A 112,914-nucleotide genomic window follows, 5' to 3' on the forward strand; every position below is an offset into this window, starting at 1 on the left:
TCTGCCAAAGTAGTGCTAGGCTCAGGACTCATTGCTCAGAGCCAGAAGATGACGGTTGCGGCGATACATATTGCCGAGAAGAAGGTGTGGGCGCATCGATCGTAGCGAGTTGCGATGCGGCGCCAGTCCTTGAGTTTTGCGAAGAGGTTCTCGACCTTGTGGCGCTTGCGATAAAGCGTCTTGTCATAGGGGTATGGCACTTTCCGGCTGCGGCTCGATGGAATGCAGGGTTCGATACCTTTTGCCTGCAATGCCTCACGGAATGGCGTGCTGTCGTAGCCGCGATCGGCAATGAGGACTTTGGCGGGCGGCAAAGCGTCGAGAACGAGCCGTGCGCCTTTGTGATCGCTCATCTGGCCTTCACTGAGCAGCATGACGATTGGGCGGCCTTCGTCATCGCAGACCGTGTGCAGCTTGGAGTTCAGTCCACCTTTGGTTCGCCCGATACGACGGGGAACATCCCCTTTTTTAGCAGGCTTGCGGCCGTGCGATGTGCCTTGAGATGCGTGGCATCGATCATGATCCGCTCGGACTTCGCGCCATCGACCGCCAGGGCCGCGAAGATGCGGTCAAAGACACCAAGGCGGCTCCAGCGAATGAAGCGATTGTAGAGCGTCTTGTGCGGACCGTAGTCCTTCGGCGCATCCTTCCACTGCATGCCATGCTTGATGACGTAGACGATGCCACTGATCACCCGGCGGTCGTCCACCCGCGGAATGCCATGCGCCAAAGGGAAGTACGGTTCGATCAGCGCCATTTGGCGCTCGCTCAACAAAAACAAATCACTCATCGCGGCCTCCTATCGGAAACCGTGAATCACATCTCAAGCAAAATTAATAGGTCCTGAGCCTAGAGCATCATCTAGTATCTTGCGAACATCGTTTGATATGATGTTGGCGGCGCGACATAACTCAATAAATTTGCTTTCCTTGAGTTCAGAAAGGTCTTCCTTCGTGACGACCCTCTTAATCCTTTTGTCCGGATTCGCTGCGAGGGCCACGTTAAATTCCGTTAGCTTGCTATTTAGAACATGGTCGAAGAGATGATCTAAAGCCAAGATCCAGATCATCACAATCGCTGCGCGGTTAGCGTTGGCCTCGAAACAATCTATGACTTCCGCTAGGAACCGTTTTTTGGGGCCTTCCGCGAAATTCTTCTCCAAAGAGCGAAGCTCCGCACTGGTTTGGAGAACAATTCGATTTGACCCGAATCTTTCAGAAAGGGTGTCGCAGAAAGTCCGTTGAAGTCGGTAGCCAGCGGGAGTCTTAATATACCGCTTGGCAGATCCCTTCAGCCCTTCAGAAAGATATGCTGAGAGGCGAGACGGAACATGGAGGTCACAAATTGTAAAGCACTGCGTGAGGCTTTTGGCAGTTGCTGTGTCTGCTCCTTGCTCCACAGTAAGAAAATATACAAAGAACGATGTCAGGTCGCGGTCATTTGCGGAGGCCCGATCAGCAATGCCTTCATAGAACCGAATAACGGCAGGCTTCATCAGTTAGTTTTCCTATGTCGCCAACGGTTCAACGGATTCTCACTTCGCTGGCGCGGCTATTTCTTGGTCTTTGTCGGCGCCGGTAGATCATGCTCCACAAAATTCCGACCATGTGGTGTCGTGCGGATGGCCAGCGGATTGGATGTGTCGATAGTACCCTTTCTCGCTGAAGCGACACGCAAGGCTGCCTTTACATCGCTGGGCTCTCGCCATCCTTCGGTAAGCCGAAAGATCGTCCCTACGTGATCAGCATTTATCTCTGATATCTCAAGTATGTGCTGAAGATAGTAGACCGCGACAGCATATTTATCTTCGTTTGAGATTGGATTCTTCTCGGCAGCAAAATCACTAAAAGATTTCTTGCCCTGGGGACGTAAATCCAAGTCACGTAAGAACTTGAAACTATCTTTGGAACCACCCGATGAACGCTTTGCTCTCTTATTCTGCGATGGCCTGCTATTCAGCCCTTCGTCGACAAGTGCAGATGCTCCGTTGGGAGTGTCAGGTTCTTTAGTTTCCTCTTTTTTCCCTTCCGAAGAGCTAGAAAATCCTGTTAACGTCACGCCGTAAGCCGAAATGAGTGCAGCGAAAGCCGCCTCTTGAATTACCTCGGACGTGAAACTATTCACCGCAGCCGCTATTTCTGGCATTCGCTTTAGAAGATTATCTAGTCTATCCTCAGACATATTTTGCTTCTCCTTCCACTACCTTAGGATGCCGAAGCTGTGGGTGATTCGGAAGGGGGATTTACGAGTATTTACTCGAATATCGCCATAAATCTCATGCGCGAGACATAAATTCTACAAGCTAGGAAATAACTTCCACTTGCAGCTCACGTTCGGGTCCACGATGTTATGATGGCTTCGTACTTGATCTCTGCTTGAGAGAAATATTCTCGAAACCAACCGCATTCGGCTGTGTCGCTGCAACACTAGTGCAAAGCAAAATATGCTGGGTTTTCGAAAGAACTGGTGCTGCTAGAGAGATTTGAACTCTCGGCCTCTCCCTTACCAAGGGAGTGCTCTACCCCTGAGCTATAGCAGCAATCCGTGGCGCGGTGTGGTGCGCCGTATTGGGCGAGGCGGCTATTGCCATAGGTCGGGGCGGAGTGCAAGCCGCAAATTGCAAGTTCTTTGAAAGATCGTTGGAAAAAATGTGTCGGTCTTTTGACGCCTAAGGTTTTCCGCTATGAGGAAGCCATGGCTGCGGACAAGACGAAAATCGATGGTGGGCAGGCTTTGCAGGGCGGTTCGGCGCCTGGTGGGGCCGGTGACGGGGTCGGCGGCGAGGCGGGTGTGCCCGTGGGCGGCAAGCAGGTCACGGAAGCGGATCGGCGGCGCGAGCGTGCCGCGCAGAAGCTGCGGGAGAATCTGTCCCGCCGCAAGCAGCAGGTGCGGGCGCGGCGCGCCGGCCAGGCCGACGAGACGGATGGTTTGCCGGCGGCAAAGCCTGTGGATAGCGCTGAAGCCGCCGCAAAAAGGGACGAATCGCAATGATTGATGTTGCCCATCATCAAACGAATTGATGCGTTAATCTATTTCGTCTAAAGAGCGCCTTTTACCAAGGTGCACGAAACTTGGCGCCGGCACTCAAGGCGCCCGGGACTCTCAGGAAAGGCGGGCCTCGCCCGTATTGCTTATATGGATCGTATCAGGATTGTCGGCGGCAATGAGCTCAACGGTATCATTCCGATCTCCGGCGCCAAGAATGCCGCCCTGCCGCTGATGATCGCCTCGCTTCTGACAAGCGATACCCTGACCCTCGAAAACGTGCCGCATTTGGCCGATGTCGAGCTCCTGATGCGAATCCTCGGCAATCACGGCGTCGATGTCGCCGTCAACGGCCGGCGCGAGCGCCAGGAAGACGGCTATTCCCGCACGATCCATTTCACCTGCCGCACCATCGTCGACACGACCGCGCCCTACGAGCTCGTCGCCAAGATGCGCGCGAGCTTCTGGGTCATCGGGCCGCTGCTCGCCCGCGAGGGTCAGGCGCGCGTGTCGCTGCCCGGCGGCTGCGCCATCGGCACGCGCCCGGTCGATCTCTTCATCGAGGGTCTCGAGGCGCTTGGCGCCACGATGGAAATCGACGCCGGCTATATCAATGCCACCGCGCCGAAGGGCGGCCTGATCGGCGCGCGCTATGTCTTCCCCAAGGTTTCCGTCGGCGCGACGCATGTGATGATGATGGCTGCCACGCTTGCCCGCGGCACGACCGTCATCGGCAATGCGGCCCGCGAGCCTGAGATCGTCGATCTCGCCAACTGCCTGATCGCCATGGGCGCCAAGATTTCCGGCGCCGGCACCAGCACGATCACCATCGAGGGCGTCACCTCGCTCTCCGGCGCGCGCCACCGCGTCCTGCCCGATCGTATCGAGACCGGCACCTATGCCATGGCCGTTGCCATGGCCGGCGGTGACGTCACGCTCGAAAATACCGATGTGGCGCTGCTCGACACGGCGCTCGAAAGCCTGCGCCGCGCCGGTGCTACGATTTCGCCGACCAACAACGGCATCCGCGTCATGCGCAATGGCGACGGCATCAAGCCGGTCGACGTCGTCACCGATCCGTTCCCGGGCTTCCCGACCGACCTGCAGGCGCAGTTCATGGCGCTGATGACCCGCTCCGGCGGCATCTCGCACATTACCGAGACCATCTTCGAAAACCGCTTCATGCATGTGCAGGAGCTTGCCCGCCTCGGCGCGAAGATCTCTCTGTCAGGCCAGACGGCCCGCATCGAGGGCGTCGAGAAGCTGAAGGGCGCGCCCGTGATGGCGACCGACCTTCGCGCCTCCGTCTCGCTCGTCATTGCCGGCCTTGCCGCCGAAGGCGAGACGGTCGTGTCGCGTATCTATCACCTCGATCGCGGCTTCGAGCGGCTGGAAGACAAGCTGACGCGCTGCGGCGCCATCGTCGAACGCATCAGCGACTAAGTCCCGTCGCGGTCTTTGGGGAATAGTTTTCGGCTTTCGTGCCCGCCGCCGTCGCAAAACCGCGACACGGATTTGCACGGCATGTCTTAATTCCATCCGATGGCGCCAAGAGAGCGGGCAAGCCCGTTTTCTTCGGTTGCGTCTTTTGCGCTCGCATCTTATGTCCACAGAAGGGAAACGCTGGAAGCGGCGTTTCGCCGGGCGTTTTTTTGTTGGCGCGATCGGGGATAAAGGACGAATGAGCGATCTCAAGCTAATGGCACTCGACACCGAGGACCTGGATGTCATCTCTGCCTATATGCAGGATAGCGTCTTCAAGGTCGGCGATATGTCCTATGCGCCGAAGCAGGAGCAGTTTTCGCTCGCGGCCAACCGCTTCGGCTGGGAGCAATCGGATCAGCGCAGCAAGCCTTACGAACGCCATCGTTCCGCGCTGGTGTTCAAGCGCGTGCAGGCGGTGCGCTCCAGCGGCATCGATCGGCGCAACCGTGACGAGGTGCTGTCACTGCTTGCGATCCGCTTCGAACAGAAAGGCGAGGGGCCTGACGGCACGATCGAGCTCACCCTTGCCGGCAAGGCCACGATCGCGCTCGATGTCGAATGCATCGAGGCCCAGCTCGCAGATATCGGCGGCGCGTGGGAAACGGCGCATAAGCCCCGGCATCCCGACGCGGGCGTATAGGCTTGTAACGGTTGGATACGGCCGCTGAAGGCGGCCTCGATGGAAGGGAATATCAGCATTGGCTATCTGGCTGGATCAGGCGTCGGAAGGGTTCGAGCAGCAGTTTGCCGCGTTCCTGACGACGAAGCGGGAAGTCTCCGAGGATGTGAATGCCGTCGTGCGCGGCATCATCGATGATGTGCGGGCGCGTGGCGATGCAGCCCTTGCTCATTATTCCAGGAAATTCGAAGGCATCGATTTCGCCACGACACCGATGCGCGTCAGCGAAGCGGAGATCGATGCCGCCATTGCCGCCGTTCCGGCCGAGGTTCTCGGCGCATTGAAGGTCGCCGCCACCCGCATCGAATCGCATCACCGCCGGCAGCTGCCGAAGGACGACATTTACGAGGACGATCTCGGCGTCGGCCTGGGATCGCGCTGGACGGCGATCGAAGCCGTCGGCCTCTATGTGCCCGGCGGCACGGCCAGCTATCCAAGCTCGGTGCTGATGAATGCCGTGCCGGCCAAGGTCGCCGGCGTCGACCGCGTCGTCATCGCCGTGCCGACCAAGGACGGTGCCGTCAATCCGGCCGTGCTTGCCGCCGCCCGCATGGCAGGCGTCGAGGAGATCTATCGCATCGGCGGCGCGCAGGCGATCGCGGCCCTTGCCTATGGCACGGAGACGATCAAGCCGGTCTACAAGATCACCGGCCCCGGCAACGCCTATGTGGCGGCCGCCAAGCGCCAGGTCTTCGGCACCGTCGGCATCGACATGATCGCCGGCCCGTCGGAAGTGCTCGTCATCGCCGACAAGAACAACGATCCGGATTGGATCGCCGCCGACCTGCTGGCACAGGCAGAGCATGACGAAAGCGCGCAATCGATCCTGATCACCGACGATGCCGAATTCGGCAAGGCGGTAGAAGCGGCGGTCGAGCGGCAGTTGAAGCGGCTCAGCCGCTCGCAGACGGCGGCAGCCAGCTGGCGGGATTTCGGGGCCGTTATCCTGGTCTCCGATCTGAAGCAGGCCATTCCGCTTGCCAACAGAATCGCGGCCGAGCATCTGGAACTCGCTGTCGACGATCCCGAGCCATTGCTTGCCGGTGTGCGCAATGCCGGCGCGATCTTCGTCGGCCGCCATACGCCCGAGGTGATCGGCGATTATGTCGGCGGCTCGAACCATGTGCTGCCGACGGCCCGCTCAGCGCGCTTCTCCTCTGGGCTCTCGGTGCTGGATTTCGTCAAGCGCACCTCGATCCTCAGGCTTGGGCCGGAGCAGCTTCGCGCACTCGGGCCGGCGGCGATCGCGCTTGCCAATTCCGAGGGGCTGGATGCACATGCGCGATCGGTCGCGATCCGCCTCAATCTCGAGGGGTAAGGCATGGCCAAGGGCGTCTTCCGGCTGAGCGATGTGGTCCTGGACGACACGATCGGCCGCTCGACACCCGATGTCGAGCACGAGCGCGCCGTCGCCATTTTCGACCTGATCGAGGAAAACAGCTTCGAGCCGATCGGGCATCAGGGCGGGCCTTATCTGCTGAACCTGTCGCTGGTTGACCAGAAGCTGGTTTTCGACATCCGCATGGAAGACGGCGCCGTTGTCGCCACCCATATCCTGTCGCTGACGCCGTTTCGCCGGATCGTGAAGGATTATTTCATGATCTGCGAGAGCTATTACGAGGCGATCCGCTCGGCCACGCCAAGCCGCATCGAAGCGATCGACATGGGCCGGCGCGGCATCCACAACGAAGGCTCGCAGACGCTGATGGACCGGCTGAACGGCAAGATCACCGTGGATTTCGACACGGCGCGGCGGCTGTTCACGCTCGTCTGCGTGCTTTACTGGCGCGGGTGACCGATATGGAAGAGCCGCAGGCGATCGAGCATATCGGCAAATCCCCCGGCGCCATCCTCTTCATGTGCGGCCTGAATACCATTCGTTCGCCCATGGCCGAAGCGATCGCCCGGCAGATGCTGCCGCAAGGCACCTATATCGCGTCTGCCGGCGTGCGTGCCGGCGAGCGCAATCCCTTCGTCGATGTCGTGCTTTCCGAGATGGGGCTCTCGCTCGGCCGGCGGCAGCCGCAGACCATGGAGGAGCTGGAGGATGATTTCTTCGATGTCATCATCACGCTCTCTCCCGAGGCGCATCACGCCGCGCTGGAACTGACGCGGGCCAATGCGATCGACGTCATCTATTGGCCGACGATGGACCCCTCCGCGACGGACGGAACGCGCGAGCAGGTTCTGGATGCCTATCGCGGGGTGAGGGACTATCTTGTCGGTCTCATAGAGAGCAGGCTTGTGGAACATCGCGGCTCGCTTTAGAGCCGCAGATGAAACAAATGCAGAAACCCTTATCAACGTGGTTCACAAAACCGCGGCGATTGTGTAGTTTCCGCGCAAATTTCCGGCGACCCCGCCTTTTTAACAGGGGTGCCGGCCTCAACCGACAGGAAAAGAAGCTTTAATGCCGAAAGAAGAAGTCCTCGAATTTCCCGGTGTCGTCACCGAACTCCTGCCGAACGCGACCTTTCGCGTGAAGCTGGAAAACGAGCACGAGATCATCGCCCACACCGCGGGCCGCATGCGCAAGAACCGCATCCGCGTTCTGGCCGGCGACAAGGTGCTGGTGGAAATGACCCCTTACGACCTGACCAAGGGCCGCATCACCTACCGTTTCAAGTAGTCCGCCGCTCGCTGGAGCCGGATGCCGCCGACATTTTCGGCATCATGCTCCGGAGCCGGCTCTCATTCCCGCATGACAGGTCGAGATCTGATGGCGTTGAAACACAAGCTGATACTGGCCTCCGGATCGCCGCGTCGCGTCGAGCTCCTGCATCAGTCAGGCATCGAGCCCGCGCGTCTCATGCCCATGGACATCGACGAGACGCCGAAGAAGTCGGAACATCCGCGCTCGCTGGCGCGCCGGCTTTCGGCGGAGAAGGGCGATGCGGCGTATGCCGCAATCAAAAGCGACGCCGCCTGGCAGGGCAGCTATATTCTCTCGGCCGATACGGTTGTCGCTGTCGGACGGCGCATCCTGCCCAAGGCGGAATTCGTCGATGAAGCGTCCGCGGCGCTGCATCTGCTCTCCGGGCGCGGCCATGTCGTCTATACCGGCATCTGCCTGATCACGCCGGACCGCAAGCTGCGCCAGAAGGTTATCGAGACCAAGGTGCGCTTCAAGCGGCTCTCGGGCCGCGACATCGAAATGTATCTTGCCTCCGGGCAATGGCGGGGGAAGGCCGGAGCCTACGGCATACAGGGGCTTGCCGGCTCCTTCGTGCAGAAGCTTGTCGGTTCCTATACCAATGTCGTCGGATTGCCGCTTTATGAGACCATGCTGCTGCTTGCAGGCGAGGGATTCGATGTCCACGCCGGATGGCAGGAAGGATAGAGCTGATGACGAAGGCTGAAGAGATCAAGGTCGGTTCCAAGGTCGAGCCGCTGCGCAAGACGCGACCCTGCCCGGAATGCGGCCGTCCATCGATGCGCGAACACTATCCTTTCTGCTCGGATCGATGCCGTTCCGTCGATCTCTCGCGATGGCTCAACGGCGCCTATGCCATCCCCGTGACCGAAGACGAGACGAAGGCCGAGGGCTCCGACCAGGAATGAATGCGGCTTTCCAACGCCGCTTTCATTCACGAACCCTTTCATTTTGTTCGCGAATTGCCAAAATTCGATTTCCTGTCAAAAAAGAGTCATTTGCTGCTGGACATGGCCGAACAAGATGCTATAACCCCGCTCGCTTCTGGGGCGAACCAACCGCCCGGCGCCCCTCAAGGCTCCTTCTCAGACGTGAAGCAAGGCTGCCCAGATAGCTCAGTTGGTAGAGCAGCGGATTGAAAATCCGCGTGTCGCTGGTTCGATTCCGGCTCTGGGCACCATCTTTTCTCCCCAATCATGCGGACAATGAAGCGCGACGCTGGCTTCGAGCAACTTCTCGTTCATATCGGGTTTTCGAATGGATGCCCGAGGGGCGTGCCTGGTTGTGAGAAGAGAAACTTCTTGCGTGTAGTGTTTTGGTCGCAACAATCCTGCGGTTGTGTTTCATTAATTCGGTGCATGATCCCTTCAAGATATTGATGACATTCGGAATCAAGCGTACGAATTATTGACAGATCACCTATTGATTCGAAGCGAGTCATACCGCACCTTAGATACAGCGGGATAAAGTGATCTCGTAAAGGCCGGCGTTTATTGCAATAGCAAGCTATCGAGGCGCCATGTTAAACAATGATGTGCTATTTAACACGTTCGCCCGTTCTTTCGAAGCACGGCGCGAAGTCGAGATGTCATTCTCAGAATACCTGGAAGCGTGCCGGGATGATCCGCTCATGTACGCAAATGCGGCAGAGCGGCTGCTGGCAGCCATGGGCGAACCACTGCTGATCGATACGGCCAAGGATACAAGGCTTGGGCGTATCTTCATGAACCGGACCATCCGGACCTATCCGGCTTTCTCCGGGTTTTTCGGCATGGAAGAGACGATCGAACGCATCGTCGCCTTCTTCCGCCATGCGGCTCAAGGCCTGGAGGAGCGCAAGCAGATCCTCTATCTGCTCGGGCCGGTCGGCGGCGGCAAGTCCTCGCTCGCCGAGCGGCTGAAGTCGCTGATGGAGGTGCATCCCATCTATGTGCTGAAGGCCGGCAACGAGCTCAGTCCGGTCTTTGAAAGCCCGCTCAGCCTGTTCGATCCCGTCACCATGGGGCCGATGATCGAGGAACGCTACGGCATTCCGCGGCGGCGCCTGACCGGGCTCATGAGTCCCTGGTGCCTCAAGCGGCTCGAGGAATTCGAGGGTGACATTTCCCGCTTCAAAGTCGTTCGGATCCAGCCTTCGCGGCTGCGGCAGATTGCCGTCGCCAAGACGGAGCCGGGCGACGAGAACAACCAGGATATCTCCTCGCTGGTCGGCAAGGTGGATATCCGCAAGCTCGAAAGCCTCGCGCAGAACGATCCGGATGCCTACAGCTACTCCGGTGCATTGAACCGTGCCAACCAGGGCATTCTCGAATTCGTCGAAATGTTCAAGGCACCCATCAAGATGCTGCACCCGCTGCTGACGGCGACGCAGGAAGGCAACTACATCGGTACGGAAAATATCGGTGCGATACCCTTCTCCGGCATCATCCTGGCGCACTCAAACGAATCGGAATGGCAGACCTTCAAGTCCAACAAGAACAACGAGGCCTTCATCGACCGCATCTGCGTCGTGAAAGTACCTTATTGCCTCAGGGTCACCGAAGAGCAGAAGATCTACGAAAAGCTGATCGAGGAATCCGAACTCAGCGAGGCGCCGTGTGCGCCGTCGACGTTGGAGACGCTCGCCCGCTTCACGGTTCTGACGCGGCTTTCCAAGCATGAAAACTCGACGGCCTTCTCCAAGCTTCGGGTCTATGACGGCGAGAGCCTGAAGGAAACCGATCCGAGGGCGCGCAGCGTGCAGGAATATCGTGACTCGGCCGGTGTCGACGAAGGCATGGATGGAGCCTCCACCCGCTTCGCCTTCAAGGTGCTGGCGGCGACCTTCAACTACGATACGACGGAGGTCGGCGCCGATCCGGTGCATCTGATGTACATGCTCGAGCAGGCAATCCGCCGGGAACAGCTGCCGCTTGAAACCGAGAAGCTCTATATCGAGTTTATCAAGAGCGAACTGGCGCCGCGTTATGCGGAGTTCATCGGCAACGAGATCCAGAAGGCCTATCTGGAATCCTATGCGGATTACGGCCAGAACCTCTTCGATCGCTATGTCGACTATGCCGACGCCTGGATCGAGGATGTCGACTTCAAGGATCCCGATACGGGCCAGCTTCTCGACCGCGAACTCCTGAACCAGGAGCTCACCAAGATCGAAAAGCCGGCAGGCATCGCCAACCCGAAGGACTTCCGCAACGAGGTCGTCAAGTTCTGCCTGCGGGCACGAGCGAGCCACGGCGGCAAGAACCCGTCCTGGACCAGCTACGAGAAAATCCGCGAGGTCATCGAAAAGCGGATGTTCTCGCAGGTCGAGGACCTTTTGCCGGTCATTTCGTTCGGGTCGAAGAAGGACGGCGAGACGGAGAAGAAACATGGCGAATTCGTCGAGCGGATGGTGGCGCGGGGATACACCGAGCGTCAGGTCCGGCGGCTTGTGGAATGGTACATGCGTGTGAAACAGGCGGGATGAGCCACCAAGGAAGAAGGAATGCACATTGTTGACAGACGCCTGAACCCAGGCGGTAAAAGTCTGGAGAATCGTCAACGATTTTTGCGTAGAGCAAAAGCGCTGGTGCAGAGAGCGGTCTATGAATCCTCTCAAAATCGCGACATTCAGGACATTCTGAAGGGTGGCGAGATCAGCATTCCCCTGGATGGAACCGAGGAGCCTCGGTTCCATCGCGGCCCGGAGGGCCTCAAGGAGCATATTCTTCCCGGTAACAAGGACTTCATCGAAGGCGATATCCTGCCGCGGCCGGAAGGTGGCGACGGCAGGCCGCGCGCCGGCGGTGACGGCAGCGGCGAGGATGCCTTCCGCTTCATCCTGACGCGGGATGAATTTCTCGATCTCTTTCTTGACGATCTTGAACTGCCCGACCTCGCCAAGCGGCGGCTGATGTCGGCCGACCAGATCAACCCGGTGCGGGCAGGTTACTCGGTGACGGGATCGCCCGCCAATCTTGCGATCAACCGCACAATGCGGCTGGCGATGATGCGTCGTGTGGCGCTGCATCGTCCGAAGCCGGAAACAGTCGAAAAGCTCATCGAGGAGGCGGAGGAGTGCACGGACGAGAAGCGCCGCGCACAGCTCGAAGCCGAAATCAAGAGGCTGGAATCAAAGGTCCGGCGCATTCCCTATATCGATCCGATCGACATTCGCTATCGCCGTTTCGAGAACGAGCCGAAGCCGGTGGCGCAGGCCGTCATGTTCTGCCTGATGGACGTATCCGGCTCGATGACCGAGCACATGAAGGACCTTGCCAAGCGTTTCTACATGCTGCTCTACATCTTCCTGACGCGACAGTATCGCCGTGTCGAGATCGTCTTCATCCGCCATACCGACGTCGCCGAGGAGGTGGACGAGGAGACCTTCTTCCGCAGCCCGGCGACGGGCGGCACGCAGGTTTCGAGCGCTCTCGAAGCCATGCGGCGGATCGTGCGGGACCGCTTCCCGGCGTCCGACTGGAATATCTATGCGGCACAAGCGTCGGACGGCGACAATGCCTATTCCGACAATGCGACGACGGCGGCGCTGATGACGAGCGAGATCCTGCCCGTCTGCCAGTATTTTGCCTATCTCGAAGTGGGTGAATCGCGCAGTGTCGCGATCTCCTCAGGCTCGGCGATCTGGTCGCTCTACGAGCGGATGCAGGCGGGGTGGCCGGTGCTTTCCATGCGGCGTGTCAGCGATCGCAGCCAGATCTACCCGGTCTTCCACGATCTCTTCCAGCGCCGGACGGCGGAAACAAGGAGCGGATGATGGCCAAGGCATCGATGGAACGGCTTTTCGAGGGTGCGGACTGGGATTTCGCCACCATTCAACGGATCCACAATGCCTGCGAAAAGATCGCCGTCAACGAGCTTGGTCTCGATGTCTATCCCAATCAGATCGAGATCATCACCGCCGAGCAGATGCTCGACGTCTATTCTTCGATCGGCATGCCGCTGTTCTACAAGCACTGGTCCTTCGGCAAGCACTTCGCCCATCACGAGGCCTTCTACCGCAAGGGGCTGCGCGGGCTCGCCTATGAGATCGTCATCAACAGTTCGCCCTGCATCTCCTATCTGATGGAAGAGAACACTGCGACGATGCAGGCGCTTGTCATCGCGCATGCCGCCTTCGGCCATAACCACTTCTTCAAGAACAACTATCTCTTCAAGCTCTGGACCGATGCCGAAGGCATTCTCGATTACCTTAATTTTGCCAAGAGCTATGTCGCCCGCTGCGAGGAGCGCTACGGCCACGCCGCCGTCGAGCGGACGCTGGATGCCGCCCATGCGCTGATGTCGCACGGCGTGCACCGCTATGCCGGCAAGAAGACGCCGGATCTGCGCGACGAGGAGAAGCGCGAGCGCGAGCGGCGCGAATATGACGAGAAGATCTTCAACGATCTCTGGCGCACCGTTCCGGCCGGATCTGGCAAGAAGACCCATGATCTCGATCTGGAGCGGCGGCGTTCGCTGGCGGGCCTGCCGCAGGAGAATATCCTCTATTTCCTGGAAAAGATGGCGCCGCGCCTGAAGCCCTGGCAGCGCGAGATCATCCGCATCGTGCGGCATGTGGCGCAGTATTTCTATCCGCAGAGCCAGACCAAGGTCATGAATGAGGGCACGGCGACCTATGTGCACTATCGCATCATGACGCGGCTGCACGAGCTTGGCGGCATCAGCGACGGCGATTTTCTGGAGTTCTTGAAATCGCATACCAATGTGGTCTTCCAGCCGACCTTCAACGATCCCCGCTATTCCGGTCTCAACCCCTACGCGATCGGTTTTGCCATGATGCAGGATATCGAGCGCATCGTGACGAAGCCGGAAGCGGAGGATCGCCAGTGGTTCCCGGAAATCGCCGGCACCGGCGATGCCATGGCGGTGCTGCGCGATCTCTGGGCGAATTATCGCGACGAGAGTTTCGTGGCGCAGTTTCTAAGCCCGCACCTGATGCGTCAGATGCGCATGTTCCAGCTGACCGACGATCCGGAAGAGGAAGATGGCTTGAGGGTTGCCGCCATTCATGACGAGCGGGGCTATCGCCGCATCCGGCGGGAACTGTCACGGCAATATGATGTCGGCTGGATCGATCCGCATATCGAGATCGTCGATGTCGATCTTGCCGGCGACAGACGGCTTCTGGTCAGGCATACGGTGCTGAACGGTGCGCTGCTTGACGATATGGATGCCAAGCGCGTGCTGCAGCACCTGGCCGATCTGTGGAGTTACGACGTACTGATGCAGGAAGTCGATCGCTCAGGCGCGGTGCTTCGCGATCATCTCGTCCATCCCCGCGCCTCGGCGCTAGCGGCGTAAAATCCCACTCACCCATGACCGGCTTTTTGGCCGGCGCCGATGGTCGCTCACCTGCGCATCGTCTTCCTGACGGCTGAGGATCAATGCATCGTACCCCGGGACTACGCAACTACTTGGAGGGAGAGGGAAGGGTCCAGCGAGCCTTGTCGAAGACAAGGGCGGTTCGGATCTGTTCGGGTGTCGTTCTGCGCAATTCGAGTTGAAGGTTGAAGTTGTTGTTGCTCTGGAATTCCTTGAAAAAGGCGAGCTTGGCGCCGAAGGCCTGCAGCGTCACATCCTGAAGCGTGCCGATCGCATTCAGCGCCGCCTGGAAATCCAGCCAATGGGTCTCATTCAGCAGCAGGACGACAGTGTCGATGAAGGTGCCGGCGATGGACTTGCCATCGTCATTGTCGGGCATGATCACCTTGATGCGGATGGTCTCGATTTCGCCGGTCGGCTTGCCACGTGCGATGATGAAGAAAGACGCCGCGTTCGCATTGCCGTAGGCGCCCTTCTGGACGGCGTAGCTGCATTCCGATGTGCCGCCGCCCAATTCACTTTGCCGCCATTCGCCCACGGGCAGGCCGAATTTTTCGAGATCGGCGCAAAGCGCTTGGCCTGATATCCGCCAGCTGCGCACGAAGGCGCTCAGCAGGGCGTCGACGGGGGCATCCAGCAGATGGGATCTCCTTGCCGAAGATTTATCGCTCGCCGGCTTTATGCGGCCATGCCTCGGCGCTTCGGCTGCCGTCGGCGCATGTTCGGCTGGAGTGCTTGCCGTCGTAGCGACATGTGCCGGCTGCTGCGCCTGGGCAGGCTTCGGCGGTAAGGGTGCCGGCTGTTGTTCCGGCTGGGGAAACAGGTTGAGATGGTAGCGGCTGTCCAGCACCCTGAGGTTACGCATATCATTGGCAAGGAGCGCGGTCGCCAGGATGATCGAGCCGATGACGATCGTCGCAATCCAGAAGACAGCCCTGCTTTTCTTGCGAAGTGGCGCCACCGACATGGTTCAGATCTCAGCTACTCCCGAGGAAACCTGTTGGCCGCGATAACTGTATGTTGCGCAGCCGATACCTGGCTACAGCATATGCGTTTATGAACGATTGATCATTCTAATGTTTCTTTGTCAATTCATGACCTTGCCCAGAGCGCGTCGCGGTCCTTCCGGCTCACATCTCGCGTTTCGGGCCTTGGCTTTTGGCAGCTTGTCGCCGCTTCAGTCAAAGAAGGTCTTGAGCGCCTTGACGGTCGCGGCATCCGTGCGGCGTCCGGACGGCGCCGAGAAGCCGAGGGCGACGACGCGCTCGTCCGGCTCGGCAAAGGCCGCGGAGCATGAGGCATGGATCTCGCTGATCTGCAATCGCGGCCATAGCCGGCCAACGGTTGCAAGCGTGACGCCGGAGCCGGGCATGATGGAGATGCGGCCGGCGGCTGCGGCAATCGCTTGTTCGAGCATGTCAACGCCCTCCGCGGCGGTCTTGGCGCCGCCCGACGTCAGGATGCGCTCGAAACCGAGCTTGACGGCCATTTCCACGGCCTCGGCGATATCAGGGGCGAGATCGAAGGCGCGATGCAGCGTCGTGCCGAGACCTTCCGCATGGGCGGTGAGGATGGCAAGCGCATCGAAATCCAACCGCCTGTCCGGTAGGGAGGCGCCAAGCACGACGCCCCGCAGTCCGGCATTGCGGGCTGCGTCGATGTCGCGCTTCATGACGTCGAGTTCATCAGCCGAATAGACGAAGTTGCCGGCGCGCGGGCGGATGATGGCGTAGGCGGGGATGGGCATCTTGGCAGCCTCTGCCATCAGCCCGGCGCTTGGCGTCAAGCCGCCGACGGCGAGCGCGCTGCAAAGCTCGATACGGTCGCCGCCGCCCGCGACAGCGGCTTTCAGTCCGCCAATATCTTCGACGCATACCTCAAGCAGCATGGCCGCGCTCCCCGGCATATTGCAGGCCCAGCAGGGCGGCGCCGATGAGGCCCGGTTCCAGCTTGCATTCACTGGGCACGACGAGCGGCCGACCGAACTTGCGCAGGATGCGGCTTCGCACTGCCTCATCCAGGCGCGCAAGCAGTGGTTCGACATTGGAAAGACCGCCGCCGACCGGAACGATGGTTGCGCCTGTTATGTTGACCGTCAAAGCGAGCGGCGAGGCGACCAGATCGACCATGACATCGATCGTGCGTTGCGCACGCTCATCGCCCTTCCGCCATTGGTCGACGATTTCTTCGCTGGAAAGGTCCAGGCCATGGAGCGTCTTGTGCAGCCGTTCGATGCCGCGCGCGCCGCCGACCGTATCGACGCAGCCCTTCTGGCCGCAGCCGCAGGGATAGGCGGGAATGGCGACCGGCGGATTGCCGGCAAAGGATGCGATGATGGGACCATGGCCCCATTCCCCGGCAAAGCCGCCGGCCGCGTTGACGAGGCGGCCGTCGGCCACCAGGCCGCCGCCGACGCCGGTGCCGAGAATGGCGCCGAAGACGATGCGATGGCCGCGGCCGGCACCGGCCATGGCCTCGGCCATGGCGAAGCAATCGGCATCATTGGCGATCAGCACGGCATAGCCGAGTTCCGTTTCCAGATCGGCGGCGAGGTGCCGGGTGTGGATGCAAGGGATATTGGCGCAGGTCAGCGCCTGCGTATCGGGATCGATCACGCCGGCAATGGAAAAGGAGAGGCAATCCGGTTTTTCGCCTGCTTCCGCGATGACATCGCGCAGGACTGCCACGAATTCGGCAAAATCATGCCTGGGCGTAGGCCGCCGCGCCAGCGGCACGATATCCGTCATGGAGCGGGCGATACCGCCCTTGATGGCGCTGCCGCCTATGTCGAAGGAAACGATCATGAATATCGACCCGCTGGGAACATGCGGCCTTGCTCGCACCCTTTGCCGGTCTTTGCAAGATCAATCCTTGCCGGCTGCGCCATCGTCAATCGGCCGGCAGCGTGATCCTGGCTTCGAAACCGTCGGTCTTGCCTGTCGCGGGTGACAGCAGGTCGAGATGTCCGCCGATCTGCTCGACGATACGCTCGACGATCGAGAGGCCGAGGCCGGAGCCTGCCGCTTTCGTCTTGCCGCGCCGAAAGCGCTTCTTCAAGCCAGCAAGTTCATTGGCGGAAAGCACGGTCCCGCTATTGATGACGCGAATGGCGCGATCATCGACCTGGACCGTCACGTCGTCATCGTCCGGACCATGGATCAATGCATTTTCGATAAGATTGCGCATGACGATGGCAAAGGCGTCGATATCGACATTGCGGATCAGTTTCGCCTTTGCTTCATTTTCCAGCTGGACGCGGCCGGCCGTGCCTGTGTCCCGGTCATAATCGCCAATGACGGTTTCGATGATGGCCACCAGATCGGCCGGTTTATCGCCCGTACCGATGCCGGCTTGAGCGCGGGAGAGCTGCAGCAGCTTTTCCGCCAGTCGCCCCAGATTGGAAAGCGATGTCTCGATGCGGCCGGCGCGGTCGGTCAGAGGGCCCTCAGGCAGTTCGGCGATCAGGCGCTGGGTCTGGGCGAGCGCGCCCGCGATCGGGGTGCGCAGCTCATGGGCGCTGTTGGCGGTGAATTCCCGTTCGGCTTCGAGCGCCAGGCGCAGGCGGTCGAGCAGGAGATTGACGGAGCGCGCGATCGGCTGCAGCTCACGCGGCAGCGTCTCGCTGTCCAATGGCGCCATATTGCCGCTGTCCTTTGTGGCAATCTGTGATCGCAGGCGGTCGATGGGCCGCAGGGACCGACCGACGACGAAACCGATGGCGACGATGCTCGCGGGAATGAGGGCAAGCAGCGGCCAGAGCAATGCGACGCCGCTTTCGCGGGATGCTTCGCGGCGATTCTTGAAGGCATCCGCGACATGCAGGAAGATCGTGCCGTCGGCCGATGATTCCGTATAGATCCGGTATCGCGGCGTATTGTGGAAGCCGATTTTCAGCGGTACGTCATAGGCGGTTGCCGGGGCATCGTGGGAATGAAGGATGACCTTACCGTTCGCATCCAGCACCTGATAGGTCAGATATTCGCGGTTCAGCCCCTTGTTGAGCTCTTCCAGGCTTTGCGGGTCACCCGAATGGTCGCGATTGGCGAGATCGTCCAGCACCAGGGGCATCAGCCGTTCGGCGGTTTCCTGCAGCGCGCCGTCGAAGGTCTCGGAAAGCTCCTTGTTGACTACGTAGACGCCGATACCGACTGCAATCAGCCAGAAGACGACGACGGTCCCGGTGAGTGCCGCGACCAGGCGACGGGTTATGCTGGCGCGGCTTGGGCCTTTCTGCTGCGTCATCGCTCACCCAGGCAATAGCCGACGCCGCGTGCCGTCCGGATCCGGTCCCTGCCGATCTTCTTGCGCAGGCGGCTGATATAGACTTCCACCGTATTGCTTTCTATCTCGGAGCCGAAGGCATAGAGTGCTTCCTCTATCTTGTCTTTCGAGACGATGGCGCCGGGCCTTGCAACCAGCAGATCGAGCACGGCCCATTCGCGCCCTGTCAGCACCACATCCTTGCCCTCCAGCCGGACGCGCCGTTGCGGCTGGTCGATTTCAAGATCGGCAAAGCGGATGGTCGGCTGCGGGCTGCCGGTATAGCGGCGGGCTACCGCCAGGATGCGGGCCGTGAGCTCGCCGAGATTGAACGGCTTGACGAGATAGTCGTCGGCGCCGCTGTTCAATCCCTCGATGCGGTCGGAAATCTGGTCGCGCGCCGTGAGAATGATGACGGGCGTTTCGTCTGGCCTGCGGCGCAGCCGCTTCAGAAAATCGATGCCGCTGCCATCGGGAAGCTGCAGATCCAAAAGGACAAGGCCATACTGCACGGCGCTGGTAACCTCATCGGCATCGGTGAGATTCCTGACCCAGTCCACAGCGTGCGGGCCTGCCGCGATATGGTCGCGAACCGCGCTGCCGATCGTGTCATCGTCCTCTACCAGAAGAATGCGCACTTGCACCTCGCAACCATTGAACGCGCTTCAGTTAATGCCGACGAAGCTATCGGGTCAATAACGGCCGAAATAAGCCAAGCCTGGATGCACAGTTCTTCGGGTATCCATCCGCCGAAAACGGTCCCGGTGCCTATGGACAGACAGGAACGTGATGGTTACTTGTTTGCGCGGAGAACGAAGCGGCCGCAGGATGGCTGCACAGGCCATTGGAGGATGCTCGGTCATGCTGAAGGGAATTTCGCCGCTGTTGAATGCGGATGTGCTCTATGCGCTGAAATCGATGGGACATGGCGACATGCTCGTCGTGGTCGATACGAATTTCCCCGCCGAAGCCATCGCAAGCCAGACGGTTCTGGGCGAGCTGCTGCGCATCGACAACGTGCCGGCCGCCGACGCGGTTGCTGCGATATTGTCATTGATGCCGCTCGACACGTTCATCGACGACGCCGCAACGCGCATGGAAGTGGTCGGTGCGCCCGACGAGGTGCCGCAGGTGCAGCGCGAGGTGCAGGCTGCGATCGACAAGGCCGAGGGCAAGCATTGGCCGCTGACGCCGGTCGAACGCTACGCCTTCTATGAGCGCGCCAAGGATGCCTATTGCGTCATTCAGACCGGCGAACGCCGTTTCTACGGCTGTTTCACCTTGACCAAGGGCGTCATTCCGCCGGAAGCTGAGTGATCCGGCACGGTCGGTCCGGATCACCTGGCCCGGATCGCGAGCATAATTGCCGAGGATCGGGCGCTGTTTCGATAAAGGAATGCGATGGCGAGAAAGCTGGATTCCCAGGGGCGGCTTGACGATGCGGCACGAGCCGGATGGCTCTATTACGTTGCCGGCCGGACTCAGGACGAGATTGCGGTCGCAATGGGAATCTCCCGCCAATCGGCGCAGCGTCTGGTATCGCTCGCCGTTGCCGAACGGTTGATCAAGGTGCGGCTGGATCACCCGATCGCCGCCTGCCTGGAATATGCTGCGGCGCTGAAAGCAAAATTCGGTCTTCGCCATGTCGATGTCGTGCCGAGCGATCCGGATAGCACATCGTCTACCATCGGCATCGCCGAAGCCGGGGCAGCCGAAATCGAGCGCTGGCTGCGGCGTAGCGATCCGATCGTATTGGCGATCGGCACGGGGCGCACGCTGAAGGCCGCGGTCGACCAGCTGCCGGCCATCGAATGTCTGCAGCACCGGGTGGTGTCCCTGACCGGCAATATCGGCCCGGACGGTTCAGCCGCCTATTACAACGTCATTTTCAGCATGGCCGACGTCATCAAGGCGCGGCATTTTCCGATGCCGCTGCCTGTGCTGGTATCGTCGGCGGAAGAACGCGAACTCTTGCATGCGCAGGCGCTGGTACGCTCGACGCTGGATATCAGCGCCCAGGCCGACGTCACCTTCGTCGGCATCGGCGAAATGGGCATCGAAGCGCCGCTCTGCCTCGACGGCTTCCTCGAGAGAGAGGAGATGCTGGCGCTCATGGACCGCGGCGCTGCCGGCGAGATCTGCGGCTGGCTTTTCGATGGCGATGGCAAGCTCATGCCTGATGATGTCAACGATCGCGTCGCCAGCGCGCCGATCCCGTCCCGGGACACCTGTTCCGTCATTGGAATCGCCAAGGGAAGACGCAAGTTCGAGGCGATCAAGGCTGCGGTTATTGGCCGGCAAATCAACGGGTTGATCACCGACGAGGCAGTTGCTGAATTTTTGCTCAGGGATTGAGCAAAAAATTTTTCCATAAAAACAAAGAGATGGGTTTCTTGCTCGGCAATGCAGCAACGAATCTGCATTGACATTTTGTCGCAATGAGCGAGTAATTGCCCACGAGCAAAGCGAATGCTCATTTTTAGTCTTCTGGGAGGAAGATATGAAATTGAAAACTTTATTGCTGAGCGCCTGCTCGGCGTTGATGTTTGCCGGCCTGGCGTCCGCAGAAACCCTCACGATTGCGACGGTCAATAACGGCGACATGGTTCGTATGCAGAAGCTTACGGACGATTTCAAAGCCAAGAACCCCGGCATCGACCTGCAATGGGTCACGCTTGAAGAAAACGTATTGCGCCAGAAGGTTACGACCGACATCGCTACCAAGGCCGGCCAGTACGACGTGCTGACCATCGGCACCTACGAAGTGCCGATCTGGAGCAAGCTCGGCTGGCTCGCGGCGCTCGACAAGCTTTCCGCCGACAAGGACTATGCGGTGGATGACCTTCTCCCGGCCATTCGCAGCGGTCTGACCACCGACGGCAAGCTCTATGCAGCACCGTTCTATGGCGAAAGCTCGATGGTGATGTATCGCAAGGACCTGTTCGAGAAGGCCGGCCTGAAGATGCCGGACGCCCCGACCTGGGACTTCGTCGCCGATGCAGCCCGCAAGATCACCGACAAGGACCATGAAGTCTACGGCATCTGCCTCCGTGGCAAGGCAGGCTGGGGCGAGAACATGGCATTCCTGACGGCCATGTCGAATTCGTTCGGCGCCCGCTGGTTCGACGAGAAGTGGAAGGCACAGTTCGACCAGCCGGAATGGAAGGACACGCTGAGCTTCTACGTCAAGCTCATGAAGGATGCCGGCCCTCCGGGCGCTTCCTCCAACGGCTTCAACGAAAACCTGGCCCTGTTCCAGTCCGGCAAGTGCGGCATGTGGATCGACGCGACGGTTGCAGCCTCCTTCGTTTCCGATCCGAAGGAATCGAAGGTCGCCGACAAGGTCGGCTTCGCTCTGGCTCCGGATAAGGGCCTCGGCAAGCGCGGCAACTGGCTCTGGGCATGGAACCTCGCCATCCCGGCTTCCTCGAAGAAGACCGAAGCGGCGGAGAAGTTCATTTCCTGGGCCACCAGCAAGGAATACACCAACCTTGTGGCACAGAAGGAAGGCTGGCTGAACGCACCTCCCGGCACCCGCACGTCGCTCTACGCGAATGCGGACTACCAGAAGGCAGCGCCTTTCGCGAAGATGACGCTCGACTCGATCAACTCGGCTGATCCGACGCATCCGACCGTCAAACCGGTTCCCTATGTCGGCGTCCAGTTCGTCGCCATTCCTGAATTCCAGGGCATCGGCACGGCTGTCGGCCAGCAGTTCTCGGCTGCTCTCGCCGGCCAGATCTCCGTCGATCAGGCGCTGAAGGCTGCCCAGCAGCTGACGGAACGCGAAATGAAGAAGGCCGGCTATCCGAAGTAAGGGCCTTCGAAGCTAAGGAAAGCAGCGCCCCCTCTCGAGCGCTGCTTTCCCCTAGGCCGCCGAGCGCCGAACTGCCCTTGGCGGCCCCTTTTGTTTCAGCCGGTCCGCGGCCATCCCCTCCTTAAAAAGATAGGTCGGTACTTGCCATGGCAACGTTGCACACCCGTTCCACCGCCCGCGTCATGATGGCGCCTTCGGTTCTGCTTCTCTTCGCTTGGATGATCGTCCCGCTCGTGATGACGATCTATTTCTCGACGCTGAACTACAATCTGCTGAACCCCGGCACGCATGATTTCATCGGCTGGCTCAACTACGAATATTTCATCAGCGACCCGGCCTTTGTGAGCTCTCTGATCGTGACGCTGCTGCTTGTCGGCGGCGCGCTGCTCATTACCGTCATCGGCGGCATTGCGCTGGCGCTCCTTCTCGATCAGCCGATCTTCGGCCAGGGCATCGTGCGCATGCTGGTGCTTGCACCCTTCTTCGTGATGCCGACGGTCGCCGCCCTCATCTGGAAGCACATGTTCATGAACCCGGTGAACGGGCTCCTGGCGCATCTCTTCAAATTTTTCGGGCTCGATCCGCTGACCTGGCTGGAGACGGTTCCGCTGCTGTCGATCATCATCATCATCGCCTGGCAATGGCTGCCTTTCGCGACGCTTATCCTGCTGACGGCCCTGCAGTCGCTGGATGAGGAGCAGAAGGAAGCCGCCGAGATGGATGGCGCCGGGCCGGTTTCGAAGTTCATCTACATCATCCTGCCGCATCTGGCCCGCGCCATCACCGTCGTGATCCTGATCGAGACGATCTTCATGCTGTCGGCCTTCGCGGAGATCCTCGTCACCACCAATGGCGGACCGGGCACGGCGACGACGAACCTCACTTATCTCGTCTATTCGCAGATCGTTCTGTCGCAGGACGTCGGCGGCGCATCGGCGGGCGGCATCATCGCCGTCATCCTCGCCAATATCGTCGCGATCTTCCTGATGCGTGCGGTCGGCAAGAATCTGGAGGCTTGAGATGGCACGCAAGATCACCACGCAACGCAAGATCGTCGTATCGCTCGCCGCCTGGGTCGTGGCGCTCCTCATCTTCTTCCCGATCCTGTGGACGATCCTGACGAGCTTCAAGACGGAGGGCGATGCGATTGCCTCGCCGCCGCAATTCCTCTTCTTCCACTGGACGCTGGAGAATTATTTCGAGGTGCAGTCGCGCTCGGATTACTTCCTCCACTTCGGCAATTCGGTCATCATCGCCTTCGGTTCGACCATTCTCGGCCTGCTCGTCGCGGTACCCGCCGCCTGGGCCATGGCATTCTCGCCGACCAAGCGGACCAAGGATGTCCTGATGTGGATGCTGTCGACGAAGATGATGCCGCCGGTCGGCGCCTTCATCCCGATCTATCTGCTGTTCCAGAGCTTCGGCCTCCTGAACAACCAGTTCGCCAGCCGGCTGGGCATGGTGATCGTCCTGATGCTAATCAACCTGCCGATCATCGTCTGGATGCTCTATACCTACTTCAAGGAAATCCCCGGCGAGATCCTCGAAGCAGCCCGCATGGACGGTGCCACGCTGGCAAAGGAAATCATCTACGTCCTGACGCCGATGGCGATCCCCGGCCTTGCCTCGACGATGCTGCTCAACATCATCCTCGCCTGGAACGAAGCCTTCTGGACGCTCAATCTCTCCGCGGTCGACGCCGCACCGCTAAGCACCTTCATCGCCTCCTACTCCAGTCCGGAGGGCCTGTTCTATGCCAAGCTTTCGGCGGCATCGACCATGGCGATCGCTCCGATCCTGATCCTCGGCTGGTTCAGCCAGAAACAACTCGTTCGCGGCCTCACCTTCGGCGCGGTTAAGTAAGGAAGACAAGCATGGGTAGCATTGTTCTCAAGCAAGTTTCCAAGGTCTTCGGCGAAGCCAAGGTTATCCCTTCCATCGACCTGGAAATCGACAATGGCGAGTTCGTCGTGTTCGTCGGGCCGTCCGGCTGCGGCAAGTCGACGCTGCTGCGGCTGATCGCAGGCCTCGAAGACGTCTCCGGCGGTCAGATCATGATCGACGGCAAGGACGGCACCAATCTGAAACCGTCCGAACGCGGGTTGGCCATGGTGTTCCAGTCCTATGCACTCTATCCGCATATGAGCGTGCGCAAGAACATCGCCTTTCCGCTGAAGATGGCGAACATGCCGCAGGCGGAAATCGACAAGAAGGTGGCGGATGCGGCGCGCGTCCTGAACCTGACGGATTATCTGGAGCGCAAGCCGCGCCAGCTTTCCGGCGGCCAACGCCAGCGCGTCGCGATCGGCCGCGCCATCGTGCGCCAGCCGGCGGCCTTCCTCTTCGACGAGCCCTTGTCGAACCTGGATGCGGCGCTGCGCGTCAACATGCGCCTCGAGATCAGCGAGCTGCATCAGCAGCTGAAGACGACGATGGTCTATGTGACGCATGACCAGGTCGAGGCCATGACCATGGCCGACAAGATCGTCGTGCTCAACCGCGGCAATATCGAGCAGGTGGGCTCGCCGCTGGAGCTCTACCGCAGCCCGCGCAACCTGTTCGTCGCCGGCTTCATCGGCTCGCCGAAGATGAATTTCGTCAAGGGCGCCTATGCCCAGAGCCTCGGCGGCGACACGATCGGCGTTCGTCCGGAACATGTCGTGCTGTCGACCAGCTCTGGCGACTGGCAGGGCAAGGTGCTGGTGGCGGAACATCTCGGCTCCGACACCTTCCTGCATATCGATGTCGACGGGATCGGCACGGTGACGGCACGCGGTTCGGGCGATTTTCCGGCGCGGGCCGGCGATACCGTCTACCTGACGCCCGACAAGGCACATATTCACCGGTTCAACGCCGAGGGGCTTTCGATCTGAACCCGAGCCGGGGCCATGCCCGCTTGCGAGCATGGCCGATTGCATTTCTCCCGGGCCGCATCCTGCGATCTCCGCGGACGGGCAAGCCTATAGCCGGTGCGGCTTTCCCGAGTCGTCCGGAGCCAGAGACCTTCAAAAGGACCAGAGACATGACGTGCAAATTATCGCTCGCAACTCTTCAGCAGGCGGCTGCAAAGGCGGCCATTCCTGCTTACGATCCGAAATCGCTTTCGGCGGGCATCGTGCATTTCGGTGTCGGTAATTTCCATCGCGCCCATCAGGCTGTTTATCTCGACGATCTTTTCAATGCCGGAGAAGCCCATGACTGGGCGATCATCGGTGCGGGTGTGCTGCCGTCCGATGCGGCCATGCGGGAAAAGCTCGCAGCCCAGGATTTTCTGACGACCGTCGTCGAGCAGGACAATAATCGCACGGCCGCGCGCGTGACCGCGCCGATGATCGACATCCTGCCGGTCGGCGATGCCAAGGCCATCATCGCCAAGCTTGCCGACCCGACGATCCGCATCGTTTCGATGACGATCACCGAAGGTGGCTATTTCATCGACGCCTCGGGCAAGTTCAATCCCGCCCAGCCGGCGATCGTGGCCGACGGGCAGAACCCAGATGCGCCGAAGACGGTGTTCGGCCTGATCGTGGCCGGTCTCAAGGCGCGCCGCGCGGTCGGCCTGCAGCCTTTCACCGTCATGTCCTGCGACAACATCCCCCACAATGGCGGCGTCACCAAAGCCGCCGTGGTCGGTACGGCGCGGCTTTCCGATCCGGCCTTTGCCGACTGGATCGCCGCGAACGTCGCTTTCCCGAACGGCATGGTCGACCGCATCACGCCGGCGACCGGCGCGCGTGAAATCGACCTGCTGAAAGAAGACTTCGATATCGAGGACAACTGGCCGGTCTATTGCGAAGAGTTCAAGCAATGGGTGCTGGAAGACAACTTCCCGGCAGGACGTCCGGCGCTGGAAAAGGTCGGCGTGACCTTCGTTCCCGACGTGACGCCCTATGAGCACATGAAGATCCGCATTCTCAACGGCGGCCATGCGGCGATTGCTTATCCGGCGGCGCTGATGGATATCCATTTCGTGCATGAAGCCATGGAAGAGCCGCTGATCCGCGCCTTCCTCGCAAAGCTCGAAAACGACGAGATCATCCCCGTCATCCCGCCGGTACCGAATACGGTGCTTGCGGATTACTTCAAGCTGATCGAGCGGCGCTTCTCCAATCCGAAGATCGCCGACACCATCCCGCGTCTGGCGCAGGACGGCTCCAACCGCCAGCCGAAATTCATTCTGCCATCGACAGCCGACCGTCTCCGTCGCGGCGAGGATATCGTCGGTCTCGCACTCGTTTCCGCTCTCTGGTGCCGCTATTTCGCCGGCAAGAGCGACAGCGGCAAGGAGATCGTCTTCAACGATGCCAGCGCGGATCGGCTGCATGCAGCAGCCCTCAAGGCAAAAGACGATCCGAATGCCTTCCTGGTCTTCGATGATATTTTCGGCGATGTCGCCAAATCCGATCTCTTCCGCAAGCGCTTCGCGCATGCACTGAAAACGCTGTGGGAAAAGGGTACCCGCGTCACCCTGCAGCTATACTTGGACAACAAACTCGCGGAATGATTTTCAAGCGGCCGGACTTCTCCTGTTCCGGCCGTTTTCCATTGCCGTGCCGGGTTTCCGGCCGGCGGGACAGCAACAGAATTCAGGTTGGATCTGTGATGGCGGATGCGGGAACAGGGCTCGTAATCTTCGACTGCGATGGTGTGCTTGTCGACAGCGAGCCGCTGTCGGTCAGTGTGCTCATCCAGGCGATGCATGATGTCGGCATCGAGATGAGCGAGGAGGATGTCTACAGCCGCTTCCTCGGCAAGAGCCTGGCGACGCTCGTCGACACGATGCAGACGGAGTTCGACGTCTTCATCGACCAGGCATTTCTCGATCGCATCCGCAACGATCTCTACGAGCGCTTCAAGCACGAGCTGAAGCCGATCGACGGCATTGCAGCGACGCTGGATGTGCTCAAGCTTCCGCGCTGCGTCGCCTCATCGAGCCAGCTGGAGCGCATCCGTCTCTCGCTCGGTGTGACCGGCCTTCTCGACAGACTGGAGCCGAATATTTTCAGCGCCAGCATGGTCAAGCGCGGCAAGCCGGCGCCGGATCTCTTTCTCTATGCGGCGGAAAAAATGGGCGTGCCGCCGAAGGATTGCATCGTCGTGGAGGACAGCCCGGCGGGGATCACGGCAGCGCGCGCGGCCGGCATGACGGTCTTTGCCTTCACCGGTGGTTCGCATGCTCATTCGCCGAGTTACCGGGCGGAACTGGAGCAGCTCTCGCCCGAGGTCGTGTTTGACGCGATGCCGGAATTGATACAACTTGTCCGCAACAAGACATAAGTGGGCGGGACCTCTTTTGCATGCGTGATCACGTGATTGCGGTCGATATCGGCACAGGCAGCGCACGCGCTGGTGTCTTCACCGCGGGCGGTTCACTGCTGGGTAAAAGCGAACATCCGATCCTGATGAATCGTCCGCGTGAAAACCACGCCGAGCACGATTCCGAAAATATATGGGCCGCCGTCTGCACCGCGGTTCGCGGAGCCGTGAAAGCATCCGGCGTTGCCGCATCCGCTATCGGCGCGATCGGCTTCGATGCGACCTGTTCGCTGGTCGTGCGCGATCGCGATGGCGGGCAACTCACCGTTTCCACCTGTGGCGAGAAGAGATTCGATACCATCGTCTGGCTCGATCACCGCGCGCTTGCCGAGGCGGATTATTGCACGGCGACGAAGCACGAGGTTCTCGATTATTCCGGCGAGTTCATGTCGCCGGAAATGGAAATGCCCAAACTGATGTGGCTGAAGGAGAACCTGCCGGAAAGCTGGGCCGAGGCCGGTTATTTCTTCGACCTTGCGGATTTCATGACATGGAAGGCAACCGGCTCGCTTGCCCGGTCGCGCTCCACCCTGGTGGCGAAATGGAACTATCTCGCCCATCGCGAGCCGAGCTGGCAGGCCGATTTTCTCAACGTGATCGGCCTTGGCGACCTGTGCGAGCGCGGTAGCCTGCCTGAAGAGAGTGTCGCAGTGGGCGGAAGCATCGGCACATTGACGGCCGACGCGGCCGAAGCGCTGGGGCTCGATCGCGCCTGTCATGTCGGCGCGGGCCTGATCGATGCCTATGCCGGCGCGCTGGGTGCGCTTGCCGCCCATGCCGGCGATGCCCGCATGTTGGAACATCAGCTGGCGCTGATTGCCGGAACCTCGAGCTGCGTCGTTTCCTTCGCGCGCGAGCGCAAGCGCAGCACGGGCATGTGGGGTCCTTATTACGAGGCGGTCTTCCCGGGCATGTGGCTTGCCGAGGCCGGACAGTCGGCAACGGGTGCGCTGCTCGATCATATCGTCAGCATGCATGCGGCCGGCGGACCGCCAACGGCGGCGCTGCATGATCGTATCGTGCGGCGGATCGCCGAATTGCGGCTGGAGGAGGGCGATTCGCTCGGCGGACGCATCCATGTGCTGCCCGATTTTCACGGCAATCGGTCGCCGCTTGCCGATCCGCATGCATTGGGCGTCATCAGCGGCATGACGCTGGACGCTTCCTTTGACGGTCTCTGCCGGCTCTACTGGCGAACCAGCGTCGGCATTGCGCTCGGCATTCGTCACATCCTGGAGCGGATGCGGGACTACGGCTATGTGCCCGACACGCTGCATGTGGCCGGCGGCCACGTGAAGAATTCGCTGCTCATGGAACTCTATTCCGACGTGACGGGCTGCAAGGTCGTGATCCCGAAAATGAACGAGACCGTGCTTTTGGGCACGGCGATCGCCGCTTCCGTCTCCTGCGGCCTCTATGAAAGCCTGGGGGCTGCGGGCGCTGCGATGTATCCGGGCGGTCACGAACGGCTTCCGAACGCGGGAAAGAAGGCATTCTATGACCGCGATTACCGTCGCTTCCTCGCCATGTACCGCCACCGTGCGGAACTGGACGCCATGGAATAGAATGGCTTACCGGAGCGGCGCGTGGGCAAACATGCCTTGTAGTTCTTCTATGCGGCGGGTTCTGGTTTCCGCGGTCTCGCCAGCTGCCTGGATGACGGCGACGGCCAGATATTCGAGCAGCGACATCATGGCCGTGAGATTTTCGCGGCTGTTAGCCCGCTGCGGTGGCAGGGACAGGGTGACGTTTGCGAATTCATGCGCCCATTCGGTAAACTGGCCTGTCACCAGCAGTACCTTGCATCCGGACCGGCGCGCGGAGCGGGCGAGCAGGCGGGACGAAACAAAGCGCGGTGAATCGATGATGACGAGCAATCCGTCTTTGGATCGCTCGCCGAACAGTTCGATATAGCTGCCATTGGCTCCGTCGAGAAACAGGACCTGATCCCGGGCAAAGGCCAGGCGGTCGGAGAAATGACGCCCAATTCCCGCAAGGCTGGGATGGGCGGCGACGAAGACATTGTCGGAGGACAGGATGGTCGCGGTCGCCTCCTGCCACTGCGGCTGGCCGGCGAGGTTATAGATATGCTGCAGCATTTCGACCTGCTCGGCGATCTGGGCCGCAAGCGGACGGCCTTCGCTGGCGTCCCTCTGAAGCTGTTCGAGAATGTTAGGCAATTGTGACGTAAGCGTTGGCGCATTTTCCTTGAGGTGCACCTTGATCCCATCCAGGCCGTGATAACCAAGGGACCGCAGGAACCGCCCTACCGTCATTGGGCTGAGCTCCAGCCTGTCGGCGACCGAAGAGGCCGTTTCGAACGGTAGTTCATTCAGATGCTCTGAGAAATACTTAGCAATTCTTCGTTCGGCAGGAGTGCCGATCTTGATATATTGTCTAAGTTTCTGGCTAAGGTCTTCCAATTTTTCACGCCTCGTCGATGGTCTTTCCGATGTTCGGTTGCACCAATTCCTGGTTCAATCGCTCATTCAAATCTAATCGAGCGGATGGTCTTGTTTCGATTGTTGTTCTTAATGTGGCGAACAGGATATATTACTGTAAAATATATTACAATAATTCAAATTTTTAATTGAACGTATTTCATACACCGACGCGAGATATTGATATCGATGCAACCACTTCCTAGGTGTCCACTTGCCATCAAAAGAGGTCGACCGAATGATTGTTCTTGCTGCGCGTCTTTCCCTTGCCAATCTCTTTGCGCCGGAGACGCGCAAGGTTTTCTGGAAGGTCCTGGGCCTGACTTTGCTGGCGCTGGTCGCGCTATGGTTTGCGCTGCGGGGCGCGTTCAATTCCTTCATCCTGCCCTGGCTGCAGGGCTTCATGCCATCGACGGCCGACTGGACGGGCTGGCTTACGCTCTTCCTTGCCATTTTCGCGGGGATTGCATTGGCTCTGGCGATGGCGCTGCTGATTTCGCCGGTGACGGCACTGATCGCCGGCCTGTTTCTTGATGATGTCGCCGAAGTTGTGGAAAAGCGCGACTATCCCGGCGATGCGCCCGGAACGGCAATGCCGCTCGTTGCGGCAATGAAGAGCTCCGTGCGTTTTCTCGGCGTCGTCATCGTCGGCAACATCGTGGCGCTGTTTCTGCTGTTCATTCCGGGCGTCAACCTCGTCGCCTTCTTCCTGGTGAACGGCTATTTGCTTGGCCGCGAGTTTTTCGAATTCGCCGCCATGCGCTTCCGCTCGCCGGACGAGGCGCGGGAATTCCGGGTCAAGCACGCTTTGACGGTCTTCCTTGCCGGCCTGGTGATTGCCGCCTTTCTGGCGATCCCGTTTCTCAACCTGCTGACGCCGCTGTTTGCAGCGGGCATGATGGTGCACCTGCACAAGCTGATCTCACACAGGGAGACAGGCCTGCGGTCAAGACAGGCTTAGCCTGCCGCTTCCGCTCCGATGACCTGGGGCGGAAGTTCGACCAGAGGAGCGGGTATGTCGCAGGTCTTTTCCGGCGAGCGACAGAGGTCGGCAATGACGCAGCGTTCGCATTCCGGTTTGCGCGCCTTGCAGACATAGCGGCCATGCAGGATCAGCCAATGGTGGGCATGGTAGAGATATTGATCGGGAATGATCTTCATCAGCCGCTGCTCGACGTCGTCGGGCGTCTTGCCGGGCGCCAGCAGCAGCCGGTTGGCGATGCGGAAAATATGCGTATCGACGGCCATCGTCGCCTGACCGAAAGCCATGGAGAGCACGACATTTGCGGTCTTTCGGCCAACGCCGGGCAGGGTTATCAGCTCTTCGCGCGTTCGTGGCACTTCGCCGCCGAAATCTGTGATTAGCTTTTCGGACAGGGCGACGACGTTCTTGGCCTTGTTACGGTAGAGGCCGATCGTCTTGATGTATTCGCGGATGCGCTCCTCGCCGAGGTCGAGCATCTTCTGCGGCGTATCGGCGATGGCGAAGAGGGCGCGCGTCGCCTTGTTGACGCCGGCATCGGTTGCCTGTGCCGATAGCGCCACGGCGACGACGAGCGTGAAAGGGTTGACATGCTCCAGCTCACCCTTCGGCTCCGGCCGCTGGACGGAGAAGCGGCGGAAGATCTCTTCGAGGTCTGCCTTGGAATAGAGGCTCTTTCCGGTCGGCTTGCGGCCTGCGGTCGCATTTGACTTTTTCGCGGTTTGGGCGCTGGATTTGATCTTGGGATTTGCCATGAACGACCTATACTCAACTCCTATGACGGAACGCAACGCCGATAGGGCGGCAGACGGCAACAGGCCGGTCTTCGCTGCCGAATTGTTCCCTCATCGCTCGCTGGGGCGAAAGGGGTTCAGGGTCATGCTGGCCTTGGCGGGCGGCTTCTGTCTCGTCTACAGCGTCCTGTTCATCCTTCGCGGCGCCTGGCCGATCGGCATCTTCTTCGGCGCCGATCTCTTCCTGCTCTATGGCGCCTTCTGGCTGAATTACCGTTCGGGTCGCGTGCGCGAAGAGGTGACGGTATCGCGCACCAATGTTTCCATCCGCAAGTTCTCGCCGACGGGCCGCATGGTGGAGCACGATTTCAATCCGTTCTGGACGCGCTTCCTCGTTCGCCGCCACCGCGAGATCGGGGTCGTATCGATGCATGTCCGCGACAGGAGCCACGACACCGATGTCGGCTCCTTCCTCAATCCTGAGGATCGTGAGAGTTTTGCCAAAGCCTTCAAGCGTGCCTTGGCGACCGTGACACAACGGATATGAGCGGCCTACCCAAACCGGCGATATCACATTTTTGCAGAGAGACCACTTAGGCAAGAAACGGGTGGTTTTAGCCCTCTTGCCGTGGTTTTCTCCTTTCCAAGGAGAAAGATCATGAATGCGATTGCACAGCTGAAGAAAGACATCACCCCGGAAGGTCACGATTACGACACCGTGCGGGAGGTTATCGAGCTCATCACCGAGGAATATCGCGACCAGCCGTCGCTGGAGATGCTCGCCGAAAGGCTCGGCCAGTCGCCGACCCAGCTGCAGAAGACGTTTACGCGCTGGGCTGGGCTGTCGCCCAAGGCGTTTCTCCAGGCCGTTACGCTCGATCATGCCAAGCGGCTCCTGCGCAAGGAGGATCTGCCGCTGCTCGAAACGTCCTTCGAGGTCGGCTTGTCCGGCCCCAGCCGACTGCACGATCTTTTCGTCACGCATGAGGCGATGTCCCCGGGCGAATGGAAGGCGAGGGGCAGCGGCCTGGTGATGCGCTATGCGTTCCACATCTCGCCCTTCGGTCTCGCCTTGATCATGGTCACGGATCGCGGCCTTGCCGGTCTCGCCTTCAGCGATTCCGGCAATGAGAAGGCTTGCCTCGCCGACATGACCTGCCGATGGCCGAATGCCGAGTTCATCGAGGATCCGAACGCAACGGCACCTTATGCGGCCCGCATCTTCGAGCGCTCGAACTGGTCAAGCGACCAGCCGTTGCGTGTCGTATTGATTGGCTCGGATTTCCAGCTTCGCGTCTGGGAAAGCCTGTTGAAGATCCCGATGGGCCGCGCGGTGACCTATTCCGACATCGCCAAGGATATTGGCCAGCCGACGGCGATGCGGGCCGTGGGCGCAGCTGTCGGCCGCAACCCGATCTCTTTCGTCGTGCCCTGTCATCGCGCGCTCGGGAAGAACGGGCAGCTCACAGGCTATCACTGGGGGCTGACGCGCAAGCGGGCGATACTGGGGTGGGAAGCGGGGGATGCTTGAGGGTGCGTGTTCTCGGAAGCCGAGTTTGCAGTGCCTGCGCCACCCCCCTCTGTCCCTGTCGGGACATCTCCCCCACAAGGGGGAGATCGTTGGGAGTTTGTGGCTCGCCCTTACCAGATCTGTATAAGCAGGAGGAGCTTCAGCAGATTCGACGTTTGCTTTGAAGTGAGAGGTCGCTGCACATCACCAATCTCCCCTCTTGTGGGGGAGATGTCCCGAAAGGGACAGAGGGGGGGCGCACTCTCACCAAATTCGGAGCCAACGGCGGCCCGCCCTCACGCCGCCTTCGCCATCGCCATCTGCAGCAGCGCCTTGGCGGCACTTTCATCCGTGATCAAAGTATTGCAGCCGATGCGCTTGATGGTGGCGCTGATCGCCTGGGCGCGGTGGGCGCCGCCGGAGGAGATCACGATGTGCTTTGCCTTCTTCAGCGTATCGAGATCGACCGACATGACACGCTTGTTGATCGGGTGATCGACGGAATTGCCTTCGGCGTCGAGGAAGTTGAACATAGTGTCGCAGACGCAGCCCATGTCGATCAGCTCTTCCAGTTCCCGCTTCGAAATGAAGCCTTCCGACAGGGAGGTCGATTGCGGGCCGATATCGCCGCAGCTGACGATGGCGAGATCGAGGTTTTCCGCCAGCCGGTAAATCGCTTCGAGGCCGCATTTCTCGATGAGATTGCGCTTGGTCTCGATGGAGTCGACGAGCAGCGGCGCCAGGAACATGTAGCATTCCGCGCCGAGCTGGCTTGCCAGGCGCCACGTATAGTCGATCGGGTTTGTCTGGTGGACGGCGACGATGCCGCCAAGCAGGGAAACCACCTTGCAATTGTCGCGGCGGGTCGGGCGGAAGCTTGCGAGCGAAGCCGTCATCGTCCGGCCCCAGCCGACGCCGATCGTATAATTGTCGGGGATGGCCTCCGTCAGGAACTGGCCGAGTGCCAGGCCGACGCTCTTCGCCTGCGCGTTCACGTTGCCGCCAGCAGGCTCTGGAACGACGATCGCCTCGTCGAGCCCATAGGTGCGCTCGAGCTTGATTGCCAGTTCGACGCAATCATCGATGCCTTCGGTGATCCAGATCTGCACCTCGGCACGGCGCATGGCCTCGTCGAGCAGGCGGATGACGGTGGTACGGCTGATGCCCAGCTGTTCGGCAACGTCCTTCTGCGTCAGGCCCTGATTGTAATAGAGCCAGGCGGCGCGAAGCCTCAGGGACGAGGTTTCCGAATAGGCGGTATGGGTTCCGCGTCTCAGTTTGGCCACAGGTCCTCCGGCAGGATTGTCGCATGCGCCGTTTAACGTCATGATCCGCCCAGAATGCGAAATATTGTTATGGCGGACGACAGGAGCAGGCGAGATCGGCTCTTCTGCTGCCGATATTCTATGACGTGAAACTTATGTCAATCGAATTGCACAAATGTCCTTGACTTTTCCGTGCGGGATTGCTGATAGTCGGTGGTGAGGAATTCGGTCTTGTCCAATCGAGGAGGACAATGTGCAGATGCTGCTCCGAGCAAGTGCCAGGCCGGACAGGGAGCCATATAGGGCGCCTGGTGCCGGCGAAAAGCCTGTTTTCGGAAGGTTGTCTCCTCATCGCTCAGCCGTTCACCGGAAATGGAACTTTCGCGCTTTTTATCCCGTTACCGAAACATAGGAGAAGGAAGGCTGCATCGCTGACGCCTTCAAGTCCGTCCGACGAAAAGATCGGATCTGCTGCCCGACATCTCCCATCCAAATGGGCCTCATTCAACAAGGATACCTGTTATGACTTCCAAGCTTGATCAACTCCGCGCCATGACGACGGTCGTGGCCGATACCGGCGATATCGAGGCAGTCGCTCGCCTGAAGCCGGTGGATTGCACCACCAACCCGACCATCGTGCTGAAGGCGCTTGGCACGCCGATGTTCGCCGACGCGATCAAGGAAGCCGTTTCCTGGGGCAAGAAGCAGGGCGGCGCCTCCGAAGCCGTCGTTGCCGCAGTTGCCGACCGTCTGGCGATCTCAGTCGGCGCAGCGCTCTCCGGCCTCGTTCCCGGTCGCGTCTCCACCGAAGTCGATGCCGACCTCTCCTTCAACACGGAAGCATCGCTTGCTAAGGCCCGCGCCATCATCGCCGCCTACAAGGAGCGCGGCATCGAGCGTGACCGCATCCTGATCAAGCTCGCCTCCACCTGGGAAGGCATTCGCGCCGCCGAAGTGCTGCAGAAGGAAGGTATCGACTGCAACCTGACGCTGCTCTTCAGCAAGGCCCAGGCGATTGCCTGCGCCGACGCCAAGGCATTCCTGATCTCGCCCTTCGTCGGCCGCATCCTCGACTGGTACAAGAAGTCGACGGGCAAGGACTACACGGCCGAAGAAGATCCGGGCGTCATCTCGGTGCGCGACATCTACCATTACTACAAGGCCAATGACATCAAGACGATCGTCATGGGCGCCTCCTTCCGCAACACCGGCGAAATCGAAGCGCTGGCCGGCTGCGACCGTCTGACGATCAGCCCGAACCTGCTCGACGAGCTCTCCAAGGACGAAGGCAAGCTGGAGCGCAAGCTCTCGCCGGAGCCCAAGGGGTCGGTCGAAAAGATCGCCGTCGACGAGAAGACCTTCCGTTGGATGATGAACGAAGACGCAATGGCGACCGAGAAGCTCTCCGAAGGCATCCGCGCCTTCGCCAAGGACCTGGTCGCGCTGCGCACCATGGTCAGCAAGGAGCTGCAGCTCGCTGCCGCTTGAGGTTTGCTTCTATCCTCTCAGAGGAGAGATTGTTTGAGAGGGGTGCCGCAGGGATGCGGCGCTCCTTTTTGTTTCAGAGAGTAAATGAGACTTTGAGTTTGCCGCACCATCGGTGCGGCGGGTGCGAGGCATGCGATGGCCTACCGAACAAACTCCGCCCTGACCTTCTCCGACTGCCCGCCGATCGTCGGCGCCGCTAGCCCATTTTTGGCTCGAACACCATTCACGCGGATGGGGCTAGCCGTCGTGCGCAGGGAAGTGCCGTCATCACGGGTTACCGTCTGCAGTATATCGAGCTGGCGGAAGGCGGCACTTTGCAGCAATTTCGGCCAATCCAGCACCTCCGCCGCCCAGATATCGGCCGGTTCCAGAATGGCGAGCCATTGCTGAACCGTCTTTTCCCGCAGGCGACTGGCGATCATGCTCTTGATCTCGTCCCGATGCTGGAAGGCATCATCCGGCGCGTAACCGGCAAGCGCGGGCAGATCGAGCAGCGGCGCGAGTTTCGCGAGTGGCATCATCGCGATCGCCAGCCAGCCGTCGGCGCAGCGATAGACGCCATACGGCGCCGCGAGATAGGCGTGCGCATTGCGCACGGCGGATTTCTTCGGCAAGCGGCCTCCGTCGTTCAGGTGCGTGGTCAGCACTTCGAACTGAAAGTCGACCAGCGCCTCCAGCAAGCTCGTCTCTACATGTACGCCGCGGCCGGTGACGCCGCGCCGTACAAGGCCGGCGAGGATGGCCTGGACCAGGAGATTGCCGGCCAACATGTCGGCGATCGCAAGGCCGAACGGCACAGGTCCGTCATCCGCCTCGCCATTCAGCCACATGACGCCGGAGCGGGCCTGGGCCAGGAGATCCTGTCCGGGGAAATGTCGCCATTCATTGTCGGGGCCGTATCCGGTGATGCTGCCATAGACGACACGGGGATTGATCGCGGCAACGGCGGCATAGTCGAGGCCAAGCCTTTCGATGACGCCGGGGCGGAAGTTCTGGATGACGACATCAGCCTTGGCGATCAGCGCGCGCAGTTCCTGCAGATCGCCCTCATCCTTCATATTGACCGCAAAGCTCTCCTTGCCGCGATTGATGGCGTGAAAGAGCGTGGAGTCGCCGCCGATCTCGGTGTCGCTCAGATAAAGCCGGCGGCAGAGATCGCCGCCATCGGGCCGCTCGATCTTGATGACGCGCGCGCCGAGATCGCCGAGCCGGAGCGCCGCCATCGGGCCGGCAAGAAACTGGCTCATATCCAGTACGATGATGCCGGAGAGCAGGCCCTCTTCGTGCTCGTTATTCATGTCGGACTTTCAGCGGCGGCGCGTCCGCCGGCCGACCGTTCCTGTAGCGCACGGTCTGGATATGCTCGCAATAGAGTACCAGCTCGCCTTCGCCCTTGAAGACTTCGTAAGAAGAGCGGATCAGGCCGAGCTCGGCATATTTCGGATGCTTATCCAGATTGGTGCGGATGGTGTAGATCGTCTCCCCGATGAAGGTGGGCTTGATGAAGCGCAGCTTGTCGTAGCCATAGGAAAAGGCGTTGACGCAATTGGTGGCGACAAGCCCGAGGCCGGCGGAAAAGACGAAGGCACCGGCAACGAGCCGCTTGCCGAACAGGCCTTCGGTTTCGGCGAAGATCTGATCGCTGACGTAAGGATGCATATCAAGGACGAGCGCGTTGAACTGCTGCGACTCGCCTTCGGAGATCGTGCGGCGCAGCGAGCGTATCCTGTGGCCTATCTCGAAATCCTCATAGAACCAGTTCTCCGCATTCCAGACGGGGATTTCGGCGTGATCGGCCGGCATGGTTTTCGGATGGGTGCTGGAGACGCCGACGGTGGCGGTCATGACATCGTCTTTCTGAAGAAACGCGCCTGGTCTCAGAGAGACCAGAGGCGCTTGGCATTCAGGTGATAGAGTCGATTGCGTTCGTCGTCACTTACGCCTTGCATCAGAGCGTGGGTGGCGGCGACCCAGGTGGAGAGATTGCCGCCGAGCGTGCAGACCGGCCAGTCGCTGCCCCAGATGACGCGATCCCAGCCGAAGCTTGCGATGCAATGTTCGACGAAGGGACGCAGCGTTTCCGGCGCCCAGCTGTCCGGATCGGCATAGGCGACGACGCCGGAAATCTTGACGATGATATTCGGGCGCTTTGCCGCTTCCGTGATCCCCGCTGCCCAGCTTTCGCTGAAGCCATCCTTCACCGCCGGTACGCCGCAATGGTCGAGGACGAAGCGGATGTTGGGATTGAGGTCGATGAGCGCGAGCGCCTTGGACATCTGATGCGGTAGGACACAGAGATCGAAGGTGAGCCGCGTGCCACCGAGCTGTTTCAGGTTCTCGCGGAAGAGGGCGCCCTCGGAGACGTCATCTGGCACGACATGCAGTACACGGCGGAAACCTTTGACGAAGGGATCGGCGAGTACGCGTTCGAGATAGGCGGGAAAGTTCGTGCTTTCAGGGCGGCAGGCGGCGATGGCACCCCTGAGGAGGCTGCCGGGCTCACGGCTGAGGTCTTTGACGTAATCGGTTTCCCGCTCGATATCATCCTCGGCGACGTCGACCTCCATGTGAAGCGTATCGGTGATCCCGAGGCGCTTGGCCTCGCGCGCATAGTCTTCATAGAGGCTGTCGCGATTGAGCGTGCCGGCGCCGGCCAGCCAGGGATAGGCGAGACGGTTCCGGTCGACGATGTGCAAATGGCTGTCGAAGAGCATGGTGATCCTCCCATACCTGCTTGCTCAACATATACTCACAGAAGAATAGTTTATTCAAATAAAAATTACAGCTCGGCCTTATCGACCGTGCCGGCCACGGTTTCGGAGATCTCTTTTGCCGCTTCGCGGACATATTCGACCACCTGCTCGCGCGTAGGCGCCTTCGGGTTCACTGGCTCGATATAGGGGCAGGTGAGGGCGGCAAGCGCGTTGCCGTCCATCGCCAGCACGGGCGCGGAAATATTGTGTACGCCGCTCGTCTGCAGGCTGCTCATGGTTTCGAAGCCCTTTTCACGGATTGCCGCGAGCTTTTCCTCGAGGTCTGCGGGCGGCTCCTCCGGATCCTGTTCCTGGCGTCTCTGCTCGTTGATCATCATCTGACGCTGCTTTGCATCCCGGAATGCCAGAAGAATATGGCCCGAGCCGGTATTGTAGAGATTGATCTGCGCGCCGACGCGGATGGAGATGCCCCAATAGGTGGGAGAATCCTGCTGGGCAATGACGATCACCGAGCCGCGGTCGTAGATCGCCAGATGGCAGGCCTGCTCGGCACGGTTGGAGAACTCACGCATCAGCGGGGTCGCGAAGGAGACGAGGCGGCGCACCGGTGCATGATAATGCGCGAGCCCGAAGAGCTTCAGCGTCAGATAGAAGCGATCGCCATCCTGACGCTGTACGTAGCCGCGCCGCACAAGGCGATCGAGCATGCGGTAGAATTCGTTGGGACTCTTGTTGAGCGCCTTGGCGATTTCCGCCTGCGTCAGGCCACCATCGATCCTTGCCAGCAGCTCCAGAATGTCGAGCCCCTTGTCCAGCGCCGGCGCGCGGTAGCGGTCACTGTCGTCTTCTACGCTCATCAACAAGCCCCCATGCGAAGAAACATGAATCATCATTCATATATGAATGAAGACATTTTACAAGCGCGCGATCGCAGCTTGACGGCCAATGAATAAGATGTTTACTTATAAATCATCGATCCATATTTGGGTCGGGAGGACAATCGGACAAGGGTCCGGTCTCAGGGGAGGAACTTCGATGAGGAATTGGAAGGCCGGTCTTGCTGCCGGCATGATGGCATTGCTTGCGGGTACTTCGGTCTTCGCGGCCGATCTGCCGGGCAAATTTCAGGGTGTGACGATCGACGCCAAGCTCATCGGCGGCCAGCAATATGAGCCGCTTTATGCGCGCATCGCCGAGTGGGAGAAGGAGACGGGTGCCAAGGTCAACATTCTCTCCAAGAAGAACCACTTCGAACTCGACAAGGAAATCAAATCCGATATGGCATCGGGCAGCATCTCCTGGTGTGTCGGCTCGAACCATTCGTCCTTCGCGCCGCAATATCCCGACCTCTACACCGACCTCGGCAAGCTGCTGCCGAAGGAAGAAATCAGCCAGTTCGTCGATTCGACCATCCAGGCCTCGACCATCGACGGCCGCCTGATCATGCTGCCGCGTGCGCAGTTCGACGTTTCGGCGCTCTACTATCAGAAGAGCCTCTACAAGGACGATGCCAAGAAGACGGCGTTCAAGGCGAAGTACGGCTACGATCTGGCGCCCCCGAAGACCTGGAAGGAAGTCTCAGATCAGGCGATCTTCTTCTCCAATCCGCCGAACTTCTTCGGCACGCAATTCCCCGGCAAGGAAGAGGCGATCAACGGCCGCTTCTATGAAATGCTGGTCGCCGAAGGCGGCGAATATCTCGACAAGGACGGCAAGCCTGCCTTCAATTCCGAAGCCGGCGTGCGCGCGCTCGACTGGTTCGTCAACATGTACAAGGCCAAGGCCGTTCCGGCCGGCACGACCAACTATCTGTGGGACGACCTCGGCGCCGGCTTCGCCTCCGGTTCGATCGCCCTCGATCTCGACTGGCCGGGCTGGGCAACCTATTTCAATGACCCGAAGTCTTCGAAGATCGCCGGCAATGTCGGTGTCGTCGTGCAGCCCGCCGGTTCCTCCGGCAAGCACACCGGCTGGTCCGGCCATCACGGCTTCTCGGTCACCGAAGCCTGCGCCCACAAGGATGCTGCCGCCTCGCTCGTCTGGTTCCTGACGAACGACGATTCGCAAAAGCTCGAAGCCGCCAACGGCACGCTGCCGACCCGCAAGGCGGTCTGGGATTGGGATATCCAGCAGGCGGCTTCCGATCCTTACAAGAAGGAAGTGCTGAGCACCTTCCAGGAAGCCATGAAATATGCCTTCCCGGTTCCGCGCACGCCGCAATGGATCGAGATTTCCAACGTCGTCTATCCTGAGCTTCAGGCCGCGATCCTCGGTGACAAGAGCTCGAAGGAAGCGCTCGATGCCGCTGCTCAAAAGGCAACCGATGTCCTGAAGGACGCCGGCGCGCTCTAAGCGGTGCAATTGAAGCCCCGCGCCTTCAAGAGCGCGGGGCTTCCGCAATCTGACTTCGAGAATCGCTTTCGATCGGCACCGCTAGGCGCCATCCGCGTTGCCGGTTTTCTGCCGGGTCTCGTCCCAAGCAATTCATTCCACGCAGTCCGGGCCACGCTGCCGAGAAATGCCGACAGGTGCAAACCATGCTCAAAAGAATATCTCCACCGGTCCTGCTTCTTCTTCCGGCGATCATCGTCCTGGCGGCGGTGGTTCTGTTTCCGCTGCTGCTCTCCTTCTATTCCAGCTTCACGCCGTTTCGCCTGACGCGGCCGGCCACACTCTTCACCTTCATCGGTCTGCGCAACTACATGCGCATCCTTTCGGATCCGGTGTTCCTCGCCGCCTTCGTGCGCACCGTGGTGCTTTTGACGATCGCACTCAATCTGGAAATGCTGCTTGGCCTGGGATTGGCTTTGCTGGTCAACAAGGCGACCTACGGCAAGCGCGTGCTGCGCACGCTGATGATGTTCCCGATGATGTTTTCGCCCGTTCTCGTCGGCTTCCAGTTCAAATTCATGTTCAACGACAATGTCGGCATCATCAACAATGCCCTGCAATCCCTGGGCATTACCGAGACGGCCATTCCCTGGCTGATCGATGGCAATCTGGCACTGTTTTCCATCGTCATTGCCGAAGTCTGGTCGTCGACCTCGGTCTTCGCGATCCTGATCCTAGCCGGTCTGCTTGCCATGCCGCAGGAGCCTGTCGAGGCTGCGAAGGTCGATGGCTGCACCAGCTGGCAGACCTTCCGCTATGTCACCTGGCCGTTCCTGATGCCGTTCGCCTTCATCGCCATGACGATCCGCTCGCTCGACGTCGCCCGCGCCTATGACATCGTCAAGATCATGACCGATGGCGGGCCGGCGCGGCGCACGGAGCTGATCTGGACGCTGGTCGGGCGCACCGCCTATGCCGATGCGCAGATGGGGCTTGCCAACGCCATGGCCTATGTCTCGATCATCCTGTCGATCGTCTTCACCGTCTATTTCTTCCGTAAGCTGGCGCTTGCCCGCACCCAGATCGGAGCGGAGTGGTAATCATGGATCGCAACGCTCAACAACGCCTGCAGCGCCGCTTCTGGAAGGTTGCCTATCTCATCGGCCTCTTCCTCGCGATGCTTATCATCTGCCTGCCCGGTTTCTGGATCGTCATCAGCTCGCTACGGCCGACCGTGGAAATCATGGCGAAGCCGCCGGTCTGGATCCCGCAGGAGCTGTCGCTGGAAGCCTATCGCGCCATGTTCAGCGGCGTCGGGCAGGGCGGCATCCCCGTCTGGGACTATTTCCGCAATTCGCTCATCATCTCCGTCACCTCGACCGCCATTGCGCTCGTCATCGGCATGTCCGGCGGCTATGCCTTCGCTCGCTTTCGTTTCACAGGCAAGTCGGCCGTATTCCTCGGGCTGATGCTGACGCGTTCCGTGCCCGGCGTGGCGCTATCGCTGCCGCTCTTCATGGTCTATGCGCGGCTCGGCATCATCGACACGCATTTCGGCCTGATCCTCACCTATGTCGCACTGAACGTGCCCTTCACGATCTGGCTGATCGACGGCTTCTTCCGCCAGGTGCCGAAGGATCTCGCCGAGGCCGCGCAGATCGACGGCTGCACGCGCTGGCAGGCTTTCTGGCAGGTGGAATTTCCACTTGCCGGCCCGGGTATCGCATCGGCCGGCATCTTCGCCTTCCTTACCTGCTGGAATGAATATGCTCTCGCCTCGCAGCTGACGCGTTCCGTCGATTCCAAGACGCTGCCTGTGGGCCTGCTCGACTACACGGCCGAGTTCACCATCGACTGGCGCGGCATGTGCGCACTGGCGGTCGTGATGATCATTCCGGCGCTCGCTCTCACTTTCATCATTCAGAAGCATCTGGTGTCGGGTCTGACATTCGGTGCGGTCAAAGGTTGATCTCCATGGCTCAGGTTTCCCTCAAAAAACTCGTCAAGCGCTACGGCGCGCTGGAAATCGTCCACGGGATCGATCTCGACATCGCGGACAAGGAGTTCATCGCGCTCGTCGGCCCGTCCGGCTGTGGCAAGTCGACGACGCTGCGCATGATCGCCGGCCTGGAGGATGTCTCCGACGGCACGATCGAGATCGGCGATACGGTCGTCAACGACCTGCCGCCGCGCGACCGCAACATCTCCATGGTGTTCCAGTCCTACGCGCTCTATCCACATATGACGGTGCGCGAGAACATGGGCTTCTCGCTGAAGATCGCCAAACAGCCGCAGGCCGAGATCGACCGGCGCGTCAACGAGGCCGCTGCTATTTTGAGCCTCGAAGCGCTGATGGATCGCCGCCCGGCGCAGCTTTCCGGCGGCCAGCGTCAGCGCGTTGCCATGGGCCGCGCCATCGTGCGCCAGCCAGAGGTCTTCCTCTTCGACGAGCCGCTATCGAACCTCGATGCCAAGCTGCGCACGCAGATGCGCACCGAGATCAAGAAACTGCATGCGAAGGTGCAGTCGACGGTGGTCTACGTGACGCACGATCAGGTCGAGGCCATGACGCTGGCGGACCGCATCGTCATCATGCGCGATGGCCACATCGAACAAGTCGGCACGCCGGACGAAGTGTTCAAGCGGCCCGCCACCCGCTTCGTCGCCGGCTTCATCGGCTCGCCACCGATGAATATCGAAGAGGCGACGCTGAAGGCAGGCGAACTCACTTTCAAGAACGGTGATCGTCTGCCGCTGCCGAACCAGTTTGCCGGAAGGGTCAGGGAAGGAGAAAAGGTCGCCTTCGGTCTCAGGCCCGACGATATCTTCCCGACTGGCCACGGCCTGCATTCCGGCGCGGAATCTGCTGTCTGCGAGCTGACCTTGCCGGTCACCATCACCGAACCGCTCGGCAACGAGACGCTCGTCTTTGTCGAATTCGCCGGGCGTGAATGGGTGACGCGTATGCTCAATCCGCGCGCGCTGAAGAGCGGCGAACGGCTGAAGATGAGCTTCGATCTCAGCCAGGCACATCTCTTCTCCGCTGAAACCGGCAAGAGCCTGGCAAACTGAGGAATAGCTCCCATGGCACGTATCGAGAAAATTGAACTGCGCATGGTCGACCTGCCGCCGAAAGTGAAGCGGACGGATGCGATCCAGAGCTTCGTCAGCCAGGAGACGCCGATCGTCACCATCACCGACAGCGATGGGGCAGTCGGCACCGGCTACAGCTATACGATCGGCACCGGTGGCTCGTCCGTCATGCGGCTGCTGTCCGACCATCTGGTGCCGCTGCTGATCGGCGAGGATGCCGATTGCATCGAGGCGATTTGGCACAGACTGGAATTCGCCACGCATGCTACGACGATCGGTCCCATTACGGCACTGGCGCTTGCGGCTGTCGATACCGCGCTTTGGGACCTGCGGGCCAAGAAGCAAGGTCTGCCGCTCTGGAAGCTTGCCGGCGGCGCTAGGGATCGTTGCCCGCTCTACACCACGGAAGGCGGCTGGCTGCACATCGAGAAGGAAGCCCTGGTCGAAGACGCCCTGCAGGCGAAGGCCAAGGGCTTTTCCGGCTCGAAGGTGAAGATCGGCAAGCCGCATGGCTCCGAGGATTACGACCGGCTGGCCGCGATGCGCTTGGCGCTTGGCTCCGGCTTCGAGATCATGACCGACTGCAATCAGGGCTTCACCGTCGATGAGGCGATCCGCCGGGCGGCACGCTTGAAGGAACTGGACCTTGCCTGGATCGAGGAGCCGCTGCCGGCCGACGATCTCGATGGCCATATCCGGCTGACCCGATCGACGCCGACGCCGATCGCGGTGGGCGAATCCATGTATTCGATCCGGCATTTCCGCGAATACATGCAGAAGGGCGCCTGCTCGATCGTGCAGGTGGATGTCGCCCGCATCGGCGGCATCACGCCCTGGCTGAAGGTGGCGCATGCGGCCGAAGCCTTCGACATTCCCGTCTGCCCGCATTTCCTTATGGAGCTGCATGTCAGCCTCACCTGCGCCGTGCCGAACGGCAAATATGTCGAATACATCCCGCAGCTCGACGATCTCACCACCAAGGGCATGGACATCGTCGATGGCAAGGCGGTGGCCCCATCAGAGCCCGGCATCGGCATTGCCTGGGATTGGGAAGCGGTGAAGGCGCGCTCGATCGGCGAATTCACCCGGGAAATTCACGGCTGAGGAGGAGCTTGCCATGCAGCGGATGGGAATGGTGATCGGCCTGGAGCCGGCCAAGGTGGCGGAATACAAAGCACTGCATGCGGCCGTCTGGCCCGAGATCCTGGCGCTGATCTCAGACTGCAACATCACCAACTATTCGATCTTCCTGAAGGAGCCGGAAAACCTGCTCTTCGGCTATTGGGAATATGTCGGCACGGATTTCGAGGCCGATATGGCCAAGATGGCTGCCAGCCCGAAGAACCAGGAGTGGTGGTCCTTCTGCATACCCTGCCAGAAGCCGTTCGAAACCCGCAAAGAGGGCGAGTGGTGGGCCATGATGGAGGAGGTGTTTCATCATGATTAGGGATTGGAGTGGAACGGACCGCGAAGCGGTCACCTCCCCCTTGAGGGGGGAGGTCGCGCGGAACGCGCGGGTGGGGGTGATGCTCCGGGCGCATAGCGCTGCCGTTTTCGCACGAGGAGGGATCACCCCACCCCGGACCTTCGGTCCGACCCTCCCCCTCAAGGGGAGGGTGTCGTGACCTTCGATCCCAAATCCTTGCGCCAATGGTGGCCGATGCCGTCGCATCCTCGCTCCATCGTGATCTTCGGTGCCGGCAGCATCGTCGGCGACGCGCATCTTCCGGCTCATAAGCAAGCCGGCTTTCCGGTCGCAGGTCTTTACGATCCGAACGCCGAGAAGGCGGCGGCGCTGGCTGCTCGATGGGGCATTCGAGTTTTCGCCTCCGAAGCGGAGGCCCTTGCCGTCGAGGGCGCGATCTTCGATCTGGCGACGCCGCCGGCAGCGCATGCGACGATCCTTTCGAAATTGCCGCGCGGTTCCTTCGCGCTGATCCAGAAGCCGATGGGCAGTGATCTTGCCGGCGCCTCGGAAATCCTGCGGATCTGCCGCGAGCGGGATATCAAGGCGGCCGTCAACTTCCAGCTTCGCTTCGCGCCGATGATGCTGGCGCTCTACGATGCGGTGAACAAGGGCTATCTCGGCGAGGTCGTCGATTTCGACGCATGGCTGGCGCTTGCAACACCCTGGGGGCTCTGGCCGTTCCTGAAAGGCCTGCCGCGGATCGAGATCGCCATGCACTCGATCCACTATCTCGATTTCATTCGCGGCTTGCTCGGCAATCCGCGGGGCATTCATGCCAAGACCATCGGCCATCCCAATCACGATGTCGCGCAGACGCGGACGGCGGCGATCCTCGATTATGGCGACAAGGTTCGCTGCGTACTCTCGGTCAATCACGACCATGATTTCGGCCGCAAGTTCCAGGCCTGCGAGTTTCGCATTTCCGGCACCAAGGGCGCTGCCTACGTCAAGCTCGGCGTCAATCTCGACTATCCCAGTGGCGAGCCGGACGAGCTTTGGATCCGCCCTGCCGGCGGCAGCGATTGGGTCGAGGTCAAGCTGGAGGGCGCCTGGTTCCCGGATGCCTTCGTCAATCGCATGGCCAACCTGCAGCGCTTCGCATCCGGTGAGGATCAAGAGCTGATCGGCTCGGTCGAGGATGCCTGGCAGACCATGGCGCTCGTCGAGGCCGCCTATCAGTCTAGCACCTTGCCGGCGACACCGATCGCGGAACTTCCAAAGGTTTGAGGAATGGCAGAGCAAACCATCTATTTCGAGGACTACGAACTCGGCCATGTCAGGGTGAGCACGGGACGGACGATCACCGAAACCGATTTCGTTGTCCATGCCGGCCATACCGGCGATTTCTTCCCGCATCACATGGATGCCGAGTTCGCCAAGACCTTGCCCGGCGGCCAGCGCATCGCGCATGGCACGATGATCTTTGCGATCGGCGTCGGACTGACGGCCTCGCTCATCAATCCCGTCGCCTTTTCCTATGGCTACGACCGGCTCCGCTTCGTCCGCCCGGTACATATCGGCGATACGATCCGTACGCGCGTCACCATTTCAGCGAAGGAGGATGATCCGAAGCGTCCGGCGTCCGGCCGTGTGGTCGAACACTGTGAGGTGCTGAACCAGCGCGACGAAGTCGTGCTTGCCGCCGATCATATCCTCGTCGTTGAGCGTAAACCGGCAGCGGAGCAGGCATGATGGCGAAGCTGAAGGGAATGACCTGGTCGCATCCGCGCGGCTACGATCCGATGATCGCCTGCTCGAAGGTGTGGCGGGAAAAGACCGGCGTCGAGATCGGCTGGGAAAAGCGGTCGCTGCAGGATTTCGAGACCTATCCGGTGGAAGAACTTGCCGCCCGATACGACCTCATCGTCATCGATCACCCGCATGTTGGCCAGATCACCCGCGAGACCTGCCTGCTGCCGCTCGACGACGCTGAACATGCGGATGAAATCGCGGCGATCGCAGCCGGCACCGTTGGGCGCTCCTATCAAAGCTACAATTGGCAGGGGCGTCAATGGGCCTTTCCGCTCGATGCGGCAACACAGGTGCAGGCCTATCGACCCGACCGCCTGAACGCGCCGGTCAAGGATCTTGCCGACTTCGTCACGCTCGCCCAGGAAGGCAGGGCGATCCTGCCGATGCGGCCGCCGCATTCGCTGATGACCTTTATCACGCTGGCTGCCCACCTCGGCACGCCCTGCAGCATCGAGGGACCGGATTTCATCGCGAAAGCGGACGGCGAAGCGGTGCTTGACTGGATAGCGCGGCTCGTCGCCGGCATGGATGTCCGCTGCTGTGAGATGGACCCGATTGCCGTCCTCGACCTGATGGGCCAGCCCGACAGCCGGTATGTCGCGGCGCCCTTCATCTACGGTTACGTCAATTATTCTTTTGCGGGCTTCAGGCCGGCGCGGATCGCCTTTGCGGATATGCCTGTCATCGACGGCCGCGTGCCGAACGGCTCGGCGCTTGGCGGTACGGGCATTGCCGTCTCGGCGCACACGCAGGCCCCGGAAGAGGCAAAGGCTTTCGCACGCTGGATCGCCGGTGGGCCGGTGCAGGCGGGCATTTATGCCAGCGGAAACGGCCAGCCCGGCCACGCCGACGCCTGGATCAGCGATGCGGTCAATACGCCGGCCCTTGATTTTTACCGCAGTACCCGGGCGACGCTGGAAGGCGCCTATGTGCGGCCGCGGCACGACGGCTACATGGCATTTCAAAGCGACGCATCCGCAGTGATTAGCGATGGACTGCGAACCGGAGAGCGGCATACAGTCCTCATCGACAAGCTGAACCGCCGTTTCGCGCAGTCCTTCGAAGCTTAGCGTGAGGCTGCGCCAACTGATTGTTATTGCATGATCTTATCCGAAATGCCGGCTACAGAGCCGGCGAAGTGGATGAGGTCATGATCCCGGAGGAAAGGATCAGGATTATGGGTCACGGGTTGGAAGGCAAGAAGGTCGTCATCACGGCGGCGGGGCAGGGGATCGGCCGGGCTTCGGCCGAGCGCTTCATCTCGCTTGGCGCGCATGTCTACGCCACCGACATCAACGAGCAGACGCTCTCGACGTTGGAAGGCGCCAGCAAGCATGTGCTGAATGTGCTTGACGGCGCCGCCGTCAAGGCTTTCTCGCAAGAGGTCGGCCCTATCGACGTGCTCTTCAACTGTGCCGGCTTTGTCCATGCCGGCACGATCCTTGATTGCGAGGAGAAGGATTGGGATGTCTCCTTCAACCTCAACGCCAAGGCGATGTACACGACCTGCCGGACCTTCTTGCCGGGCATGCTGGAGAAGGGCAAGGGCTCGATCGTCAACATGGCTTCGGTCGCTTCCAGCGTGAAAGGCGTGCCCAACCGCTTCGCCTATTGCGCCTCGAAGGCTGCCGTTATCGGGCTCACCAAGTCGATCGCTGCCGATTTCGTTGCGAAGGGCATCCGCGCCAATGCGATATGCCCCGGCACGGTCGACAGCCCCTCGCTGCATGAGCGGCTCAGGGCAACCGGCGACTATGACAAGGCAATGAAGGATTTCATCGCCCGCCAGCCGATGGGCCGCATCGCGACCGCCGAAGAGATCGCCGCTCTGGTGACCTATCTGGCCGGTGATGAGGCGGGCTTCACGACGGGTCAGATCCACGTCATCGACGGCGGCTGGACGGGCTGAGGCTTCCTTGTCGCAATTGGAGACCTCGTGTTGCGAGGCCTCCTTTTATTTGCCACTCTCGTTTGCGAATCGGTTTGTAACGGCGATTTGCGATCAGGAGAGCGGCATGGATGCGAACGGATTTTTGCATCGTTCCAGAGGTCTCGTGCTGTGGCGCAAGCACCATGTGATCGTGATCTCCGTGCTTGCCGGTATCGCCGTCTTCCTGTTTCTGACATCACGTGATCTCAATGCCAGCAACCTGCTGATCGCCTGGGACACGACCGCCGTCGTCTTTATCGTCTATAGCCTCTATCGGATGCTGACGGCCAATGCGCTTCGCATCCGCAAGCGCTCGGCCGACCTCGATTTTTCGGATGGATTCCTGCTTTTCCTGTCGATCGCGGCGGCAATCGCCAGCATTGGTGGCATTGCGCTGGATCTGCTTGGCGTCAAGGACGCCTCACCCGAAGTCGCTTTCTACCGCGTGATGATGGCGATCGTGACGATCCTGATTTCATGGACCTTCCTGCATACCCTGTTCACCATCCACTATGCGCATCGGTTCTATAGCATTCCGGGCAAGGGGCAGGGATTGAAATTCGCCGAGCCGGTGGAGGAACCGATCTATTGGGATTTCCTCTATTTCTCCTTCACCATCGGCGTTGCTGCGCAGACGGCCGATATCGGCGTTTCCACCGTTTCGATGCGTAAGCTCGTGCTTCTGCACGCCATCCTCTCGTTCCTGTTCAACACGACGATCCTGGCGCTTGCGATAAATGTCGGGGCGAGCCTGATCTAGGCCCGCCCCCGATGCACCGATGATCCCTGTCGTCAAACGACGGCGTTGCCGGCCATCACGGCCAGGATCAGGAACACCAGGAAGATGATCAGGAAGATAGCGAAGAGAACACGCGCAATGGTTGCGGTTGCCGCCGATACCCCCGAAAAACCGAAAAAGCCGCTGATCAGCGAAATCACAAAGAAAATGAGAGCCCATTTCAGCATTTAGCAATCTCCTCTGCGTTGTACTTGTTGAAGACGCGGGAGGAGGGTGATTTGTTCCGAGGGCGGTTGGGTTTTGACGACGGCTCTGGAATTGTGGGGAGTGTGGCACCCCCCTCTGTCACTTCGTGACATCTCCCCCACAAGGGGGGAGATTGGTAACTTGCAGCGCTGCCATTGCAAAACAATGAGCATCGTATCGGCTGGGCTATTATGCTTTATCTTACGGACTGAATGATGCGCTCCAACGATCTCCCCCCTTGTGGGGGAGATGTCCCGAAAAGGACAGAGGGGGGTACAGCGGGGCCCCAAACTCAGGAAGGCTGGTTTGCGTCAAACCTCCCGTCACCCATGATTGATCATCACATGCCGGACGGCTGTATAGTCTTCGATAGCGTAGACTGACATATCCTTGCCGTAGCCGGATTGCTTGAGCCCGCCATGCGGCATTTCGTTGACCAGCATGAAGTGGGTGTTGATCCAGGTGCAGCCATATTGCAGCCGTGCCGCCGTCTGCATGCCGCGGCTGATGTCCTTGGTCCAGACCGAGGAGGCCAGCCCGTAGTCGCTGTCGTTGGCCCAGGTAACGGCATCCTCGGCATTGGTGAAGCGCGTCACCGAGACCACAGGGCCGAAAACTTCGCGGCGGACGATCTCGTCATCCTGCGTAGCGCCGGCGACGACGGTCGGGGCATAGAAGAAGCCGCGCTCGCCGGAAATCTTGCCGCCGGTGGTGATCTCCATGTGCTTGTGTTCGGCGGCGCGGGTGACGAAGCTTTCGACGCGGTCGCGCTGGCGCTTGGAGATCAGCGGGCCGATTTCGTTCTCAGTGTCGTCAGCGAGGTTGAACTTGATGCTTGACACGGCTGACGTCAGATCCGCGACGAAGTTGTCATAGACTTTTGCGTCGGCATAGATGCGGCAGGCAGCGGTGCAGTCCTGGCCGGCATTGTAGTAACCGAAGGTGCGGATGCCGGCGACCACGGCGTCGATATCGGCATCGTCGAAGACGATGACGGGAGCCTTGCCGCCGAGCTCGAGATGCGTGCGCTTGACCGTCTTGGCCGCAGCCTGCAGGACCTTCTTGCCGGTAGCGACATCGCCGGTGATGGAAACCATGCTGATCTTCGGATGGTTGATCAGCGCATTGCCGACGCTCTCGCCGCGGCCGAGGATGACGTTGACGACGCCCTCGGGAAGGATATCAGCAAGCAGCTTCGCCATCTTCAGCGCCGTCAGCGGCGTCTGCTCGGAAGGCTTGAAGACGACGGTGTTGCCACCGGCAATGGCTGGCGCCAGCTTCCAGGCCATCATCATCAGCGGATAGTTCCAAGGCGCGATGGAGCCCACGATGCCGATCGGATCGCGGCGGATCATCGAGGTATGGCCGGGCAGATACTCGCCGGCGACAGGGCCGTGCAGGTTGCGCACGGCGCCGGCAAAGAAGCGGTAGCAGTCGACAATCGCCGGGATCTCATCATTGAGCACGGCGTTGATCGGCTTGCCGCAGTTCAGCGCTTCCAGGGCTGCGAAACCTTCGGCATCGCGCTCGATGGCATCGGCGATCTTGAGGAGATAGGCCGAACGCTGGCTTGGCGTCATCTGCGACCAGCTCGTGAACGCCTTTTCGGCAGCATCGACGGCGGCATCGATCTGCCCGAGCGAGGCCTCGGGCAAGTTGAGCACCGTCTCGCCTGTCTTCGGGTTGAGGACGCGTTCTTCCGTTTCCGTGCCGGCTTCGAAGCGGGAGCCGATCAGCATTTGAGTATCCATTATTCTCTCCCTTTCATTTGCCGCCGCCGGCGATCTGATCGCCGTCGCGGGTGAGATAGTAGGCTGCCAGGATTGGCAGGAAAGTGACGAGCACGACGACCATGGCGACGACGTTGGTCACCGGTCGCTGGCGCGGACGGATGAGTTCCTCCAGCATCCAGATCGGCAAGGTCATCTGCTGGCCACCGGTGAAGGTGGTGACGATGACTTCATCGAAGGACAGTGCGAAGGCAAGCATGCCGCCGGCAAGCAGCGCCGTGCCGATATTCGGCAGGACGATGTGGCGGAAGGTCTGGAAGCCATCGGCGCCGAGATCCATCGAAGCCTCGATGAGCGAGCCGGAGGTTCGGCGGAAACGGGCGACGGCATTATTATAGACAACGACGACGCAGAAGGTGGCATGGCCGAGAATGATCGTCCAGACCGAGAAGGGGATGTCGAACAGGCTGAAGGCGGAGCGCAGCGCAATGCCGGTGATGATGCCGGGCAGCGCGATGGGCAGGATGACCAAGAGCGAGATCGCCTCGCGGCCGAAGAATTTCGTCTGGCTGACGGCGGCGGCGCAGAGTGTGCCGAGGATCAATGCGATGATGGTGGCGATGGTCGCGACCTGCACCGACAGTGCCAGCGCCGACCAGACATCCGGCCTGTTCCAGGCGATGCCGAACCATTGCAGGGTCAGCCCCGGCGGTGGCCACTGATAGCTCTTTTCTTCTGTCGTGAAGGCATAGACGAAGATCAGCAGGATCGGCAGATGCAGGAAGAGGAGGCCGCCAGCGGCTGCGATCTTCAGAGGCAAGGAGGCGCGTTGGCCACGATCAGAGCGCATCGAAAGCTCCCTGCTTTTTGGCGATCCAGAGATAGATGGCCATGATGACGATCGGCACGACCGAGAAGGCGGCGGCCAGCGGTACGTTGCCGGCAGTTCCCTGCTGCGTATAGACGGCCTGGCCGATGAAGAGGCGCGAGGAGCCGATGATCTGCGGGATGATGTAATCGCCTAATGTCAGCGAGAAGGTGAAGATGGAGCCGGCGACGACGCCCGGCAAAGCGAGCGGCAGCAGAACCGTGCGGAAGGTCTGGTTCGGCGTCGCGCCGAGATCCGAGGAGGCTTCCAGCAGGTTCGCCGGCACGCGCTCAAGTGCTGCCTGCGTCGGCAGAATCATATAGGGCAGCCAGATATAGACGAAAACGAGAAAGGTGCCGATGTAGCTCACGGAGAGCGAGTTGCCGCCGATGATCGGCAAGGCAAGCACGCCGTCGAGCAGCCAGCCGAGATGCAGTTTGTCGAAGATCCAGGTGAGGATGCCTTCCTTGGCGAGGATCAGCTTCCAGGCATAGACCTTGACGAGATAGCTCGACCAGAGCGGCAGCATGACGCCGAGATAGAACAGCGCCTTCCATTTTCCCTGGGCATAGCGCGCGGCGTAATAGGCGATAGGGAAGGCGACGAAGGCGGATGCGACGGTCACGAGGGCGGCCATCACGACCGTGCGCAGGATGATATCGAAATTCGCCGAGTTCAGCAGCTGGGCATAGGTCGAGAGGGTGAATTCGTAGTTCACCATTCCCGAGAAGTCGTCGATCGAGAAGAAGCTCTGCAGCAAGAGCGCGATCAGCGAGCCGATATAGATGATGCCGAGCCAGAGCAGCGGCGGCGTCAGCATCAGGAAGAGGAATAGTTTCGGGCGGCGCCAGAAGAGATCCGAGAGGCGGCCGAAGACGCCGCCGCGGCGCGGCAGGATCGAGGCCGGCGCCCGGCTCGACGAGGCGGGGAAGGCGGCGGCGTTCATGCGGCGTCGTCCATATAATGAACATCCGCCGGCAACCAGGCGAGGCGGATGGCGGCGCCGGTATCCGGAGCCGGCTGGCCAGCGGGTACGGTCACATGCAGGCGGGCGCCATTCGTCTCGACCGAGAGGCGGGTAGCGGCACCGAGAAAGCTCGTCGCTTTCACGGTGGCCGCCACGCCGCTCCCCTCAGTCAACCGGATGGCCTCGGGGCGCAGGCTTGCCCAGCGCCGCTCGCCGCCGAGCGACGACATGGTTTCGGGGGCGATGACATTGGAGGAGCCGACGAAATCGGCGACGAAGCGGGTCTTTGGTCGCTGATAGATGTCGTGCGGCGTGCCCTGCTGCACGATGCGGCCGTCGTTGAAGACGGCGACGCGGTCGGCCATGGACAAGGCCTCGCCCTGATCGTGGGTGACGAAGATGAAGGTGATGCCGAGCGCCCGCTGTAGGCTCTTCAGTTCCTCCTGCATCTGCTCGCGCAGTTTCAGGTCGAGCGCGCCAAGCGGCTCATCGAGCAGCAGTACCTTCGGCTTGTTGACCAGAGCGCGAGCGAGCGCCACACGCTGGCGCTGACCGCCGGAGAGCTGGCCGGGGCGACGCGCGCCATAACCCGGAAGCTTCACCAGTTCCAGCGCCTGCTCGGCTGCCTTCAGCCGTTCGGCCTTGCCGACACCCTTGACCATCAGCCCATAGGCGACGTTGTCGAGGATATTGAGATGCGGAAAGAGCGCATAATCCTGGAAGACCGTGTTGACGTTGCGCCTATAGGGCGGCACGCCTTCGGCGGTTTCGCCGAAGATTTCGATATGGCCACCCGTGGGCTGCTCGAAGCCGGCAATCAGTCTGAGGCAGGTAGTCTTGCCGGAGCCGGAAGGGCCGAGCATGGCGAAGAATTCGCCGGGCGCGATCTCCAGATCGACGCGGTCCACAGCGCGGACCTGGCCGAAATGACGCGACACCTGCTGAAAACGAACGGCGGTCATGGGGTGCTCCAGGGGTACTTGTTTTCCTTCTCCCCAGTGGGGAGAAGGTGCCTGATAGGGCGGATGAGGGGGCTGAAGAGCGGAGTGAAGCGGAGGGTGAGCGGCAAGCGAAACGCAGCTTTTGCTATGCTGCGCCACCCCCTCATCCGACCCTTCGGGCCACCTTCTCCCCGAGGGGAGAAGGTAAGTTCCTACCGCCCGCCGATCACGCCGATATAGTCGGAGACCCAGCGGTGATAGGGCACGCATTCGCCCTGCGTGCTGCATTTCGCGACGGGCGTCTTCCAGAACTTGATCTTGTCGAAGTGATCATAACCATTGGTGGCGCAGCCGCTGTCGGTCAGGAGTTCGTTGCCCTTGCAAGCTGCCGGAACCGAGGGTACGGCGCCGAACCAGGCGGCGGCATCGCCCTGAACCTTGGCCTGCAGGGAGTGCTCCATCCACATATAGGCGCAGTTCGGATGCTCGCTGTCGGCATGCAGCATGGTGGTGTCGGCCCAGCCCGTAGTCCCCTCATCCGGGAAGGTGGAGGCGATCTTCTGCTTGTCGGCTTGCAGCAGGTTCACCTGGAACGGCCAGGAGCCGGAGGCGACGACGCCTTCGTTCTTGAAGTCGTCGGTCTGGATCATCGCATCATGCCAATAGCGGCTGACGATCTTGCGCTGGCCACGCAGCAGCTCGAGGGCGGCCTTGTACTGATCTTCGTTGAGCTCGTAGGGGTCCTTGATGCCCAACTCCGGCTTGTGGGCCATGAGATAGAGGGCTGCATCGGCAATATAGATCGGCCCGTCATAGGCCTGCACGCGGCCCTTGTTTGACTTACCATCAGGCAGCGTTGTTTCTTCGAAAACGATATTCCAGCTCTTCGGCGCCTGACCCTTGAAGGCGTCCGTGTTGTACATCAGCACGTTCGGCCCCCAGAGATAGGGCACGCCATAGTGAACGCCGTTGACCGTGTGCCAGGGGGCATTCTTCAGGCGTTCGTCGAGGTTCTTCCAGCTGGGGATCAGATCGGTGTTGATCGGCTGGACGCGCTTGCCGGCAACGAGTCTCAGCGACGCATCACCGGAAGCGGTCACGAGGTCGAAGCCGCCTTCGTTCATCAGCGCGACCATTTCGTCTGAGGTCGCGGCGGTCTTGACGCTGACCTTGCAGCCGGTCTCCTTTTCGAAACCGGTAACCCAATCGTAATTCTTGTCGCTTTCACCGCGCTCGATATAACCGGCCCACGCGACGATGCTCACCGCACCTTCGCCCTTGCCGAGCGTCTTCAATGGTTCGGCGGCAATGACCTGCGTGGCGAAACTTAAGCATGCGAGTGCGGCCGTGCATGATTTCAGCAGATGCTTCATCGGACTCTCCCGGTTTTTTAAGCCTTGATGGCGTGGAGCCAGTGGCTGGCTTCCTGTTCCCGGAAGAAAAGGTGACGCGATTTCGCCGCATTCGCAAATTCATTTATCAGAAAGGCGATATCGGAAATTCCGATTCCCGGCGCGTATGCGTGAGCTAGGAATAAGCCCGTGCTACCGCTGCCGGCCCGAGCGCATGCTTTCTGCGACGCCGACGAAGTCGCGGGCGGCCTGCGGCAGGCTGGAGCCCTTGCGCCAGACCATGCCGACCTGCACGACCGGCAGCGAGCCGGAGACGTCGCGGCTTTCGATGCGGTCGCCTTCCAGCGACCAGGGGCGATAGACGAGATCCGGAAGGAGAGCGACGCCCGCGCCTGTCGCAACCAGGCTGCGCACTGCTTCGACAGAACGGGTGCGGAAGGCGACATGGGGGCGGGCGCCGAGCGCCGTCAGCAGCTTGCCAGTGTTTTCCTCGATCTCGTCGATGGTCAGCATGATCAGTGGCTCGCGGCTGATGTCGGCGACACTGATGATGTCGGCCGAGACCAGCGGATGACCCATTGGCAGCCAAAGACGATAAGGCGAAGTCTCCAGAATCTCCGCCTGCAGGGCCATGCGATCGCGAAGGTTGGAGATGACCATGACGGCAACGTCGAGTTCACCGCCCACCAGAAGATGTTCCAGATAGCCGCCGTTGTCCTCGATGGCGCTGACCTCCACACCGGGGCAGGCGCGGCGATAGCGCGCCAGAAGATCGGACAGAACATAGCCGGCGACAAGCGATGTCACGCCGATATTCAGCGTACCGCCGGCCTCGTTCCGCTTGCCGGAAAAGCTGGTGCGGGCATCGGAAACGGTCGCGAGGATCTTCGTCGCATGGCGCAGGAACTGGTGGCCGTTATGGGTGATGGAGAGACCGCGCGGATGGCGTTCGAAGAGCTCGACGCCAAGATCGCTTTCCAGTTCCTTGAGGGCTTCCGTGACGGATGATTGCGAGATGGAGAGGTTCTGTGCCGCGCGCGTCACGGAGCCTTGTTCCGCTACGGCGACGAAGTATTGCAGCTGTCTCAGGGTGAAAGCCATGCTCCGGTTAGAGCATGTTCGCGGCGTGAAAGGCAAGCACCCGCCAATCCTGTGAAAGTTCGGACCTTTTTTGGTAGCAATGCCGCCAGAGTTGCAAGTTTCACGTCCGTTTTAAGTATTCCGAAACGCCCTCTGCCTAACGTGAGGGTTGATCATCTTTGTCGGCTTGGAGTGGTCTATGCTGGAGCAGTTGGCGTGAGCGCCTTACTGCATATTTTCCGGGCACACCGGAAGTTTGTCGTCATGATCGGCGGAGTGGCCCTGCTCGTGGGCTCCTCCGGCGTTTTGGCGCTTTCTATCGGCAAGGACAGATTGCTCGATTTAGCGTCGGCTTCCCCCAACGGGCTTCAATGCCTGGATGTCAATCTCGTCACCATCCGCAAGGAAAACCGCTTCTGGGTGCGCAAATATATCCGCACGGAACCGACCGATGGCCTGACACGGGTCAGGACCGCGCTCAGGGTCGCCAAGGCTGTGTATCAGGAGCAGAAGCCGGATCTCGTTCAGGTTGTGGTTCTCGACAAGAACGGACCGACGCTGCGCTCCGACATACGTGGCCGGGCGCTGGGCGCCGACGTGGTCTACGTGCCGCACCCGGACAAGCTCGTCGACGGCAGCTCCGAGGTGCCGGTGACGGCACGCTACTATGATGGCGGCGCCAGCAATGCCGGCCTATTCTACGGTGAGCAGGTCACCATGCTGCCGCAGGATATCGATGCTGCGCTTGCCGGATTGAAGGACTATAGCGATTGCGACAATGCGCTGACGAGCGACAATGGTGTCGCGACCGCGAAGAAGGACAAGATGAAAGCGGCGATCGCCGCGGAAGAAAAGGCAGCGGCAAAAGAAGAACAGCATGATGCCAAGCCGTCGCTGCCGGAGCCGAAATCGACCGGCAATGTGCGGCCCGGTTATGACGACAACGGCGAATTCATCGGCGCCGATGCCCGCGACAAGGAAAAGACTCCGTCACCGCGACTGGACCCGACCATGACGGGTGCCGCGGACCACCGGTCGCCCATCACGAATTGACGCCATCGTCCCTGTTGCAGATTGGGCGGTTCCGCGAAACGCTGAAACGCCCAATCTGTTTGTTCTTGCGCAATTCCGGACGAAAAAGCGCCACGCGCTTTCCTTGAATTGTTCTGGCGTCTGAAATCGCCGGATCAATCGGCCTTGTTGCGACGGGCCGGGAAGAGGATGATGTCGCGGATCGACGGCGAGTTGGTCAGAAGCATGATGAGGCGGTCCACGCCGATGCCGAGGCCGCCTGCGGGCGGCATGCCCTGGTCGATGGCATCAAGGAATTCCTCGTCGAGTTCCTTCTGCTTTTCACCGCGTGCATGCGCCTGCTCGAGCTGCTCGACCATGCGGGCGCGCTGCTCTTCCGGATCGTTGAGTTCCGAGAAGGCGTTGCCGAGTTCCCAAGCGTTGCAATAGGTCTCGAAACGCTCGACGAGGCGTGGCTCGCCCGGCACTTCCTTGGCGAAGGGCGAGATGTCCTTCGGGAAATGCGTGACGTGCGCCGGCTGGATCAGCGTGCCCTCAACCTTCTCTTCGAAGATGAAGGCAAGGCATTCGCCCCAGGTTGCATCCTTCTCGACGGTAAAGCCGGCAGCTTTGGCGGCGTCGCGGGCTTCTTCGTCGGTCTTGATCGCCAGGAAATCGATACCGGTCGCTTCCTTGACAGCATCGGGCATCGGCACGCGGCGGAACGGGCCCTTGAAGGAGATCTGCTTGTCGCCGAAGGCGAATTCGGTGCTGCCATGGATCGACATGGCGAGCGTCGAGAACAGACGCTCGACGAGGTCCATGATGTCCTCGTAATCGGCGTAGGCCCAATAGCACTCCATCATGGTGAATTCGGGATTGTGCCGGGTGGAGACGCCTTCGTTGCGGAAGTTGCGGTTGATCTCGAAGACCTTGTCAGTAAGGCCCGAAACCAGCGTGCGCTTCAGGAAGAGCTCCGGCGCAATGCGCAGGTACATGTCAAGCTTCAGCGTGTTGTGATGCGTCTTGAACGGCTCGGCGGTGGCACCGCCATAGACCGAATGCAGCATCGGCGTCTCGACTTCCATGAAGCCGTCATCTTCCATGAAACGGCGGATGCCAGAGACGATCCGGCTGCGCTGCTGGAAGCGGAGCTTCGATTCCTCGTTGGTCATGATGTCAAGATGGCGTTTGCGATAGCGCAGCTCGATATCGGAAAGGCCGTGCCACTTTTCCGGCATCGGCAGCAGCGACTTGGTCAGCATGGTGATCTGCTGGGCGTTGATCGTCAGCTCACCGCGCTTGGTGCGGCGCACGACACCGGTGACGCCGATGATGTCGCCGATGTCGATCATGGGCAGCAGGGAGCGGGCCTCTTCCGAGGTCACGTCCTTGTGGCTGAAGATCTGGATCTTGCCGGAGGCGTCGTGGATATCCATGAACATGCCGGAGTTGCGCGAGGAATAGACGCGGCCGGCAACGGTGACGACATCGCCGGTTTCCGTATCCGGCTCCACGCCCTCGTATTTCGCAGCGAGCTCGGCATTGGTCATGGTCCGGTGGAAATGCGCCGGATAGACGTCGCCGATCTGTTCGCGCAGCAGCTTCAGCTTCTGGCGGCGAACTTCCGTTGCGTCGGAGGAGAGGGCGGATGCTTCGGTCTTGTCGTTCATGGTTTTAAAGTCCGGTTCAGTTCTTTGGGCCGACGAGGGTCGCAACGGTCTGCGCGGCCAGTTTCAGCCGCTGGCGTACGACAGAGCGGCCGAGGATCGCCATGCTATCGAAAAGCGGCAGGGAGCGCGAGGAGCCCGATACGGCGACGAAAAGCGGCGCGACGATGACCTTCAGCTTCTTGCCCATGCGGTCGGCGATGGCGCGCAGCTCGGCTTCGATCGTCTCGACGTTCCATTCGAGGATCTTTTCCAGATCTGGCTGCACCGTGTTCAGGATTTCCAAGAGTTCCTCTGGCGTGGACTTGATCTTCGCGAAAGCGGAGGGGTCGAGGTTGAGATCGGACTTGAACAGGAAGCCGGTGAGATCGGGCAGTTCGCCGAGCTTGGTGATGCGCGACTGCGAGAGCTTCAGGCCTTCCTTCAAACGATCGTTTTCCATCGCCCAGATCAGGACGCGATGCTGGAATTCCTCTTCCGAGAGCTTTTCGCGGATCCAGCGGCCGTTCAGCCAGTCGAGCTTCTGGATATCGAAGATCGCACCGGCCTTGGAGAGGTTTTCCGGGTCGAACTTTGCGGCAAGCTCATCCATGCTCAAGAGCTCTTCGCCTTCGGCGATCTGGATGAAGAACAGGCCGAGGAAGTTCATCAGCGCCTCGGGGATATAGCCGAGGGCCGTGTAATAAGAGATCGAGGTCGGGTTCTTGCGCTTCGACAATTTCGACTTGTCGGCATTGCGCATCAGCGACAGGTGCATGAACACCGGCGGCTCCCAGCCGAGATACTGATAGATCAGAATGTGCTTCGGCACCGAGGCGAGCCATTCCTCGCCGCGCGCGACATGGGTGATCTTCATAAGGTGGTCGTCGACGACGTTGGCCATGTGATAGGTCGGCATGCCGTCGGCCTTCAGGAGAACCTGCATGTCGACGGCATCCCACGGGATTTCGACATCGCCGTAAACGCCGTCATGGAACTTGCAGGAGCCTTCCGTCGGGATCTTCATGCGCACGACATGCGGCTCGCCGGCCGCGACGCGTGAGGTCACTTCTTCGGCCGAGAGGTTCAGACAGTGGCCGTCATATTTCGGCGGCAGGCCGGCGGCGCGCTGCGCCTCGCGCATCTTTTCCAGGCGCTCCGGCGTGCAGAAGCAGCGGAAGCCGTGGCCGTTTGTAACGATCTGCTCGACATAGGGCTTGTAGAGGTCCTTGCGGTCGCTCTGGCGATAGGGGCCGTAAGGGCCGCCGATATCGGGACCCTCGGACCATTTCAGGCCGCACCATTTCAGCGCGTCGAGCACCTTGGTCTCGAATTCCGGAGTGGAGCGGGTCGCGTCGGTATCCTCGATGCGCAGGATGAACTCGCCGCCGTGTTTCTTGGCGAAGAGATAGTTGAACAGCGCGATGTAAGCGGTGCCGACATGCGGCTCGCCGGTGGGGGAGGGTGCGATGCGGACGCGAACGCCTGATGTGGTCATTTTGTTTGCCCGTCATAAAAGGCCGGGCCGCGCTTGGGACAAGCGCCGTCCAGCCGAAAATGTGTATCTGGATCAAGAAACCGGCCGGAAAAGGGCGTTCTTAACGCTTCAGTTCCGCGTTTCCGTATGGCTGGCCTTAGGCCATATTCAACGGGAGACGTCAAGGGAAACTGCGCTGCGAGGCCGCTTGCGCCCGGTTGCGCCGCATCGATTTGAGCCGGTCTCTCAATTTCACGAGACGTCTTTACTCTTCATAAGGCTACGGAGACAAAAGCGGGCTGCCCGTCGAATTTGATTTGCAATTTTCGCGGCAGTGGCGAAATAGGTCTTCAATCGTCCACCGCGAGGAAACAATGAAGAAACTGATTTTGAGCTTTTTATTGGCGGTCGCCGCGTTCGATGCAGCCGCGGCGCAATCGACCATTACGCGGGACAGTTCTGCCCGGCTGATCGAGTCCTACCGAGCTTATATCGGCAATGACGACCTTTACAATTCCAAGGGCGAGCGCCTGACGGCGCCCTGGCAGATCATCCGCCAGGACCGTGCCAACTATCACGCCTATCGCCGCCGTGACCGTGGCGACGAGGGCGACAGTTTCTTCTCATTGCCCTCCAATCGCCAGAAGCTGGAAGCCATGCTGGCAAACGGCAATATCGCCGACGATGCCGGGAATTATATCGTTCGCGGCAACGTTTGGATCAAGGTCGACATTTATGGCCGCGGCGATATCGGCGAATGGGTCGACGTGCACGTGCAGGATTGATCGCTCTAATGGGACTGCACCCGCTGGCGGGCGCAGTTCTTTCGATCAATGGCCGCCAGATGCGTTTTTCCGCCGGTTGCGTGCCACCATGTTCAGCACTTCAACCAGAGCGGAGAAGGCCATGGCGGCGTAGATGTAGCCCTTGGGAACATGTACGCCCATGCCTTCGGCGATCAGCGTCGTGCCGATCATCAGCAGGAAGGCGAGCGCCAGCATGACGATGCTCGGGTTCTTCTCGATGAAGTTGGCGAGCGGGTTTGCGGCGACCAGCATGACCGTGACCGCGGCGATGACGGCGACGAACATGATCGCCAGGTGCGGCGTCATGCCGACGGCGGTGATGATGCTGTCGATCGAGAAGACCAGATCGAGCAGCAGGATCTGGCCGATCGCCGAGGCGAAGGTCGTGGTTGATTTAGCGATGAAATCCTCGCCCTGCTCCTGCGGATCGACATTGTGATGGATTTCCTTCGTCGCTTTCCAGACGAGGAAGAGGCCGCCGCCGATGAGGATCATGTCCTTCCAGGAGAAGCCCTGGCCGAAGATTTCGAAGACGGGCTGGGTCAGCTGGACGATCCAGGCGACTGTTCCGAGCAGCGCGAGGCGCATGATAAGGGCGAGGCCGATGCCGATCTTGCGGGCTCTGTCACGATGCTCCGGCGGCAGCTTGTTGGTGAGGATCGAGATGAAGATCAGGTTGTCGATGCCGAGGACCACCTCCATGACCACGAGCGTGACGAGCGCCACCCACGCTCCCGGGTCCTGTATCAGCCCGATAATATCCATTGACGATGCCCCCTTTGATCAGCATTCGCCGGTGCTGGCCCCCAGCCCGGCCTCTCCAGAATGGCCGTAATGTAAGGAGCGCAGTCGTCCGTACAAGCGCCACCGCCAATTTCGTGGCGGCGGCCTTATCTCCGGGTCTTGTTCCCACGCTGGGTTTCTAGGCCTTCAGAGGGACCCATATCTCCGTCACGCCCGTGCCCGTGCGTGGGTCGAAGCGCTCGTCGTAGCGTTCCATCATGTCGGGGGTGCCGCCATGCTGCTGGCCCGATTGCGGCAGCCATTCGCCAAAGATCTGCTGCACGGTGGCGGAAATGCCGGAGATATGGCCGCGATGCGTGAAGATCGCATAGCGCTGCTGCGGCAGCTTCATCGTCACGAAGCCTTCGGGCAGGCCGTCAGCGGCTGAGACTTCGGCTGCCGACATATAGCGGAAGCTTTCGCTGCCTTCTTCCGCCTGGGTGCAGACGCCATAGGCGACATTGCCGACCTGGCTGGGAATATGGCCGAAATGCTGATTGAACTTCTGCCAAAGCGAGGGGATAGCCTCTGTCGCCTCATAGGCATAAGTTTCCGCAAGGCCGGCAAGCAGCATTGCGGGGTGGGTCTCGAAGCGCGGTGCCTCGAGCTTGGGAAGGCGGGTGTCGTCCATTCTGATCGGCTCCTGTAGAGCAAGGTTGCGAACGTGTCCTTGCTTGCGCAGGCTTTCCGGCGTCATGCCGAACTGCTCGCGGAAGGCACGGGTGAAAGCCTCGTGCGAGCCGTAGCCGGCATCGAGGGCAACCTGGAGAATGGAGGAGGAGCCGTCGATCAGTGCGAGAGCCGCTTCGCTGAGGCGGCGGCTCCGGATATAGCTGCTGATCGAGTGGCCCGTCGTCATGCCGAAGACGCGCGAGAGATGAAAGCGCGACAGCCCGGCCGTCTCGGCGATCTCGTCGAGCGAGATGTCGGATTTAAAATGGCTTTCGATAAACCATATCGCTCTGCCGATCGCGCTCATTTTCAACTCCCCTGGTTGCCGGGCCACTCATAGGCCTGTGGCAGCGGCGATGCTTGATCGCCATTGCGGAGTTGAATTACTACACGCTCGCGGCCAGCAGGAGAGGCCTGTTCATCCTGGAGCGGTTCAGTTTTTCACGGAATCTCTGAACCGCTCTATCTCTTTGTTGTCTCGCAATTCCGGACGGAAAACCGCTGCGCACTTTTCCTGGAATTGCTCTAATCCCTGCGATCCGGACCATAGCCTGCCAGGAAGACGCGGACGGCGCCGCGCACGACATAGTCGATCTCTTCCTTCGACGGCGGCTGCTCCATGTCGCCAAAGAGCCGCAGCTTGAAATAGCCGCCGCTGGCCATTTCCAGGAAGTGCCGGGCCGCCATGTCGAAGTCTTCGATCTTGAGATGACCGGCGGCAACCTGCCGCTCGAGGAAGCCGCGCAGCACCGTGCGCAGATTTTCGGGACCGGTGAAGAAGCGTTGACAGAGCGAGGGCATGCGTTCGCGCACGCCAATGACCGTGCGCATGGCGCTGATGGTCTTATCCGAGGTGACGTGCGTGACGAAGACGATACCGAAATCATAAAGCGAGGTCGTGACATCCGCTTCGTCTGAAAGAGCATTGCGCACAAGGTTGACGAAATGGGTGCGCTCGCTCTCCATCATGGCGGCGAACAGATCTTCCTTGTTGGCGAAATAGACGTAGAGAGTGCCCTTGGAAACGCCCGCCTCGCGGGTGACATCGTTCATGCTCGCCGCATCGAAACCCATTTTCATAAAGACACGCTTGGCGCCTTCGAGAATCTGATGACGCTTGGCAGGGTCTTCGCCGGCTGCCCAGCGCCCACCGGAGCCCGGCGCAGGCGCGTTCAACACAGCGGCATTTTGGGATTCGTGTTTCATCGGCTCTTTCACCGTCTCCTTTACGCGATAGGCGATCACTTTTTCCAAATCTTAAACAGATTCGTCAAATAAATCGAACCGCTCAGTTCGATATCTCTTGATATGGAGTGAAAAAGGCTCTATGTCAATTGAACCGAACCGTTCGGTTCGATTATTTTGCCAGTTTTCGGTGGTAGGGAAATGTCGTCAAGTCATGGAAACAATGTAGCACGCATCGTGGACGAGCCAGCAGATGCTGAGGCGGAAGCCCGCGAAGGCGGCGTGTCTGCTGAAGCTCCGGCGGCTGAAACACGTCGCAACCCTGCCCCCGCCCAGGCTGCGCCTGCTGCTCCGGTCCCTGCGGCCCCACCGCCGCCGGAGAAAAAGCGGCGCAGCCTGGTTTTTCCGATTATCCTCATCGCCGCTCTCGCGGCCGGCGGCTGGTACGGCTATGACTGGTGGACGAACGGCCGCTTCATGGTCTCGACCGACGACGCCTATATTGGCGGCGACATCGCGACCATCCAGCCGAAGGTTACCGGCTACGTTTCCAAGGTGAACGTCGTTGCCAACCAGCAGGTCAAGGCCGGCGACGTGCTCGCCACGCTTGACGACGGCGACTACAAGCTGGCGCTGGAGCAGGCCCAGGCCTCGCTCGACACCGAGCAGCTTTCACTCCATACCATCGATGCACAGATCGCAGCCGGCCAGGCCGCTCTTGCGCAGTCGCAGGCACAAAAGGTTGCCCTGCAAGCCACTGTCCGTGGCGCGCAGATCACCCAGACGCGCGCTGCCGAACTGCAGTCGAAGTCGGTCGGCACCACGGCCGCCTTGGATAGCGCCAACATCGCGCTCGACCAAGCCAAGGCGAACCTGGTCGGCGGCGATGCCGCGATTGCCTCGGCGCAGGCGAACATCAATCTGCTGCAGGCTCAGCGCAGGCAGGCCGAGAGCACGATCAAGGGACTGGAGGCCGCTCGCGACAAGGCTTCCCGCGACCTGTCGTTCACCGTGCTGAAGGCGCCATATGACGGCATTGTCGGTAATCGCTCCGTCCAGGAAGGTGACCTTGTTTCTCCCGGCCAGAAGCTGATGGCGATCGTGCCGATCCGCCAGCTCTATATCGACGCGAATTTCAAGGAAACGCAGATCCAGCATCTGGTTCCCGGTTCCAAGGTCAATATTCACGTCGATGCCTATAGCGATCATCCGATCGTCGGCACCGTCGAGTCGATCTCGCCGGCTTCCGGTTCGGTCTTCTCGCTGCTGCCGCCGGAAAACGCGACGGGTAACTTCACCAAGATCATTCAGCGCGTGCCTGTCCGCATCGCATTGCCGCAGGACGCGCTCAACACCGGCCGTCTGCGCGCAGGCCTCAGTGTCGTCGTCGACGTCGATACCCGCACGGCGCCGGATAAATAAGCGATTAAGCTCGGGAGAGACGCAGCATGTCGTCCGCCAGCACTACAGCCGGGTCGCCTCCGCGCGCGGCCGGCCCCGCCGCGCCAGCGGCGGATCACATCGACACGAAAAAACTCATCGCCTTTCTGGCGATGGTGCTCGGCATGTTCATGTCGATCCTCGACATTCAGATCGTCTCCGCCTCGCTCAGCGAAATCCAGGCAGGCCTCAGCGCCGGTTCGGATGAGATCGGCTGGGTGCAGACGGCCTACCTGATCGCCGAAGTCATCATGATCCCGTTGTCGGGAACGCTGGCGCGCATCATTTCGACGCGGTATCTGTTCGCAATCTCGGCCGCCGGCTTCACTGCAGCGAGCGCGCTTGCCGCGACCGCCACCAACATCGACCAGATGATCGTCTACCGCGCCCTGCAGGGCTTCATCGGCGGCGGCATGATCCCTTCCGTGTTCGCGGCGGCATTCACGATCTTCCCGCCATCCAAGCGCAACGTCGTCTCGCCGATCATCGGCCTGATCGCGACGCTTGCGCCGACCATCGGCCCGACCGTGGGCGGCTATCTTTCCAATGCCTTTTCCTGGCACTGGCTGTTCCTGGTCAACATCCCCCCGGGTATCATCGTTACAATCGTGACCTGGAACTTCATCGATTTCGATAAGCCCGAACTGTCGCTGATGAAGAAATTCGACTGGTGGGGGCTTCTTTCCATGGGCGTTTTTCTGGGCGCGCTGGAATATGTTCTCGAAGAGGGCAATACCAACGACTGGTTTAACGACAATTATATCGTTGCGGGCGCTATCGCTTCCGCGATCGGTGCGGTGATCTTCTTCTATCGTGCCTTCACGGTCGAATTTCCCGTGGTCGATCTCAGGGCCTTCACGAACAAGAATTTCGCTTTCGGCTCGATGTTCTCTTTCGTGATGGGTATCGGTCTCTATGGCTTGACCTATATCTATCCGCTTTTCCTCGGGCGTATCCGCGGCTACGACTCTCTGCAGATCGGCGAGACGATGTTCGTGTCCGGCCTTGCCATGTTCTTTACGGCACCGCTGGCCGGCTTCCTTGCGGGCAGAATCGATCTCCGCATCCTGATGATCATCGGCTTCACCAGTTTCTCGGCTGGTACCTACATCATGATGCACCTGACGACGGACTGGGATTTCTGGGAATTGATGATTCCTCAGATCCTGCGCGGCTTCGGTCTGATGCTCTGCATGGTGCCGATCAACAATATCGCGCTTGGAACCATGCCGCCCGCCCGCATGCGCGGCGCATCCGGCTTGTTCAACCTGACGCGTAACCTTGGCGGTGCCGTCGGTCTCGCGATCATCAACACGCTGCTGACGAACCGGCAGGACCAGCATTATTTCAGCCTGCGTGACCATATTCATTGGGGCAGCCATGCCGCCGTCACCCAATTGAACAACATGGCCGCCAATTTCAACGCAGCCGGTCTCGACGGTGAGCAGGCCGCGTTGAAGCAGATGGTCAACATGGCGACGCGACAGGCGGTCGTCATGTCCTTCGGGGATATCTTCCTGATGCTGACCGTATTGTTCCTGGCGATGATCCTCGGCGTCCTCATGTTGAGCAAGCCCAGTCCGACAGGCGGCGGTGGCGGCGGAGGCCACTGATCCAACGCTTAAGAATGCTCCCAAGGCATGGCCCCTCCTCGTGAGGGGCCTTTTTTGTTTATGGTCCTGCGAGGAAAATCGAGCGGCCGGAAATTTCTGATTTACGTACATCAGAAATGGCGGTAAAGGATTTCGGCAAGGAGGAGCCGATGAGACCGACCGTGCATGATATAGCCGCCGCCGCGGGCGTCAGCCTCGCCACCGTCGATCGCGTCTTGAACCAGCGGCCGGGAGTGCGGCTGGTGACGCGGGAGAAGGTGGAGGCCGCCATTCGGGAGATCGGCTATATCCGCGACGTCGCTGCCGCCAATCTGGCCAAGGGCCGCGTCTATCCTCTCGTCTTCATCGTGCCGACAGGCGACAACTCGTTCATGCATGGGCTGCGTTCAGAGGTGCATCATGCGACGTTGCGGGCGAGCATAGAGCGCACGGATATCCGTATCGTCGAGGTGCCACCTTTCGATGTGCCGGCCTTGGTGTCGGCGCTCGACGCGGTGCAGGGGCAGGACATCGCCGGCGTCGCGCTGGTGGCGACCGATGCGCCCGAGGTTCGGGCTGCGGTCGGCCGGCTCGTCTCCCAGCGTGTCCCCGTCGTCACGCTTGTCTCCGATCTGACCGATTCCGCCCGGCATCATTATGCCGGCATCGACAACATCGCCGCCGGCCGCACAGCCGCCCGGCTGCTCGGGCGCTTCCTTGGCGGGCGCCAGGGCGAGATTACCGTTCTCGCCGGTTCCATGCTGGTGCGCGACCATCGCGAGCGCCTGCAGGGCTTCTCTGACGTCATGGCCGAGGAGTTTCCCAAGCTGCACCTGCGACCCGTATTGGAAGGGCGCGACGATCCGGACCTGGCCCGATCGCTCGTTTCCAAGGCATTGTCCGAAAGCAGGGACATTATCGGCATTTACAATCTCGGTGCCGGCAACCGGGGCCTGATCGCGGCCTTGAAGGCCGTCAGGCCCGAGCGCGAACTGACCGTCGTTGTTCATGAGCTGACGCAGCATACGCGCGCAGCGCTGGTGGAGGGCACGATCGATGCCGTTCTCAACCAGGATGCCGGTCACGAGGTGCGCAGCGCCATTCGCGTCATGAAGGCGACCGCCGACGGCCAGGCCGTCATCGCCGATCAGGAACGCATACGTCTCGACATTTTCTTGAAGGATAATCTGCCCTGAGCATTCGAACACGGCAGAGCATAGGGAGTAACATCTGATGTATTTAGGTCTCGATCTCGGAACGTCCGGCGTCAAAGCGATGCTGATCGACGGCAATCAGAAGATCATCGGCTCGGCCAATGGTGGGCTCGACGTCTCGCGCCCGCATCCCGGCTGGTCCGAGCAGGATCCGGCCCACTGGATCCGCGCGACCGAAGAGGCCGTTGCCGGGCTGAAGGCGGCACATCCGAAGGAGTTGGCGGCCGTGCGCGGCATTGGCCTTTCCGGCCAGATGCATGGCGCGACGCTGCTTGATGCCGATGACAATGTGCTGCGTCCCTGCATTCTCTGGAACGATACACGCAGCTATCATGAGGCTGCCGCGCTCGACGCCGATCCGCGATTTCGCGCGCTGACCGGCAATATCGTCTTCCCCGGCTTTACCGCGCCGAAGCTCGCATGGGTCGCCAAGCATGAGCCGGAGATTTTCGCGAGGGTGCGTTGGGTGCTGCTGCCGAAGGATTATCTGCGGCTTTGGCTCACCGGCGAGCACATGTCGGAAATGTCCGACTCGGCCGGTACGTCCTGGCTCGATACCGGCAAACGCAAATGGTCTTCCGAGCTGCTGGCCGCCACCAATCTCGATGAAAAGCAGATGCCGACGCTGGTGGAAGGCACAAACGTTGCCGGCAAACTGCGCGGCGAGTTGGCCTCGAAATGGGGTATCGGCGGCGATGTCGTCGTTGCGGGCGGGGCGGGGGACAATGCGGCCTCGGCCTGCGGCATGGGCACGGTAAGCCACGGCGCTGCTTTCGTCTCGCTCGGCACGTCGGGCGTGCTCTTTGCCGCCAACGGTTCCTATCTGCCGAAGCCGGAAAGCGCGGTTCACGCCTTCTGCCACGCGCTGCCGAACACCTGGCATCAGATGGGCGTCATCCTCTCGGCAACCGATGCGCTCAATTGGCATTCGCATGTGACAGGCAAGTCTGCTGCTGAACTCACCAGCGAGCTTGGTGAGACGCTGAAGGCGCCGACCAGCGTCACCTTCCTGCCCTATCTCTCCGGCGAGCGCACGCCGCACAACGACGCGACGATCCGCGGCGCCTTCATCGGTCTCGGCCATGAAAGCGGCCGCGCCGTGCTGACGCAAGCGGTGCTCGAAGGCGTGTCCTTCGCCATCCGCGACAATCTGGAAGCGCTGCGCTCGGCCGGCACGGATATCGCACGTGTGACCGCCATCGGCGGCGGCTCGCGCTCCCGCTACTGGCTGGCCTCGATCGCGACTGCGCTCGGCGTGCCCGTCGACCTGCCGGCGGACGGCGATTTCGGCGCCGCCTTCGGTGCTGCGCGTCTCGGCCTGATTGCCGCCACCGGCGCCGACCCGGTCGCGGTCTGCACCCCGCCGCAGACGGCCGGCACGATCGATCCGGTCGCGTCACTGACGGATGCTTATGCGGATGCCTACAAGCGCTACCGAGCGGTTTATCCGGCGATCAAGCCGTTGAGCATGGTTTGAGGTCAGCCCCCTCACCCTGGTCCTCTCCCCGAGGGGAGTGGGGACGACGGAGCTTACTGCAGTCACCCATACCTTCTCCCCTCGGGGAGAAGGTGGTCCGAAGGGTCGGATGAGGGGGGGCATCAAAGTGGCAAAACAATACCGAAACACCAACCCAAGGAGATGAGACATGAGCACCGGATTTTTTGGTGACATCAGCAAGGTAAAATACGAAGGTCCGGAGAGCACCAATCCGCTGGCCTTCCGCTATTACAACAAGGACGAAGTCGTTGCCGGCAAGCGCATGGAAGACCATCTGCGTTTCGCCGTCGCCTACTGGCACACCTTCACCTGGCCGGGCGGCGATCCCTTCGGCGGTCAGACCTTCCTGCGCCCCTGGTTCCACGAGACGATGGAAGCCGCCAAGCTGAAGGCTGACGTCGCCTTCGAATTCTTCACCTTGCTCGGCGCTCCCTATTACTGCTTCCACGATGCCGACGTACGTCCGGAAGGCAAGAATTTCGCCGAGAACACCAAGAACCTGAATGAGATCGTCGACTACTTCGCCCAGAAGCAGACCGAGACCGGCGTCAAGCTGCTCTGGGGCACGGCGAACCTCTTCTCCAACCGCCGCTTCATGTCGGGCGCTGCGACCAATCCGGACCCGGACGTCTTCGCCTTCTCGGCTGCGACCGTGAAGACCTGCATGGACGCCACCCATAAGCTCGGCGGCGAAAACTATGTTCTCTGGGGCGGCCGCGAAGGTTACGAGACGCTGCTCAACACCGACCTGAAGCGGGAAATGGACCAGATGGGCCGCTTCCTCAATCTCGTCGTCGAGTACAAGCACAAGATCGGCTACAAGGGCACGATCCTGATCGAGCCGAAGCCGCAGGAACCGACCAAGCATCAGTATGACTACGACGTCGCAACGGTCTACGGCTTCCTCAAGAAGTACGGCCTGGAAAACGAAGTGAAGCTCAATATCGAGCAGGGCCATGCGATCCTTGCCGGCCATTCCTTCGAGCATGAGCTGGCGCTCGCCAACGCGCTCGGCGTCTTCGGTTCCATCGACATGAACCGCAACGACTACCAGTCCGGCTGGGATACCGACCAGTTCCCGAACAACGTTCCGGAAATGACGCTGGCCTATTACCAGGTTCTGGCAGGCGGCGGCTTCAAGACCGGCGGCACGAACTTCGACGCCAAGCTGCGCCGTCAGTCGCTCGATCCGGAAGATCTGCTCATCGGCCACATCGGCGGCATGGATTGCTGCGCCCGCGGTCTGAAGGCGGCCGCCAAGATGATCGAGGACAAGGCGCTCTCCAAGCCGCTCGCCGACCGTTACGCCGGCTGGGATTCGGCCGAGGGCCAGAAGCTGCTGCGCGGCGAATATTCGCTCGATCAGATCGCTCAGTGGGTCGAGACCAAGGACGTCAACCCGCAGCCGAAGTCCGGCAAGCAGGAACTGCTGGAAAACATCGTCAACCGTTACGTTTGATCGACAGCTTCGGGAGGCGATGGTTCATCGCCTCCCGATTTCAGCCTGAAGGCGCGGCTGGAAATGGCTATGGGATTCCCTGAGGGGTCCTTGGCATTGGCGAAAGCATAGCCGTCGGCCTGATGCAAGGGGCCGAACTCCAGCCCCTCTTCGGCACACCTAGCGCGGAAAGCTTCGACATGCTCGACGTCGAAGACCAGCTTGACCAGCACCTGGCCCATTTTCTGCGCCTTGCCCGCCGGATGGATCATCAGATTGGCACCGCCATCCTGCGCGAGCAGCTCAACAATCCGATCGCCCTCCAGACGGAGTGGCTTGAACCCGAAATGCTTCTCGTAAAAGCTGATCGTCGCTTCGACATCACGGACATAGAGGGTGATCCTGCCGAGCGGCATCGTTGCGTCTGCCTAGCGTCGACTGCGCGGCGGAGCTCCGACCGAGTTCCGCACGATCAGATCCGGCCGCAGCAGGATCTCCGTCTCGGCCGGCTCGCCATCCGAAAGCAGTTCCAGCAGAAGCGCCATCGCGTGTTTGCCGATGGCGGTGCGCGGCTGCCGGATTGTCGTCAGCGACGGCGTCATGAAGACGGCTTGCGGTACGTCGTCGAAGCCGGTCACCGAAAAATCCTCGGGGATATCATAGCCGCGCGCCTTTAGCCCGATCATCACGCCGATCGCCGTCTGGTCGTTGACGCACATGAACGCTGTCGGCAGGGTGTCGCGCATGAAAAGCTGCTCGACGGCGAGCCGCCCGCTTTCGATGGTGCCGTCGCCTTCCAGCACGATGCGCAGGTCCTGCCCGATGCCGGCCGCATCCAGCCCGGCTTCATAACCCATGCGCCGGCGGCTGTAGGCGAGGCGTGTGCGGGAATCGCCGACGAATGCAATCTTGCGATGACCCTCGGTAATCAGGAGGTCGATGGCCTTGCGCGCGCCTGCGATATCGTCGACGCCGACATAGGGAATGCCGCCGTTGAAGACCGGCTCGAAAACGCCGACGCTCGGCGGCAGCCGCGCTGTCATCGTCTGATGTCCGAAGGGCAGGATGCCGGTAAAAAGGATCAATCCGGCCGCCTGGTTGGAGTTCAGAAACTTCAGATATTCGAGCCCGCGCTGCGCGTCGTTCTGTGTGTGGCCGATGAGGATACCGTAGCCGTGCGAACGTGCCTCATTCTCCAGGCCGATGAGAATATTGGAGAAATTGGGATCGCCGATATCGGGGGCAACCACGAGAATCATGTTCGATCGGCCAAGCCGAAGGCTGCGTGCCATGGCATTGGTGGTATAGCCGGTGATGGCGATCGCCTGATTGACTTTCAGCCGCGTCGAATTGGCGACTTTCTCCGGCATATGGATTGCCCGCGAAACCGTTGCTATCGAAACATTGGCAATTCGGGCGACGTCTTCGATAGTTGCGGGCGTGGAATTCGACACTGCGCTCTGCCTTGGGTCTCGTCTGGGGCTGGAGACTACACAGACTTCGGTGGAGGTCAAAGGTGACCGCGAAAATTTATGCGATATCCAATGATGTAAACCTTTACACAGGTTATGTAAAGGTTTACAGAGCATGGAAAGCGGGTGGGACCGCAGGGAGGATTCAATGAGTTCGGAAGCCGTCGACGGTACGGTCGTGCTGTCTGCGAGAGGGATATCGAAATCCTTCAACGGCGTGCAGGTGCTGTTCAGCGTCAACTTCGATCTTCGGGCCGGCGAGATCCATGCGCTCATGGGCGAAAACGGCGCCGGCAAGTCGACGCTGGTCAAGGTCCTGTCCGGTTTCGAGCAGCCGACCTCCGGCGAGATTTTGCTCGATGGCAAGCCGGTGAAGCTGCCGCCGAACGGCGCGGCCGAGGCGCTCGGCATCGTCATCATCCACCAGGAATTCAATCTAGCTGAGCATCTGACCGTCACCGAGAGCCTGTTTCTCGGCCGCGAAGTCACCCGCCTCGGCGTGCTCGATCGCAAGTATATGCGTGCCGAAACGCGGCGCGTGCTCGACCTTCTCGGCTCGCATGTCGATGAGAACGCCATCATCAGTACGCTCTCCATCGCCGACAAGCAGATGGTGGAAATCGCCAAGGCGATCAGCCGCGATGCGCGCATCGTCTTCATGGATGAGCCGACCGCCGTTTTGTCGCGCGAGGAGACCAATTTCCTGTTCAAACAGGTGCGCAAGCTGCGCGATCAGGGAACGAGCTTCGTCTTCGTCTCCCACAAGCTCGATGAGGTCATGGAACTGACGGATCGGGTCACGGTGTTGCGCGACGGCCAATGGGTGAAGACATCGCCGACCTCGCTGCTTGACGGCGAATCGATCGCCCAGCTGATGGTCGGGCGCGAGCTCTCGAGCCTTTATCCGGCCAAGAACGAGCCCGATGTTGACGAGAAGGTGGTGCTCAGCGTTGCCTCGGTCTCGACGGGCTACGTCCATGATGCAAGTTTCGAGCTGCGCAAGGGCGAGATATTGGGCTTCTCCGGCATGATCGGCTCTGGGCGAACCGAGCTGATGGAGGCAATCGTCGGGCTACGCTCGCGTGCGTCGGGCGAGGTCGTCGTCAACGGCCAAACGGTGCCGCCGCATGACGTGCATGCGGCCATCGATGCGGGGCTTGCCTATATGACCAAGGACCGCAAGTCGAAGGGCCTGCTTCTGAATTCTGGCATGGTCGTCAATCTGACCCTGCAGTCGCTCGACCGGCATGGCAAGTTCGGCTATCTGAGCGCCTCAAGTGAAGCCGATGCGCTGGCGAGGGCGCGCCGCCGTTTCGATATACGCGTACGTGACGGCAATATCGTTGCCGGCCGCATGTCCGGCGGCAACCAGCAGAAGCTGCTGCTGGCGAAGGTCATGGAAACCGAGCCGCAGATCATCATCATCGACGAGCCGACGCGCGGTATCGATGTCGGTACGAAGCAGCAAATCTATCATTTCATTTCGGCGCTGGCGCGCGACGGTCATTCGATCATCGTCATCTCCTCGGAAATGCCCGAGGTGATCGGGCTTTGCACGCGGATCGCGGTCATGCGCGAGGGCCGGATCGTCGGCGTGCTCGAAGGTGAAGAGATCACCGAGCAGGAAATCATGCGTTATGCGGCGGGCCTGAAGAAAAAGACCGCTGCCTGAATGGGCGGCACAGGGCAGGGTGAATTCCCAGAAGTCATGGGACGGGAGGTTGGTTTTGGTTATGAGCGTGGGTGAAGACAGTAGCGGAAAGGCCGGTCGGCGGGGGCGCTCCTGGCGGGATGTCGATCTCAGGGCCGTAGCGCCGTTTGCAGCGCTGGTGCTGCTTCTGATCGTAGGCGCGCTGGTCAATCCGAACTTCATCGGCATTACCAATCTCACCAATGTCGCGACGAGATGCGCCTTCATTGCCATCATCGCCGTTGGGGCGACCTTCGTCATTTCGGCCGGTGATCTCGATTTGTCTGTCGGCGCGATGGTTGCCTTCGTCGCAAGCCTGATGATCCTCCTGATGAATTCGGGTGTCATCGCCGATCCCGCCCTGATGCTGGCAGCCGCCGTAATGTTCTCGATCGTCGCCGGCCTCTTGTGCGGCCTTGCCAACGGGCTGATCACGACCATGGGCAAGATCGAGCCGTTCATTGCGACCCTCGGCACCATGGGTGTCTATCGCGGCTTGACGACCTGGCTGTCGCAGGGCGGTGCGATCACCTTGCGGCCGGCGAATCTGCAGGCGCTCTACAAGCCCGCCTATTATGGCTCTGTGCTCGGCGTGCCGGTGCCGATCGTGGTCATTCTTGTCGTCACCGGCATTGCGGCCTTCATTCTCTATCGCACTCGCTACGGGCGGCATGTCATCGCCGTCGGTTCCAATCGCGATGTTGCGCGCTATTCCGGCGTGGCGGTCAACCGCGTGCGCACTATCGCCTTCGTCATCCAGGGCCTGTGCGTGTCGATCGCCGTGCTTCTCTATGTGCCGCGGCTTGGTTCGACGTCGGCGACGACGGGCAGCCTATGGGAGCTGCAGGCGATCACCGCCGTTGTCGTCGGCGGCACGGCGCTGAAGGGCGGGGCGGGCAGGGTATGGGGCACGATCTGCGGCGCCTTCATCCTTGAGCTGGTCGGCAACATCATGCTGCTTTCCAATTTCATCAGCGAGTATCTGCTCAGTGCCATCCAGGGTGCGATCATCATCATCGCCATGCTGGTTCAGCGCTCGCTTGCTCGCAAATAGCGAATAGCGAATAGCCGGGTCAGGGGGCGCCCGGTTCTTGGTGACAAGGCCCTGTCTCTATCTGGGAGGAAGAAACATGCGAAAGAGACTCATAGGCTTGGCTGTCGTGATGGCGGCTCTGGCCGGCACGGTCCATGCCGAGGACAAGAAGGTAACGATCGGCGTTTCCATTCCGGCCGCCGACCACGGCTGGACCTCGGGCGTGGTATTCCACGCCGAGCGCGTCGCCAAGCTCTTGATGGCGGAGCATCCGGGACTCAACGTCATCGTCAAGACCTCGCCCGATGCCGCCAGCCAGGCAAACGCCGTGCAGGACCTCGAGACCCAGGGTATCGACGCGCTCGTGATCCTGCCGTCGGATCCGGATCCGCTCGTCAACGCCATCAAGGAAGTCAAGGACAAGGGCAAGTTCGTGGCGCTGGTCGACCGTGCGCCGAGCAACAACGACAATTCCGTCCGTGACCTCTATGTCGCCGGCAACAATCCGGCGCTCGGTCAGGTCGCAGGCGAATACATCAAGGCCAATACGCCGGATGCCCAGGTCGTCGTCATCCGCGGTCTGCCGATCCCGATCGATCAGCAGCGCCAGGACGGTTTCGACAAGGGCATCGCCGGCTCGAACGTCAAAGTTCTCGATCGCCAGTATGGCAACTGGAACCGCGACGACGCCTTCAAGGTCATGCAGGACTATTTGACCAAATTCCCGAAGATCGATGTGGTCTGGTGTCAGGATGACGACATGGCCGTCGGCGTGCTGCAGGCCATCGAGCAGGCCAAGCGCACCGATATCAAGTATATCATCGCCGGCGCCGGCTCGAAGGACATGATCAAGAAGGTCATGGATGGTGACAAGCTGATCCCGGTCGACGTGCTCTACCCGCCAGCAATGGTCGGCACCGCCATGGAGCTGACTGCCGCCAACTTCTATGATCAGGTTCCGGTTCGCGGCAATTACATCCTCGATGCGACGCTCGTCACAAAGGACAACGCCAAGGACTTCTACTTCGCCGAATCTCCATTCTGATCGGCTGATTCAGTAGACGCGCCCGCCGGTTCCGGCGGGCGTTTTTACGCGTCTGCCACTTGGTTTCGCATCGGGCGGTAATTTTTGCGGCACGTACCTCTTGCCGTCGGCGACGGGCCGTGATTAGGTCACGGGGCATTCGACTTTCAGCCCGACGACCCTATAGTTTTTGGAGGCTGCGGCACCTCAGCCGCCTCGGATATGGGTCCGAAAGGCATCGGAAACGTTTACAGAACGCGATTAGGGAGGAAATACAGATGAAGACGATCAAGGGACCAGGCCTGTTTCTCGGCCAGTTCGCCGGCGATGCGGCGCCATTCAACTCGTGGGATTCGATCACGAAATGGGCTGCCGATGCCGGCTATATCGGCGTGCAGGTTCCGACCTGGGCAAGCCAGCTCATCGACCTGAAGAAGGCGGCCTCCTCCAAGGATTATTGCGACGAATTCGCCGGTGTTGCTCGCGCCAATGGCGTCGAGGTCACCGAGCTTTCCACCCACCTCCAGGGCCAGCTCGTCGCCGTGCATCCCGCTTATGATGAAGCCTTCGACGGTTTTGCCGCTCCGGAAGTACGGGGCAATCCGAAGGCGCGCCAGGAATGGGCGGTCGAGCAGGTGAAGATGGCGCTGACGGCATCGAAGCATCTCGGCATCAAGGCGCATGCGACCTTCTCCGGCGCGCTCGCCTGGCCCTTCATCTATCCTTGGCCGCAGCGTCCGGCTGGCCTTGTCGAGACCGCCTTCGAAGAGCTTGCCCGCCGCTGGACTCCGATCCTCAATCATGCCGACGAAAACGGCGTCGACGTCTGTTACGAAATCCATCCGGGCGAAGACCTGCATGATGGCATCACCTTCGAGATGTTCCTGGAGCGCGTGAAGAACCATCCGCGCGCCAACATGCTCTACGATCCCTCGCACTACGTCTTGCAGTGCCTCGATTATCTCGAGAACATCGACATCTACAAGGACCGCATCAAGATGTTCCACGTCAAGGATGCGGAGTTCAATCCGACCGGGCGCCAGGGCGTCTATGGCGGTTATCAGGGCTGGGTCGAGCGTGCCGGCCGCTTCCGTTCGTTGGGCGACGGCCAAGTCGATTTCGGCGCCGTCTTCTCGAAGATGACCGCCAATAATTTTGACGGCTGGGCCGTGGTCGAATGGGAATGCGCGCTGAAACATCCCGAAGACGGCGCCCGCGAAGGCTCCGAATTCGTCAAGGCGCACATCATCCGCGTCACGGAAAAGGCCTTCGACGATTTTGCGGGCAGCGGCACGGACCAGGCGGCGAACCGGCGCATGCTGGGGCTGTAATCTCTTTTTCTTCTCCCTAGCAGGGAGAAGATGTCCGAAGGACAGATGAGGGGGACGAGGAGCGTCGCGACGAGTGCCTTGAGCCACAAACGAAAGGCAGTGTCTGCTGAGTCCCCCCTCATCCGACCCTTCGGGCCACCTTCTCCCCGCAGGGAGAAGGGAAGTACAATTCCATTCATTCAGGAGGATAAAATGGCAATCGAAGGATCATCGGAACAGACGCGCGAGCCGCGCATCCGGCTTGGCATGGTGGGCGGTGGCGCCGGCGCATTCATCGGCGCTGTGCATCGCATCGCCGCGCGCATTGACGACCAGTTCGATCTCGTCGCCGGCGCGCTCTCGTCTTCGCCGGACAGGGCTCAGGCTTCCGGCCGCGATCTCGGTCTCGATCCCTCGCGCACCTATTCCAGTTATCGTGACATGGCGATCCGCGAAGCCAAGCTGAAGAACGGCATCGAGGCGGTTTCGATCGTCACGCCGAACCATGTGCATTATGATGCCGCCAAGGAATTCCTGCGGCGCGGTATCCATGTCATCTGCGACAAGCCGCTGACCTCCAATCTCGCCGATGCCAAGAAGCTGAAGAAGGTGGCCGATGAAAGCGGTGCGCTCTTCATCCTCACGCATAATTACACCGGCTATCCGATGGCCCGTCAGGCGCGCGAGATGATCGCCAACGGCGAGCTCGGCGATATCCGCATCGTGCAGGCCGAATATCCGCAGGATTGGCTGACGGAAAATATCGAGCAGTCCGGTCAGAAGCAGGCTGCATGGCGTACCGACCCCGCGCAGTCCGGCGCCGGCGGCTCCACCGGCGATATCGGCACGCATGCCTATAATCTCGCTTCCTTCGTCACCGGCCTCGAGCTCGATAGCCTTGCTGCCGATCTCGACAGCTTCGTTGAGGGACGTCGCCTCGACGACAACGGCCATGTGCTGCTGCGTTTCAAGGCGAAGGGCAAGGAAAAGCCGGCGAAAGGCATGCTCTGGTGCAGCCAGGTGGCGCCGGGCCACGAGAATGGCCTGAAGCTCCGCGTCTACGGTACAAAGGGCGGCATCGAGTGGACGCAGGCCGATCCGAACTATCTTTGGTACACGCCGTTTGGCGAGCCGAAGCGGCTGATTACCCGCAACGGCGCCGGCTCGGGTGCGGCCGCGGCGCGCGTCTCGCGCATCCCGTCGGGCCATCCGGAAGGCTATCTGGAAGCTTTCGCAACGATCTATACCGAGGCTGCGCGTGCCATAAATGCCCGAAAGAAGGGCGTGGCGGTCGATCCCGCCGTGGTCTATCCGACCGTCGATGACGGCGTGAAGGGCGTGGCTTTCGTCGAGGCTTGCGTTGCGTCCTCGAAGCGCAATGGTGCCTGGGTCAAGCTCTAGGTTTGGTGCAGGTTCGAGGCGGGCGAACCGCCTCGAACCTGCTCATTCAGGCAGCGATGTCCCGTTTGCGCTTCGTCAGTGCATCGACGCTCAGAGGGCCCGCGCCGGCGGCGACGAGAAACAGGAAGATGAAGCAGAAGAGGATAGCCGCCGTTCCGCCATTCTGGGCGGGATAGAAGCTTTGCGGCGCGTGACGCAGGAAATAGGCGAAGGCCATCAGGCCCGACAGAATGAACGAAGCAATCCGCGTCTGGAAGCCGATGAGGACGAGGAAGCCAAGGGTGAGCTCAAGCAGGCCGGCGATCCAGGGCAGTGATCCGACGGCGGGCACATTTTCGACGGCCGGGAAATGCAGGATTTTCTGCGTTCCATAGCTGAACAGCACAAGGGATGCGACGATGCGCAGAAGGCTCAGCAGATAAGGGTGGAGGGTATGGAGAGCAGCGAGCATTTCTATCCTTTCGTCGTCAAGTTGAGCACTACCCTCAATTGATCCGCTTCAAAAAGACAAGTCACGACTGTTGACATTGATGTTATCGCCCTGCGGGTGGCCCTGGACAGAGCCGTTAGCCGGCTGCATTTTTCGGCATCTGCAACGTTGCAGTTTCCGCAAATCGACGCTGTACTTTGCCAACCGGGTTGGCTAAACCGCAGCCAACGAAGCCATAACAGACGGGATTTTCATCATGATCGATCCGAAGCTTCTTGCCGATCGCTTCCCAGGCGATTTCACATTCGGCGTTGCCACTGCCGCGTTCCAGATCGAAGGTGCCACCAAGGCCGACGGCCGTAAGCCATCCATCTGGGATGCTTTCGCCAACATGCCGGGCCGCGTCTATCAGCGCGATAATGGTGACGTCGCCTGCGATCATTATAACCGTCTGGAGCAGGATCTCGATCTCATCAAGGAGATGGGCGTCGAGGCCTACCGCTTCTCGATCGCCTGGCCGCGCATCATTCCCGAAGGCACCGGCCCCGTGAACGAAGCCGGCCTCGATTTCTATGATCGCCTCGTCGATGGCTGCAAGGCGCGAGGGATCAAGACCTTTGCGACCCTCTACCATTGGGATCTGCCTCTGGCGCTCGCCGGCGACGGCGGCTGGACGGCGCGTTCGACGGCGCATGCCTTCCAGCGCTATGCCAAGACCGTCATGGGCCGCCTCGGCGACCGTCTGGACTCTGTCGCCACCTTCAACGAGCCCTGGTGCATCGTCTGGCTGAGCCATCTCTATGGCGTTCATGCACCCGGCGAGCGTAACATGCAGGCGGCGCTCTATGCCATGCATTATATGAACCTTGCCCATGGTCTCGGCGTCGAGGCGATCCGTTCCGTGGCGCCGAAGGTGCCGGTCGGCATCGTGCTGAATGCCGCTTCGATCCTGCCGGGCTCGGATCGCCCGGAAGATGCCGCCGCTGTCGAACGCGCGCATCAGTTTCACAACGGCGCCTTCTTCGATCCGATCTTCAAGGGCGAGTATCCGAAGGAGTTCGTCGAGGCGCTCGGCGATCGTATGCCTGTCATCGAAGACGGCGATCTGAAGACCATCAACCAGAAACTCGATTGGTGGGGTTTGAACTATTACATGCCGATGCGCGTCTCCGACGACGCCTCGAAGAGTGGCGATTTTCCCTGGACGAAGGAGGCGCCGCCGGTCAGCGACGTAAAAACGGATATCGGTTGGGAGGTCTATTCGCCGGGTCTGAAGCACGTCGTCGAGGATCTCAACAGGCGCTACGACCTGCCGGAGTGCTACATCACCGAAAACGGTGCCTGCTACAATATGGGCGTCGTCAACGGCGAGGTCGATGACCAGCCGCGCCTCGATTATTATATCGAGCATCTCGGTGTCGTCGCGGATCTCATCAAGGATGGCTATCCGATGCGCGGCTACTTCGCCTGGAGCCTGATGGATAATTTCGAATGGGCGGAAGGCTATCGCATGCGTTTCGGCCTCGTGCATGTCGATTACGAGACCCAGGTGCGCACGGTCAAGAAGAGCGGCAAATGGTACCGCGAGCTCGCCTCGCAGTTTCCGAAGGGCAACCACAAGGCAGTTTGATGCGGTTCCATCTTCCTTGAGGGGGAGGTCGCGCGGAACGCGCAGGTGGGGGTGATTTCTGGGGTGAACGCGGGGGTTACCCCACCCCGGACCTGCGGTCCGACTCTCCCCCTCAAGGGGAGGGTGTCGGTCGCTTGAATCGGCAAAGCCTGATAGATATCGCGCATGACCCAACGGCCGATTTTTCTTTACGCGCTTTGCGGCAGTCAACGGCAGGCCTCGACCAGCCGAAGGCTGCTGCAGGCGCTGCAGCTCGCCTGTCCTGACGGCGTCAGCATCGCCATCTGCGATCTGATCGGCGCTCTGCCAACCTTCAATCCCGACGATGAGGGCGAGAGGACGCCGCCCGTGGTCGAGAGATTTGCAGCCGAGATCCGTAAGGCGGATGGTCTGATCGTGTCCTGCCCCGAATATGCCCATGGTATTCCCGGCGGCTTCAAGAATGCGCTGGACTGGCTGGTGTCGCGCGACGAAGTGCCGTTCAAGCCGTTGATGCTTGCCCATGCTTCCCATCGCGGCGATCTTGTCCTGGCACAGCTGACCGAGGTCCTGCAGACCATGTCGCTGCACATCGTGGCCGACGCTTTCCTGCGCCTGCCGATTGCGGGCAAGAGCGATGAGGCACAGGCGGCCATGCTTCTGGAGGCGCGCGAAAACGGCCTCCTATCCGGGGGTCTCAGCCGTTTCGCGCAAACGATTGCCACCAGCGCATGAATTTTTCCGGCTTCGGCAAATATGCAACCCATTCCTGTAGGAATCTCCGATACGCCTTAACCGTTTGTTGAAGACCTGACGGCAGACTTCCGTGCCAAGGAGAAAAGGCGTGGGAGCAACTTTCAATTCATTGCGGCAAGCGACACAGATCGGTCGTCATTCCATTGTGACGGCCGTTTTGATTTCCTTTGCTCTTGTGGTTGCCGTCGTGACCCTGATGGTGCTGACCGCAATCGGCCGCGTCGCCGATTACTCCAACAAGCTGGATGACGAACGTTCCTGGGAGACGACCGTCGGCGCCCTGAAAACCTTCCAGGGGCAGCTGGAAGCGACGCTGCATGATCATTCCGCGCGCAACGATGCGGCGCGAAGCGTCTACGGGACAAACGACCGGGGCTGGATCGCCGGCAATTACGGCGACATCTCCTCCGACGGCGCGCTGTTCGATACCGCCGTTATCGTCGACGACCACAACAAGCCTATCATTGCCTATCACGACGGCGTGCCGTTGACGGAGAATATCGAAGACGTCCTCGGCACCGCCATTTGGGCCCTGGTCGATCAGGCGCGCACCACGCGCGTGACCGGTGTGCCGGAAGCCTCGGGTTACATCATGACCAGGGATGGTATCGCCGCCGCTGGCGCGGCGACCATCCGCGAAAGATCCGGCCGCATTCCCGCGCCGGAAGGCCAGCGTCGTTATCTGATCCTCGTGCGTTATCTCGACGCTGCTCGCATCAAGATGCTTTCCAACACCTATGTCATCAGCGGCCTGACGCTGATGCCGCCGGAAACCGTGGCTCGCTATGCGGTTTCCATCGTCGATCCCTTAGGCAAGTCGCTGGGCCGGCTGGTCTGGAGTTCGCGCGAACCGGGCGACATGAGCTACCAAAAGGTCCGGCCACTGGTGCTCGGTGCACTCGGCCTTGTCGGCCTGTTCTTCGTCGTGCTGCTGATCTTGGGGTCATTGGCTGGGCGGAGGTTGCGGTCGGAGGAGGTTCAGGCGCGTCAGGTTTCACTGCGTGACAGGTTGAGCGGCCTTCTCAATCGGGAGGGGCTGCGGCTCGATGTGGACCGGCTGGTCGAACGGGCGCGCAGCGACGGCACCAATGTCCTGCTTCTCTATCTCGATCTCGATGGTTTCAAGGAAATCAACGATTCCTATGGGCATGGCACGGGCGATCAGCTCATTCGGGCCGTGGCGGCAGGCCTCAGCGTGCTCGTGCCGCCACAGGCGGCGCTTGCCAGGGTTGGAGGAGACGAATTCGCCGTCGTCTTCCCGACGAAGGAACTCAACGACGCGCCTGCCTTGCAGCTTGCGGAACAGATCCTGGATTTTCTCTCCGAGCCCTTGGAAATCGGCCGGCGGGTGGTCGTCGTCGGCACCAGCATCGGCATAGCGAGTTCGCCGGAAGGCCGGATCGACAGAGAGGAACTGGTGCGGCGTGCCGATCTTGCCATGTACAAGGCCAAGGAGGCGGGCCGCGCCCGCATGACCTGCTACGACACGGCCATGGATGCCCATCGCGAGGAGCGCAACGCGCTTGAACTCGATCTGCGCCGTGCCATCGAGATGGAAGAGCTGACGCTCGCCTATCAGCCTCTGGTCGAGGCATCGAGCTGCGAAATGATCGGTGTCGAAGCGCTCGTGCGCTGGAACCGTCCCGGTCACGGCCCGATTTCACCAGAGATCTTCATTCCCATTGCTGAAACCAGCGGTCTGATCGAGGCGCTGGGGCTGCTCGTCCTGCGCAAGGCCTGTGAAGCCGCGCGGCAATGGCCGGATCTTCGCATCGCCGTCAATGTATCGCCGGGTCAATTCCGCAATCCTGCCTTTGCCGACTACGTCCGCAGCGTACTGAACGGGACGGGGATAGAGGCCGAGCGGGTAACGCTGGAAATTACCGAAGGCTACATCATCCAGAATCCGGAGCGCACCCGCCAGTCGATCGAGCGGCTAAAGACACTCGGGGTCAAGGTGGCCCTCGACGATTTCGGCTCCGGTTTCTCCTCTATCGGCTATCTGCGCCAGTTCGGCTTCGATCGCATCAAGATCGATCGCTCACTGACCATGAATGTGCTCGAAGACGACCGCGCCCGTGAAATGCTGCAGGCGACGGTGGCATTGGCCCGTTCACTCGATATTCCCGTGACCGCCGAAGGTATCGAGACCGAGGCGCAGGGAAGGGCGCTGGAAGGCTTCGGCTGCGACGAGCTGCAGGGCTATTTCTACGGAAAGCCGATGCCGGAAACCGAGATCAGCAAGCGGCTTGCCGTGCAAATGGCGGTAGAGCTGGGCGAGGAGCATGCCGCGGCCTGATATGCCCAAAGCATTTCCGCTTTTCCTGGAATTGCGTCAGCCGATATGCTCATGGCCGCGCTTGCGGGCGAGCGCGATCTGCCGCTGCCTTTCGCGATAACGTTCGCGATCCTCTTCACTGCGCTCGTGATAGCAATGGCTGCAGGATACACCGGCTTCGTAGAAGGGCGAGGTCACTTCCTCTGATGTAATGGGATTACGGCAGGCGTGGCAGAGCTTGTGATTGCCTTCCTTCAGGCCGTGTTCGACCGAGACGCGCTCGTCGAAGACGAAGCAGGCGCCTTCCCAGAGGCTTTCTTCCGCCGGCACTTCCTCCAGATATTTCAGGATGCCGCCCTTGAGGTGATAGACCTCGTCGAAGCCCTGCTGCTTCATGAAAGCGGTCGCCTTCTCGCAGCGGATGCCGCCGGTGCAGTACATGGCGATCTTCGGCTTGTTGTGCAGGCCGGTATTGTCGCGCACCCAATCGGGAAATTCGCGGAAGGTCTTGGTCTTCGGGTCAACCGCGCCCTTGAAGACACCGATGGCGGTCTCATAGTCGTTGCGAGTGTCGATGACGATGGTGTCTGGGTCGGAGATCAGCGCGTTCCAGTCCTTCGGCGCGACATAGGTTCCGACGACCTTGGTGGGGTCGATATCCTCGACGCCCATGGTGACGATCTCTTTCTTGAGCTTCACCTTCATGCGCACGAACGGCATTTTCGACGCGCGGCTTTCCTTGTGCTCCAGGCCGGCAAATTCCGGCTGGGCGCGCAGGAAAGCAAGGACTGCGCCGATGGCGGCATCCGTGCCGGCGATGGTGCCGTTGATCCCTTCATGCGCAAGCAGCAACGTGCCCTTGACGCCATTTTCCTCGCAGAGCGCAAGCAAAGGCTCGCGCAGGCTTTCGAAGCGCGGAAAGGAAACGAAATGATAGAGCGCGGCAACGAGGAATGCGCCGGTCGCGTCGCGCCGTGGATCTGAAAGCTTGTCGGTCATGGCGGGGAAATACAATTTTGTGGGCTTTCAGGCAATCGGGATTCGTATTTTGAAACTATGCGACCTGGCAGCCTCGATCCTTCGAGGCATCGCCACCGGCCACCCTCGTCCTTCGACGGGCTCAGAATGAGAGTGGAGCGGCCTTTGAGCTTCAGACAGTGCTCCGCAGTGACGCGCCGGGCGCCGATGACCAGCCCTCATGCTGAGGTGCGTAGGCGCTCAGGGCCGGAGCCTCGAAGCACGAGGGGGGGGGTGAGAGGTCTTATCCGCCTCAATCCACCGCCTCCAGCCAGAGGCGCTTTATGGTTCGTGCCTCGCGCTCGGGCTTGTCTGCAAAGACCCAACACGCCCGGTTCAGCGCTTCCTCACGGGCCGCCTGCTGGCGGGAAATGATCGCCTCCAGCAGGCGCGCGTGATCGTCGCTCCCGTTGAAGAGATGCGGCTCGCGATCCGCGACATCCGCCAGCATTGACATGTCGAGATAGCGACCGAGCACATCGACCAATATCTTGGCCTCCAGCTGCTTGGCATGCATGGCGGCCGGCCAGACGTCGCGTAGCAGCATATGATGCATCCAGTAATCCTGACTGCGCTTGCGCAGATCGTGAAAGCACTCGGCATGGGCCGCTTCCACATGGCACTCGGAAAGCGCCTGCACCGCCTTGCGGAGGTTCTTGCGCCACCCCTTCTGGAAAAGACCGGCCGCATCGCGCCGCCTAGCCTCGAATGATACATCCTTCAATGTCTCGAGCGCCTCGTTGCAGGTGGTGATTGCCAGCCGTGCCTTGCTTTCGAGATCGGTCTCGGCCTCGGCGAGGCGGTCGCGCCTGCTGGTCAGCACATCGGTTACGCGGCTAAGCGCCTGCAGTTCATCTTCGGATTTCGCCGTCGTCTGCAGGTAATGGCTGGCCTCAATCAGCGCGGTCGCGTCGCGTAGGCCTGAAAGCGAGCGGGCCATGTCACGAAGCCGGTCATTCTCGTGCTGTTGAAATTCGCGCGCAATCGGCGCTATCAGACGGTAAAGCGCGCGCACGCGCTTGATGTTCTTGCGCGCGGCGTGAACCGCTTCGTGCAGACCTTGGGGCCTATCCGTCAGAACAGCTATCGCTTTGCCGAGTTGATGCGTGGCGGCTTTGTGCACCTCGCCATCAAGAGCCCGGTCAGGCCGTACGCGATAGCTCATCGTACTCCTGTTCGAACTGGGTCGCGAGAGCCTGATTGGAGTAGCGGTATTCGCCGGTCACTTCGCGGCCGATCCAGTCCGGCAGTTCCGGATCATCGCTTTCGTCTTCCATCTCCACTTCGGCGATCACAAGACCGCGATGGGCGCCGCGAAAGACATCCACCTCCCAGACAAATCCCTTGAAGAGCACCTTGTGGCGGGTCTTCTCGATGACGAGGCCGACCGCCGTTCCCAGAAGCTCCTCGGCCTCATCGACGGGGATCTCGTACTCGAATTCATCCCTCGTCATCGCCTTGCCGATCTTGATCGTCAAAGTCGCCGTGGTTTCGTTCGTCAGCCTTATCCGCACGGAGCGGTCGTTCATGGAGGCAATATATCCTTGTCGCAGGATCAGCTTCTCCGAAGCGTAATCACGCCAATGATCGCCGCGCACCAGAAACTTTCGCTCGATCTCTTTTGCCATGCGTTTAACATGCTCCACTGGCACAGACCGCGGCAGACTATAGTATGTCACGACGAATTCCTACCCGTCCTGTCCAAAGCATGCTTTTGTCTCGACAAGCATTCTCGGGGAGGTTATTCGAGAGCCGGTTTCAATCGTTTTAAAGGAGCGCACCGACCATGGGCGAGAAAACCGAAAAGCTTCTTTCCATTCTGAAACTGCAGCCCGTCGTTCCGGTGCTGATCGTCGATGATGCGAAATCGGCCGTGCCGCTCGCACGGGCGCTCGTTGCCGGCGGTCTGAAGGCCATCGAGATCACGCTGCGCACGGCCGGCGCGCTCGACGCCATCCGTGCGGTCGCCGAAGAGGTGGAAGGGGCCGAAGTCGGCGCCGGTACGATCCTCAATGTCAGCCAGTGGGATGCGGCCGTCGAAGCCGGTTCCAAGTTCATCGTCAGCCCCGGCACGACCCAGGAACTGCTGGACGCTGCGCGCTCCTCGCATGTGCCGCTGCTGCCGGGTGCCGCGACCGCAAGCGAAGTCATGGCGCTGCGGGAGGAGGGCTATACGGTGCTCAAGTTCTTCCCGGCCGAGCAGGCCGGCGGCGCCTCCTATCTCAAGGCCTTGTCCTCGCCGCTCGCAGGCACGGTTTTCTGCCCGACCGGCGGCATTTCGCTGAAGAATGCCCATGATTATCTGTCGCTGCCGAACGTCATCTGCGTCGGCGGCTCCTGGGTGGCACCGAAGGAACTGGTTGCATCAGGCGACTGGGCCGGGATCACCAAGCTTGCCGCCGAGGCTGCCGCGCTCAAGGGCTGAGACGATCGCTTCCGTTCGATTGTAAAGGCGCGCAGCCTTCTGCGCGCCTTTTTAGATTCTATGGATTGGTATTTGCGGTTGCGCTTCCTATCTCCCTCTCACCATCACAAGGACGGAGGACCATCCATATGATCGACGCCCGCAAGCTTCTTGACCAATTCCTGGGATCACAGGTTCCGGGAGTGCAGGGGACCGTGAAGGACAGGGCAACCCAGGCCATCAATCTCGCCAGGGATAATCCGATGGCGACGAGCGCGATCGCCGGCGTGCTGCTGGGGACGAAGACCGGACGCCAGGTTGCCGGCAATGCGCTGGCGCTCGGCGGCCTCGCCGCCATCGCCGGACTTGGCTATCAAGCCTACAAGAATTACCGCGATGGCAATCAGCCGCAGCCGGCACCCCAATCGACCCAGCAGGCCGAGCCGCAGTTCCTGCCGCCGCCGTCAGATTCCGGCTTCAGCACAGCGCCTGCCATCGCCAGCAATGATTTTACGCTTTCGCTGGTGCGGGCGATGATCGCGGCCGCCCGTGCCGATGGCCATATCGACGATGCGGAGCGTCAGCGCATTCTCGGCAAGGTGCACGAGGCCGGTGTCGGGTCGGAGGCGGAAGCCTTCTTCCAGCGCGAGCTTGCCAATCCCGTCGATCTTGACGCGATCGTCGCCTCGGCGAAGACCGAAGAGCAGCGGGTACAGGTCTATACCGCGTCGCGGCTCGCGATTGAGCCGGATTCTCGGGCCGAGCGCGGCTATCTCGATCTGCTGGCCGGCAGGCTCGGTTTGGCCGACGCCTTGGTCGACCATATCGAGGCGACGGTCGCTGGTGCCAAAGTCCCACTCTGATAGATAGCGCTGGTTGCCTTTCGGCGGCGGCTGGCCTAAGCCTTCGCCGAAACATTTCATGGCGTGCTGGGGATCGGCGATTGACGGACAAGAAAAGCGACACCCGCTCGGCGGCGATCGCCGCTGGCATTATTTTGGTGGCGGCGACGGTCGCGCTTTATCTGATGCCGAATGTCATCGTCTGGCTCGGCTCGATTTCGCCATGGCTCGGCACGAGCTTCGGCGTATTGGTCATCCTGGCCTTCTTCCTGGTGTTCTGGCTGAGAGCCCGGTACCAGCGGCGCAATGGGCCGTAAGCTCTAGCGTAAGGCTTTCCCGAATCCTCCGAAATCGCTCAGTTCTGCAGTGAGGCGCCGAGCAGAATGACGCCCGTGCAGATGACCAGCAGCGCACCGAGAATTTCGATACCATTGCCCACCCAGGCCGAAAGCCTCGAGCCCTTGCCGGTGAAACGGACGGCGGTGCCTTTTGCGAAGACGGCGATCATGGCAAGCAGCGAAACGGTCAGCGCCGTGCCGATGGACATGGCCAGCACGGACAGAAGCCCGCCGAGATAGAGCCCGTTCAGCATTGAAAAGGTCATGACCAGTAGGGCGCCAGAGCACGGTCGCAGTCCGACGGCGATGATGGCCGACCAGGCTTCGCGGACACTGAATTTCTCGTTCGACAGCATCTTCGGATCGGGAAGATGGGCGTGGCCGCAGGTCTCGCAATAAGCACCATCTCCGGCCGCATGGGCGGGATCGTAGCATTGATAGCCGCTGGCAGTGGACATGACGGCGCCGCTGCGCGCAAAACCTCTCGTCGAATCCGTGCCCGTCGCGGCCCCCTCGAACAGCGAAACACTGACTGGCCCCGCCGATGTCGCGAGCTGCATTTCCTGACGCTGCGCCCGGCTCTGCATCATTGCCCGCAGCTTGCGGAACAAGAGCCAGCTGCCGAACAGGATGACCATGACGAAGCTGGTGATCTCCATCGCGTTGGTCGCCATCGTCATGGTGATGCCGGAACCACGCAGGACGAAATAGGCGGCGCCGACGACAAGGACGGCAACGAGGCCCTGAATGAGCGCGGAAACGAACGAGATGCCGATGCCGCGCTTCAGCTCGATCTCGTTGGCGACCATGTAGGAGGAGATGACAGCCTTGCCGTGGCCCGGACCGGCGGCATGGAAGATACCATAGGCGAAGGAAAGGCCGATCAGCGTCCAGAGTTGCCAGGGATCCTGGCGCATGGCCTCGATGGATCTGGTAAGCGCGCGATAGAAGGCTTGCTGTTCGTAGTTCACATAGAGGAAGATCGGGGCAAGCGGGCCGCCAATCGGCTGGAAGCTCGGCTCCGCCGTGCCGATGCCGAGCGGAGAGCCTGCGGCATGCGCCAGACCGGCGGCCGCCAAAAGGGCGAGTACCGCGGCCGGAGCGAGCTTCCTCAGTCTCGAAGTCAGCATTCGACGTCTATCCGCGTTGCGAAGAGTTTCGACATGGTCGTTCCCGTCGGATCGTTGAAGAAGGCATCCGTCAATGTTGATCTGTTTTCGGCGATAACCTCGTCCGGATTGGGGCGAACGACCTTCTGCGTACAGCTTTTGAAGGCATCGCCCTCCGTCACCAGTTCATTGTCGCTCGGGAAATCGACTGAGGTGTAGAGCGTCGGATCGTAGATGCCGAAGCTCAGCTTGTTGCCCTTGGCAAGCGGCATCGGCTCGGAAGGCTTGACGGCGAAGAACATCAGGAGCTGGCCATCGCGATAATCGACATTGATGACGTCAGGCTTGTTCACCTTGATCACTTTACCGTTCAGCGTCAGGTTCGTGTAATAGTCGTAGTCGGCAAGCGACTCGCGCACCGTCTTGCCAACCTCCTTCAGCTCGTCCGGGTCGAGCTTCAGATTGGTGTTCTTGTCGAAATCCATCAGCACCGAGGAAGAGAATACTTCATCGAACCGCCAGACGTTGCGCAGTTCCTGCACATTGCCATCCGCGCCGGCCAGCACTTCCAGGCGGGCTTCCACGAAAATATGCGGATGCGCCGATGCTGCGGCGGGCACGAGCAGCAGGCCGCCGGTCAGGGCAACAGCGTAGGCGGTCGTGGATTTTCTCATGCGTCCGATAGGTTTCGCGAGCATTGATTCACTTCGTTTTCTGGTCAGGAAATGAGACGGAATTGGGACCGGGCGGCCAAGCTCGGGCGTTCAGCCGTTCTTGCGGAACCAGTTGTGCAGATAGTCCACAAAGATGCGCACCTTGGCCGGCAGATAGCGCCGGTGCGGATAGACGGCATAGATGCCGCGATCGGTCGGAAGATAGTCGTTGAACAATGTCAGCAATTGCCCGCTTTCGATCGCCTGGCGGCCGATGAAATCCGGGACGATGGCGATGCCGAGATCGGCAAGAGCTGCGCGCAACGTCGCATGCGGGCTGTTGACTTCGAGCGTGCCGTTGATGGCGACGTTGAAAGTGGTGCTGTCGGCATCGACGAAGCGGATATTGCCTTGTGAGCGGGTGTTGGTATCGATGATGAAAGGCACGCGGGCAAGATCGCTCGGATGCTCCAGCGTCGGATAGCGCTCGAGGAACGCCGGGGTTGCGCAGAGATGGATGCGGAAGTCCGAGATCTTGCGGGCGATCATGCCGGAATCCTCGAGCTTGGTGATGCGCACGGCGACATCGAAGCCCTCCTCGATCAGATCGACAAAACGGTCGTCGGCAGAGATTTCCAGCGCGAGATCGGGATTTTCCTTGGCAAAGTCGATCAGCGATTGCCCGACATCGGCGTCGACGAAGGTGCGCGGCACGGAGACGCGCAGCCGGCCTTTAAGCTGCTGGTTGTTCTCGCGCACGAGGTCGGCAAGGTTGTCGATCTCCTTCAGGATATCGGAGGCGGTCCGATAATAGGTATGGCCGGCTTCCGTCATGGAGAATTGACGCGTGGTGCGGTTCAAGAGCAGCGCGCCGAGTTCGTCCTCCAGTTCGCGGACATATTTCGACAAGAGCGCCTTGGAGCGGCCGGTCTTGCGCGCGGCGGCCGAAAATCCTTCGGCTTCGACTACGTCGATGAAGGCGCGAATCCGGGTCAAAGTGTCCATGGTGAAGCCTCCCGCTAACTGTTTCCGGATGTTGAACAAAATGCTTCGATTTGTTCAATTATTTTTTTCGGGCATGGAAGAAAAATTTTCTTGATTATGTCGGCGAATATTCCTATTTCGGGGTCAGCCCAAAGTCGCACGTGCCCGTGGGTGTCCGCCGATCCTCGATGTGGTGAGAAAATCGGTAAGGTACCTGGAATTAACCCCTCCAGTCGCTATTTCGGCCAACCGGAAAATGCGAGGACATCTGAAGCAACGACGGTGCGGGCCTTTTTGTTCTCTCCCGGCTTTCCATCAGCCGGGGTTACTGAAGAGGCACACCTTCATTGCCGGAAGTGCGGTTGGGATCTTCCCTCCAATCCATGGCAGACAAAGCGAATTAGCGCCGCTTGCGGCACTCGTTCATCATCCGCGCTTCGCGCATTTGCACGGTACCGGGGTCTCCACCGGCTGGTTCCTGAGCGAATGAGCGTCGCCCTTTGTCCTCTGGGTCTTCCCCGGAGCCTTTGGAATTGAAAGGGAATTGACATGACCACGCAACGTATTCGCGATTTCCTCGCTGCCCGACGTCCGGACGGTCCTTGCCTGGTGGTCGATCTCGATGTCGTCCGCGACAATTTTCACGCCTTCCGTCATGCCATGCCGGACAGCGCCATCTATTATGCCGTCAAGGCCAATCCGGCTCCGGAAGTGCTGCGCCTGCTCGCCAGCCTCGGCTCCAACTTCGATTGCGCGTCCGTCGCCGAAATCGAAATGGCGCTCGATGCCGGCGCGACCGCTGAGCGTATCTCCTACGGCAACACCATCAAGAAGGAGCGCGATATCGCCCGTGCGCATGCACTCGGTATCAACCTCTTTGCCGTCGACAGCCACGAGGAAGTCGAAAAGATTTCGCGTGCGGCCCCCGGCGCCCGCGTGTTCTGCCGCGTCCTGACCGATGGCGAAGGTGCGGAATGGCCGCTGTCGCGCAAGTTCGGTTGCGTCCCGCAGATGGCCGTCGACGTTCTCGTCTACGCGCATCAGCTCGGCCTGGAATCCTACGGCGTGTCTTTCCACGTCGGCTCGCAGATGACCAAGGTCGATGCCTGGGACGATGCTCTTGCCGATGCCAAGCGCGTTTTCGTCTCGCTCGCCAAGCAGGGCATCCACCTGCAGATGGTCAACATGGGCGGTGGTTTCCCGACCAAATACCTGCGCGACGTTCCCTCGGCCGAAGCCTATGGCAAGGCGATCTTTGCGTCTCTGCGCGCCCATTTCGGCAACCAGATCCCGCACACGATCATCGAACCGGGCCGCGGCATGGTCGGCAATGCCGGCGTGATCAAGGCTGAAGTCGTTCTGATCTCCAAGAAGTCGGACAACGATGCCGCTCGCTGGGTCTTCCTCGACATCGGCAAGTTCGGCGGTCTCGCCGAAACCATGGACGAGGCGATCCGTTACCCGATCCGCACGACGCGCGACGGCGACGAGATGGAACCCTGCGTCATCGCCGGCCCGACCTGCGATTCGGCCGACGTGCTCTATGAGAAGAACCTCTATCCGCTGCCGGTGTCGCTCACCATCGGCGACGAGGTCCTGATTGAAGGCACCGGCGCCTACACCACGACCTACTCGGCTGTGGCGTTCAACGGCTTCGACCCGTTGAAGGCTTACATCATCTGAGGTCCGGCAGGGATCTGAAGTTCGACAAAGCCGCCCCCGTAGCCAGCCGGGGCGGCACCCTCACAATAGTTCGTCACCACCGCTGATAACGGTATTGGGCACGGGAGGCCAAGATGGCCGCTGTTCTTGATTCTGTCCGCGCATTCTTTGCGCCGTCCACATTCACTCTCGACCTGGAAAATGCAGGTGATGTCGTTGCGCGCGAAAACCTGCTGGATCGCGCCATGGGTCCCGACCGCCGCAAGAAGTCGTCGGAAAAGCTGCGCCAAGGCCGCGTTCCGGCCGAGGGCCTTGCACTGGTCGCGCGCGATCGCGCCGGCCATGTCATCGGCACCGTTCGCCTCTGGAACGTCGAAGCCGGCGTCGATCGCGAAACGCGTCCGGTCGATGGGTTGCTGCTCGGTCCGCTGGCGATCGATCCCGCCTATGAAGGCAAGGGCATCGGTTCGGCGCTGATGCGCGCTGCCATCCTGGAGGCCAAGAAGCGCGGCCACGGCGCGATCCTGCTCGTCGGCGATGCGCCTTACTACGAGCGTTTCGGCTTCTTTGCGGCAAAGACGCGCCATCTCGTCATGCCCGGTCCGTTTCAGCGCGAGCGTTTCCTGGCTCTCGAACTCAAAGAAGGCTGGCTCGACAGCGCCGCCGGCATGGTCGTCGCCAGCGGCCGCAAGCTTGCCCAGCCGCCGATAGCAAAGGCTGCGTAAAGCGCCCGGACAATCCTGAAATATCAAAGGGCCTTCGCTCATCTGGGCGGAGGCCTTTTATTTGGCGGCCTTCACGTTGTCCTTTGCCGGGTCGTAGCCATCCGTCAGCGTTTTAAGGAAGGCGACGACATCTGCGATTTCGGCATTGTTCAGGGCAGGGGCATCGCCGGGCTTGCGGTTCATCGGCGCGTCGATCACATCGATATTGGCCTGATACTGCGCCGGCAGGTCATCATATTTCAGCACCTTGCCGCTCGCATCCTTCGGGTAGATCTCCTCCGGATTGGTATCGCGCTTGACGTAGAAGCGGGTCACATCCTCAAGCGTGCGGTAGACGCCATTGTGGAAGAAAACGTGGCGGGTAGCGACATTGCGCAGCGTCGGCGTCTTGAACAGCCCGCAATTCTGCTGTTGGGCGGAATAGGCGTCGTTGCGCAATGGGCCGCAAATACTGGTGTCGTAGTAATGCGCATCGGCATTGGCCGGAATGGCCGGATTGCGCGGTGCGCCGAGCGCCTCGAACTCGAAATCAGTGAAGTTAGGCATCTGCCCGTCGCCGGTCATCTTGTCGAGATGGCAGGAGGCGCAGTTGCCCTTGTTCGCATCGTCGAACAGCTTCAATCCCCGCGCTTCCGCATCCGTCAGTACTGCCTTGCCGCGCAGATAGTAGTCGTACTTGCTGGTATAGGGATGAAAGGAGTTTTCCTCGATCTGATAGCGGGCGAGCGCGAAGCCGATCTCGGAGATCGTCATGTCCTGATCGCTGAGGATATTGTCGCCGAAGAGCGCCGAAATCTCCTTGCCGTAACCCTTCTTGAGCTTGGCATAGACGATGGCGGCATCGGCATTCGCCATTTCGAAGGGTGAGATCATCGGCTGCAGGGCCTGTTCCTCCAGCGAATCAACGCGCCCGTCCCAGAACATGCCGCCCTGCGGCACGAGGTTTGCTGCGGCTGCCGCATCGGCCTTGACGACGGCCTCTGCCGTCAGCGGGCCAGTGACGGCGGCGGGGGCATTGGCGAGAGCCACGCCCGATGCTTCGGTCATCGGCGAGGCTTCCGCCGCTTCGTCGGCAGCGCTCTCTTCTCCGATCGAGAAGGAAGGCATCGACATCTTGTAGGCGAGGCTGGGCACCGCGCGGATGCCCGGCTGATCGAGATGCGGGCCACCGAGCTGGACGGCGAGGCCATTGGCCGGCGCATAGTGGTTGGCCGGGTCATGGCAGGTGGCGCAAGACATCTGGCCGCCGCCGGACAGCGACGGATCGAAGAACAGCTTCTTGCCGAGCTGCGCCACCGCGCTCAGTGGCGCCTGGTCATCATAGCCATCGGTTGCCGAAGCACTGGCGGCCGGTTCGCTTGCCATGCCGACAGCCGCACCCGCAAGCGACAGGCCCGCGAGTGCGAGGAGCGGCAGGAGACGGCGGTAGGTCAGGGGCATTTCCGTCTCCCTTGTGGATTTACGATGCCTGGTTGCCGGTCTTTGGATCGAGGATCAGCTTCGGCGCGTCACCCTTGGACCAGTCGAACATGGTGTTCAGCGAGCCCGACAGCACATCGAAGGAGCCGCCGCCGAGGCGGGCGCCGGCCATCCAGTTGTCCTCGATGAAGCGCATGACGGAGGTCTGGTCCGTCAGCGTGTGATCGACGAAGTTGACCTTGGCGTAGGGTGAAATCACAAGCAGCGGCTGGCGCGTGCCGTAGCCGCAGCGTCCCTGCGCCGGCTGGCCATTGACGCCGGGGAGGGCGGTGCCGGTGGAGCAGCTGTCGCCACTCAGCACGTCATAGCCTTTGACCGGGATTTTCGACGGATTGACGACCGCATGGGCATGATCATACCACCCATCGGAATCGTCGTAGAGGATAATGATGGCGGTGTCCTTCCAATCCGGCGAATTCTGCACGGTGTTGACTACCTCAGTTACGAACTCCTGTTCATCGAGCGGATCGGAATAGCCGGCATGGCCGTCCTGATAGGCAGGTGCCTTCAGGAAGCTGACCGTCGGCATGTTGCCGTTCTTCAGCGTCGCATAGAAGTCGGTCATGTCGTACTGGTGGTTTGCCGCATCGGTCGTCCCGATCGCCGCCACCGAAGAGGGGCGTGCATGCGTCGGGTTGGCGGTCGAGGCATAATATTGGAACGGCTGGTGATGTGGAATGTAGTCGGTGTAGTTGACCTTGGTGACGGTCGACGTGGTCGCGCGCTTGCAGCCGGTTGTGCCGTCCGGGTTGGTTAGCGACAGGTCGAAGCCGCCCTCGAAGAAGCCCCAGGTGATCTTGTGCTCGTTCAGCATGTCGCCGATGTTCTTTCCATACATCAGCGCCGTCTGGCCGACCGAGCAGACGTCGCCGGTCGGGTCGAAATCGCTGATCGCGGTCCAGCCGCCATTGCCGTCAGGCACGATGCGGCCCTTGGAATAGGTGCCGTCACTTTCCAGCGTATAGCCGGGCGGCAGGATGGCGCCGTTGGTCTGGCCGGAAATCAGGTTCAGCGCGCCGGGGGTCGAGGGGCCGAAATTGGTGGAGAAGGAATTGTCGTTCAGCGCGTAATGCTGGGCATAATGCCAAAAGGCCGTGACGGTGTTGCCGTCATAATAGCCCATGACCTGCCCTTTGGTGCCGAAGGCACCGGCGGCACCCTTGGTGCCACGGCCGGTATTGGTTGGGAAAAGGTCCATAGCGAAGTTGTTGTAGGCGGCCTGTTCGGCGGTATAGCCATGGTTCTGTGACTGGGTCGCCGCCTGCGTACGATCGAGCCGGAAGGGCGCCGCCGCATCGGCGCCGTTTGCCGTGTTGGTCTTGTTCGGATTGTTGTCGAGAAGACCGGCATTGGCGAGCGTGTTGATATCGGTCGGCGTGTTGTCGGCGGCCTTGAACGCCGGTTCGCCATCGACATTCGCTGCCTTGGGATAGGTCGCGAAATAATGGTCGAAGGAGACGTTTTCCTGGAAGATCACGACAAGATGCTTGATGGGCGTCGCGGTATTCGGTGCCGGGCTTAGGTCAGTGGCACCGGCGGCGGAACAGAGCAAAACAAGGGTAAGCGCGCTGCCGGCGATAAGCGCGGCGCCACGTGAAAGACTGATCATCGTCATATCCTCTTCGAGTGGGGGCATTGCTCCGGCGCATTTGCGCCACGCCGGGCATAGAGAACCCTTTCGAGCTATCAATGGAGCATGACAGTTCCATGAAGGGTGACGGGCAGGCGATTCAGCCGTTGATATCGCATCTTCGGCAAGCACTTGATTCTGCTGTGCTGGATGCGGAACGGTACGAGTCGCCTGTCTGGAGCGTTTACGGTGCTACCTTATGTCACGGACTGCCAGCGGGTGTTTCCTCACCCGCCCTCGTGCTTCGGGTTGGCCCTTTGGGCCTCCTCAGCATGAGGGCCGATTTGCGCGCCTCGCCACGGAACTTGCTTCACCTCATGGTGAGGTGCAGCGCCGTTAAGCGCAGCGAAAACGACGATGCCTTGAACCAGGAGGTGGCCACAGTCCCAGCTGAAATCAGATATTCTGATCCATCGTCTCAGCCGGGATCTCGTCGGCGCGATGGATGCGCACGACCACGGCAGGCACGCCTGCGACGGTGCAGTGCGGCGGCACGGGTTTGACCACGACGCTGCCCGCGGCAACCTTGCTGAAGGCGCCGACTTCGATATTGCCGAGGATCTTGGCGCCGGCGCCGATCATCACGCCGTGACGGATCTTCGGATGACGGTCGCCGCTCTCCTTGCCGGTGCCGCCGAGCGTGACGTTCTGCAGGATGGAAACCTCATCCTCTATCACGGCAGTTTCGCCGATGACGATGCCGGAGCCGTGGTCGAGCATGATCGAGGTGCCGATCTTCGCGGCCGGATGAATATCCGGGCCAAAAACGAGCGAGACGAGATTGGAGAGCCAGCTCGCAATTTCCTTGCGGCCTTCCATCCAGAGCGCATGGGCGATGCGGTGCGTCTGCAGGGCATGAAAACCCTTCAAGTTCAGAAGAGCATGCAGGTAGGTGGTGCAGGCGGGGTCGCGGGTTCGCACCGCGACAAGATCCGCTTCCGTTGCTTGCAGGATGGCGGGATATCGCCTCAGTACGTCGGATAGCAGAGAAAGCATGTCGCCGTGCTCGATCCTGACGACGCAAAGCCTAGCGGCCAATACGTTGGCAAGGCTTTCGGCCTCGGAGTTTCCGGCAAGCAATTGCGCCTGCAGCAGCGGCGCAAGCGTCGGTTCGCGGGCCGCCAGTTCGGCGGCTTCGCAACGGATCACATCCCAGACGTTTTCGGCTGGGGCAGGCGCATTTCCGGCGATTGCCGTTCCTGACTGTGGCATGATCCTGTCTCTCTGCATCTCATTGTTTTCACGCCATTCCCGACGGAAAACTGCCGCGCACCTTTTCCGGAATTGTTTTAACCGGAGATATCCACGACGCCGCAGTCGCCGGCTTCGGAGGCGAAGGCGAGCAGCTTGCCGGATTTGCTCCAGCTCATCGACGTAATGGCACCCTTGCCGGGCCGGCGCAAGAGCGCTTCCTTGGCGTCGCCGATGCGCACCGCAAGGATCATGCCATCGATAAAGCCGATGGCGAGGATATCCTCGACGGGGTGGAACTTCACCGAAGTCGCCATGATGTTGGCGCGGGTGCCGAGCTCCAACGGCGCCTTGCCCATCGGACCATCCTTGCCCTGGAAGGGCCAGACGATCGCCGCCGGTGCGCCGGAGGAGGCCAGCCACTTCCCCTTGTTGGACCAGGAGAGCGACTTCACCTTGGCGGGATAGCCGGTCATGCGCATGTGCCTGGCTTCGGCACCCGGCTTCGCATCCATCTTCCAGCCGTGCAGCGCATTTTCCTGCATGGTCGTGACGATGAACTGGCCATCCGGCGAGAAGGTGACGCTGGTATGGGCGCCCTTCCATTCCAGATTGACCGGCTGGGCGCTCATGCCGACCCAATGCAGCGATACGCCGTTGTAGCGGGCAACCGCAATGCGCAGGCCCTTCGGAGCGAAAGCGATGCCTTCGACGGTACGTTCTTCCGGAAACTCTTTCGTCGTCCCGTCGGAGAGCTGTACGAAGGTGCTCTTGCCATAGGAATAGGCGACAGCGCCCTGCGGGCCGGCTGCAAGCTGGCTGATCCACTTGCGCGGCGCTTCGGCGAGCACCGCCATGCTGCCGTCGGCTGCGATCCGCAGAACCTTGCCATCCTCGCCGCCGGAGATCAGGCTCTCGCTATGGGGATCGCGGATGCAGGTCAGCATCCCCTGATGGGCTTCGGTAACCTTCTCGCCGCCTTCGAGGCGGTGGATCGCGCCGGCGGCGCTGGCGAAAAAGGGGGTATCACCTAAAAATTCGACGGCCAGAACGTGGCCGTCGATATCAAGCGGAGCAACAGTCGGCATCAGGCAGACGCCTCGCACGCCTTGAAGCTGGCTTCCAGTTTTTCGCGGTCAAGCTCGCGGCCGATGAAGACGAGACGGCTCTCATGCTTTTCGCCGTCCTTCCAGGGACGCTGGTGGTCGCCTTCGATGATCATGTGCACACCCTGAACGACATAGCGTTCCGGATCGTCCTTGAAGGCGATGATGCCCTTGAGGCGCAGGATGTTGGGGCCTTGCGTCTGCGTGACCTTCTGGATCCAGGGGAAGAAGCGCTCGGCATTCATCTCGCCGCCGCGCAGTGAAACCGACTGCACGGTGACGTCATGGATCGGGGAAGGAGCATGGTGGTGATGATGGTCGTGATCATGGTGGTGATGATCGTGGTCGTGATCATGATGGTGGTGGTGATCATGATCATGATCGCAATCCGGGCCGCAGACATGATCCTCATGGCCGTGCTCGAGGAAATGCGGGTCGTTCTCGAGCGCGCGTTCCAGGTTGAAGGCGCCCTGGTTCAGCACGCGAGCGAGCTCGACGCCGGATCGGGTCGTCTTGTAGACGCGGGCAGCCGGGTTGATCGCGTGGACGATGTCCTCGATCTGGGCAAGCTCTTCCGGCGTTACGAGATCGGACTTGTTGATGACGACGACGTCGGCGAAGGCGATCTGGTCTTCGGCTTCGCGGCTGTCCTTCAGGCGCAGCGGCAGGTGCTTGGCGTCGACGAGCGCGACGACGGCGTCGAGTTCGGTCTTGGCGCGGACATCGTCATCCATGAAGAAGGTCTGGGCGACCGGAACCGGATCGGCAAGGCCCGTCGTTTCGACGATGATGCCGTCAAAGCGGCCGGGACGGCGCATCAGGCCTTCGACGACGCGGATGAGATCGCCGCGAACGGTGCAGCAGACGCAGCCATTGTTCATTTCGTAGATTTCTTCGTCCGACTCGACGATGAGGTCGTTGTCGATGCCGATCTCGCCGAATTCGTTGACGATGACGGCGTATTTCTTGCCGTGATTTTCAGACAGGATGCGGTTCAGCAGCGTCGTCTTGCCGGCGCCGAGATAGCCGGTGAGAACGGTAACGGGAATGGGCTTTTGCGTGGCTGTTTCGGTCATGGGAGCCTCGAAATATGGAAGGTTGCCCCGGAGAGCAGATATTGGTCGGGTTCCATATAAGGAGTTGAAGACGTCAGTTCAAAGGCTTTTGTATGTTATAAGATCACATTGCATTGCGCAGGAATGGAGCAGGCGTCGATTCATGATGCCGATCAAGTCAGCGTCGTCATGTCGAACGCGTCGACATCCTCGAACAGCTCGACGAGACCTTGCACCGCATGCGCGATCAGCCGCTCGCCCTTGGCCGCCGTTGCGACGCCTGCATTGCCGGCAACGCCTTGCGTGCTGAGATCAGACATCTTCCAGCCGAAGGCGTGAGGTCCATAGGCGCGCAGATGCTTGAAGCCCTTGATGAACTCCGATTGTCGCGACGGGAAGTTCACCGCCTTCGACATGTCCACTTTCTCCGGATGCAGCGCCAGCATGACCGATGTCTCGATATCACCGCCGTGAATGTCGATGGCTTTGTCATTCGGCGCGATCAGCCCGTCCGGTACGCCGAAGCGGGTCCAGCTGGTGGCGACCGCCAGCATGCCGAAGCGCACACGCGCCTCCGTCGCGACGATGGTCATCAGCGGCGAGTTGCCGCCATGGGCATTCAGCATGACGAATTTGCGGATGCCGAGCCCGCTCAACCGCTCGGCGATACCAAGCCAGCGCCCGATAGCCTCGTCGAAGGTCAGCGTCTTCGTGCCGGCGACATCCATATGCTCGATCGAGTAGCCGACGGCCTCGACGGAAAGGAAGGTAACCGGCAGTTTGGCCGGCAAAGCAACCTTGAGACGTGAAACGATTCCCTCGGCAATGAGCGTATCGGTTTCGAACGGCAGATGCGGTCCGTGTTGCTCATAGGCGCCAAGTGGCAGCACGGCGATCCATTTTGATCGCTCCTGCGGCGTCAGTGTTTCATCATTGTCATCGAAACATGGCAAAGGATACGCCATCTGAGGATGTGCCTCTTGTTTATGTCAGTAACCTGCGCAATGTCATAGCGTGATGACTTAGCGGCGAAAAGGTCAATGGAATCACGATGGGCAAGAAGAACAAGGTCGGGAAGAAAAGTAAGTCAGGTAAAAAGAAGGATCACCGGGACTACACGCTTGCCGATCTGTCGCCGGCATTGACACAGGCAGCGCGGGCCATGCGCACGGTGATGACACGCAGCCTGACAGCGAGTGGTCTTTATGCCGGGCAGGATGGGGTCATTCTGGCGCTGGCGGCAAATGACGGGCTGCCCGCTGGTACGCTGGCCCAGAAGCTCGGCGTCAAGGCTCCGACCATGACGAGGACGATCGGCCGCATGGAGGCGCAAGGCTTCGTCGAACGGCGGCCGGATGCCGAGGATGCGCGGCTGACGAAGGTCTATCTCACCGAGACGGGCCGCAATAGCGTCAGCGAGATCGAAAGTTCCGCCGCGACCTGCGATGAACTGGCTACCCGCGGATTCTCCGAAAAGGAAATCCGCTCGCTCGTGCGTCTGCTCAAGACGATCGAGAGCAACCTTCAGGCCGGCGACGACGAAGAAGACGACGAGGAATTCTGAGAATCCTCGCGAATTCGTGTTGCACGATGTGATTAAAGCTTTTAATTAAAGATTTTAAATTCCGGAATCGTAAAACGACGGAATATGTTGACGGCTGCGTTTCACGGGGGAGGGAGTGCGTGGCGCAAAAGATAAAGCTTTCTACGATTGCGGAAACGCTCGGTATTTCAACGGCAACTGTATCCCTGGCCTTACGCGATAGCCCATTGGTCGCGGTCAATACCCGCGAGAAGATCAAGGATCAGGCCCGCGCGCTGGGCTATATCTACAATCGCCGTGCGGCAAGTCTCAGGACATCGCGGTCCGGCATTATCGGCGTCGTCGTCCACGACATCATGAATCCCTTTTACGGGGAAATCCTGAAGGCGATCGAAAGCGAGCTCGACCGCAGCCGCCATACCTTCATTCTTTCCAATCATTATGATTCGGTCGAGAAGCAGCGGACCTTCATCGAGACGCTGTTGCAGCTCGGTGGCGACGGCGTCATCATGTCGCCGGCGATCGGAACGCCGCCGGAAGATTTCGAGCTGGCGGAAGAAAACGGCATGCCGGCCATTCTGGTGGCACGACAGATCGAAGCGCTGGATCTGCCGACCTTTCGCGGCGATGACAGCTATGGCATTTCGCTTGCGACCAACCATCTGATCAGCCTTGGCCACCGCTCTATCGCGATGATCGGCGGTACCGACCAGACCTCGACGGGACGCGACCGTTACCAGGGCTATGTCAATGCTCTGCGCAAGGCTGCCATCGAGGTCGATCCCAATCTGCGTATTCCCGGCGCGCGCTCCAAACAGGGTGGTTTCGAGGCTGCCGTGCATTTCCTGTCGCTGCCGCAGAAGCCGACGGCCGCCGTCTGCTGGAACGATCTGGTCGCCATCGGACTCATGAACGGCATTTCGCGCGCCGGCCTTGTGCCGGGACGGGATATTTCGGTTACCGGCTATGACGATCTGGAAGAAGCGGCGATTGCGACGCCGGCGCTGACGACCGTCTGGAACGGTCAGGCCGAGGTCGGAAGACTTGCAGCGCGGGCGCTTTTGGATAGGCTGGCAGGAAGCCATGAGCCGGATGGTATCCATCTTATTAAGCCGGAAATGCGCATCCGCCAATCCACGGCGCCCTACAAAGCTCGTTAGCAGCGGTTCGGCGCCGAACAGTCTCTCAAGAGGAAAGATCCATGTCCGACAGCCGCATCGCCATCCTCGTTCCGGGGAAGATACACCCGCGCGTCCTCGAAAGGCTCGGGAAACGGTTCGATATCGTTTCGGTCGAACGCGATTGCGGTCCGAAGACCGATGCGGAGACCGCGTCCCGCATCCGCGGTGTGGCTGTCGCAGGCGGGTTCGATGCGGCCTGGATCGATGCTTTTCCGAATGTCGAGGTCATCGCCAATTTCGGCGTCGGCTATGATGGGATCGATGTCAAGCACGCCGCCTCGAAGGGGATCGTCGTGACCAATACGCCTGATGTCCTGAACGACGAGGTCGCCGATACCGCGATCGCCCTGCTCCTGAACACGCTGCGACAATTTCCCAAGGCGGAAAGCTGGCTGCGCGAAGGGCATTGGGCAAAGGAAGGGGCGTTTCCGCTCTCGCCTTTTTCCATGAGAGGGCGCCGCGTCGGCATTTACGGGCTCGGTCGCATCGGTCTGGAGATCGCGAGAAGGCTGGAGCCGTTCAAGGTGAAGATCGGCTATCACACCCGCACGCCGCGTGATTCGCTGCCCTATGACTACTATCCGACGCTGAAGGAGATGGCGCAGTCGGTGAATACGCTGATCTCCATCGTGCCGAAGACGCCGGAGACGCACAAGGTCATCAATGCCGAAATCCTGTCGGCGCTCGGGCCGCGGGGGGTGTTCATCAATATCGGCCGCGGCTGGTCCGTCGATGACGACGCGCTGATAACAGCCCTCGGCAACGGCACGCTGGGCGCTGCCGGCCTCGATGTCTTCTATGACGAACCGAATGTCCCGGCCGGATATCTCTCGCTGCCGAACGTTTCGCTGCTGCCGCATGTGGCATCCGCCTCGGTGCCGACGCGCGATGCCATGGCCGATCTGGTCTCCGACAATATCATCGAATGGTTCGCCAAGGGTGAGCCTGTGACGCCGGTGCCGGAAACCCCCGTCAAGCCACGAGGCTGATCATACGGCTTTTTGCTGATGCGGAGCGACCGCAGGCCGCTCCTTGCCAGCCGCATAATCGCGCACTGCATCGCCGAAGGCGGTGAAGAGCTTCAGCGACGGCGAATCCGTTTCGGCCCAATATTCCGGGTGCCACTGTACGCCGACGGCAAAGGCCTTGGCGCCGATGACGGAAACGGCCTCGATCGTGCCATCCTCGGCCAGCGCTTCCACCTGCAGTCTCGGCGCCGTATCGGCGATCGCCTGACGATGCAGCGAGTTGACGCGCACTTCACCCGGCCCGACGACGCGGGCGATGCAGGAGCCTTCCTTGACGAAGACGCTCTGGCGGATCGCATACATCGTGTCGCGATCGACATTCGGCGGCTTACGGTGATCCCAGATGCCCGGCTGATCCTGGATTTCGCTTGCCAGCGTACCGCCAAGCGCGACGTTCAGCTCCTGAATGCCGCGGCAGATGGCGAGCATCGGAATGGCGCGATCGATGGCGCGGCGGATGAGCGGCAGCGAAGTCGCGTCGCGCGCCGGATCGAAAGGACCGTCGCTTTCAAGCGCTTCCATTCCGTAGAGGGACGGGTGCACATTGGTAGCCGAACCGGAAACGAGCAGCCCATCCACCCGGTCGAGAATGGCATCCGCATCATTGCCCTCTTCGAGCGCGGGCACGATCAGCGCCATCAATCCCGCAGCCTTCACGGCGGCATGAACATATTGCAGCTGCACCGCGTGCCAGCGCGTGCCGTCGAATTCGCGAATGTCGGCGGGGATGGCGATGATCGGTCTGGGCATTCAGGGCTCCGGAAACGGCGAAACGGTTGTATGGTGGGACCTCTGGATGATCATGATGTCAATCCAAAGGCATATTATCCACGTCACGAATCTACGCGAAGACGGCGCAGGCGGCAACGTGCGGCGGTTTCCATAAGGCTTTGTTTCCCTTCGTCATGCGGATGTACAGGAATCGCCATAATGCGGTGCAAGAGAGCTAACTTGAAAGACTGGGTGCGGCGTGGTTAGTTCCATCGCTTGCGCCATGATGGGGAACGCGCCGTTTCCCAGCAATGCCGTCCGTATGGGAGAATTCGATGGATCGCCGTTCCTTCATCAGGCGGGCAGGAGCCGTTGGCGCAGGCGCTGCAGCCTCCACGCTTGCGAGCCCGGCTTTGGCCCAGGAATATCCGAAGGTCACCTGGAGGATGACTTCCTCTTTCCCCAAGAGCCTGGACACGATCTATGGCGGCGCGGAGGATATTGCCGCGCATGTTTCCGACGCGACCAACGGCAATTTCGTCATTCAGACCTATGAGGCTGGTGAGATCGTTCCTGGTGCACAAGCGGCCGATGCGGTGAGCGCCGGCGCGGTCGATGCCGCGCATACCTGCTCCTATTATTTCTGGCAAAAAGATCCGACCTATGCCATCGGCACGGCGCTGCCCTTCGGCCTCAACGCCCGGCTGACCAATGCCTGGTTCTATCAGGGCAACGGCAACAAGCTGATGAACGAGTTTTACGCAACGCAGGGCATATTGGGCCTGCCTGCGGGAAATACCGGTGCGCAGATGGGCGGCTGGTTTCGTAAGGAAATCAATACGCTCGACGACCTCAAGGGTCTGAAGATGCGCATTGCCGGATTGGCCGGCAAGGTGATCGAAAAGATCGGCGTGGTGCCGCAACAGGATATCGCGGTCAACGGGGTCTACGACGCGCTGAGCAAAGGCATCGTCGATGCGGCCGAATGGGTTGGCCCTTACGACGACCTGAAGCTCGGGCTGCAGCAGATCGCCAAATACTACTACTATCCCGGATGGTGGGAAGGCGGTGCCGTGGTGCACGCTTTCTTCAATCTGGAGAAATGGAATGCCTTGCCGAAAAATTACCAGGCAATCCTCACGGATGCCTGTGCCTTCGCCAATACCAACATGCTGGCGAAATACGATGTGAAGAACCCCCAGGCGCTGAAAGATATCGTGCAGCAGGGCGTGACGCTGCGTCCGTTCAGCCAGGAGATCATGGAGGCGTGCTTCCAGGCCGCCGGCGCGCTCTATGCGGATCTTTCCAAATCCAACGCTTATTTCAAGCGCATCTACGAGGATCAGGTTTCCTATAAAAAAGATGCGTATCTTTGGATGCAGCTTTCGGAGTATACTTTCGATACTTTTATGATGATCCAGCAGCGAGCGGGCAAGTTGTGATCGTATTCTGTAAGTCTTTAGTAATATCTTGTTTTATTTATTAGCGACTTAAATATTATTTTCGAGGTAGGGTGAGCCGGGAATCATTGCACTAATACGATGCGGACCGCAGCCTAACTTCGATGTAAGTTACCGATACGATTGATAAATCTGTCCAGTTGGGTGTTATTGAGCAATCAAATTTTAAAACGTTTTCACTAGGGTGTCCGCCGCATCAGGGGAAGTCTGAATGAAGCCTCCAAGCCCGGACACCGTGCCGACGGATGTTTATCTGTCGTTCGTCAGTTCGCTTTTCGGAAACCGTAAAACGCTGTTTACGGGCGTGTTCGTTCATATCCTCACCTATGTCATCGTTTTCCTGAGCACGCGCGCAAATATCTATCTCACGCTTTGCCTGGCTTTCGGTGCCGTATTTGCCTTGAGAATGTATTCGTTCCGGCAATTCGATGCGGCGGACAAGCATAGTTTCACGCGGGCCGATATCGCCAAATGGGAAACGCGTTATGTGATCGGTGCCGCCGCAACCGCATCCATCCTCGGCATCGGCAGCGGCTATGCCATCCTGATCGTGCAGGATCCGCTGGCGGAATTCATCTGCATCGCCGTAACGATGGCGTCGATGGTGTCGATCGTCGGCCGCAACTACGGATCCCAGAAGGCGATCGACCTGCAGACGCTCGCCTGCTGTCTGCCGATCATCATCGCCTGCCTGATGTCGCAGCAGCTCTACAAGGCGATCGTCTCCATCATGCTCGTCCCCTTCGGGTTGACGACGCGGGCGATGGCGAACGGCGTGCGCGAATTTCTCTACAAGAACGTCATCGCCTCGCGCGAGATATCCCTGATCGCCGACCGGTTCGATACCGCGCTCAACAATATGACGCACGGGCTCTTCATGCTGGATGCCCAGAACCGCATCCTCGTCGTCAACCGCAAGGCTTGCGAACTCCTGAATTTCGCGCATCCGGAGCAGCTCAAGGACTGCGAGTTCGACGTCGTTCTCCGTTACGGCGCGCGCAACGCCTTCATCGACGGCTCCTTGCCCGGACTCATCCACCGGCAAATGGGGCAGCTGGTCAGCGGTACGCTTTCCCGCACGCTTATCCAGTTCAACGAGGATCAATTTCTGGAATTCTCGGCCAGCCGTCGCGCCGACGGCATCGTCATCCTGATCTTCGAAGACGTCACCGTGCGCATCCGGGCTGAGCGCAAGATCCTGCATATGGTCCGCTATGACCCTCTGACGGGCCTGCCGAACCGCGAATATTTCATCGAGCTGGTCAAGGAAAAGCTTGCAGCGCGCATGCGGGACGGCCGGATCGGAATCCTGGTTCTCGATGTCGACGACTTCAAGCATGTCAACGATACAAAGGGGCATCTGGCCGGTGATCGGCTTCTTGTTGCCATAGCCGAGCGCCTGAAGGAGCTCGCGGGCACTGCGGCGCTTTCGGCACGGCTGGTGGGCGATCAATTCGTCCTGTTCTTCCCGAACGAGGACAATGCGCCGGAGATCGATGGCCATATTCGCGCGCTGCACGCGGCAATGACAGGCATCTACGATGTCGACGGCAACAGCTTCCGCATTTCCTTCAGCGGCGGATATGTGACCATGCCGAGCAGGGAGTTCCGCTCGGAGGAATGGCAGGTCAAGGTCGATCTGGCGCTGTTCGACGCCAAGTCGCGCTTGAAAGGCGGATGCAGCGCCTTCGAAGAGGAGATGGATGCGCGCTATGTCGAGCGCCAGAAACTGAAGGAAGACCTGCGCGAAGCTGTCGAGGCGGGCAGGCTGCATGCCGTCTATCAGCCGATGTTTACGCCGGACGGCTCCCGCATCGTTTGCTGCGAGGCGCTGGCGCGCTGGATTCATCCGGAAAAGGGTTCGATCCCGCCCAATATCTTCGTGCAGATCGCCGAGGAAATGGGCATCGTTGCCGGCATCACCCGCTTCATGATCAACCAGGCCTGCCGGGACTGCGTTTCCTGGCCGGCGCCGCTTGCGGTCTCGGTCAACCTGTCAGCGCAGGATCTGCGCAACGACGATATCGTCACCGTCGTTATGGAGGCACTCGAGGCGTCGGGATTGGAGCCGTCGCGGTTGCATCTCGAGGTCACGGAAAGCTGCCTGATGGACGAGGTGGCAACCGTTCGCTCCATTCTTGCCGATCTGCGCGCCAAAGGCATCACGATCGCGATCGATGATTTCGGAACAGGCTTTTCCAGCCTCAGCTACCTGGATTCCCTGCCGGTGGACGTCGTCAAGATCGACCGGTCCTTCGTTCGCGACATCACGACGGACAGCCGCCGCTTCAAGTTATTGTGCGGCATCGTCGATCTTTCCCGTGCGCTCAGCCTCCATATCGTCATCGAAGGCGTCGAGACGCTCGAACAGCTGGCACTCATCGTTGAGAAGAACCTGGCCGATATCATCCAGGGTTATGTGTTTTCCGCACCCGTGACCCGGGAACAGGTGGCTGTGATGGTGGCCGGCCTCAATCGTCGGCTGCCGGGTGCGCGTGAGGATCATGTCGCCTGATACAAGGAGCGGACGCGTATTATTGCGCAGACGCTAAAATAATCCGGGAACCGGCGATCGTATCACGCCACCATAATGATCCGGGCCAATCGATCATCCTGCCGCAGGCTGCTTGTGTAAATTGTAAGTCGAAGATCCGCGCTTGTTTTGTGCGGATCAGATAGCTGGGCAGATCCGCTTATTTATCATGTCATAACAACGATAACTTGGTTGCAGCGCGCGGCCGAGCCTATACCGGTATTCGTTAAAAAAATTAACCTTAATGGAATTAATAGTTAATAAAAATTAAATCAAATATTGATCAAACCACGAGTTTTTACCAATTATGTTCCGTTAACCATCATGGAACATTCATTATGACTCATGTGAGTGCTTGGAAAGACAGCTTTGCCGGCAAGCTGATGGAGGTGCTCGATCACGTAGAATATCGCCGGATCGAAAGCAGCGAAGACATGGAGGGTGTCGCGCGGCTACGCTACAAGGCCTACAAGGCGCGCGACGTCTTGCCTGTGGCGGCCAAGAACTTGATCGACGACATCGACTTCGACGATCACGCCTATATTTTCGGGGTCTATTATGACGAGGAGCTGGTGAGCACGGTGCGGATACACCATGTCACGCCGGATCATCGCGTATGTCAATCGACCGGTATCTTCCCCGAGGAAATTCACGCCTTCCTCGATGCCGGCATGACGTTGATCGACCCCGCACGCTTTGCCGTCGATCCCGATTTCGAGCTGGAGCTGCCGGGGCTGCCCTATCTGACGCTTCGGCCCGCGATCGTCGGCGCCGTCTATTTCAACACGGATCGCGTGATGCAGCACATCCGCCCGGCACATGCGGCCTTCTACAAGCGCGTCTTCTATGCCGATACGATCGTGCCGCCGCGGATGACCAAGACCTATGGCTTCGAGTTGACGCTGCTGGCGTCGCGCTCGAAGGAAATTCGGGGCAAGCTGATGCAACGGTATCCGTTCTTTGACTCGGAGCCCTATGAAAGACGCATGATGTTTTCCCGCAACGAGGATAACGGTTCGCCTCCGTTGACCATTCTGCCGACGGCACGGCTGGCAAATGGCGGTCGCCGCGAAATTCGCGGGCAATTCGGCTAGCATGGGGTGATTTTGGGTCGAATGGCCCGGATGCGATTCCGCGCCGGAATCAAGCAGCTGGAGCATGATGTCGTCCGAAATCGACTTTTCGGTATCTTGCTCCAGACTGCGCGCCCGTGCGACCTTCTCGTGCATTGCATTTTTCCTCGCTTTGTGTAACCCCTCGATAGAGGAAATTCGGCTGCGGCATCTGCCATGCCTCAGCCTTTGAGGATTAGCTCCAGCCGCCGGCCTGCATGGCCGGTCGGGGAGTGAATTGAGGGGAGACTTCTGAATGGCCGAACATCATACCGGACCGGTCGAAACTGGCGCCGCCATGGACTACAAGGAACATGAGAAAACCTATAAAGGGTTCCTGTTCGTGGCCAGGCTGGGATCGGTGATCGTCGCTGCTTTGCTGATTGCTATGGCGGCCGGTTTTTTCGGTCATGCCGGCTTGCTTGGCGGCTTTATCATTTTCCTCGTTCTTTCGTTCCTTGGTTTCCTATTGTCGCGTTGACCGACGCAGGGCCGTCCGGCCCGCGGCTTTGCTGAAAATTATGACCTGATTTCGCAGGTGTTGCCCTGCTGCATCGAGCAGGGCTGCGGTTCGATGTGGGGTGGTGCTGTTGAGCAATCTGGTTTTCGTGGCCAAGGAAAGCGTGACGGAAGAGACGCGCGTTGCGGCTTCCGTCGAGACGGTGAAGAAGATGAGGGGGTTCGGCTTCGATGTCGTGATCGAAGCCGGTGCGGGGGTATCATCGCGCATTCCGGACGCGGAATACGAAGCCGCCGGCGCACGAATCGGCTCCGTCAAGGATGCGAAGGCGGCGGATGTCATCCTCAAGGTCAGACGCCCGACGACCAAGGAAATCGCCGGCTACAAGAACGGCGCGATCGTTATCGCCATCATGGATCCCTATGGCAACGAGGCCGCTCTTGCCGAGATGGCGCGCGCGGGCCTGACCAGCTTTGCCATGGAGCTGATGCCGCGTATCACCCGCGCGCAGTCGATGGATGTGCTGTCGTCGCAGGCCAATCTCGCTGGATATCAGGCCGTGATCGAGGCTGCTGCCGTCTATGACCGGGCACTGCCGATGATGATGACAGCGGCGGGAACGGTGCCGGCGGCAAAGGTATTCGTCATGGGTGCCGGCGTTGCCGGCCTGCAGGCGATCGCCACGGCCCGGCGCCTGGGTGCGCTGGTATCGGCGACGGACGTACGGCCGGCGGCCAAGGAGCAGGTGGCCTCGCTCGGTGCGAAATTTATCGCCGTCGAGGACGAAGAGTTCAAGGCGGCGGAGACCGCCGGCGGCTATGCCAAGGAAATGTCCAGGGAATATCAGGCCAAGCAGGCGGTGCTCGTCGCCGATCACATCGCCAAGCAGGATATCATCATCACGACGGCGCTGATCCCCGGCCGTCCTGCACCGCGGCTCGTCGGCCGCGACATGCTGAAGGCGATGCGCCAGGGCGCGGTTGCCGTGGACCTCGCGGTCGAGCGCGGCGGCAATATCGAGGGCGCCGAATACGGCAAGGTCGCCGAAGTCGAAGGCGTTCGCGTGATCGGCTATCCCAATATGGCGGGCCGGATCGCGGCCAGCGCCTCGGCCCTCTATGCCAAGAATCTCGTCACCTTCCTGGAAACGATGGTCGACAAGGATAGCAAGAGCCTCGGCCTCAACCGCCTCGACGAACTGATCAAGGCGACGATGCTGACTGACGGCGGCGAGGTTGTGAACCCGAATTTCGTCGATCCCGACCAGCCGACGGTCAACAAGGGAGATCTCTGAGATGGCCAGCCAAGCAATGGATCAGGCACTGCAGCAGCTGAACGACGCCGTTGCCGCCGTCACCGCAGCCGCCGCACAAGCGCCAGAGGTCGCCAGCGCTGCAACGGGCGGAGCGGTCGATCCCTTCGTTTTCCAGCTTGCGATCTTCGTGCTGGCAATCTTCGTCGGCTATTACGTCGTCTGGTCGGTGACGCCGGCTCTGCACACGCCGTTGATGGCGGTGACGAATGCCATTTCCTCGGTCATCGTGGTCGGTGCCTTGTTGGCCGTCGGCATCTCGGTGAGCGGTATCGCCACCGGCTTCGGCTTCGTGGCGCTGGTGCTTGTCTCGGTCAATATCGTCGGCGGCTTCCTTGTCACCCAGCGCATGCTGGCGATGTACAAGAAGAAGGACAAGTGAGGGCGGCATGCTGAGCAATATCGCCGCTTTCCTCTATCTCGTTTCCGGTGTCCTGTTCATCCTGGCGCTGCGCGGGCTC

Annotated in this window: 110 protein-coding genes and 2 tRNA genes (1 of these 112 only partly in view); 68 read left to right on the plus strand and 44 right to left on the minus strand. The window is 60.5% G+C overall.

Annotated features, from left to right (window positions below):
- Positions 1–35: 35 nt before the first annotated feature.
- The 4 genes from DQ393_RS18355 to DQ393_RS18370 form a co-directional block, all read right to left on the minus strand.
- A protein-coding gene (locus DQ393_RS18355; protein WP_112343075.1) for an IS5 family transposase occupies positions 36–790 on the minus strand; the annotation gives its coding sequence in 2 pieces (ribosomal slippage) (positions 36–457 and positions 457–790; 756 coding nt in all).
- 33 nt (positions 791–823) lie between these two features.
- Entirely contained in the window at positions 824–1,495 is a 672-nt protein-coding gene (locus tag DQ393_RS18360) for a hypothetical protein (protein WP_112343183.1), read from the minus strand.
- Positions 1,496–1,551: 56 nt separating this feature from the next.
- Positions 1,552–2,181: a hypothetical protein gene (locus DQ393_RS18365; RefSeq protein WP_112343184.1), complete on the minus strand. Its 630-nt coding sequence runs from the start codon at positions 2,179–2,181 to the stop codon at positions 1,552–1,554.
- Positions 2,182–2,464: 283 nt separating this feature from the next.
- Positions 2,465–2,539: transfer RNA gene (locus DQ393_RS18370), tRNA-Thr, on the minus strand.
- Between the two features lie 155 nt (positions 2,540–2,694).
- Between DQ393_RS18370 and DQ393_RS18375 the strand changes: the two genes are divergently transcribed.
- The 14 genes from DQ393_RS18375 (at position 2,695) to DQ393_RS18440 (ending at position 14,105) form a co-directional block, all read left to right on the plus strand.
- Positions 2,695–2,991, plus strand: a complete 297-nt coding sequence (locus DQ393_RS18375) for a hypothetical protein (RefSeq protein WP_245430401.1) — start codon at positions 2,695–2,697, stop codon at positions 2,989–2,991.
- Positions 2,992–3,135: 144 nt separating this feature from the next.
- Positions 3,136–4,428 (plus strand): UDP-N-acetylglucosamine 1-carboxyvinyltransferase, encoded by a 1,293-nt coding sequence (gene murA / locus DQ393_RS18380; RefSeq protein ID WP_112343185.1) that lies wholly within the window; start codon positions 3,136–3,138, stop codon positions 4,426–4,428.
- Positions 4,429–4,666: 238 nt separating this feature from the next.
- Entirely contained in the window at positions 4,667–5,110 is a 444-nt protein-coding gene (locus DQ393_RS18385; RefSeq protein ID WP_112343186.1) for a DUF2948 family protein, read from the plus strand.
- A gap of 58 nt (positions 5,111–5,168) precedes the next feature.
- Positions 5,169–6,467 (plus strand): histidinol dehydrogenase, encoded by a 1,299-nt coding sequence (gene hisD, locus DQ393_RS18390; RefSeq protein ID WP_112343187.1) that lies wholly within the window; start codon positions 5,169–5,171, stop codon positions 6,465–6,467.
- 3 nt (positions 6,468–6,470) lie between these two features.
- Positions 6,471–6,944 (plus strand): UPF0262 family protein, encoded by a 474-nt coding sequence (locus DQ393_RS18395; RefSeq protein WP_112343188.1) that lies wholly within the window; start codon positions 6,471–6,473, stop codon positions 6,942–6,944.
- A 5-nt stretch (positions 6,945–6,949) separates the two neighbouring features.
- A complete protein-coding gene (locus DQ393_RS18400) occupies positions 6,950–7,417 on the plus strand; it encodes a low molecular weight phosphatase family protein (RefSeq protein ID WP_112343189.1) in 468 nt (155 codons plus the stop codon).
- Positions 7,418–7,559: 142 nt separating this feature from the next.
- Complete coding sequence (gene infA / locus DQ393_RS18405; RefSeq protein ID WP_004117876.1) at positions 7,560–7,778, plus strand: translation initiation factor IF-1; 219 nt, start codon at positions 7,560–7,562, stop codon at positions 7,776–7,778.
- 90 nt (positions 7,779–7,868) lie between these two features.
- On the plus strand, positions 7,869–8,489 hold the full coding sequence (locus tag DQ393_RS18410) for a Maf-like protein (protein ID WP_112343190.1): 621 nt from the start codon (positions 7,869–7,871) through the stop codon (positions 8,487–8,489).
- 5 nt (positions 8,490–8,494) lie between these two features.
- Positions 8,495–8,710, plus strand: coding sequence for a DNA gyrase inhibitor YacG (yacG, locus tag DQ393_RS18415; protein ID WP_112343191.1), 216 nt, complete (start codon positions 8,495–8,497; stop codon positions 8,708–8,710).
- A complete protein-coding gene (locus DQ393_RS18420) occupies positions 8,711–8,941 on the plus strand; it encodes a hypothetical protein (RefSeq protein WP_112343192.1) in 231 nt (76 codons plus the stop codon).
- Positions 8,907–8,982 (plus strand) — tRNA-Phe (locus tag DQ393_RS18425). The genes DQ393_RS18420 and DQ393_RS18425 overlap by 35 nt, the downstream gene beginning before the upstream one ends.
- A gap of 339 nt (positions 8,983–9,321) precedes the next feature.
- Positions 9,322–11,268, plus strand: a complete 1,947-nt coding sequence (locus DQ393_RS18430; protein WP_112343193.1) for a PrkA family serine protein kinase — start codon at positions 9,322–9,324, stop codon at positions 11,266–11,268.
- An 18-nt stretch (positions 11,269–11,286) separates the two neighbouring features.
- Entirely contained in the window at positions 11,287–12,558 is a 1,272-nt protein-coding gene (locus DQ393_RS18435) for a YeaH/YhbH family protein (RefSeq protein ID WP_112343194.1), read from the plus strand.
- Complete coding sequence (locus DQ393_RS18440; RefSeq protein ID WP_112343195.1) at positions 12,555–14,105, plus strand: SpoVR family protein; 1,551 nt, start codon at positions 12,555–12,557, stop codon at positions 14,103–14,105. Before DQ393_RS18435 ends, DQ393_RS18440 begins: the two co-directional genes overlap by 4 nt.
- A 109-nt stretch (positions 14,106–14,214) precedes the next feature.
- Here the strand turns inward: DQ393_RS18440 and DQ393_RS18445 are convergent, their stop codons facing one another.
- From DQ393_RS18445 to DQ393_RS18465, 5 genes are all read right to left on the minus strand, one after another.
- Complete coding sequence (locus DQ393_RS18445; RefSeq protein ID WP_112343196.1) at positions 14,215–15,093, minus strand: DUF6030 family protein; 879 nt, start codon at positions 15,091–15,093, stop codon at positions 14,215–14,217.
- 210 nt (positions 15,094–15,303) lie between these two features.
- Entirely contained in the window at positions 15,304–16,014 is a 711-nt protein-coding gene (locus DQ393_RS18450) for a copper homeostasis protein CutC (RefSeq protein WP_112343197.1), read from the minus strand.
- The gene (locus DQ393_RS18455; protein WP_112343198.1) at positions 16,004–16,930 is read right to left on the minus strand and encodes an ROK family protein; all 927 of its coding nucleotides are present in this window, start codon (positions 16,928–16,930) and stop codon (positions 16,004–16,006) included. The genes DQ393_RS18450 and DQ393_RS18455 overlap by 11 nt, the downstream gene beginning before the upstream one ends.
- Before the next feature lie 85 nt (positions 16,931–17,015).
- Positions 17,016–18,368: an ATP-binding protein gene (locus DQ393_RS18460; RefSeq protein ID WP_112343199.1), complete on the minus strand. Its 1,353-nt coding sequence runs from the start codon at positions 18,366–18,368 to the stop codon at positions 17,016–17,018.
- On the minus strand, positions 18,365–19,024 hold the full coding sequence (locus tag DQ393_RS18465) for a response regulator transcription factor (protein WP_112343200.1): 660 nt from the start codon (positions 19,022–19,024) through the stop codon (positions 18,365–18,367). The genes DQ393_RS18460 and DQ393_RS18465 overlap by 4 nt, the downstream gene beginning before the upstream one ends.
- 223 nt (positions 19,025–19,247) lie before the next feature.
- Between DQ393_RS18465 and DQ393_RS18470 the strand changes: the two genes are divergently transcribed.
- The 9 genes from DQ393_RS18470 (at position 19,248) to DQ393_RS18510 (ending at position 29,084) form a co-directional block, all read left to right on the plus strand.
- Positions 19,248–19,703, plus strand: coding sequence for an RbsD/FucU family protein (locus tag DQ393_RS18470; RefSeq protein ID WP_112343201.1), 456 nt, complete (start codon positions 19,248–19,250; stop codon positions 19,701–19,703).
- Positions 19,704–19,787: 84 nt separating this feature from the next.
- Entirely contained in the window at positions 19,788–20,741 is a 954-nt protein-coding gene (locus DQ393_RS18475; RefSeq protein ID WP_112343202.1) for a sugar-binding transcriptional regulator, read from the plus strand.
- 145 nt (positions 20,742–20,886) lie between these two features.
- Positions 20,887–22,203: an ABC transporter substrate-binding protein gene (locus DQ393_RS18480; RefSeq protein ID WP_112343203.1), complete on the plus strand. Its 1,317-nt coding sequence runs from the start codon at positions 20,887–20,889 to the stop codon at positions 22,201–22,203.
- A gap of 146 nt (positions 22,204–22,349) precedes the next feature.
- Positions 22,350–23,222, plus strand: a complete 873-nt coding sequence (locus DQ393_RS18485) for a carbohydrate ABC transporter permease (protein ID WP_112343204.1) — start codon at positions 22,350–22,352, stop codon at positions 23,220–23,222.
- A 1-nt stretch (position 23,223) separates the two neighbouring features.
- A complete protein-coding gene (locus DQ393_RS18490; protein ID WP_112343205.1) occupies positions 23,224–24,066 on the plus strand; it encodes a carbohydrate ABC transporter permease in 843 nt (280 codons plus the stop codon).
- A gap of 11 nt (positions 24,067–24,077) precedes the next feature.
- Complete coding sequence (locus DQ393_RS18495) at positions 24,078–25,076, plus strand: ABC transporter ATP-binding protein (protein ID WP_112343206.1); 999 nt, start codon at positions 24,078–24,080, stop codon at positions 25,074–25,076.
- 149 nt (positions 25,077–25,225) lie between these two features.
- On the plus strand, positions 25,226–26,707 hold the full coding sequence (locus DQ393_RS18500; RefSeq protein ID WP_112343207.1) for a mannitol dehydrogenase family protein: 1,482 nt from the start codon (positions 25,226–25,228) through the stop codon (positions 26,705–26,707).
- A gap of 98 nt (positions 26,708–26,805) precedes the next feature.
- Positions 26,806–27,480, plus strand: a complete 675-nt coding sequence (locus tag DQ393_RS18505; protein ID WP_112343208.1) for an HAD family hydrolase — start codon at positions 26,806–26,808, stop codon at positions 27,478–27,480.
- Positions 27,481–27,500: 20 nt separating this feature from the next.
- Positions 27,501–29,084, plus strand: a complete 1,584-nt coding sequence (locus DQ393_RS18510; protein ID WP_112343209.1) for an FGGY-family carbohydrate kinase — start codon at positions 27,501–27,503, stop codon at positions 29,082–29,084.
- 6 nt (positions 29,085–29,090) lie between these two features.
- On the opposite strand, the gene DQ393_RS18515 is transcribed toward DQ393_RS18510, so the two are convergent.
- Positions 29,091–29,942 carry a MurR/RpiR family transcriptional regulator gene (locus tag DQ393_RS18515; protein WP_112343210.1) on the minus strand — a complete coding sequence of 284 codons (852 nt, stop codon included), beginning with the start codon at positions 29,940–29,942 and terminating at the stop codon, positions 29,091–29,093.
- Positions 29,943–30,198: 256 nt separating this feature from the next.
- Here DQ393_RS18515 and DQ393_RS18520 point away from each other — a divergent pair, with 256 nt between their 5' ends.
- A complete protein-coding gene (locus tag DQ393_RS18520) occupies positions 30,199–30,921 on the plus strand; it encodes a sulfate transporter family protein (RefSeq protein ID WP_112343211.1) in 723 nt (240 codons plus the stop codon).
- Here the strand turns inward: DQ393_RS18520 and nth are convergent.
- A complete protein-coding gene (nth, locus tag DQ393_RS18525; RefSeq protein ID WP_112343212.1) occupies positions 30,918–31,697 on the minus strand; it encodes an endonuclease III in 780 nt (259 codons plus the stop codon). The two genes, DQ393_RS18520 and nth, sit on opposite strands and share 4 nt — an antisense overlap.
- A 22-nt stretch (positions 31,698–31,719) precedes the next feature.
- Between nth and DQ393_RS18530 the strand changes: the two genes are divergently transcribed.
- Together DQ393_RS18530 and DQ393_RS18535 are read left to right on the plus strand one after the other, a co-directional pair.
- A complete protein-coding gene (locus DQ393_RS18530) occupies positions 31,720–32,223 on the plus strand; it encodes a DUF2244 domain-containing protein (protein ID WP_112343213.1) in 504 nt (167 codons plus the stop codon).
- 111 nt (positions 32,224–32,334) lie between these two features.
- A complete protein-coding gene (locus DQ393_RS18535) occupies positions 32,335–33,207 on the plus strand; it encodes a methylated-DNA--[protein]-cysteine S-methyltransferase (RefSeq protein ID WP_112343214.1) in 873 nt (290 codons plus the stop codon).
- A gap of 275 nt (positions 33,208–33,482) precedes the next feature.
- Here DQ393_RS18535 and DQ393_RS18540 read toward each other — a convergent pair whose 3' ends face one another.
- Complete coding sequence (locus tag DQ393_RS18540; RefSeq protein ID WP_112343215.1) at positions 33,483–34,472, minus strand: sugar-binding transcriptional regulator; 990 nt, start codon at positions 34,470–34,472, stop codon at positions 33,483–33,485.
- A gap of 501 nt (positions 34,473–34,973) precedes the next feature.
- On the opposite strand from DQ393_RS18540, the gene tal reads away from it, so the two are divergent.
- Positions 34,974–35,939: a transaldolase gene (gene tal, locus DQ393_RS18545; protein WP_112343216.1), complete on the plus strand. Its 966-nt coding sequence runs from the start codon at positions 34,974–34,976 to the stop codon at positions 35,937–35,939.
- A 140-nt stretch (positions 35,940–36,079) separates the two neighbouring features.
- On the opposite strand, the gene DQ393_RS18550 is transcribed toward tal, so the two are convergent.
- The 4 genes from DQ393_RS18550 to DQ393_RS18565 form a co-directional block, all read right to left on the minus strand.
- Positions 36,080–37,237 carry a CaiB/BaiF CoA transferase family protein gene (locus tag DQ393_RS18550; RefSeq protein ID WP_112343217.1) on the minus strand — a complete coding sequence of 386 codons (1,158 nt, stop codon included), beginning with the start codon at positions 37,235–37,237 and terminating at the stop codon, positions 36,080–36,082.
- Positions 37,230–37,784, minus strand: coding sequence for a MaoC family dehydratase (locus tag DQ393_RS18555; RefSeq protein WP_112343218.1), 555 nt, complete (start codon positions 37,782–37,784; stop codon positions 37,230–37,232). The genes DQ393_RS18550 and DQ393_RS18555 overlap by 8 nt, the downstream gene beginning before the upstream one ends.
- A gap of 32 nt (positions 37,785–37,816) precedes the next feature.
- Positions 37,817–38,653, minus strand: coding sequence for an amidohydrolase family protein (locus DQ393_RS18560; RefSeq protein WP_112343219.1), 837 nt, complete (start codon positions 38,651–38,653; stop codon positions 37,817–37,819).
- 65 nt (positions 38,654–38,718) lie between these two features.
- On the minus strand, positions 38,719–39,510 hold the full coding sequence (locus DQ393_RS18565; protein ID WP_112343220.1) for an IclR family transcriptional regulator: 792 nt from the start codon (positions 39,508–39,510) through the stop codon (positions 38,719–38,721).
- Between the two features lie 211 nt (positions 39,511–39,721).
- Between DQ393_RS18565 and DQ393_RS18570 the strand changes: the two genes are divergently transcribed.
- The 11 genes from DQ393_RS18570 (at position 39,722) to DQ393_RS18625 (ending at position 49,987) form a co-directional block, all read left to right on the plus strand.
- Positions 39,722–41,005, plus strand: a complete 1,284-nt coding sequence (locus tag DQ393_RS18570) for a sugar ABC transporter substrate-binding protein (RefSeq protein ID WP_432422008.1) — start codon at positions 39,722–39,724, stop codon at positions 41,003–41,005.
- A gap of 185 nt (positions 41,006–41,190) precedes the next feature.
- Entirely contained in the window at positions 41,191–42,084 is an 894-nt protein-coding gene (locus DQ393_RS18575; protein ID WP_112343222.1) for a carbohydrate ABC transporter permease, read from the plus strand.
- A gap of 2 nt (positions 42,085–42,086) precedes the next feature.
- On the plus strand, positions 42,087–42,953 hold the full coding sequence (locus DQ393_RS18580) for a carbohydrate ABC transporter permease (protein ID WP_112343223.1): 867 nt from the start codon (positions 42,087–42,089) through the stop codon (positions 42,951–42,953).
- A 5-nt stretch (positions 42,954–42,958) separates the two neighbouring features.
- Positions 42,959–44,056 (plus strand): ABC transporter ATP-binding protein, encoded by a 1,098-nt coding sequence (locus tag DQ393_RS18585; protein WP_112343224.1) that lies wholly within the window; start codon positions 42,959–42,961, stop codon positions 44,054–44,056.
- A 12-nt stretch (positions 44,057–44,068) separates the two neighbouring features.
- Positions 44,069–45,181 carry a mandelate racemase/muconate lactonizing enzyme family protein gene (locus DQ393_RS18590; RefSeq protein WP_112343225.1) on the plus strand — a complete coding sequence of 371 codons (1,113 nt, stop codon included), beginning with the start codon at positions 44,069–44,071 and terminating at the stop codon, positions 45,179–45,181.
- 13 nt (positions 45,182–45,194) lie between these two features.
- Entirely contained in the window at positions 45,195–45,524 is a 330-nt protein-coding gene (locus DQ393_RS18595) for an L-rhamnose mutarotase (protein WP_112343226.1), read from the plus strand.
- 213 nt (positions 45,525–45,737) lie between these two features.
- Complete coding sequence (locus tag DQ393_RS18605; protein WP_112343415.1) at positions 45,738–46,772, plus strand: Gfo/Idh/MocA family protein; 1,035 nt, start codon at positions 45,738–45,740, stop codon at positions 46,770–46,772.
- 3 nt (positions 46,773–46,775) lie between these two features.
- Positions 46,776–47,237 (plus strand): MaoC/PaaZ C-terminal domain-containing protein, encoded by a 462-nt coding sequence (locus tag DQ393_RS18610; RefSeq protein WP_112343228.1) that lies wholly within the window; start codon positions 46,776–46,778, stop codon positions 47,235–47,237.
- Positions 47,234–48,367, plus strand: coding sequence for an extracellular solute-binding protein (locus tag DQ393_RS18615; protein ID WP_112343229.1), 1,134 nt, complete (start codon positions 47,234–47,236; stop codon positions 48,365–48,367). The genes DQ393_RS18610 and DQ393_RS18615 overlap by 4 nt, the downstream gene beginning before the upstream one ends.
- Positions 48,368–48,474: 107 nt before the next feature.
- Entirely contained in the window at positions 48,475–49,206 is a 732-nt protein-coding gene (locus DQ393_RS18620) for an SDR family oxidoreductase (protein ID WP_112343416.1), read from the plus strand.
- Between the two features lie 106 nt (positions 49,207–49,312).
- Positions 49,313–49,987 carry a DUF1345 domain-containing protein gene (locus tag DQ393_RS18625; RefSeq protein WP_112343230.1) on the plus strand — a complete coding sequence of 225 codons (675 nt, stop codon included), beginning with the start codon at positions 49,313–49,315 and terminating at the stop codon, positions 49,985–49,987.
- Between the two features lie 32 nt (positions 49,988–50,019).
- On the opposite strand, the gene DQ393_RS18630 is transcribed toward DQ393_RS18625, so the two are convergent.
- The 7 genes from DQ393_RS18630 to DQ393_RS18660 form a co-directional block, all read right to left on the minus strand.
- Complete coding sequence (locus DQ393_RS18630; protein ID WP_015341190.1) at positions 50,020–50,193, minus strand: DUF1328 domain-containing protein; 174 nt, start codon at positions 50,191–50,193, stop codon at positions 50,020–50,022.
- Positions 50,194–50,535: 342 nt separating this feature from the next.
- Positions 50,536–51,963, minus strand: coding sequence for a gamma-aminobutyraldehyde dehydrogenase (locus tag DQ393_RS18635; protein WP_112343231.1), 1,428 nt, complete (start codon positions 51,961–51,963; stop codon positions 50,536–50,538).
- A 13-nt stretch (positions 51,964–51,976) separates the two neighbouring features.
- Positions 51,977–52,792 carry an ABC transporter permease gene (locus tag DQ393_RS18640; protein WP_112343232.1) on the minus strand — a complete coding sequence of 272 codons (816 nt, stop codon included), beginning with the start codon at positions 52,790–52,792 and terminating at the stop codon, positions 51,977–51,979.
- A complete protein-coding gene (locus tag DQ393_RS18645; RefSeq protein ID WP_112343233.1) occupies positions 52,782–53,756 on the minus strand; it encodes an ABC transporter permease in 975 nt (324 codons plus the stop codon). Before DQ393_RS18645 ends, DQ393_RS18640 begins: the two co-directional genes overlap by 11 nt.
- The gene (locus tag DQ393_RS18650; protein ID WP_112343234.1) at positions 53,753–54,739 is read right to left on the minus strand and encodes an ABC transporter ATP-binding protein; all 987 of its coding nucleotides are present in this window, start codon (positions 54,737–54,739) and stop codon (positions 53,753–53,755) included. The genes DQ393_RS18645 and DQ393_RS18650 overlap by 4 nt, the downstream gene beginning before the upstream one ends.
- A 191-nt stretch (positions 54,740–54,930) precedes the next feature.
- Complete coding sequence (locus tag DQ393_RS18655) at positions 54,931–56,091, minus strand: ABC transporter substrate-binding protein (protein ID WP_112343235.1); 1,161 nt, start codon at positions 56,089–56,091, stop codon at positions 54,931–54,933.
- Positions 56,092–56,262: 171 nt separating this feature from the next.
- Positions 56,263–57,171 carry a LysR family transcriptional regulator gene (locus tag DQ393_RS18660; RefSeq protein WP_112343236.1) on the minus strand — a complete coding sequence of 303 codons (909 nt, stop codon included), beginning with the start codon at positions 57,169–57,171 and terminating at the stop codon, positions 56,263–56,265.
- A gap of 195 nt (positions 57,172–57,366) precedes the next feature.
- Between DQ393_RS18660 and DQ393_RS18665 the strand changes: the two genes are divergently transcribed.
- Positions 57,367–58,203 carry a hypothetical protein gene (locus DQ393_RS18665; protein WP_112343237.1) on the plus strand — a complete coding sequence of 279 codons (837 nt, stop codon included), beginning with the start codon at positions 57,367–57,369 and terminating at the stop codon, positions 58,201–58,203.
- Positions 58,204–58,337: 134 nt separating this feature from the next.
- On the opposite strand, the gene lysS is transcribed toward DQ393_RS18665, so the two are convergent.
- Positions 58,338–59,834 (minus strand): lysine--tRNA ligase, encoded by a 1,497-nt coding sequence (gene lysS / locus DQ393_RS18670; protein WP_112343238.1) that lies wholly within the window; start codon positions 59,832–59,834, stop codon positions 58,338–58,340.
- Between the two features lie 16 nt (positions 59,835–59,850).
- Positions 59,851–61,308: a glutamate--tRNA ligase gene (gene gltX / locus DQ393_RS18675; protein WP_112343239.1), complete on the minus strand. Its 1,458-nt coding sequence runs from the start codon at positions 61,306–61,308 to the stop codon at positions 59,851–59,853.
- Positions 61,309–61,661: 353 nt separating this feature from the next.
- On the opposite strand from gltX, the gene DQ393_RS18680 reads away from it, so the two are divergent.
- Positions 61,662–62,072, plus strand: a complete 411-nt coding sequence (locus tag DQ393_RS18680; protein ID WP_112343240.1) for a hypothetical protein — start codon at positions 61,662–61,664, stop codon at positions 62,070–62,072.
- Between the two features lie 45 nt (positions 62,073–62,117).
- On the opposite strand, the gene DQ393_RS18685 is transcribed toward DQ393_RS18680, so the two are convergent.
- The 3 genes from DQ393_RS18685 to DQ393_RS18695 form a co-directional block, all read right to left on the minus strand.
- Positions 62,118–62,858, minus strand: a complete 741-nt coding sequence (locus tag DQ393_RS18685; protein WP_112343241.1) for a TerC family protein — start codon at positions 62,856–62,858, stop codon at positions 62,118–62,120.
- A 157-nt stretch (positions 62,859–63,015) separates the two neighbouring features.
- On the minus strand, positions 63,016–63,855 hold the full coding sequence (locus DQ393_RS18690; protein WP_112343242.1) for a GyrI-like domain-containing protein: 840 nt from the start codon (positions 63,853–63,855) through the stop codon (positions 63,016–63,018).
- A gap of 218 nt (positions 63,856–64,073) precedes the next feature.
- Positions 64,074–64,754: a TetR/AcrR family transcriptional regulator gene (locus tag DQ393_RS18695; RefSeq protein ID WP_112343417.1), complete on the minus strand. Its 681-nt coding sequence runs from the start codon at positions 64,752–64,754 to the stop codon at positions 64,074–64,076.
- 180 nt (positions 64,755–64,934) lie between these two features.
- Between DQ393_RS18695 and DQ393_RS18700 the strand changes: the two genes are divergently transcribed.
- From DQ393_RS18700 to xylA, 5 genes are all read left to right on the plus strand, one after another.
- The gene (locus tag DQ393_RS18700; protein ID WP_112343243.1) at positions 64,935–66,155 is read left to right on the plus strand and encodes an HlyD family secretion protein; all 1,221 of its coding nucleotides are present in this window, start codon (positions 64,935–64,937) and stop codon (positions 66,153–66,155) included.
- A 26-nt stretch (positions 66,156–66,181) separates the two neighbouring features.
- Entirely contained in the window at positions 66,182–67,786 is a 1,605-nt protein-coding gene (locus DQ393_RS18705; protein WP_112343244.1) for a DHA2 family efflux MFS transporter permease subunit, read from the plus strand.
- 149 nt (positions 67,787–67,935) lie between these two features.
- Positions 67,936–68,961 (plus strand): LacI family DNA-binding transcriptional regulator, encoded by a 1,026-nt coding sequence (locus DQ393_RS18710; protein ID WP_112343418.1) that lies wholly within the window; start codon positions 67,936–67,938, stop codon positions 68,959–68,961.
- Between the two features lie 37 nt (positions 68,962–68,998).
- The gene (xylB, locus tag DQ393_RS18715; RefSeq protein ID WP_112343245.1) at positions 68,999–70,456 is read left to right on the plus strand and encodes a xylulokinase; all 1,458 of its coding nucleotides are present in this window, start codon (positions 68,999–69,001) and stop codon (positions 70,454–70,456) included.
- A gap of 169 nt (positions 70,457–70,625) precedes the next feature.
- Entirely contained in the window at positions 70,626–71,936 is a 1,311-nt protein-coding gene (xylA, locus tag DQ393_RS18720; protein ID WP_112343246.1) for a xylose isomerase, read from the plus strand.
- Here the strand turns inward: xylA and DQ393_RS18725 are convergent.
- Complete coding sequence (locus DQ393_RS18725) at positions 71,927–72,331, minus strand: VOC family protein (RefSeq protein ID WP_112343247.1); 405 nt, start codon at positions 72,329–72,331, stop codon at positions 71,927–71,929. The genes xylA and DQ393_RS18725 overlap by 10 nt on opposite strands.
- 12 nt (positions 72,332–72,343) lie before the next feature.
- Positions 72,344–73,369, minus strand: a complete 1,026-nt coding sequence (locus tag DQ393_RS18730; protein ID WP_112343248.1) for a LacI family DNA-binding transcriptional regulator — start codon at positions 73,367–73,369, stop codon at positions 72,344–72,346.
- Positions 73,370–73,535: 166 nt separating this feature from the next.
- Between DQ393_RS18730 and DQ393_RS18735 the strand changes: the two genes are divergently transcribed.
- From DQ393_RS18735 to DQ393_RS18755, 5 genes are all read left to right on the plus strand, one after another.
- Positions 73,536–75,059 (plus strand): sugar ABC transporter ATP-binding protein, encoded by a 1,524-nt coding sequence (locus DQ393_RS18735; RefSeq protein WP_112343249.1) that lies wholly within the window; start codon positions 73,536–73,538, stop codon positions 75,057–75,059.
- Positions 75,060–75,120: 61 nt separating this feature from the next.
- Entirely contained in the window at positions 75,121–76,131 is a 1,011-nt protein-coding gene (locus tag DQ393_RS18740; RefSeq protein ID WP_112343250.1) for an ABC transporter permease, read from the plus strand.
- Positions 76,132–76,207: 76 nt separating this feature from the next.
- Positions 76,208–77,155, plus strand: a complete 948-nt coding sequence (locus tag DQ393_RS18745; RefSeq protein WP_112343251.1) for a substrate-binding domain-containing protein — start codon at positions 76,208–76,210, stop codon at positions 77,153–77,155.
- A 257-nt stretch (positions 77,156–77,412) separates the two neighbouring features.
- Positions 77,413–78,465 carry a sugar phosphate isomerase/epimerase family protein gene (locus DQ393_RS18750; protein ID WP_112343252.1) on the plus strand — a complete coding sequence of 351 codons (1,053 nt, stop codon included), beginning with the start codon at positions 77,413–77,415 and terminating at the stop codon, positions 78,463–78,465.
- Positions 78,466–78,657: 192 nt separating this feature from the next.
- The gene (locus DQ393_RS18755) at positions 78,658–79,845 is read left to right on the plus strand and encodes a Gfo/Idh/MocA family protein (protein WP_112343253.1); all 1,188 of its coding nucleotides are present in this window, start codon (positions 78,658–78,660) and stop codon (positions 79,843–79,845) included.
- A gap of 46 nt (positions 79,846–79,891) precedes the next feature.
- On the opposite strand, the gene DQ393_RS18760 is transcribed toward DQ393_RS18755, so the two are convergent.
- Complete coding sequence (locus DQ393_RS18760; RefSeq protein ID WP_112343254.1) at positions 79,892–80,296, minus strand: DoxX family protein; 405 nt, start codon at positions 80,294–80,296, stop codon at positions 79,892–79,894.
- Between the two features lie 235 nt (positions 80,297–80,531).
- Between DQ393_RS18760 and DQ393_RS18765 the strand changes: the two genes are divergently transcribed.
- The 3 genes from DQ393_RS18765 to DQ393_RS18775 all read left to right on the plus strand — a co-directional run bounded on the left by DQ393_RS18765 (position 80,532) and on the right by DQ393_RS18775 (position 84,939).
- On the plus strand, positions 80,532–81,905 hold the full coding sequence (locus tag DQ393_RS18765) for a GH1 family beta-glucosidase (protein ID WP_112343255.1): 1,374 nt from the start codon (positions 80,532–80,534) through the stop codon (positions 81,903–81,905).
- Positions 81,906–82,070: 165 nt separating this feature from the next.
- Complete coding sequence (locus tag DQ393_RS18770; RefSeq protein ID WP_112343256.1) at positions 82,071–82,619, plus strand: NADPH-dependent FMN reductase; 549 nt, start codon at positions 82,071–82,073, stop codon at positions 82,617–82,619.
- 109 nt (positions 82,620–82,728) lie between these two features.
- A complete protein-coding gene (locus tag DQ393_RS18775; protein WP_112343257.1) occupies positions 82,729–84,939 on the plus strand; it encodes a putative bifunctional diguanylate cyclase/phosphodiesterase in 2,211 nt (736 codons plus the stop codon).
- A gap of 36 nt (positions 84,940–84,975) precedes the next feature.
- Here DQ393_RS18775 and DQ393_RS18780 read toward each other — a convergent pair whose 3' ends face one another.
- The 3 genes from DQ393_RS18780 to DQ393_RS18790 form a co-directional block, all read right to left on the minus strand.
- Positions 84,976–85,917 (minus strand): rhodanese-related sulfurtransferase, encoded by a 942-nt coding sequence (locus DQ393_RS18780; RefSeq protein ID WP_112343258.1) that lies wholly within the window; start codon positions 85,915–85,917, stop codon positions 84,976–84,978.
- A gap of 271 nt (positions 85,918–86,188) precedes the next feature.
- A complete protein-coding gene (locus tag DQ393_RS18785; RefSeq protein ID WP_112343259.1) occupies positions 86,189–87,100 on the minus strand; it encodes a CHAD domain-containing protein in 912 nt (303 codons plus the stop codon).
- Positions 87,078–87,563, minus strand: coding sequence for a CYTH domain-containing protein (locus tag DQ393_RS18790; protein ID WP_112343260.1), 486 nt, complete (start codon positions 87,561–87,563; stop codon positions 87,078–87,080). The genes DQ393_RS18785 and DQ393_RS18790 overlap by 23 nt, the downstream gene beginning before the upstream one ends.
- A gap of 158 nt (positions 87,564–87,721) precedes the next feature.
- Between DQ393_RS18790 and DQ393_RS18795 the strand changes: the two genes are divergently transcribed.
- The 3 genes from DQ393_RS18795 to DQ393_RS18805 all read left to right on the plus strand — a co-directional run bounded on the left by DQ393_RS18795 (position 87,722) and on the right by DQ393_RS18805 (position 89,498).
- Positions 87,722–88,360 (plus strand): 2-dehydro-3-deoxy-phosphogluconate aldolase, encoded by a 639-nt coding sequence (locus DQ393_RS18795; protein WP_112343261.1) that lies wholly within the window; start codon positions 87,722–87,724, stop codon positions 88,358–88,360.
- 128 nt (positions 88,361–88,488) lie between these two features.
- Entirely contained in the window at positions 88,489–89,202 is a 714-nt protein-coding gene (locus tag DQ393_RS18800; RefSeq protein WP_112343262.1) for a tellurite resistance TerB family protein, read from the plus strand.
- 80 nt (positions 89,203–89,282) lie between these two features.
- A complete protein-coding gene (locus DQ393_RS18805) occupies positions 89,283–89,498 on the plus strand; it encodes a hypothetical protein (protein WP_112343263.1) in 216 nt (71 codons plus the stop codon).
- A 38-nt stretch (positions 89,499–89,536) separates the two neighbouring features.
- Here DQ393_RS18805 and DQ393_RS18810 read toward each other — a convergent pair whose 3' ends face one another.
- The 3 genes from DQ393_RS18810 to DQ393_RS18820 form a co-directional block, all read right to left on the minus strand.
- On the minus strand, positions 89,537–90,649 hold the full coding sequence (locus tag DQ393_RS18810) for a nickel/cobalt transporter (RefSeq protein WP_112343264.1): 1,113 nt from the start codon (positions 90,647–90,649) through the stop codon (positions 89,537–89,539).
- The gene (locus DQ393_RS18815) at positions 90,643–91,302 is read right to left on the minus strand and encodes a DUF1007 family protein (protein WP_169645759.1); all 660 of its coding nucleotides are present in this window, start codon (positions 91,300–91,302) and stop codon (positions 90,643–90,645) included. Before DQ393_RS18815 ends, DQ393_RS18810 begins: the two co-directional genes overlap by 7 nt.
- Before the next feature lie 90 nt (positions 91,303–91,392).
- Entirely contained in the window at positions 91,393–92,286 is an 894-nt protein-coding gene (locus DQ393_RS18820; RefSeq protein WP_112343266.1) for a LysR family transcriptional regulator, read from the minus strand.
- A 528-nt stretch (positions 92,287–92,814) separates the two neighbouring features.
- Here DQ393_RS18820 and odc2 point away from each other — a divergent pair.
- Both odc2 and DQ393_RS18830 read left to right on the plus strand, forming a co-directional pair.
- Positions 92,815–93,948, plus strand: a complete 1,134-nt coding sequence (odc2, locus tag DQ393_RS18825; RefSeq protein ID WP_112343267.1) for an ornithine/lysine decarboxylase — start codon at positions 92,815–92,817, stop codon at positions 93,946–93,948.
- Positions 93,949–94,061: 113 nt separating this feature from the next.
- Positions 94,062–94,652: a GNAT family N-acetyltransferase gene (locus DQ393_RS18830; RefSeq protein WP_112343268.1), complete on the plus strand. Its 591-nt coding sequence runs from the start codon at positions 94,062–94,064 to the stop codon at positions 94,650–94,652.
- A 57-nt stretch (positions 94,653–94,709) separates the two neighbouring features.
- On the opposite strand, the gene DQ393_RS18835 is transcribed toward DQ393_RS18830, so the two are convergent.
- The 6 genes from DQ393_RS18835 to DQ393_RS18860 form a co-directional block, all read right to left on the minus strand.
- Complete coding sequence (locus DQ393_RS18835) at positions 94,710–96,092, minus strand: cytochrome-c peroxidase (RefSeq protein WP_112343269.1); 1,383 nt, start codon at positions 96,090–96,092, stop codon at positions 94,710–94,712.
- A gap of 19 nt (positions 96,093–96,111) precedes the next feature.
- Positions 96,112–97,740 carry a phospholipase C gene (locus DQ393_RS18840; protein ID WP_112343270.1) on the minus strand — a complete coding sequence of 543 codons (1,629 nt, stop codon included), beginning with the start codon at positions 97,738–97,740 and terminating at the stop codon, positions 96,112–96,114.
- 417 nt (positions 97,741–98,157) lie between these two features.
- Positions 98,158–98,973, minus strand: coding sequence for a serine O-acetyltransferase (cysE, locus tag DQ393_RS18845; protein ID WP_112343271.1), 816 nt, complete (start codon positions 98,971–98,973; stop codon positions 98,158–98,160).
- 77 nt (positions 98,974–99,050) lie between these two features.
- The gene (locus tag DQ393_RS18850) at positions 99,051–100,040 is read right to left on the minus strand and encodes a WD40 repeat domain-containing protein (protein WP_112343272.1); all 990 of its coding nucleotides are present in this window, start codon (positions 100,038–100,040) and stop codon (positions 99,051–99,053) included.
- Complete coding sequence (locus DQ393_RS18855; RefSeq protein WP_112343273.1) at positions 100,040–101,134, minus strand: CobW family GTP-binding protein; 1,095 nt, start codon at positions 101,132–101,134, stop codon at positions 100,040–100,042. Before DQ393_RS18855 ends, DQ393_RS18850 begins: the two co-directional genes overlap by 1 nt.
- Before the next feature lie 152 nt (positions 101,135–101,286).
- Positions 101,287–102,078 carry a creatininase family protein gene (locus DQ393_RS18860; RefSeq protein ID WP_112343274.1) on the minus strand — a complete coding sequence of 264 codons (792 nt, stop codon included), beginning with the start codon at positions 102,076–102,078 and terminating at the stop codon, positions 101,287–101,289.
- Between the two features lie 86 nt (positions 102,079–102,164).
- On the opposite strand from DQ393_RS18860, the gene DQ393_RS18865 reads away from it, so the two are divergent.
- The 3 genes from DQ393_RS18865 (at position 102,165) to DQ393_RS18875 (ending at position 104,826) form a co-directional block, all read left to right on the plus strand.
- Positions 102,165–102,677, plus strand: a complete 513-nt coding sequence (locus DQ393_RS18865; RefSeq protein ID WP_112343275.1) for a MarR family winged helix-turn-helix transcriptional regulator — start codon at positions 102,165–102,167, stop codon at positions 102,675–102,677.
- A gap of 119 nt (positions 102,678–102,796) precedes the next feature.
- On the plus strand, positions 102,797–103,816 hold the full coding sequence (locus DQ393_RS18870; RefSeq protein ID WP_112335169.1) for a LacI family DNA-binding transcriptional regulator: 1,020 nt from the start codon (positions 102,797–102,799) through the stop codon (positions 103,814–103,816).
- A gap of 41 nt (positions 103,817–103,857) precedes the next feature.
- Positions 103,858–104,826, plus strand: a complete 969-nt coding sequence (locus DQ393_RS18875) for a 2-hydroxyacid dehydrogenase (RefSeq protein ID WP_112343276.1) — start codon at positions 103,858–103,860, stop codon at positions 104,824–104,826.
- Here the strand turns inward: DQ393_RS18875 and DQ393_RS18880 are convergent, their stop codons facing one another.
- On the minus strand, positions 104,827–105,615 hold the full coding sequence (locus tag DQ393_RS18880) for a gamma-glutamyl-gamma-aminobutyrate hydrolase family protein (RefSeq protein WP_112343277.1): 789 nt from the start codon (positions 105,613–105,615) through the stop codon (positions 104,827–104,829).
- Between the two features lie 296 nt (positions 105,616–105,911).
- On the opposite strand from DQ393_RS18880, the gene DQ393_RS18885 reads away from it, so the two are divergent.
- From DQ393_RS18885 to DQ393_RS18915, 7 genes are all read left to right on the plus strand, one after another.
- Positions 105,912–107,018 carry a TRAP transporter substrate-binding protein gene (locus DQ393_RS18885; protein ID WP_112343278.1) on the plus strand — a complete coding sequence of 369 codons (1,107 nt, stop codon included), beginning with the start codon at positions 105,912–105,914 and terminating at the stop codon, positions 107,016–107,018.
- A gap of 229 nt (positions 107,019–107,247) precedes the next feature.
- Complete coding sequence (locus DQ393_RS18890; RefSeq protein ID WP_112343279.1) at positions 107,248–109,551, plus strand: putative bifunctional diguanylate cyclase/phosphodiesterase; 2,304 nt, start codon at positions 107,248–107,250, stop codon at positions 109,549–109,551.
- 356 nt (positions 109,552–109,907) lie between these two features.
- On the plus strand, positions 109,908–110,663 hold the full coding sequence (locus DQ393_RS18895) for an N-acyl amino acid synthase FeeM domain-containing protein (protein ID WP_112343280.1): 756 nt from the start codon (positions 109,908–109,910) through the stop codon (positions 110,661–110,663).
- A 274-nt stretch (positions 110,664–110,937) separates the two neighbouring features.
- On the plus strand, positions 110,938–111,162 hold the full coding sequence (locus DQ393_RS18900) for an aa3-type cytochrome c oxidase subunit IV (RefSeq protein ID WP_112343281.1): 225 nt from the start codon (positions 110,938–110,940) through the stop codon (positions 111,160–111,162).
- A gap of 109 nt (positions 111,163–111,271) precedes the next feature.
- Positions 111,272–112,435, plus strand: a complete 1,164-nt coding sequence (locus tag DQ393_RS18905; protein WP_112343419.1) for a Re/Si-specific NAD(P)(+) transhydrogenase subunit alpha — start codon at positions 111,272–111,274, stop codon at positions 112,433–112,435.
- 1 nt (position 112,436) lies between these two features.
- Positions 112,437–112,835, plus strand: a complete 399-nt coding sequence (locus DQ393_RS18910) for an NAD(P) transhydrogenase subunit alpha (protein WP_112343282.1) — start codon at positions 112,437–112,439, stop codon at positions 112,833–112,835.
- Between the two features lie 10 nt (positions 112,836–112,845).
- On the plus strand, positions 112,846–112,914 hold the beginning of the coding sequence (locus DQ393_RS18915; protein ID WP_112343420.1) for an NAD(P)(+) transhydrogenase (Re/Si-specific) subunit beta. 1,326 nt of this gene lie beyond the right edge of the window; the window shows 69 of its 1,395 coding nt (coding positions 1–69); its start codon is at positions 112,846–112,848; its stop codon lies off the right edge, out of view.

Source organism: Martinezella tropici, from assembly GCF_003287875.1.
In the GTDB taxonomy this organism is placed as follows: Bacteria; Pseudomonadota; Alphaproteobacteria; order Rhizobiales; family Rhizobiaceae; genus Rhizobium; species Rhizobium tropici_C.

Bases quoted from the DNA above. Each gene is read 5' to 3' on its own strand.
- DQ393_RS18360 (WP_112343183.1), bottom strand. From the start codon at position 1,495: ATGAAGCCTGCCGTTATTCGGTTCTATGAAGGCATTGCTGATCGGGCC.
- DQ393_RS18365 (WP_112343184.1), bottom strand. From the start codon at position 2,181: ATGTCTGAGGATAGACTAGATAATCTTCTAAAGCGAATGCCAGAAATA.
- DQ393_RS18375 (WP_245430401.1), top strand. From the start codon at position 2,695: ATGGCTGCGGACAAGACGAAAATCGATGGTGGGCAGGCTTTGCAGGGC.
- murA (WP_112343185.1), top strand. From the start codon at position 3,136: ATGGATCGTATCAGGATTGTCGGCGGCAATGAGCTCAACGGTATCATT.
- DQ393_RS18385 (WP_112343186.1), top strand. From the start codon at position 4,667: ATGAGCGATCTCAAGCTAATGGCACTCGACACCGAGGACCTGGATGTC.
- DQ393_RS18395 (WP_112343188.1), top strand. From the start codon at position 6,471: ATGGCCAAGGGCGTCTTCCGGCTGAGCGATGTGGTCCTGGACGACACG.
- DQ393_RS18400 (WP_112343189.1), top strand. From the start codon at position 6,950: ATGGAAGAGCCGCAGGCGATCGAGCATATCGGCAAATCCCCCGGCGCC.
- infA (WP_004117876.1), top strand. From the start codon at position 7,560: ATGCCGAAAGAAGAAGTCCTCGAATTTCCCGGTGTCGTCACCGAACTC.
- DQ393_RS18410 (WP_112343190.1), top strand. From the start codon at position 7,869: ATGGCGTTGAAACACAAGCTGATACTGGCCTCCGGATCGCCGCGTCGC.
- yacG (WP_112343191.1), top strand. From the start codon at position 8,495: ATGACGAAGGCTGAAGAGATCAAGGTCGGTTCCAAGGTCGAGCCGCTG.
- DQ393_RS18420 (WP_112343192.1), top strand. From the start codon at position 8,711: ATGCGGCTTTCCAACGCCGCTTTCATTCACGAACCCTTTCATTTTGTT.
- DQ393_RS18430 (WP_112343193.1), top strand. From the start codon at position 9,322: ATGTTAAACAATGATGTGCTATTTAACACGTTCGCCCGTTCTTTCGAA.
- DQ393_RS18435 (WP_112343194.1), top strand. From the start codon at position 11,287: ATGCACATTGTTGACAGACGCCTGAACCCAGGCGGTAAAAGTCTGGAG.
- DQ393_RS18440 (WP_112343195.1), top strand. From the start codon at position 12,555: ATGATGGCCAAGGCATCGATGGAACGGCTTTTCGAGGGTGCGGACTGG.
- DQ393_RS18445 (WP_112343196.1), bottom strand. From the start codon at position 15,093: ATGTCGGTGGCGCCACTTCGCAAGAAAAGCAGGGCTGTCTTCTGGATT.
- DQ393_RS18450 (WP_112343197.1), bottom strand. From the start codon at position 16,014: ATGCTGCTTGAGGTATGCGTCGAAGATATTGGCGGACTGAAAGCCGCT.
- DQ393_RS18455 (WP_112343198.1), bottom strand. From the start codon at position 16,930: ATGATCGTTTCCTTCGACATAGGCGGCAGCGCCATCAAGGGCGGTATC.
- DQ393_RS18460 (WP_112343199.1), bottom strand. From the start codon at position 18,368: ATGACGCAGCAGAAAGGCCCAAGCCGCGCCAGCATAACCCGTCGCCTG.
- DQ393_RS18470 (WP_112343201.1), top strand. From the start codon at position 19,248: ATGCTGAAGGGAATTTCGCCGCTGTTGAATGCGGATGTGCTCTATGCG.
- DQ393_RS18475 (WP_112343202.1), top strand. From the start codon at position 19,788: ATGGCGAGAAAGCTGGATTCCCAGGGGCGGCTTGACGATGCGGCACGA.
- DQ393_RS18480 (WP_112343203.1), top strand. From the start codon at position 20,887: ATGAAATTGAAAACTTTATTGCTGAGCGCCTGCTCGGCGTTGATGTTT.
- DQ393_RS18485 (WP_112343204.1), top strand. From the start codon at position 22,350: ATGGCAACGTTGCACACCCGTTCCACCGCCCGCGTCATGATGGCGCCT.
- DQ393_RS18490 (WP_112343205.1), top strand. From the start codon at position 23,224: ATGGCACGCAAGATCACCACGCAACGCAAGATCGTCGTATCGCTCGCC.
- DQ393_RS18495 (WP_112343206.1), top strand. From the start codon at position 24,078: ATGGGTAGCATTGTTCTCAAGCAAGTTTCCAAGGTCTTCGGCGAAGCC.
- DQ393_RS18500 (WP_112343207.1), top strand. From the start codon at position 25,226: ATGACGTGCAAATTATCGCTCGCAACTCTTCAGCAGGCGGCTGCAAAG.
- DQ393_RS18505 (WP_112343208.1), top strand. From the start codon at position 26,806: ATGGCGGATGCGGGAACAGGGCTCGTAATCTTCGACTGCGATGGTGTG.
- DQ393_RS18510 (WP_112343209.1), top strand. From the start codon at position 27,501: ATGCGTGATCACGTGATTGCGGTCGATATCGGCACAGGCAGCGCACGC.
- DQ393_RS18520 (WP_112343211.1), top strand. From the start codon at position 30,199: ATGATTGTTCTTGCTGCGCGTCTTTCCCTTGCCAATCTCTTTGCGCCG.
- nth (WP_112343212.1), bottom strand. From the start codon at position 31,697: ATGGCAAATCCCAAGATCAAATCCAGCGCCCAAACCGCGAAAAAGTCA.
- DQ393_RS18530 (WP_112343213.1), top strand. From the start codon at position 31,720: ATGACGGAACGCAACGCCGATAGGGCGGCAGACGGCAACAGGCCGGTC.
- DQ393_RS18535 (WP_112343214.1), top strand. From the start codon at position 32,335: ATGAATGCGATTGCACAGCTGAAGAAAGACATCACCCCGGAAGGTCAC.
- tal (WP_112343216.1), top strand. From the start codon at position 34,974: ATGACTTCCAAGCTTGATCAACTCCGCGCCATGACGACGGTCGTGGCC.
- DQ393_RS18550 (WP_112343217.1), bottom strand. From the start codon at position 37,237: ATGAATAACGAGCACGAAGAGGGCCTGCTCTCCGGCATCATCGTACTG.
- DQ393_RS18555 (WP_112343218.1), bottom strand. From the start codon at position 37,784: ATGACCGCCACCGTCGGCGTCTCCAGCACCCATCCGAAAACCATGCCG.
- DQ393_RS18560 (WP_112343219.1), bottom strand. From the start codon at position 38,653: ATGCTCTTCGACAGCCATTTGCACATCGTCGACCGGAACCGTCTCGCC.
- DQ393_RS18565 (WP_112343220.1), bottom strand. From the start codon at position 39,510: ATGAGCGTAGAAGACGACAGTGACCGCTACCGCGCGCCGGCGCTGGAC.
- DQ393_RS18570 (WP_432422008.1), top strand. From the start codon at position 39,722: ATGATGGCATTGCTTGCGGGTACTTCGGTCTTCGCGGCCGATCTGCCG.
- DQ393_RS18575 (WP_112343222.1), top strand. From the start codon at position 41,191: ATGCTCAAAAGAATATCTCCACCGGTCCTGCTTCTTCTTCCGGCGATC.
- DQ393_RS18580 (WP_112343223.1), top strand. From the start codon at position 42,087: ATGGATCGCAACGCTCAACAACGCCTGCAGCGCCGCTTCTGGAAGGTT.
- DQ393_RS18585 (WP_112343224.1), top strand. From the start codon at position 42,959: ATGGCTCAGGTTTCCCTCAAAAAACTCGTCAAGCGCTACGGCGCGCTG.
- DQ393_RS18590 (WP_112343225.1), top strand. From the start codon at position 44,069: ATGGCACGTATCGAGAAAATTGAACTGCGCATGGTCGACCTGCCGCCG.
- DQ393_RS18595 (WP_112343226.1), top strand. From the start codon at position 45,195: ATGCAGCGGATGGGAATGGTGATCGGCCTGGAGCCGGCCAAGGTGGCG.
- DQ393_RS18605 (WP_112343415.1), top strand. From the start codon at position 45,738: ATGCCGTCGCATCCTCGCTCCATCGTGATCTTCGGTGCCGGCAGCATC.
- DQ393_RS18610 (WP_112343228.1), top strand. From the start codon at position 46,776: ATGGCAGAGCAAACCATCTATTTCGAGGACTACGAACTCGGCCATGTC.
- DQ393_RS18615 (WP_112343229.1), top strand. From the start codon at position 47,234: ATGATGGCGAAGCTGAAGGGAATGACCTGGTCGCATCCGCGCGGCTAC.
- DQ393_RS18620 (WP_112343416.1), top strand. From the start codon at position 48,475: ATGGGTCACGGGTTGGAAGGCAAGAAGGTCGTCATCACGGCGGCGGGG.
- DQ393_RS18625 (WP_112343230.1), top strand. From the start codon at position 49,313: ATGGATGCGAACGGATTTTTGCATCGTTCCAGAGGTCTCGTGCTGTGG.
- DQ393_RS18630 (WP_015341190.1), bottom strand. From the start codon at position 50,193: ATGCTGAAATGGGCTCTCATTTTCTTTGTGATTTCGCTGATCAGCGGC.
- DQ393_RS18635 (WP_112343231.1), bottom strand. From the start codon at position 51,963: ATGGATACTCAAATGCTGATCGGCTCCCGCTTCGAAGCCGGCACGGAA.
- DQ393_RS18640 (WP_112343232.1), bottom strand. From the start codon at position 52,792: ATGCGCTCTGATCGTGGCCAACGCGCCTCCTTGCCTCTGAAGATCGCA.
- DQ393_RS18645 (WP_112343233.1), bottom strand. From the start codon at position 53,756: ATGAACGCCGCCGCCTTCCCCGCCTCGTCGAGCCGGGCGCCGGCCTCG.
- DQ393_RS18650 (WP_112343234.1), bottom strand. From the start codon at position 54,739: ATGACCGCCGTTCGTTTTCAGCAGGTGTCGCGTCATTTCGGCCAGGTC.
- DQ393_RS18655 (WP_112343235.1), bottom strand. From the start codon at position 56,091: ATGAAGCATCTGCTGAAATCATGCACGGCCGCACTCGCATGCTTAAGT.
- DQ393_RS18660 (WP_112343236.1), bottom strand. From the start codon at position 57,171: ATGGCTTTCACCCTGAGACAGCTGCAATACTTCGTCGCCGTAGCGGAA.
- lysS (WP_112343238.1), bottom strand. From the start codon at position 59,834: ATGAACGACAAGACCGAAGCATCCGCCCTCTCCTCCGACGCAACGGAA.
- gltX (WP_112343239.1), bottom strand. From the start codon at position 61,308: ATGACCACATCAGGCGTTCGCGTCCGCATCGCACCCTCCCCCACCGGC.
- DQ393_RS18680 (WP_112343240.1), top strand. From the start codon at position 61,662: ATGAAGAAACTGATTTTGAGCTTTTTATTGGCGGTCGCCGCGTTCGAT.
- DQ393_RS18685 (WP_112343241.1), bottom strand. From the start codon at position 62,858: ATGGATATTATCGGGCTGATACAGGACCCGGGAGCGTGGGTGGCGCTC.
- DQ393_RS18690 (WP_112343242.1), bottom strand. From the start codon at position 63,855: ATGAGCGCGATCGGCAGAGCGATATGGTTTATCGAAAGCCATTTTAAA.
- DQ393_RS18695 (WP_112343417.1), bottom strand. From the start codon at position 64,754: ATGAAACACGAATCCCAAAATGCCGCTGTGTTGAACGCGCCTGCGCCG.
- DQ393_RS18700 (WP_112343243.1), top strand. From the start codon at position 64,935: ATGTCGTCAAGTCATGGAAACAATGTAGCACGCATCGTGGACGAGCCA.
- DQ393_RS18705 (WP_112343244.1), top strand. From the start codon at position 66,182: ATGTCGTCCGCCAGCACTACAGCCGGGTCGCCTCCGCGCGCGGCCGGC.
- DQ393_RS18710 (WP_112343418.1), top strand. From the start codon at position 67,936: ATGAGACCGACCGTGCATGATATAGCCGCCGCCGCGGGCGTCAGCCTC.
- xylB (WP_112343245.1), top strand. From the start codon at position 68,999: ATGTATTTAGGTCTCGATCTCGGAACGTCCGGCGTCAAAGCGATGCTG.
- xylA (WP_112343246.1), top strand. From the start codon at position 70,626: ATGAGCACCGGATTTTTTGGTGACATCAGCAAGGTAAAATACGAAGGT.
- DQ393_RS18725 (WP_112343247.1), bottom strand. From the start codon at position 72,331: ATGCCGCTCGGCAGGATCACCCTCTATGTCCGTGATGTCGAAGCGACG.
- DQ393_RS18735 (WP_112343249.1), top strand. From the start codon at position 73,536: ATGAGTTCGGAAGCCGTCGACGGTACGGTCGTGCTGTCTGCGAGAGGG.
- DQ393_RS18740 (WP_112343250.1), top strand. From the start codon at position 75,121: ATGAGCGTGGGTGAAGACAGTAGCGGAAAGGCCGGTCGGCGGGGGCGC.
- DQ393_RS18745 (WP_112343251.1), top strand. From the start codon at position 76,208: ATGCGAAAGAGACTCATAGGCTTGGCTGTCGTGATGGCGGCTCTGGCC.
- DQ393_RS18750 (WP_112343252.1), top strand. From the start codon at position 77,413: ATGAAGACGATCAAGGGACCAGGCCTGTTTCTCGGCCAGTTCGCCGGC.
- DQ393_RS18755 (WP_112343253.1), top strand. From the start codon at position 78,658: ATGGCAATCGAAGGATCATCGGAACAGACGCGCGAGCCGCGCATCCGG.
- DQ393_RS18760 (WP_112343254.1), bottom strand. From the start codon at position 80,296: ATGCTCGCTGCTCTCCATACCCTCCACCCTTATCTGCTGAGCCTTCTG.
- DQ393_RS18765 (WP_112343255.1), top strand. From the start codon at position 80,532: ATGATCGATCCGAAGCTTCTTGCCGATCGCTTCCCAGGCGATTTCACA.
- DQ393_RS18770 (WP_112343256.1), top strand. From the start codon at position 82,071: ATGACCCAACGGCCGATTTTTCTTTACGCGCTTTGCGGCAGTCAACGG.
- DQ393_RS18780 (WP_112343258.1), bottom strand. From the start codon at position 85,917: ATGACCGACAAGCTTTCAGATCCACGGCGCGACGCGACCGGCGCATTC.
- DQ393_RS18785 (WP_112343259.1), bottom strand. From the start codon at position 87,100: ATGAGCTATCGCGTACGGCCTGACCGGGCTCTTGATGGCGAGGTGCAC.
- DQ393_RS18790 (WP_112343260.1), bottom strand. From the start codon at position 87,563: ATGGCAAAAGAGATCGAGCGAAAGTTTCTGGTGCGCGGCGATCATTGG.
- DQ393_RS18795 (WP_112343261.1), top strand. From the start codon at position 87,722: ATGGGCGAGAAAACCGAAAAGCTTCTTTCCATTCTGAAACTGCAGCCC.
- DQ393_RS18800 (WP_112343262.1), top strand. From the start codon at position 88,489: ATGATCGACGCCCGCAAGCTTCTTGACCAATTCCTGGGATCACAGGTT.
- DQ393_RS18810 (WP_112343264.1), bottom strand. From the start codon at position 90,649: ATGCTGACTTCGAGACTGAGGAAGCTCGCTCCGGCCGCGGTACTCGCC.
- DQ393_RS18815 (WP_169645759.1), bottom strand. From the start codon at position 91,302: ATGAGAAAATCCACGACCGCCTACGCTGTTGCCCTGACCGGCGGCCTG.
- DQ393_RS18820 (WP_112343266.1), bottom strand. From the start codon at position 92,286: ATGGACACTTTGACCCGGATTCGCGCCTTCATCGACGTAGTCGAAGCC.
- odc2 (WP_112343267.1), top strand. From the start codon at position 92,815: ATGACCACGCAACGTATTCGCGATTTCCTCGCTGCCCGACGTCCGGAC.
- DQ393_RS18830 (WP_112343268.1), top strand. From the start codon at position 94,062: ATGGCCGCTGTTCTTGATTCTGTCCGCGCATTCTTTGCGCCGTCCACA.
- DQ393_RS18835 (WP_112343269.1), bottom strand. From the start codon at position 96,092: ATGCCCCTGACCTACCGCCGTCTCCTGCCGCTCCTCGCACTCGCGGGC.
- DQ393_RS18840 (WP_112343270.1), bottom strand. From the start codon at position 97,740: ATGATCAGTCTTTCACGTGGCGCCGCGCTTATCGCCGGCAGCGCGCTT.
- cysE (WP_112343271.1), bottom strand. From the start codon at position 98,973: ATGCCACAGTCAGGAACGGCAATCGCCGGAAATGCGCCTGCCCCAGCC.
- DQ393_RS18850 (WP_112343272.1), bottom strand. From the start codon at position 100,040: ATGCCGACTGTTGCTCCGCTTGATATCGACGGCCACGTTCTGGCCGTC.
- DQ393_RS18855 (WP_112343273.1), bottom strand. From the start codon at position 101,134: ATGACCGAAACAGCCACGCAAAAGCCCATTCCCGTTACCGTTCTCACC.
- DQ393_RS18860 (WP_112343274.1), bottom strand. From the start codon at position 102,078: ATGGCGTATCCTTTGCCATGTTTCGATGACAATGATGAAACACTGACG.
- DQ393_RS18865 (WP_112343275.1), top strand. From the start codon at position 102,165: ATGGGCAAGAAGAACAAGGTCGGGAAGAAAAGTAAGTCAGGTAAAAAG.
- DQ393_RS18875 (WP_112343276.1), top strand. From the start codon at position 103,858: ATGTCCGACAGCCGCATCGCCATCCTCGTTCCGGGGAAGATACACCCG.
- DQ393_RS18880 (WP_112343277.1), bottom strand. From the start codon at position 105,615: ATGCCCAGACCGATCATCGCCATCCCCGCCGACATTCGCGAATTCGAC.
- DQ393_RS18885 (WP_112343278.1), top strand. From the start codon at position 105,912: ATGGATCGCCGTTCCTTCATCAGGCGGGCAGGAGCCGTTGGCGCAGGC.
- DQ393_RS18890 (WP_112343279.1), top strand. From the start codon at position 107,248: ATGAAGCCTCCAAGCCCGGACACCGTGCCGACGGATGTTTATCTGTCG.
- DQ393_RS18895 (WP_112343280.1), top strand. From the start codon at position 109,908: ATGACTCATGTGAGTGCTTGGAAAGACAGCTTTGCCGGCAAGCTGATG.
- DQ393_RS18900 (WP_112343281.1), top strand. From the start codon at position 110,938: ATGGCCGAACATCATACCGGACCGGTCGAAACTGGCGCCGCCATGGAC.
- DQ393_RS18910 (WP_112343282.1), top strand. From the start codon at position 112,437: ATGGCCAGCCAAGCAATGGATCAGGCACTGCAGCAGCTGAACGACGCC.